The organism is Sporosarcina luteola (assembly GCF_023715535.1).
In the GTDB taxonomy this organism is placed as follows: Bacteria; Bacillota; Bacilli; order Bacillales_A; family Planococcaceae; genus Sporosarcina; species Sporosarcina luteola_B.
On record NZ_JAMBOI010000004.1, the window covers coordinates 57672 to 173014 of the forward strand.

Genomic DNA, 115343 nt, shown 5'->3' on the forward strand with positions numbered 1-115343 from the left:
GATGATCGAGCATTATTTAAAAGAGGCGACAAAAGCTGCAGGAAGCGCTTGGAAGAAGCCGAACGTCATGGTTTGCGTTCCTTTCGGCATCACTTCTGTTGAACAGCGAGCGGTTATTGACGCGGCAAGACAAGCTGGTGCTAAAGATGCATTTACGATAGAAGAGCCATTTGCTGCTGCTATCGGTGCTAATTTACCAGTTTGGGAACCTACGGGCAGCATGGTCGTCGATATAGGTGGCGGTACAACTGAAGTTGCAGTCATTTCCCTTGGCGGCATCGTAACGAGCGAATCGATCCGTGTCGGCGGAGACTCGATGGACGGTGCAATCATCGGTTATATCCGTAAAACGTATAATATGACAATCGGTGAACGTACAGCGGAAGCTATTAAAATTGAAATTGGTTCAGCAAGAGTTTCTACTAAACCTGAAAAGATGGATATCAGAGGCCGAGATCTCTTGACCGGTCTACCGAAAACCTTGGAAATTTCATCTGATGAAATCGTTGAGGCGCTTCGCGAATCCATCACACAAATTATTGAAGGCGTTAGAAAAACATTGGAAGCTACTCCGCCTGAGCTTTCTGCGGATGTCATGGAACGTGGAATCGTCTTAACTGGCGGTGGAGCGTTGCTTGAAAACTTGGACAAGGTCATCTCGGATGAAACGAATATGCCTGTCTTCATCGCTGAAGATCCACTTGATTGTGTAGCGATCGGTACGGGTAAAGCGCTCGATAATTTCGAAGTGATCAAAAAGATGCAAGTTAGGTAATGAGGGAGGATTTGGGCAATGCCGCGATTTTTTTCGAATAAACGGTTGATTTTATTGCTTGTAGGCGTCATCGTCCTAGTGGCATTGATTTCATTCTCCTTAAAAGACAGGCAGAACGCCACCCTTCCTGAGCAAATAGTAAAAGATGTTGTCGGTTTCGGGCAATCGATCTTCTCGAAACCGGCACATTATATTACAGGCACATTGGATAAAATCGATGGTATCTTGAATACATACGAAGAAAACAAGCATTTGAAAGCGCGATTAAAAGAATATGCCGCAACACAAGCGGAGTTGGCGGATGTGAAAGCGGATAATAAAAATCTGCGTGAAATCGTAGACAAGAAAGATAGCCTACGTGATTACGAGCCGATTCAGGCTACTGTCATTTCCCGGAATCCCGATCAATGGGAAGAGAAAATCATCATCGATCGAGGCGAAGTGGAAGGCGTACAGCTGAACATGGCTGTCATCACCGCTTCAGGACTGATTGGTAAAGTGGTGCTCGTAACTCCTTTCAAATCGACAGTCGAATTGCTTTCGACTGAAAACCGCGACTTCCGGGTGGCTGCGGTCATTCCGGGTGAAGAGTCGATTTTTGGTTTGATTGAAGGATATGATTCGACGCGTGGCGAATTGATAATGAAGCGGATCGATTCGAATTTTGAAGTCAAAGAAGGACAGAAGGTCGAATCATCCGGATTGGGCGGCATTTTTCCGAAAGGTTTGCTGATCGGGGAAGTGACTGAAGTATCGACGGATGATTTCGGATTGACGAAATTGGCGTATATCCGTCCGGCTGCGGAATTCTCCATGTTGGACCATGTAATGGTTGTAAAAAGGTCTTCCCGGGTTACAAGCGGAACGGATGGCAAAGTCGCCGGCGAGGAAGAAGAGGGGGAGGATGGATCGTGATCAGGTTCATAATCCCTCTTATTGCTGTCATATTATTTTTCCTCGAACCGGTATTCAGTCTTTTCTCGCCAATATCGATCGCAGATGTATCCTACACGCTCGTTCCCCGTTTTGTTATCGTATATCTGATTTTCATCACAGCCTACTATGGTCGCAAACGTGCAATCCTTTACGGAATCGTACTCGGACTCTTGTATGATATGTATCACATTGATATTATTGGAGTATATACTTTTTTATATCCGGTGATCTGTTACTTCGCCGCTTTGATCATTAGGCAAATCCATCGTCATATCATCACTGTCATGCTGTTATCATTGGCAATGGTTGCGCTGCTTGAATTGCTGTCATTCTTTTTCGCGAGCCTGATTGCATTGACCTCAATTGGCTTTGAAGAGTTCATCGTGCTACGGCTTATGCCGACAATGGGCGCCAATTCCATCTTTGTGGGGATGTTCGGCTATCTATTCAAACGGCTGATCGATGAAGTGGGACTGCAAAAAGCCGGAATATAATCAAGGAAACTGTGAGGGACGCAAATGACGAAACAGCACTATGTAACAATAAAAGGGACAAAAGACGGGCTTGTCCTCCGACTTGACGACAAATGCGCTTATTCGGACATGATTGCAGAACTCCGCAATAAAGTCAGCGAAAACAGTCTGGAAGGACTTGCTGAAGTGAAAGTCCATACAGGGAACCGCTTTTGTAATGAAGAGGAGCTGAAGGAAATCATGAATGTCGTGCACGAATCGCCGCATTTACGGGTTTCAAAGATTCAGAGCGAAGTCATTACAATCGAAGAATGCAATCGGAAAGTTCTTGAGAAACAATCGGAGACCTATATCGGCATCGTCCGCTCCGGACAAGTCGTAAAGGCTGACGGCGATCTCGTCGTCATCGGCGATGTCAATCCGAACGGTCGTGTAGTTGCTGCCGGAAGCATTTATATATTAGGTAGATTGAAAGGAATCGCACATGCAGGTGCAACTGGCAATGAAGAGGCAGTCATTGCGGCTTCATGGCTTGAAGCGACGCATTTGATGATAGCGGATAAGTTGGAAACGATGACTGATGAACTGACAATTTTGTCGGAGCAACCGGAGATGGAATGCGCATACATACATCCAAACGGTTTCATTGCCATCGACCGTTTACAGGAGCTACGGATTCTGCGGCCAAATCTGTCAACATTCAAAGGAGGGAGCTAGTGTGGGGGAAGCAATCGTAATAACGTCAGGAAAAGGTGGAGTCGGTAAAACGACGACATCTGCAAATCTTGGGACAGCATTGGCTCTACAAGGTAAAAAGGTATGTCTTGTTGATACGGATATCGGCCTTCGTAATCTGGACGTCATCCTCGGTCTTGAAAACCGTATCATTTACGATCTCGTCGATGTGATAGCGGGACGATGCAAAATCCACCAGGCGCTGGTCAAAGACAAGCGTTTTGAAGATGGGCTTTACTTGCTGCCGGCTGCACAGACTACAGACAAAAATGCAGTCGAACCGGAACAGATGAAGGAATTGATCACTGAACTGAAACGGGATTATGATTATATTCTGATCGATTGCCCTGCAGGCATCGAGCAAGGGTATAAGAATGCCGTTGCAGGTGCGGATCGTGCCATCGTCGTCACGACGCCGGAAATTTCAGCGGTGCGGGACGCGGACCGTATTATCGGACTGTTGGAGCAGGAGGACATCGAGCCTCCTAAATTGATCATCAACCGGATCAAAAGCCGTCTCGTCAATAGCGGTGACGCTTTGGATGTCAATGAAATCACGACCCATTTATCCATCGATCTGCTAGGCATCGTCCTTGATGATGAGAAAGTCATCTCTTCTTCAAATAAAGGTGAGCCGGTCGTCATGGATCCATCGAACCCGGCGGCAATCGGGTACCGGAACATCGCCCGCCGTATTTTAGGTGAATCAGTGCCGCTCATGTCACTGGACGAAGGCAAACCCGGTTTCTTCGGGAAACTGAAAACACTATTCGCAAAATAACTAGGAACCCTTACTAAGGGGTTTTTCAGACTGTAGACAAAAGGGATGGAAATCGAATTGATTTCCATCCCTTTTGTACATTGATGCAAAAATGTTAGACTGCCGACGTTGATTTCCGTTCCGGGCGGACGCTTTCCGGGGGGCTTGCCCTCAGCCTCCTCGGATGTGCTCCCAACGCTATCGGTTTTGGTCGCAAAAGCCGTTCTTCGTTACGGCTTTTCCTGCGGGGTCTTCACGCTGCGCTGATTCCCCAGGAGTCGCCGCCCTGCACTCCAATCAACTGGATGTTCCTTAGGCATCGGCATCATTCAAGCAACGCTTTCAGCCGGCGTCCTCCATGTCCATCTGGCCAGCTTCTTAAGATTGATGGCAGCAAAAGTCAGCATTTTATGCATGGCTTTTTTAGTCCCCTGAGGGTTGTCCGTCGCACTATATAGAAGATCTGATCGCAGATCAGTATATGTAAATCGACGGACATAGTTCTTTCCGAACGTTGAGAAGTAGGTACCTCTGTATGAGGGCCGAAGCCTATGAACCAGCGATATGCCGTTTGTTTCAATTTCCTTGATTGTCTGACGCGTGGAGCGGATGCAGGAGGTATATTGAATGAATGATATCTTGATCATCGCACAGGATCTATGCTAGGTGTCCCGATGGTTGAGTAATATTCTTCAACTCATGGATAGAAAAAGGAGAAATTCACGCACCGGATTGGCTTGAGGAACCAACTGCTCTATAATCTGCTTTTTCAACTGTTCGCGTTCATTAATTTTATTTTATTTCTTCACCTTCATATCCATCACCTCACCAGTTAATAAGAAACACCGTTGATTGGAGCGGAGAGCGGCGACTCCAGCGGGAACAGCGCGAGCTGAAGACCCTGGACTGAGCGCAGCGAGGGAAGCGGCTGAAGCCGTGCCCGCGGAAAGCGTCCGCTCGCAGCGGAAATCAACACTGTTAGCTTCATCTCTACTAACTTATACGAAAAAGACTGTAGGCAAACACCAAAATTCATGGTGTTTGTCTACAGTATGTGAACCCTTTTCTATAAGGGTTCTTTTTTATATGTGCCAATCGTACTGTACAGATAATAAAGAGCCACTTGGACATTTGCCCATAATATTCAGAGTACACCCGTCATATACTGAGGAAAAAGGTGGTGTGGCGGGGTGAAATGGAAAACAAAATGGTTCATTGCAATCATACTAACAATTGGCGTATTCTGCTTTGCCAAATTGGAAGAGGCCGGAGTCATCAGCAAGCCTGTTACCCAATATATAACGACAGGCAAAGATTTCATTGTCATGAAAAAGTGGGTTGCCTCAATAATCGGTGATCCCGACGAGGATACGATCACAGTTTCTGCCGATTCTATAGAGGAGATGCCTTTTGCTGCATATGAATCGATGCAGCCCTATAAGGATGGCGTCATCGCTTCGTATGCACATCCGATGCCGATCATAGCCCAAGGGGACGGGCTTATCGTTTTCACCGGCTTTACCCGGCAATCAGGAAAGACGATCACCGTTTTGTACGATGACGGGGACGAAGTGACGTACGGATTTGTTGGGACGATTTCAAAGCTACCCTATTCGACTGTGAAAAAGGGGGACACGCTTGCCCTTATGAATGAAGAGGCAATCTACTTAAAAGTGAAACGGGAAGGGGTCGTATTGGAAGCGGCGGTTTTGGCTACTTATTTCTCGGAAGATACGAAATGAAGCTTCGCCTTCATCCAATTTTGGCACCATTTTTCCTCGTGCTGATGTTCACGGGTGGATTGGCGTTTTACGCTCTCGTCTTCATCTCCCTACTCTTCCATGAGGCGGGCCATATTTTCGCTGCAAAAATGTCGGGCATGAAAGTCAGGTCATGCACAATCATGCCTTATGGAGGAGAACTGCGAATACCCGACCGATATGCTTACGGAAAAAGCCAAAGAGTGGCCGTTGCTATCGGTGGACCTGCTGCGACAGCAATTCTTCTCCTGCTATCGATGCTTTTTGACTTACCCGGAAATGAACAATTCATGCGCATCCAATTAGTGATCCTGGCCCTGAATCTATTGCCTATATTGCCGCTCGATGGTGGACAGGCCATCAGTGCCATGCTTGAAAAGGAAGAGAATAAATATAAAGTGAGATCTGCATTTCTCGTCTATTCCATCGCAGTTTTACTGGCTGTCAGCCTACTCCTTCTTCTAGGACTTCCGGAAACCGTCCTTTTTCTTTCGTTAGCACTATTTTTATTGATTCAAAACATTTCTGCTTTCAAGTTCCGGAAATATGAACAAGCCTATGAGCAATTAAAAAGAAAACAGTTGACGCCATGACCTGCGCGTGGTAATATTTTAATGTTATTGTTTGTAGCGCACCCGTGCTACAACCGCACTGACAAGGTACAAGCATCCGAAAGGGTCACCTATGAAGGCGAGTCTGAGTCTATAGAGGAGGTGCAAGTATGTACGCAATCATTGAAACTGGTGGAAAACAAATCAAAGTTGAAAAAGGTCAAGAAATCTTCATCGAGAAATTAGTCGGCGAAGCTGAAGAGACTGTAACATTCGACAAAGTTCTATTCGTTGGTGGAGAAGACGTGAAAGTCGGCGCTCCATTCGTGGAAGGTGCTTCTGTAACGGCTAAAATCGTTAAACAAGGCCGCGCTAAGAAAATCACTGTTTTCAAATACAAGCCGAAAAAGAACTACCACAAAAAGCAAGGTCATCGTCAGCCATACACAAAAGTTGTCATCGAAGGCATCAACGCGTAAGCGGCATGATCAAAATCATTATTGATGAACAATCCGGCCGCATCAGCTCTTTTGAGATGAAAGGCCATGCCGATTTCGCAGAACATGGAAAAGACCTCGTCTGTGCGGGCGCATCCGCGGTTTCATTCGGAGCCGTCAATGCCGTCATTGCACTCACTGGCGTAACCCCTGACATCCAACAAGGATCTGACGGAGGTTATTTGAAAGTGATTTTTCCGGAAACGGAGAAAGATGATGAAATCCAATTGATCGTGAAGGCGATGATTGTTTCATTACAGACGATTGAACAAGATTATGGGCAACATATAAAAATTATTTTCAACCGATAGGAGGTGGCACTAATGTTACGTTTGGATCTCCAGTTTTTCGCATCGAAAAAAGGGGTAGGTTCTACAAAGAACGGTCGTGACTCTCATTCGAAACGTCTTGGCGCAAAGCGCGCTGATGGACAATTCGTTTCAGGCGGCTCTATCCTTTATCGCCAACGCGGAACAAAAATTCACCCAGGTGAAAACGTCGGCCGCGGCGGGGACGATACACTTTTCGCGAAAGTTGACGGCGTAGTTCGTTTCGAACGCTTTGGCCGCGACAAGAAAAAAGTGAGCGTGTACCCTGTAGCTCAAGAAGCTTAATGTTATTACTAACATTGAAAGGACTGCATTTTACCGTGCAGTCCTTTTTATTTTTGGCGAATTTTGTGAAAGGGATGCTATACTGTAGTATATGAAACGGTTGGCGGTGAGAAAATGGGATCGGAAGACCTGACGGTTGGGAAAGCATTAAAGTTTGCACGCCATGATTTTTTAAATGAACTGCAATTAATGTTATTATATATGGATCTCGGGAAAATGCCCGATGCGCGAAGGACGCTCTTGGAAGCGACGGAACGGATGCGTCATCTCTCCATGCTGGAAAGGCTACGCCTGCCGAAGACGGAAATGTGGCTTAGCACATTCGAATGGAGACATACTGCGTTCTCGAAGAAGTTGCACAGCGACATCATCGCTGGTAATCGAAATGCAAATGACGAGGCGGTCGCCGATTATTTGGAACAGTTGATCGTCATTGTTGAGGCAGCGGTCGATCCGATGGATGAATATTTCATTCGTATAGAGGTACATGCTACTGAAAAGCAATGGATGATCCAATTGAGAGTCGAAGGAGCCCTCTCCGAAACGATCGAATTGCCACAGACGGATGGCGGGTTTGAAGTGAGTGGAGTTCTGAAGAACAAGGAATGGACGTTCACAGTAAGTGGACGATAGGAGGAAAAAACATGTTTGTCGATCACGTTAAAGTATATGTAAAAGGCGGCAACGGCGGTGATGGAATGGTTGCATTCCGCCGCGAGAAGTATATTGCATACGGAGGCCCAGCCGGAGGGGATGGCGGAAAAGGCGGCGATGTCGTCTTTATCGTTGACGAAGGCTTGCGGACACTAATGGATTTCCGTTACCAACGCCATTTCAAAGCACCGCGCGGAGAGCACGGCGGCAGTAAAAACCAGCACGGAAAAGGCGGCCAGGATATGGTTGTCAAAGTTCCTCCGGGTACAATTGTCAAGGATGCCGAGACGGAAACAATCATCGCTGACCTCGTTGAGCACGGACAGACAGCGGTCATTGCTAAAGGCGGACGTGGAGGGCGCGGGAACTCACGTTTTGCAACCCCTCAAAGCCCAGCGCCTGAGCTTTCTGAAAAAGGGGAGCCGGGTGTCGAGCGTGAAATCACACTTGAGTTGAAAGTACTTGCTGACGCAGGTCTTGTCGGTTTCCCGAGTGTCGGAAAGTCGACATTATTATCTGTCGTATCCGCCGCAAAGCCGAAAATCGCCGATTACCATTTCACGACGCTTGTTCCGAATCTTGGCATGGTCGAGCTGGAGTCCGGCAATACATTCGTTCTCGCCGATTTGCCGGGACTTATCGAAGGAGCACATGAAGGAGTGGGACTCGGACATCAATTCCTGCGCCATATCGAACGGACAAGGGTCATCATCCACGTCGTCGATATGTCTGGGTTGGAAGGACGGGATCCTTACGAGGATTTCATTACAATCAATGAAGAGCTTGAGAAATACAACCTCCGTTTGATGGAGCGTCCGCAAATCATCGTGGCCAATAAAATGGACATGCCGGAATCTGAAGAGAATCTGAAGCTGTTCAAAGAAAAACTCAATGATGAAGAAGCGCTTGTGTTCCCGATTTCCGCAATCACACGTGAAGGCTTGGATCAGCTGTTGTTTGCCGTTGCTGATTTGCTTGAAACGACGCCAGAGTTCCCGATGCATGAAATCGAGGAAGATGATGAAAATCGTTCAGTATTGTACAAGCATGAAGCCGAAGCCGAGGACTTCAAGATTACCCGCGATGATGACGGAGCATTTGTCCTGTCGGGTTATACGCTTGAACGCCTATTTAAGATGACAGACTTCAATTTCGATCAGTCTGTCCGTAAATTTGCGCGTCAGATGCGTGGAATGGGTATCGATGATGCACTCCGTGAACGCGGGGCGAAGGACGGGGATACGGTAAGGATCCTCGACTTTGAATTCGAATTCCTTGAATAGGTGACAGTAGCGGTCGGTTAATGATTTGTTGCAAGGAGGCATTCAATGAAGCCATTGGGGGAAGGGCAGTTTTATCTTGTAAGGGAAGATGTGCTGACGGAGTCAATGTTAAAGATGCTGGAGGCGAAAAGGCTTCTGGCAAGCGGAGAGGAAAGGACAATCCAGGAAGCGACAAAGCGGGTCGGATTGTCCCGCAGTGCATACTACAAATATAAGGACACCGTCTTCCCGTTCGAGTCGATCGCCCGGGAACGTGTTTTGACGATTTTCATTCAATTGGAGGATCGGAAGGGCTCGCTTGCAACGATTCTTCGGATTGTTTCGGAAGCGAAATGCAATGTACTGACAATCCACCAGACGATTCCGGTACAAGGCCGCGCAAATATTACGTTATCACTCGATGTTACCGAGATGCCGATCAAAATGGAGGAATTCATGCAAAAATTGAAAGCCCCGAATTTTATCGATTCCGTCCATTTGATCAGCTCGGGGGCACTATAAAAGTGGAGAGCGCTTGCTCAGATGCGAACGAGAGATGGAGGAAATGGGATGAGCGAACACGATTACAAGCCAACGGTCGCCTATTTGGGGCCTGAAGCATCATTTACTCATGTTGCGGCAACTCACCTTTTTGGTACGGATGGTCTAGTTCCACAACCGACAATACCTGATTGTATTGAAGCCGTTACAGAAGGGCATGTTGCGTATGCAATTGTGCCGCTTGAAAATGCATTGGAAGGCTCCGTACCGATGACAATCGATTATTTATTCCACGGAAGTGAACTGTTCATCAACGCGGAAATCTCAATACCGATTGAACAGCATCTGATGGTGAATGAAAAATGGAAGGATTCATTGGAACAGCTTGAATCCGTCCGCTCCCATCCACATGCACTTGCACAATGCCATAAATATCTGCAATACCATTACCGCCGTACGCCGTTGATCCAGACGACATCGACTGCAGCGGCTGCAAAGCATATCTCCGAAAATTCGGATCTATGCATTGCAGCAATTGGAAATAGTTTAGCTGCTGAAAAATACGGCTTACATATCGCAGAAGAAAATATCCATGATTTTCATTTCAACCATACAAGGTTTGTTATCTTGTCATTACGGAAAGGGCAGTTGGAAATGAAAGGCCATTCGGAATTGCCGAAAACGACTTTCATGGTCAAGTTGCCTGAGGACGACCGTTCAGGTGTGCTCCATCAAGTACTATCCGTTTTTGCATGGCGGAAGCTTAATTTAAGCAAAATTGAATCCAGGCCGATGAAAACCGGGTTGGGTAATTATTTTTTCATCATCGATGTAATGGAAAGTGAAGAGCATCCGATGATGAGAGGAGCTCTTGAAGAGCTTGCCGCACTCAACGTCACTGTACGATCTTTCGGCACGTATTTCAGTTATGAACAAAGACCTTCACGCTAATCACAGTGTGAAGGCTTTTTCATGTTAACAGCAGTGTGGACATCGGTTTTTTGAATGAATAAACAAGCCGCTTCTACAATATACATACTAAGAGAGAGGGCGCCTTTGACAAATTTGCGTCACATAGACGGGCGTTCGTTCATACGATGGATTGATGGAAGGGGGATTTTGTTAGTGGATGTCCATATTGTTGTAAAAGGGGATACGTTGTGGAAGATTGCACGCCAGTACGGTATCTCTTTTGATGAATTGAAAAGGGTGAATGCCCATCTGGCTAATCCGGATTATATCGTTCCGGGCATGAAAATTTTCCTGCCGAAGAAGAAGGCGGACCATATGCCGAGTCAGAAGGGGAAAGAAAAGATGCCGGAGAAAGCGAAACAGCCGCAAGCACAGGAGAAACCGAGCCCGATCCCATTGCCGAAAGAGAATAATGAATTTGAGATGCCGAAGCCGCCAACCGTGCCGATGCAACCGATTCCAAGTGCACCTGTTCAGAAGCCGCCTGCTGCGATGACACCGCCGGCTGAACAACCGATTCAACCTTTGCCGTCTGTACCGTCCTTACCGCCGATGTCGGCTCCTGTTCCGATGCCGCAAATGCAGATGCCGCAATTTTTTCAACCGATGATGCCGGTGCCTTGCGGATGGATGCCTATTTATGACGCGGATTGTGCTCCGATGGCATTCCCGAGCTTTACACAACAAATACCTGCGGCCCCCGTTATGCCGCAACAGGTCATGCCGTCGCAGGATTTGCCGATGCCGCCCGCACGGCTCGGTGTGAAGCCGCCGTCAATTGACATGACCGAAGAGCTTGATGAGTTCGATGAATCGCCGATTTATCCTGGAAGAGGTGCAGGAGCTTCTCCGCCATATCCGATTACAGGTTGGGAATTGATGGAGTCGCCGATGATGCAGGAACAATCTCCGGAACAACAGGTTTATTGTCCGCCTGAGCAAGGATATGTACCTCAAATGGTATCACCAGAATATCAAAATCCATATGGGATGATGCAACCGCCGCAGCAGCAGTTCTCATACGTTTATCCATGTCCGCCAATGCATCAGCCAATGCATCATTGTGGTTGCGGCTGCCATTCGCAAGGATTCTATGGTATGTCTCCAAGCGAGATGCAACCGAATTACATGATGCCGATGCAAGTGAGCCCAATGCAAATGCAGCCGGCACAAATGTATCCGATGCAGATGAATCCGATGCCAATGAACCAGATGCAGATGAACCAGATGCAGATGAATCCGATGCAAATGCAACCATTTAACCCTATGGACAATTACGGGTGCGGTTGCTGAACGGCGTATGGCGCTGGAAAAGGAAATCCGGAAAGTAAAAAAGAATGTCTGGAAGATGGTAGAAGGGGAAGCTGCCTATTCTCTGAAAAGGTATACGTCCCGATCGACAGCTGTGAAAGTGGAATATGTACACAGGCAGCTGCAAGCAATCCGATTTCCGCACATTATGCCAGTAATTCCCACTGAAGATCCGTTATTCATCATGCAACCTTGGATTGAGGGGACAAAACCTGTAAACTTCAGGAGAAGAATTGATCGGACAGATTCATTAACAGCACTGCAAGCGTTGCACAGAACGAAGGAGCAGATCGATTGGGACGCCTCCCCTTATCTGCATAGATATCAGCTCCTGGATAAATGGCGGGAGAGATTGGATCGATTCATCGATCATCGCGATGCATTCGGGAAATTCATACGGATACAGGCGATTGAAGAAATCATCATGTATGGGGAGGAAGCTCTTCCTGTATTAAAGAAGAATTATCGTCAACTTTCAGGTCACACGCTCCTGCATGGAGATGTCGTCCATCACAATATCCTCCGTGATGGCAACGGGCTGATCCGCTTCATCGATTTCGATTTAGCATGTGCAGGACCCCCTGGAACAGAATTGGCACTTTGGATGCACCGTGTTTTGCCCAATGTGTGTTACAATCTGGAGTTTCTTCTGGCGGAGCAGTCATCTTTAAGCGACGTGGATGATGCTTCGATGTCCATGCTGCTTTATCCGAATGAATTACTAAGGGAATGGCTGCACCTGTTGAGCATGCCGGAACCGAAGCAGGAAAGTCTTGCGAAGAAGCTCATCCCCTTTACGGAATATGCACTCTCTTCATGGCCGAAGCTATGGTATGATATAGAACGGAACATGAAGTAGGAGGATGCATAATGGCAGGCCATTCAAAGTGGAAAAATATCCAGAACCGTAAAGGAGCGCAAGACGCAAAACGAGGTAAAATCTTTCAAAAGATGTCAAGGGAATTATATGTAGCTGCAAAATCAGGTGGTGGAGATCCGGAAACGAATCCCGCACTCCGTCTAGCAATCGAGAAATCGAAAGGCAACAATGTCCCAAATGATGTCATAAAGAGAGCAATCGATAAAGCGACCGGCACAGGTGCGGATGAAAACTATGAAGAAGTCGTCTATGAAGGATATGGACCTGGAGGAGTAGCGGTTCTTGTACAATGTCTGACAGAGAATCGAAACAGGACAGCGCCGAATATCCGTGTAGCTTTCAATAAAAACGGTGGCAGTTTAGGGGAAAGTGGCTCAGTCGGCTATCTTTTCAATCGTAAGGGTCGCCTGTTCGTTGAGCGTACAGAGGAAACCGACGAAGAAGCCATCATGCTAGCTGCGCTGGAAGCAGGAGCTGAGGATATCGAGTCGACGGAAGACGGCTTCGAGATCATTACAGAACCCTCGATCTTCATGGAAGTGAAGGAATCCCTTGAAGCTGAGAGATTTGAATTTATTTCAGCAGAAGTTGACATGATTCCGACGATCTATACAGAATTGCAGGGGGAAAACGCCGACCAATTCGAAAAAATGATTGAGGCATTGGAAGACGATGATGACGTACAAAACATATATCATAACGCAAGTGTATGAGCCGCCTCGTCCGCGGCTTTTTTTATTTGTCCAGCTCCGTGTGGCAGCAGCTCGGGTCGCTTCGATCTTGAAGCAAAAGGCAAAAAGCGCCTTTTGTCCAAGCCCTCCATCGCCTGTCGCAGCTAACCGCCACACTGCGCTTTTCCTTGACATCCACATCGATAGGTAGAAAACCCGTTCGTATGCTATAATAGTTTCGATACTTTAGGGGGAGAATGTCTTGTACGATTATATTAAAGGAATAATTACACGGGTGACACCCGAATACATAACGCTTGAACAAGGCGGCATCGGTTGGCAGATCATGACACCGAATCCATATGCCTTTCATCAGACGGATGAGATCCAGCAAGTGTTCACATACTTGCACGTCCGTGAAGATGTGCAATGGCTCCTCGGATTCAAGTCACTTGAACAGCGCGAACTGTTCAAGAAGCTCATCACTGTTTCCGGAATTGGTCCGAAAGGCGCGCTCGCTATATTGGCTAGCGGTATCCCTTCACAAGTTATTGGCGCAATCGAAAGGGAAGACGAAGCTTTTCTCGTACAGTTCCCGGGAGTCGGAAAGAAGACGGCTCGTCAAATGATCCTAGATTTAAAAGGAAAGCTGGGAGATTTATTCACAGAAATCGAAATGCCTGATACGGATGTAACATTACTCTCCATGGCTGAAAACGGCGCATTGGAAGAAGCGATCCTCGCCTTGCAGGCACTTGGTTATTCGCAACGTGAATTGGCGAAAGTGAAAACGGACATGCAGAAGGAAGACTTGGATACGGAAGGCTATATGAAGCTCGCATTGCGTTTGCTTCTAAAACATAAATAATAATACACAAAGGAAGGAGGAGCGGCAGTCATGGAACGGGTCATTTCAAGTGAACAATCCAATTACGATGACAGTTTTGAACAATCTTTGCGGCCCCAGACGTTGCAGCAATACATTGGACAGGAGACCGTGAAGGATAATCTCGGCATTTTTATCCAAGCCGCAAAAGGCAGGAGTGAAAGCCTTGACCATGTCCTATTATACGGTCCGCCTGGTCTAGGGAAAACGACGCTGGCGACCGTTATTGCAAATGAAATGGGCGTCAATGTAAAGATGACGAGCGGCCCGGCAATTGAAAGGCCAGGAGATCTGGCTGCCGTCGTTTCATCTTTGGAACCGGGCGACGTCCTGTTCATAGATGAAATCCATCGGTTGAATCGATCGATCGAGGAAGTGCTCTATCCTGCGATGGAAGACTTTTGTCTAGATATCGTTGTCGGAAAAGGTCCTTCCGCAAAATCGATACGTCTCGACCTTCCGCCTTTTACGTTGATCGGAGCGACAACGAGGGCGGGTTCTTTATCCGCTCCGCTCCGTGACCGTTTTGGCGTGCCGCTCCGCCTTGAATATTACGGCGAAGGCCCGTTGAAAGAAATCGTCATCAGAAGCGCCAGCCTATTTGATGTCAGCATAGATGCAAATGCGGCGGTTGAAATCGCAAGGCGCTCGAGAGGAACGCCGAGGATTGCGAATCGCCTCCTGCGCCGGGTGCGGGATTACGCCCAAGTGCGAGGAGACGGCAGCATCACAATGGATATCGCAAAAGAAGCGCTCGAAATGCTGCAAGTCGATTCACACGGTCTCGATCATATCGACCATAAACTGCTTATCAGCATGATTGAACGGTTCCGTGGCGGGCCGGTCGGAATTGATACGATCGCCGCAAGCATCGGTGAAGAGTCCATAACAATCGAGGACGTCTACGAACCTTACTTGCTGCAAATCGGTTTAATCCAAAGAACTCCGCGCGGCAGGATCGCGACGCGTCTTGCTTATGACCACTTCGGTTATGCTGTGCCTGACACGCTTTCATAGGTTATTCAATACTTAATATATAAAAGGAGTTCACCCGCATTATGGATGTAAATGATTTTGATTTTGAATTGCCGGAAAGTCTCATTGCTCAAACACCACTCGCAGACCGGACTGCGAGCAGATTGATGGTTTTGGATAAAGTGACGGGCGACGTAAAACATCGTCAGTTCCGTCAAATTGTGGACGAGCTGCAACGGGGTGATGTCCTCGTACTGAACGATACACGCGTCCTGCCTGCCCGCTTGATTGGTACAAAAGAAGATACGGGCGCATCGATAGAAGTGCTTCTGCTGAAGGAGACAGGACCGGACGAATGGGAGACGCTCGTAAAGCCCGCAAAGCGGGTGAAGGTCGGAACTGTCGTAACTTTCGGGGATGGCAGTCTGGAAGCGGAGTGCACGGAGATCCTGGAGCAAGGCGGCAGGATCTTCAAGTTCCGATATGAAGGCATTTTCTATGAAATACTCGAATCCCTTGGGCAGATGCCCCTTCCTCCATACATTACAGAGACGCTTGACGACCAATCGCGTTATCAGACTGTCTTTGCAAGAGAGAGAGGTTCGGCCGCAGCACCTACTGCTGGTCTTCATTTCACTGAAGAAATCCTTCAGGAAATCAAAGATAAAGGTGTCGGTGTCGAATTTATCACGCTGCATGTCGGCTTAGGAACATTCCGCCCAGTCAGCGTGGATGTAATCGAAGAGCACACGATGCATTCAGAGTATTATCAAGTGACCGAACAGGCTGCAACGGCAATCAATGAAGCAAAAGCGAGAGGCGGCAACGTCATTGCGGTCGGGACGACTTCTGCGCGGACGCTTGAGACGATCGCTTCGCTAAATGACGGGAAAATCGTTCCGGCGAGCGGTTGGACATCGATCTTCATCTATCCCGGGTATCGTTTCAGCATTCTCGACGGTATGTTGACAAACTTCCACTTGCCGAAGTCGACATTGATCATGCTAATTTCAGCGATGGCTTCACGCGAGCATGTACTGGCCGCCTATAAGGAAGCAGTACAGGAGAAATATCGCTTCTTCAGTTTCGGGGATGCGATGTTCATCAAGCCAAATGCAAAGTAAAGGGATATATATTCCCAGAATGGAAAGGATCGTATTAAATGGCAGCAATCACTTACGAACATATTAAAACATGCAAGCAGACTGGAGCGCGGCTCGGCATCGTCCATACGCCGCATGGTTCATTCGAAACACCGGCATTCATGCCTGTCGGGACACAGGCGACGGTAAAGACAATGTCTCCTGAGGAATTAAAGGAAATGGGCGCAGGAATCATCCTTGGCAACACATATCACCTTTGGCTCCGCCCGGGACATGACATAATTAAAGAAGCGGGCGGTCTCCATAAATTCATGAACTGGGATCGGCCGATTTTGACCGACTCAGGCGGTTTCCAAGTGTTTTCACTAAGTGAATTCCGGAAGATCGAAGAGGAAGGCGTCCATTTCCGTCATCATTTAAACGGAAGCAAGCTTTTCCTCAGCCCTGAAAAAGCGATGGAAATCCAAAATGACCTCGGTTCGGACATTATGATGGCTTTCGATGAATGTCCTCCGTATCCTGCCACATTTGAATATATGAAAGCGAGTGTGGAGAGAACGTCCAGATGGGCGGAGCGCTGTCTAAAAGCGCATGCGCGTCCAGAGGATCAAGGGCTTTTCGGAATCGTACAAGGAGGAGAGTTCGAAGAGCTTCGCAAACAGAGTGCTAAAGACCTGATTTCGCTCGACTTCCCTGGATATGCAATCGGTGGATTATCTGTCGGTGAGCCGAAAGATGTCATGAACCGTGCTCTTGAATTTACGACTCCTTTATTGCCGGAAAACAAACCGCGCTACTTGATGGGCGTCGGCTCGCCCGATTCCTTGATTGACGGGGCAATCCGCGGGGTGGATATGTTTGACTGTGTGTTGCCGACCCGAATTGCAAGGAACGGTACGTTGATGACGAGCGAAGGCCGTCTCGTCGTGAAAAATGCAAAATACGAGCGGGATTTCGGCCCGTTGGATCCGAATTGCGATTGCTATACGTGCAAAAACTATAGCAGGGCATATATCCGCCATTTGGTCCGTGCAAATGAAACGTTCGGCATCCGGTTGACATCCTATCACAATCTTTACTTCCTGCTGCGTTTGATGGAGCAGATCAGGGAAGCGATCCGCAACGACCGGCTCGGCGATTTCCGGGAAGAATTTTTTGAACAATACGGATTTAATAAACCAAATGCAAAAAACTTTTGAATCTTGTATAATAAACCGAGTAGAGGGGGGAATAAAATGAATGGTGATATGTTAGGTACGTTGCTTCCAATTATTGCAATGTTCGCAATCATGTGGTTCTTATTGATTCGACCTGCACAAAAAAGGCAAAAACAGACAAAGTCAATGCAAGAGAGTTTGAAGCGTGGCGATAAAGTCATTACAATCGGCGGTCTTCACGGCGTGATCGATGCTGTTGATGACACATCCGTATTTTTGAAAGTCGCAGACGGCACAACTTTGCAATTCGATAGACAAGCTGTCGGTCGCGTTGTCGATGCATCTTAATCACGTTTAAGTTCAAAGAGGCGGTTCCACAGTGAAGAAACTGTGAACCACCTCTTTTTCGTTTGCGTATATTCCTGATTGGGAAAAGGCATGCTTTCCCCATAAGGAGGGATACGTTATGAATGATTTCATAATCATCGGTTTCAGGACGATTTTCTTATATGTGTTCATTCTCATCATTCTCCGGATGATGGGAAAGCGGGAAGTTGGCGAATTGAGTGTCATCGATATTGTTGTATTTGTCATCATGGCGGAAGTCGTAGCGGTTGCATTGGAATCACCCGATAAGAAGTTGAGCCACTCAATCTTCCCGGTGCTTCTTCTGCTAGGCATCCAGTTGCTCACTTCATTCCTATCTTTAAAGAGTAAAAAATTCCGGGATGTCGTCGATGGAGACCCTACGTTGATCATAGAAGATGGAGTAATCCAAGAAGAGGAAATGAGAAAGCAAAGATACAATTTGGATGATTTGTTCCAGCAGCTTCGCGAGCAGCAAATCGGATCCATAAAAGATGTCTCCTATGCCTATCTGGAGCCTTCAGGAAATTTATCAGTTTTCACACACGAAAACACCCAGCCGGTTCTTGCCCTCATTTCAGATGGAGTCATCCAAAGCCGCCACGTCAAAATGGTAGGTAAATCTGAAGATTGGCTCGTTCAAGAGTTGAAAGAGCAAGGTGTGGTTGACGTGGGACAAGTTTTTTATTGTTCCTTGGAAAAAGGGAAACTATACTTCCAGTTAAAGAAAGACTATCAGTAAATTTTCGTCAATCTTTTAATCATGTGGAGATCACTTTTCTTCACTTGCCCGAAAAGCAATAAGATGACAAGAAGGAATACCGTTGTAATGATGCATTCCGTCAATAAACCAAATTGACCGATCGGGATGAAGATAGGCCGAATGACCGCTGTCAGGATGAAGGATGCATAAGGCAGAGCAAACATTGTGAAACCGGCAGCTGCGGCTTTATTTTTTCGCAAAGTCGCTATATGGAGGAATGAAGTGACAAGTACTCCGAATCCGATGGCAAGTACGGCCCCTGTTTCCTGCAGTCCTGGTTGGGAGGCCAATATGAACATGACACCCAATTTCGCAATGCCTCCATATACCGAATTCATCATTCCGGCCTTCGCATCACCGGTCGCCTGCAAAATGGAATACAATGGGCTTTGGATATAATAAAAGAAAAAAATTGGTGCCAGCAACGACATATAGGAAGCGCCTTCGGTAATATGGAAAAGCTTCTCGGCAAGCGCCTGTCCGTGAATGTAAAATACAGCCGCAGCAAAGGCACCTGTCAAAGCGGAAAGACGCAATGCCAAGTGAATCCGTTCCTGGAGTTTTTTCTTGTTGCTTGAAGCGGCAGCCCCACTCACAGCTGGCACAAGAACGACAGACAGCGCATAAGGGATGAATGAGGGGAAGAGCAGCAAAGGAATGAGAACGCCCGAAATGATGCCGTAGAGCGATGTTGCGGCAACTGCTCCGACCCCGGCCATTGAGAGGGCGCGCAGAAAAATGATCGGTTCAAGGAACCATGTGAATGTGCCGAATAGTCTGCTTCCCGAAGAAGGCAGCGCAATGGAAAGGAGCGGCTCCATCGGATATCGCTCTTTTTTTGCAAGCGGCTTTCTATCTTGTCGTTTATGTTGATGATATTTGAACCAAAGATAGGCAGCCGACAACGCTTCCGCAAGTAATGTGATGCCCATTGCATATGCAGCGTTCATCGGGTTGTTATCAGGCACGAGCGCAATTGGCAGCAGCCATGTTATCAAGACGATCCGAAATAACTGTTCGATGATCTGGGACCATGCCGTTTCTTCTATTCTTACAATCCCTTGAAAATATCCTCTGATCAAACCGCAGACAGAGGCAATCGGAATGATGGCGATAGCTACATACAAGGTTGTGGAAGAAGCCGCATTGCCCAATAAAGTTTCAGATAAATACGGGACAAATAAAATGGACAGCGGGATGAAAATCGCTCCCGTGAAAATCGTAATGAACGTCGCCGTCCTCATTACTGCAGATAGTTTTGCAGTTTCCCCTTTCACTTTCAACTCCGCAATCACTTTTGCAACCGCAATGGGTATCCCAAGTTGGACGAGTGACAGAAAGAAAATGAAAGCGGGATAGGCAGTCATGTAAATCCCGACCGCTTCTTCGCCGGCCACCCGCATGAATTGGATTCGATAGACGAATCCCAATAGCTTGGACATGAAAACGGCAACCATCAGTATGGCAGTTCCACGGATGAAAGTGGACAATAAAAACAACTCCTTCTCAATTCCGGTCATTTCGTATACACTAAATCTATGCATAGGATTGTCTATTTACGACTGAACGGGAAAGGGATGGAGAAGGTGACAATACAGTTCGAACAGATATTTAAACATGCTTTGCCTGCTATTCAGAGCAAAAGGGATGAATTCCGCCTTTATGGCTATCCAACTGTGACAAATGAAGAAATATGGAAATACTGCATACGTAAAAAATGGCGGAAAAAAAATGTGTCTACGATGCGTATCCATGAGATTATAAATGGTGTGCTGACATTGACGCCTGCAGAATTCATGACCTATACCCAAATCGAGGAACAAAGGGGTTCAAATTGGTTTTCGGATTTGAACAGCAATGAATTGCAACTGCTTCTTTCGCCTAAAGACAAGTAATGTCCAAAGTTTAAAAGATGTCCAAGTATTTGACAGATGGTAATCTCTGTTTCATAATTGGAGTGTTGTATTTTCTTAAAAACTGTACATAGCAATTTTCTCAGCGCTCCACGTACAGAGGGGGAACTAATTAATGAAAAAAAGAAGCCGGATTGTAGCGTTTCTATTACTGCTTGTCATGTTGGGATCTTTGATAGGCGTTACAGTAAGTCCGATTATAAAAGATGTACGTCTCGGTCTAGATCTGCAAGGGGGCTTCGAAGTCCTTTACGAGGTCAAGCCGCTTAAAGGAAAAGAAGGCCAGAAAATTACGGAAGACGTCGTGGCCGATACAGCAGGTGCTTTACGTAACCGTGTCGACGTGCTTGGCGTAAATGAGCCGGTCATCCAAGTCGAATCCAATAACAGGATTCGCGTTCAATTGGCAGGTGTGGAAGATCAGGAAACTGCGCGTGAGCTCTTGTCTACACAAGCAAATCTTACATTCAGGGATGCAGATGACAATCTGATGTTGGATGGAGATGATTTGAAAGAAGGAAAGGCGAAAGCCAACTTCGGTCAAAATGGCAACCCTGTCGTTACACTCGAAATGAAAGACCCGGATAAATTCGGAAAAGTGACAGCTGAAATTAAAGCAAAGGCTCCTGAAAACGTAATGGTCATCTGGATGGACTTTGAAGAAGGCGTCGATTCATACAAAGAGGAAAGAATGAAGGAAAAACCTAAATTCATTTCCGCGCCTTATGTAAGTCAAATTATCAACTCGTCCAATGTTGAAATTTCTGGAAGCTTCACAGTCGATGAAACGAAAGATTTAGCAGGAATTTTGAATGCAGGCGCACTCCCAGTCCATCTTGAAGAAATATACTCTACTTCTGTTGGCGCTCAATTCGGTGCACAGGCATTGGATAAAACAATTCTTGCTGGAATCGTTGGTATATCGTTAATCTTCCTATTCATGTTGGTTTATTATCGTGTACCTGGATTTGTGGCTGTTATTACACTATCCGTCTATATTTACCTGATCCTTACTGTCTTCACGGGCATTAACGGAGTTCTTACACTTCCGGGAATTGCAGCTCTGATGCTCGGGGTCGGTATGGCAGTCGATGCGAATATCCTGACATACGAGAGGATTAGAGAAGAACTGCGTGTAGGTAAATCAGTGAAGACGGCATTCTCGGTAGGTGCGAAATCTGCATTCACCGCTATCTTGGATGCCAATATTACAACTTTGCTAGCAGCTGTCGTCCTGTTCATATTCGGGACAAGCTCCGTCAAAGGCTTTGCAACAATGCTAATCATCAGTATCCTCGTCAGCTTCTTGACAGCTGTTTGGGGCTCACGTCTATTGTTAGGTCTTCTCGTCAATAGCGGGATGCTTGATGGCAAGACAGGACTATTCGGGATTTCGAAAAAACGGGTCCATGCACCTGAAGAAGATGTGGATACACTTGATCTAACAACGAAATTCGATCGGTTTGACTTTGTTCGTGCCCGTAAGAAATTCTATGTCGTTTCGATGGCATTGATTATTGCTGGCATAATTGTTCTAGGGGTCTTCAAATTAAACCTTGGAATCGACTTTGCTGGTGGTACACGTGTTGAAATCTTATCGGAAACTCCTGTAACGGCTGAGGAAATCTCAAGTACTCTTGAGAAAATTGGTCACCCGGCAACGGACATCGTCATTTCTGGAGATACGAACAATATCGGCGTTGTACGTTATAAAGAAGAATTCAAGCAAGAAACTGTAAATAAGTTCAAAAGAGATTTAAAGGCTCATTACGGTGCAGACCCGAATATTTCCACAGTTTCCAATACAGTTGGTAAAGAACTTGCGGAAAATGCATTGAAAGCTTTACTAGTTGCTGCACTTGGAATCATCATCTATGTTGCATTCCGTTTCGAATGGCGGATGGGTGTTTCCTCCATTATCGGGTTAATCCATGATGCATTCTTCATGGTTGCGGTATTCAGCATATCGAGGCTGGAAGTGGATATCACATTCATCGCCGCCGTCTTGACGATCGTCGGATATTCAATCAATGATACGATCGTAACATTCGACCGCATCAGGGAGAACCTGCATAAGCGAGGTAAAATCGAAAATGCGGATGAATTGGCGGACATCGTCAATAGATCACTCCGTCAAACATTGGGTCGTTCAGTGAACACCGTCTTGACAGTCGTCTTTGTCGTAGTCGCGCTGATTGCACTCGGAGCGGAAGCGATCCGTCCATTCTCGATCGCCTTGCTGATCGGTTTGCTCGCAGGAACGTATTCGTCCATCTTCATCTCAGCTCAAATCTGGTTTGACCTGAAGAAGAAGGAACTTGAAAAAACTGGTACATTGAAAGTCGATAAAGAGAAAAAACAATGGGGTTCTGACGAGCCAGTAGTCTGATGACTGCAGCTCCAAAGACGTTTTAAACCACCAAGGAACAGGGTATACCTAAGCGTATATCCTGTTTTTGTTTGCTAAAAGGAAGGTGGGAAGATATGAAGATGCAATGGTCGTTGATACTCAGTATTCTTTTCGCCATCATCATTGCTGTTTTTGCGATTCTTAATATTGAATCCGTCCAAGTGAACTACTTGTTCGGAAAAGCGCATTTGCCACTCATCCTCGTCATTCTATTTACAGCATTGCTTGGTGCAGCCATCAGCGGCTTCATGGCTATGTTCAGATCAATCCATGCCAATAGGCAAATCAATGAACTAAAAAAGGAAATGACCGCAAAAGAGATTTTAATCGCATCACAGCAAAATGAAATTGCGGCATTGCAACACCTTGTAGACCCTCAAAATATAGATACAATCGAAGGAGAAATGTAAGCACCCTTGCAAGGGTGTTTTTTTATGCATTAATTTGGAGACGATTCGCTTACCCCTTTAAGAGTTTGCCCTCTTCCGATATAATGGGCATAGAGGATGTGAGCCATTTTGATAGAATCGATGAAAACATGGACGGTCAATCGTCCCGATGAAACAATCGTAAATACATTCATGAAAGAGCTTAGTATTCCTTCAATCCATGCCAAAATCCTGGTCTCCAGGGGTTTCTCGAATGTGAAGGAAGCTAGGACCTTTTTACATATGGAAGAAAGTTGTCTGCATGATCCGTTTTTGTTGTTCGATATGGAGAAAGCGGTTAACCGGATTCATCATGCGATAGAAGCAGGTGAAAAGATTACCATCTATGGTGATTATGATGCGGATGGCGTGACGAGCGTCACTGTATTGACGACCGCCCTTGAACAGCTTGGTGCGAACGTCGACTTCGCTATCCCGAACCGTTTTGAACATGGATACGGACCAAATATCGATCTATTTGATGAACTGCATAAAGCGGGGACTTCGCTTATTATCACTGTCGACAACGGCATTTCCGGCTTGGAGGCAGTTGCGCATGCCAAATCCATCGGAATGGATATCATCGTGACGGATCACCATGAAATAGGTGAGGAGCTTCCGATTGCAGACGCCATCATCCATCCGCGGCATCCTGAAGGCAATTATCCTTTCGGTGAACTTGCGGGCGTCGGCGTCGCGTTTAAACTGGCTTGTGCATTGCTTGGTGAAATACCTGAAGAACTGTATGAAATCGCAGCAATCGGCACTGTCGCCGACCTTGTTCCTTTGAAGGGTGAGAACAGGTTCCTTGTCAAGGAAGGAATTAGGCGGATGCGGATGTCTGAGCGGCCAGCAATTCAGGCGCTTGTCAAAGTGAGCGGGACTGAACAGCGTGCACTTACTGAGGAGTCGCTCGGTTTCATGATTGGGCCACGATTGAATGCGCCAGGGCGGCTAGGAAGTGCAGACCCTGCTGTTCATCTGTTGAAGACGGAAGATAAGATGGAAGCAATGAGCATAGCCCAACAATTGGATACATTGAATAAAGAGAGACAGGCGCTCGTTACGAAAATCGCGGACGAGGCGGAGCAGGCCTTGGTCGATATGTATGGTGATATGCTTCCTTATGTTATCGTCATTGCTGGGGAAGGCTGGAATCCAGGTGTCGTCGGTATCGTTGCTTCGCGTTTGACCGAAAAGTATTACAGACCGACAATTGTCCTGTCCGTAGACCTCGAGACGGGAACAGCAAAAGGTTCCGGGCGGAGTATTGCAGGTTTTGATCTATTCAAAGAGCTCTCGAAAACTGCAGATCTCTTGCCTCATTTCGGCGGCCATGAAATGGCGGCGGGCATGTCGTTGTCAGTTGAGGATGTGGCCGAATTCCGCAACCGATTGAATGATCAAGGAAAAATGAGCTTGACGGATGATATGCTTACACCGCAATTGCAGATTGATGTTCCGCTTGAAATCGGGGAAATCGATGTTGATGTGTTGGAAGCGATGGAATTGCTCCGCCCTTTTGGCATGTCGTTTGAAAAGCCCGTTTTTTTAATTGAGAACCTTTCGGCGTCATCCGTTAGAAAGATAGGTGCAGCGAAAAACCATTTGAAGCTTGAATTGACCGATGGGGTGGATTCACTCGATGTTATCGGTTTCGGGAACGGGGAGATCGCCGACGAAATGAGCCCGGGCGTCAAGTTGTCTGTCACCGGGGATTTACAGGTGAATGAATGGAACGGACGTAAAAAGCCGCAGATGCTGCTCGACGATATTCAGTCGAAAGATCGGCAGTTGTTCGATTTGCGCGGCATCCGGGAACCGAATCGTTGGATATCTGTCATCCCGGATAAAAACAATTTATTCATCGCATTCCAAGAAGCATCAATTGCCTTTTTCCAGCCAATCTTGAAAAATGTACAGATCCATCAATTCGGACAAACGGAACTGTCGGAAAACGATCATGTGATCGTATTGGATTTGCCTTCAGATACAGAGCAAATGAAAGAGTTGATCGAAAGGACGAACCCGAAAAGGGTCTATGCCCATTTCTTTGTCAACGAATCATTGTATTTCGAAGGGATTCCAAGTCGCGAGCACTTCGGTTGGTATTATAGCTTTTTGAAAAAGCGTGGTTCGTTTGACTTGCGGAAGCAAGCACAGGATTTATCGAAGCATAAAGGTTGGAAGGTCGATACAATTTATTTTATGACAAAGGTGTTTTCCGAGCTTGGATTTGTTAAGATAGAGAATGGTCTGGCCATTGTAATCGAAGATGCAGAGAAGAAAAGTCTTTCCGAAGCTCCATCTTATAAACAGAGAGAGCATCAGATTGAATTGGAACAGATGCTTGTCTACGCTCCATATATGGATTTGAAAAAGTGGTTCGATGAAATTTGCAAAGAAACCGTCAATAGGGAGGAACAATTATGGATTTGAAAAGTTTCGTGACAATTGTCCCGGACTATCCGAAAGAAGGCATTAGCTTTAAAGATATTACGACAATTATGGATAACGGGGAAGCTTATAAATATGCGACTGATAAAATTGTCGAATTTGCTAAGCAAGTGGGTACGGATATTATCGTCGGCCCCGAAGCAAGGGGGTTCATCATCGGCTGTCCTGTTGCGTACGCATTGGAAGTAGGTTTCGCGCCGGTCCGGAAACCTGGGAAATTACCGCGCGAGACGATAGCAGTCGAGTACGACCTTGAATACGGCAAGGATTCATTGACAATCCATAAAGATGCCATCAAGCCTGGTCAACGCGTATTGATTGTTGACGATTTGCTTGCAACCGGCGGAACGGTCGGCGCAACAGTTGAACTTGTCGAGAAACTCGGAGGAGTAGTCGCAGGATGCGCGTTCCTGATCGAGCTGTCTTATTTGAGCGGCCGTGAAAAACTGAAAGGTTATGATATTCAAGCGCTCATGACCTATTGATGAAAGGCCCTCCGCGATGAGCGGAGGATCTTTTTTTATCCATAGGGCTTTACATTCTTATCTGTTTATACATACAATAGAATTATCTTTAATTTTTTTGCGGAATTAGTCGAAAGGAGTAGAATGATGGCGAAAAATCGTGACATGACGGCAGAAGATATATTTGAAATCGTTGCCTCCTATATGAATGGAGAGCATGTCGCGTTCGTCAAAAAGGCGTATGAGGCGGCGAAGGCTTCTCATGAAGGGCAATTCAGAAGTTCGGGCGAGCCGTATATACTTCACCCTATCCAAGTTGCAGGCATTTTAGCAGAATTGCAGATGGATCCTTCCACAGTCGCCGCGGGCTTCCTCCATGATGTCGTGGAAGATACCGACGTGAGCCGCGAGGATATCATACGCGATTTTGGTGAAGAGGTGGCAATGCTTGTCGATGGCGTGACGAAGTTGGAAAAGCTGAAATTCAAGTCAAATGAGGAAAAACAGGCAGAGAACCACCGCAAAATGTTCATTGCGATGGCGAGGGATATCAGAGTCATTCTTATCAAGCTCGCTGACCGTCTCCATAATATGCGGACATTGAAACATGTCCCGGAGGAAAAGCAACGGAGAGTGGCAGCAGAAACTCTTGATATTTTCGCACCGCTAGCACATCGGCTCGGAATTTCCACCATCAAGTGGGAACTGGAAGACACTGCGCTTCGTTATTTGAATCCTCAGCAATATTATCGCATCGTCAATATGATGAAGAAAAAACGGGATGAACGTGAAAAGTATTTATTGAATGTCATGGATACGATACGGACTGAAATAGCTGAAATGAGCATCGAAGCAGAAATTAATGGACGTCCAAAGCATCTCTATTCCATTTACCGCAAAATGATTCTGCAAGACAAGGAATTCAATGAAATTTATGACCTTCTTGCCATTCGAATCATCGTGAAAAGCATCAAGGATTGTTATGCGGTGCTTGGAATCATCCATACGTTATGGAAACCGATGCCGGGAAGGTTTAAAGATTATATCGCGATGCCGAAACAGAACCTTTATCAATCTATCCATACAACAGTAGTCGGGCCAGCTGGCGATCCGCTTGAAGTTCAGATCCGTACGGAAGAAATGCATAGGATTGCAGAATACGGGGTTGCGGCACACTGGGCGTATAAAGAGGGGAAAACCGTTTCGGAAAAACCCGATAATATTGATTCCAAACTGAAATGGTTCCGCGAAATACTTGAATTTCAAAATGAGTCCTCCAATGCAGAGGAATTCATGGAATCATTAAAGTTCGATCTGTTTTCGGATATGGTGTACGTTTTCACGCCGGATGGGGATGTCATTGAAATCCCGACAGGCTCTGTGCCCATCGATTTTGCATACCGGGTTCATTCAGAAGTAGGGAATCGGACGATCGGTGCAAAAGTGAACGGCAAAATGGTTCCGCTGGATACAGAACTGTTCACAGGCGATATTGTCGAAATCCTCACATCAAAGCAATCATTTGGACCGAGCCGCGATTGGTTGAAAATCGCTAACACATCGCAGGCGCGGAATAAAATACGTCAATATTTCAAAAAGCAATTGAGGGAAGAGAATATTACGAAGGGGTCTGAACTCGTCGAGCGGGAAGTGAGGCTCCAGGAATTCGATCTGAAAGCCGTCCTGACATCTGAAAACATTCAGCGGGCTATAGACAAATTCAGCTTTACGTCGGAAGAGGACATGTATGCTGCGGTCGGATCGAATGGCATCACCGCACAGCAAGTCGTCAACAGGCTCGCGGAAAAAATCCGCCGTGAACGCGATCAGCAGGAAGCAATCGATAAGATTGTATCCGACATGAAAACGCCTCAGCCTATCCGGACAACAGAGTCGGGGGTTATCGTCAGAGGCCTCGAGAATCTGCTCATCCGACTGTCGAAATGCTGCAATCCGATACCAGGTGACGAGATTGTGGGATTCATAACAAAAGGCCGTGGCGTATCCGTACACCGCGCAGACTGTCCGAACATCCTCACCGACGAAGACAATGACCGGCTCATTGAAGTTGAATGGGCGGTGGATATGAACAACGAACGCAAGGAATTCCAAGTGGATATCGAAATTTCCGCATTTGACAGACAAGGCCTTCTGAATGAAGTGATGATGATGGTAGCGGATTCGAAAACGCCGATTGTGGCAGTGAGCGGGAAAGCGGACCGGGACAAACTTGCGAAAATCAGTATGACGATAAAAATTACGGATATATCCCATCTGCATAGGATTGTCGACCGCATTAAACAAATACGCGACATTTATTCCGTGCAGCGGGTGATCCATTAAGCAGGAGAGTGTTTGCATGAAGGTCGTATTACAAAGGTCCGGCAATGCTTCCGTGACGGTTGATGGCGAAGTGACCGGCTCCATCCGGAAAGGGTATGTTCTCCTTGTTGGGATTACACATGATGATACGGAACAGGACGCAGACTATATTGCAAAGAAGGTTGCAGGCCTGCGGCTTTGGGAAGATGAAGAAGGGAAGATGAACCGGTCCATCGATGAAGTGGAAGGGGAGATCCTATCCGTCTCCCAATTTACGCTCTATGGAGACGTGAGAAAAGGGCGCCGACCAAGTTTCATTGAAGCGGCAAGACCGGAAAAGGCTGAAACCATTTGGAATCACTTCAACGAAGCGCTCCGTGAGCAAGGCTTGAAGGTTGAAACTGGTGTGTTCGGCGCCATGATGGACGTACGTCTCGTCAATGACGGCCCGGTTACGATTATAATCGAATCGAAATAAATGAAATCGCAGTCCACATAACAACGGGCTGCGATTTTTTGCAAGTGCTCATTTATTCCATCAAAGGCTCCATTAATTCCGCAAGGGCTATATTCCATGCAAAAAACACCATGAAATCACGAAATTCCATGGTGTCCGTTTTTACTTTCCATCGAAGTGCTCGAGCAGGCCTTGATAAATCCCGTGCGATGCCTGTTCCCGGAACATCTCAGTCGTCAGAACCCGCTCCTCGGAAGGATTTGATAAGAACCCTAATTCGATGAGGACGGCATTCTGACGATTTTCCCGCAATACGAGGAAATTGGCAGGCTGTGCGCCGCGATTCCTAAGTGTAATCGTCGACGCTAGTCCATCATTGATAGAGGATGCCAGCGATTTCTGATTGGAATGTGTGTAATAAGTCGTGAATCCGGTAATCGATGTATCAGGATTTGCATCGTAATGGAGGCTGATGAAAGCGTCGGCTCCATGCTGATGGCTGACGGATACGCGTTTTCGCAGTGAAATATACGTGTCGGATTCGCGCGTCATGACGACGTTCGCGCCTGCTGCCTTCAGTTTGGCGGACAACAACTCGGCAGTCATCAATGTCAGCAGTTTCTCGTCGGTGCCTTGCATTCCAGTCGTTCCACGGTCATTACCGCCATGTCCTGCATCGACAACAATTGTAAGTCCGTTTAACGTGCCTGGCACTCTGGCAGATTTCTTCTTTTCGGGTGTGAGTTCCACCTTCGCAACGTCACCTGTTGAAACGACCCATTTGGCAATGAAAGCCGTCTCCCCGGAAGAAAGTGAGACGTTATACCACTCGCCTTCTTCACCGATTACCGTCAGTTTCTCGCCGGCGTTAGCTCTTGTTACAATCGATGAAGAGGTCGTTGCGGAAGATCGGAGATTCGTACCGTTCGTAAGCACTGTCACTTTCTTGTCGGCTGCCACCTCCGTTTTCCCCGCGGTACTTTTCGCATCAAGTGTTCCATGGAAAGAATAGACCCAACCGGACGATTTCTTTCCTAATGCTAAGCGGATCCAATTGCCTTCAATTTCTTCAATCGCGAAGGATTCGCCTTTTCGGATCAATCCTACTTTTTTTGACGTTAAGCCCGGTGCTTTCCTAACATTCAGCGCATCGACCGAAACCGTGAACTGCTCGGGATTCTTAACTTCTGGCTTAACTGCTGTTCCGGCTTGACCGTTTTCACTTTGCTGAATTTCAGTAATGTAATCAGTATGTACCCAACCGTCCATGCCGTTTTTGACGATGGAAGCCCATTCGCCTTGTCTGCCAGTTATCACCGCCGCTTCCCCTGCATTCAGTTGTCCGATGACAGCTGCGTTTAATGAAGGTTCGGTCCGGATGTTCAAGGCATTCACTTTCGATACGGCGTTCATTGGCGCAAGTTCCTTCGCCTCTTCACTTACGACAAGCCAGGATGCGATCCAACCCGTCCCTGAACCGAATCTGACCTCATACCAGTCCCCGGATGTTGCTAGAACTTCAGCGCGCTCACCTTGTTTCATTGAGCCGGCGACCGGATAGGTAAGCCCTGGACCTGAACGGACATTCAGGGATTTCGTATTGATGATGATTGTTTCGCCTTTCGCGGAAATTATCGGCATCTCGCAAACAATTGAAGCGAAAAGGATGATAGCTAGAAGCCATTTGATCAATTTCGACAAACTATCACTCTCCCTTTTTTCCATTGTAGAAGTTTTGTGAAGAAAAAACCACATCGAAATGAAAAAGGTTGACACTTCGTGAATGAATGGCTAAGATTAGTCTTAATCTAAACAAACAATTTGCTGTAGACATGGAAAGTAACTGTATTGCAGGCTGACTAGAGAGAGGTGGACGTGGCTGAAATCCACCTTACAGACGGATATAGTGAAAAACACCATCGAGGCTCCGTGCTGAACAAGTATCTTCAGTAGGTGCGGACGGAACCGGCCGTTATCCGGGTACGAGTGGGCATGCATTTTGTGCCAATTTGGGTGGAACCGCGGAAGCTGATATAAGCTCTCGTCCCTTGTGAAGACAAGGGATGGGGGCTTTTTTTATTTTTCGCAGCTAAAAACAGATTGAAAGAAGGGGAAGTCAAATGAATTTTAAAGTGCCAAGAGGGACACAGGACATCCTGCCTTCCGAGTCGTGGAAATGGCAGAAGGTCGAATCGATCATCCGTGATCTTTGCGACAGTTACCGTTACAAGGAAATCCGCACACCAATCTTCGAGCAGACCGAATTATTTCAACGGACGGTTGGAGATACTACCGATATCGTGACAAAAGAAATGTACACATTCACTGATCGCGGAAACCGATCAATGACTCTCCGTCCTGAAGGAACAGCTCCGGTCGTCCGTTCATTCGTCGAGAACAAGATGTTCGGATATCCCGATCAACCGGTGAAACTGTACTACCAAGGTCCGATGTTCCGCTATGAACGTCAGCAAGCTGGCCGATACCGTCAATTCGTTCAGTTCGGTGTCGAAGCGATCGGCAGCGCTGATCCGGCGATTGATGCCGAAGTCATTACTTTGGCAATGGACGTCTACAAACGTGCCGGATTGACGGATGTGAAGCTCGTCCTCAATTCTTTAGGCGACAGTGAATCGAGAAATGCGCACAGAGAAGCACTCGTTGCACACTTCACACCGCATATCGGCGAATTTTGCGGTGATTGCCAATCGCGTCTCGAGAAAAACCCGCTCCGCATCCTCGACTGCAAAGTGGACCGCGAACATCCTTTGATGGAGACTGCGCCATCATTGGCCGACTATTTGACTGACCAATCGGCAACTTACTTTGAACAGGTGAAAGGATATTTGGATGATGTCGGTATTGAGTATGAACTCGATCCGAACTTAGTCCGCGGCCTCGATTATTACAATCACACCGCTTTTGAAATCATGAGCACGGCATCGGGCTTCGGAGCGATCACGACGCTATGCGGCGGAGGCCGATACAATGGCCTTGCAGAGGAAATCGGCGGTCCTTCAGCGCCTGGCATCGGTTTCGGAATGAGCATAGAGCGCCTTCTGTTGGCTCTTGAAGCGGAAGGAAAGTCGTTTACTCAGGAACCTGAACTTGATGTCTATATCGTCACCCTTGAGGAATCTGCTCACCGGAAAGGCTTCAAATTATTGAATGAACTAAGAAATGCAGGCATGCGGGCAGATATGGACTATATGGACCGCAAAATGAAGGCCCAGATGAAATCGGCGGACCGGTTCAACGCAAAAGCGGTCATCGTCATTGGTGAAGATGAGGTGGAAGGGAACGTCGTACAGCTGAAAAATATGGCTGACGGCTCCCAGGAAAAAATCGAAGATGCAATTATTATTGAAAAAATAAAAGAACAGTTGAAATAAGGAAGGTTGATGAACAATATGCAACGGACACATTATTGCGGACAATTGACAGAGGAAGTCATTGGCCAGACGGTTACATTACAAGGCTGGGTACAGAAAAGAAGGGATTTAGGCGGTCTGATTTTCATTGATTTGCGGGATCGCGAAGGGGTTGTCCAAGTCGTTTTCAATCCGGATTTCTCGACTGCTGCGCTTGAAATTGCCGAAACGGTACGCAATGAATATGTCATTGAAGTGACTGGAAAAGTCATTGAGCGTCAAGAGCAGCAAAAAAACCCGAAAGTGAAAACGGGCTCGATCGAAGTGCATGTGGAAAAGATTCAAATCATTAATGAGGCAAAAACTCCGCCATTCATGATTGAAGATGAAACCGATGTAAACGAAGAGATTAGACTGAAATACCGTTATTTGGACCTTCGTCGTCCGGCACTGGCACGCATATTCAAAATGCGTTCTGATATTACGAAGACAGTCCGCAACTTCCTGGACGGGGAAGGGTTCCTTGAAGTGGAAACTCCGATTTTGACGAAATCCACGCCTGAAGGGGCAAGGGACTACCTAGTACCTAGCCGCGTGCATACAGGAGAATTTTACGCGTTGCCGCAGTCTCCTCAACTTTTCAAACAAATGCTTATGGTATCAGGCTTCGACAGATATTACCAAATCGCGCGCTGTTTCCGTGATGAAGACCTTCGCGCTGATCGCCAACCTGAATTCACGCAAATTGATATGGAAATGAGTTTCATGTCCATTGAAGACATCATGGAATTGAATGAGCGTCTCATGAAGAAAGTGATGAAGGATGTTAAGGGGATTGATATCGAAATCCCATTCAAGCGTATGCCTTATGAAGAAGCGATGGGACGTTTCGGTTCAGACAAACCGGATACCCGCTTCGCTATGGAACTTCAGGATGTATCTGAGGTCGTAAAGGATTCTTCCTTTAAAGTATTTGCCGGCGCTGTAGAATCTGGCGGGCAAGTAAAAGCGATCAATGTTAAAGGTGCTGCAGATAATTACTCGCGTAAAGATATTGATGCATTGGGCGAATTTGCATCCGTTTATGGTGCAAAAGGGCTTGCCTGGCTGAAAGTTGACGCAGATGGTTTGAAAGGTCCAATTGCAAAATTCTTTGAAGGGGAAGCGGGAGAGGCTTTGGCGAATTCCCTAGGTGCGGAAGCGGGCGATCTCCTACTGTTCGTTGCGGACAAGAAATCGGTCGTTGCGGATGCTTTGGGAGCACTAAGAATGAAACTCGGCAAAGATTTGAACCTTATTGACGAAACGCAATTTAATTTCCTATGGGTGACAGAGTGGCCGTTATTCGAATACGACGAAGAGGAAGGGCGATACTATGCAGCTCACCATCCATTCACGATGCCTGCGGATGTCGATGGACTTGAAGCGGATCCTAGCAGCGTGAAGGCCCAAGCATATGACCTCGTATTGAATGGCTTTGAGCTTGGCGGGGGATCATTGAGGATCTATCAGCGCGATGTCCAGGAGAAGATGTTCAAGGCACTTGGCTTCTCTGCAGAGGAAGCACGCGAGCAATTCGGCTTCTTGCTTGATGCTTTTGAATATGGCACGCCTCCGCATGGTGGGATCGCATTCGGATTGGACCGGATCGTCATGTTATTATCAGGTTCGACAAATCTCCGGGATACAATTGCATTTCCGAAGACTGCAAGCGCAAGCGATCTACTGACAGAAGCACCAAGCGCCGTAGATAACTCACAACTTTCCGAATTAGGGATATCCATCCAGTCGAAATGAGTAAAACGGACAAGCTATTGAAATAAAAACGTAATAATTTGCTGAAGTGAATTCGTTGAAAACGAATCTTCTGTGTGGTAGGATACAAGTAATACGAATCCTGAAGTGTACGTTTTTTGCAAATCAGTTTTGACCGAACAGAATTATCGTAGGGAGCTGTCATTCTGTTTTGGATGGAATGCCCTAGTAAGGGACTTCAGAAAAGGCGGATGGAGCACCCACCTGCTGAGTGCGGGTTCAAAACGATACTACAAAGACGGCACATTCGGGATTCGTTCCTATTATTTAAAAAACATTTGGTAGACTATATTCCCCTCTGGCGTTCTTGCTGAGGGGTTTTGTATTTATTCATCTTCATTCAGCAGAAGACGTCCACCTATATATGGAAGGGTTGAATTCTATTGTTACATCAATTTTCCCGGAATGAACTGGCCATCGGCAGAGAAGGCATCGATTTGATGCGCAACACGACTGTCGCCATACTAGGCGTCGGAGGCGTCGGCTCGTTTGCAGCCGAGGCCTGCGCGCGCAGCGGTGTCGGCCGTATCATCCTGGTCGACAAAGACACTGTCGATATTACAAACGTCAACCGTCAGCTAGTCGCCACATTGTCGACGATCGGCAAGTCCAAAGTGGAAGTTATGAAAGAACGCATCGCAGACGTGAACAAGGATTGCGAAGTGATTGGACTTCATATGTTCTATACGGAAGATACGTACGAAGAGTTTTTCAGTTATTCACCTGATTACGTAATCGACGCATCGGACACGATTAGCTACAAAATCCACCTGATTAAAGAGTGTGTAGCGAGAGGCATCAAAATCATCTCCAGCATGGGTGCTGCGAACAAGCTTGACCCAACCCGTTTTCAAATAGCCGATATTTCCAAAACGCATACTGATCCGATTGCAAAAGTGATCAGATTGCGTTTGAGAAAAGAAGGCATTAAAAAAGGCGTCCCTGTCGTGTTTTCAGATGAAAGTCCAATTGTCGTCAGAGAAGACGTCGTAGAGACGGTCGGTAAACCCGAGGCGCAAATTCGCAAAGCGAAAATGCCGCCCGCTTCAAATGCCTACGTCCCTTCCGTCGCAGGTCTGGTCTGCGCAAGCTGGGTGCTAAACGATATTGTTAAAGACATCCACATCGAACGAGTTAAGGACAAGAAGTGACAACTATTGCTCGCAACGCTTCGCTACTGCTCGCAAAAGCCGTTCTTCGTAACGGCTTTTGTTCCATCATTCTCCAACTGGTACAATCGTCATATAGGAAAAAATGAAACGATTGCATTATAATAGCTAAATCGGAAGGGCTGAATCCTTTGCGAAAACAGGATGGAATCTTACTCGAGAGCGGAACGAACGAACTCGAAATCATCGAATTCGAAATGGGACCAAACCGCTACGGCATCAATGTCATTAAAGTGAAAGAAATCATCATGCCTACACCAATCACCACCATCCCGCATGCACACCCGTCCATCGAAGGAATCATCCAACTCCGCGGAGCCGTTCTTCCCGTGATCAATATGGAAAGAGTGATGGGGCTGCCTGAAACAATTGGCAAGAGAGAAGGAAAATATATCGTCGCTGCCTTCAACAAGCAGGAAGTCGTCTTCCATGTCCACGAAGTTGCACAAATTCATCGAGTTTCATGGAATCAGATTGAAAAGCCTTCAGATTTATATTCAGGCGATGCCTCTCAAGTCATCGGGGTCATCAAACGGGAAAATGATATGCTTCTGCTCCTTGATTTTGAAAAAATCGTCGTTGATATTAACCCGGATAGCGGAATTCAAGTCGAGCAGGTAAGAAAACTCGGGGCGAGGGAGAGGTCCAATAAGAGAATCCTTGTAGCGGAGGATTCGCCGTTGCTCCGTAAACTATTGAGTGATACGTTAACGGAAGCAGGTTACGGGAATATCGAGTTTTTTGAAAACGGAAAAGACGCACTAGGATTTTTAGAAAGTTTGACAGCTGCCGGTAAAAAAGTGTCCGATGAAGTCCAGCTTGTCATCACCGATATCGAAATGCCTCAAATGGACGGACACCATTTTACGAAGAGGATCCGAGCGAATAAAGAACTGGCGTTGCTTCCGGTGATTATCTTCTCATCATTGATCACTGATGAATTAAAGCACAAAGGGATCAGCGTCGGTGCGAACGATCAAGTGAGCAAACCTGAAATTGCTGAGCTCGTACTGAAAATTGATCAGTATATCCTTTAATTAAGAAGCACCTCCCCGTATTCCTCGGGGAGGTGCTTTCCGGTAGTGACCTTGCCACCTGATCTATTTTTTCCTCTTGAATTCTTTCAACCGTTCATAAATGCCCGCAAGTCTCTTCTCTTCACCGGCGATGACTGGCTTATAGTATTCTGCTTGCTTAATTTTATCGGGTAAATATTGCTGATTCACCCATCCGCCGAATGTGCCAACCGGTGTGTCGTGGGGATAGCGGTATCCTTCATGTCCGAGCTCAGCCGCACCCGCATAATGAGTGTCCCGCAAGTGTAGAGGGATATCACCCGTTTTTCCTTCGTTGATCGCTTTCACTGCGGCATCAACTGCCTTGTAGGCCGAATTTGATTTGGAAGCCAGGCACATCTCAATGACGGCGTTTGCTAGCGGAATGCGTGCTTCCGGCATGCCGAGACGGACAGCTGCCTCCGTGGCGGCGAGTACATGGGGACCAATTTCGGGTGCAGCCAGTCCGATGTCCTCATATGCCATGACAAGCAGTCGGCGTGATACCGCAATCAGGTCGCCTGTCTCAAGAAGATTCGCCAAATAGAAGATAGCAGCATTCACATCGCTGCCACGCACCGACTTCTGCAAAGCGGAAAGTAGATTATAATGATGCGACCCTTTCTTATCACCGACAAGTCCGATCCTTCCGATCAAATTGTCGATCAACCAATCTTGCACAACAACCTTGCCCTCTTCCTCATCACTTGCTGAAATGATGGATTCCAGTAACGTGAGCGCTTTCCGTGCATCTCCATTAACACCGTCAGCAATTTTCCGGATTTGGTCGTCGCTCATCTCGATAGCCAATTTCCCAAGGCCGCGTTCTTCGTCATGCAAGGCGCGTTCAATCAGTTCAACCAAGTCATTGGGCTCGAGTCGGTTCAATTGAAGAATTTCCCCGCATCTAGAACGAATTGCGGGATTCACATCGTGGAAAGGGTTCTCCGTCGTTGCACCGATCAGCACAATTGAGCCTTTTTCAACATGAGGCAACAGTGTATCCTGCTGTAATTTATTGAAACGATGAATTTCATCAAGGAATAAGATGACCTTTCCCGTGATCCGGGCTTCCGCAACGACTTCCTCAACATCCTTCTTCCCTGAAACTGTCGCATTCAATGCGATGAACGGCAAATCGCTTGTACCGGCGATCGCATAGGCCATCGAAGTCTTTCCAATCCCCGGCTCTCCGTATAGCAGCATGGAAGGAACATGTCCTCTATTGATCATCCGATAGAGCACAGTATCCTTGCCGATAATATGTCGCTGTCCGGCAACTTCATCTATATTTTTCGGCCTCATTCGAAATGCTAGTGGTTCATTTTGCAATCAAATCACTCCCCGTACATCCGTTCCACTATTATACACAACGCAAAGCTAGAAGTCATTTGAAGGAAGCGGGAGTGCAGTTATGCTATAATATTTTGAAGTGTATTGATGAAATAATACGGTGTGAAATGGACGAGAAAAGGACGTTGGTTAAATATGAGGATTTCTACGAAAGGCCGCTATGGGCTGACTGTAGTTGTAGAACTTGGAAAGAAATATGGGGAGGGGCCTTTGCCATTACGTAAAATCGCGGAAGAGCAAAACTTGTCGGAAGCGTATTTGGAGCAGCTTATCCCCGCGTTGCGTAATAGCGGTATCGTAAAAAGCGTCCGCGGAGCATACGGAGGCTATAAACTTGCAAAGCCGCCGGGCGAAATTACTGCCGGAGACGTGATCAGATTGCTCGAAGGACCTATCCAGGTCGTAGAGGGGATAGATGGCGACAAGATTCCTCAGCAGTCGTTATGGAACCGTATCGGCGACGCCATTCGTGAAGTTTTGGATACAACGACAATCAAGGATTTGGTGGAATCGGATGAATCCACTGATCTTGATGGATATATGTTTTACATTTGAAGCCATTTTTTAAAGGGGTCATATTATGCAAACGATCTATTTGGACCATGCCGCCACGACACCAATCCATCCGGAAGTGAGTGCGGTTTATATAAAAGCGATGGATTCGGTTTTCGGCAATCCTTCAAGCATCCATAGCTTTGGTCGGACTTCCCGGAAATTGCTTGATGATGCGCGTAAAGCAATAGCGGAGGCGATCAGTGCCGAACCGAATGAAATAATTTTTACATCAGGAGGAACAGAAGCCGATAATATTGCAGTTTTCGGGGCTGCTTCTGCAATGAAGGAAAAAGGAAATCATATTATTACGACTGCTATTGAACACCATGCCGTTTTGAACTCCTGCAAGGAATTGGAGAAAAACGGCTTTGATGTCACTTATTTACCAGTCGATGAAAATGGAAAGATAAGTGCCGAACAAGTGGCTGAAGCACTTACCGATCAAACTGTTCTCGTCACGATCATGTATGGCAACAATGAGGTCGGAACGATCCAGCCAATCAAGGAGATCGGCGAACTCTTAAAGGACCATCAAGCTGTTTTCCATACGGATGCGGTCCAAGCATTCGGAATTATGGATTTAGATGTGAATGAACTGCAAGTCGATCTGCTCAGCGCATCAGCCCATAAATTGAATGGGCCAAAAGGTGTCGGTTTCCTTTACCAACGGAAAGGCTTGCAAACAACGCCGCTTCAGTTCGGTGGGGAACAGGAGCGGAAGAGGCGGGCAGGAACTGAAAATGTCCCTGCAATCGCAGGCTTTGCAGAAGCTATAAAAATAGCTAGAAATGAAATGGAAGAAAATCATCGCAAGTATGATCGATATAAAACGATCTTGAAGGAAGTGTTCCGTCAAGAAGGGATCGACTTCGAAGTGAATGCGGATGTAGTCGGTCGGTTGCCGCATGTAGTGAACATCAGCTTCCCCGGAACCGAAATTGAATCATTGCTCGTCAACATGGATATGGCGGGCATCGCCGTATCGAGCGGTTCTGCGTGTACCGCGGGATCCCTTGAACCATCGCATGTTTTATCTGCAATGTGGGGAAGCGAATCCCCGAAATTGCGCAACTCAGTACGCTTCAGTTTCGGTCTTGGACTCGATGAACAGATGGTACGTGAAGCTGCAATGAAAACAGCGCAAATCATCAAGCGACTCGTGAAATGAAATGATAAAGGATGAATACGTATGAGAACTGCAAATAAACCAATATCCGAAACCCGGGTAGTCATTGGAATGTCGGGAGGAGTCGACTCATCCGTCGCTGCTCTTCTCTTGAAAGAACAAGGATACGATGTCATTGGAATCTTCATGAAAAACTGGGATGACACCGATGAATTCGGTGTTTGCACAGCAACTGAAGATTACGAGGACGTCATAAGCGTATGCAATGAAATTGGAATTCCCTATTACGCTGTCAATTTTGAACAGCAATATTGGGATAAAGTATTCACCTACTTCCTTGAGGAATATAAAGCAGGAAGAACACCGAATCCGGATGTTATGTGCAATAAGGAAATTAAATTCAATGCATTCCTTGACCACGCTATGAGCCTCGGAGCGGATTTCCTTGCGACAGGGCATTACGCGCAAGTCGTCGAAACGGATGAAGGCGTCGCCATGCTCAGAGGAAAAGATGAAAACAAAGACCAGACCTATTTCCTCAATCAGCTGTCACAGGAGCAGCTGCAAAAGGTCATGTTCCCGATCGGCGGTCTTGATAAGTCGGAAGTGCGTCAAATTGCCGAGCGTGCAGGGCTGGCTACCGCGAAGAAAAAGGACTCGACCGGCATTTGCTTCATCGGGGAAAGGAACTTCAAGGAATTCCTCGGACAATATTTGCCCGCGCAGCCAGGAGATATGAAAACGATGGACGGCAAAACTGTCGGGAAACATGATGGCTTGATGTATTACACGATCGGCCAACGCCATGGGTTGGGGATCGGCGGTGCCGGCGATCCGTGGTTTGTTATCGGCAAAGACCTGATCGAGAACACATTGCTTGTCGGACAAGGGTTCCATCATGACGCCCTATATTCCGACAGCTTGACTGCTATCAATATCAGCTTCGCAACTGCCCGCACATTACCGGACACTTTTGAATGCACAGCGAAATTCCGCTATCGTCAACCGGATACGAAAGTGACGGTTAAGTTGACAGGTGACAAAGGTGCAGTAGTCACATTCGCTGAACCTGTCCGGGCAATCACTCCGGGTCAGGCAGTCGTCTTTTATGACGGTGAAGAATGCCTCGGCGGCGGGACAATCGATAAAGTCGTGAAAAATGGAGTGCAATTAGATTACGTAGGATGAAAGGAAACGCTATGGAATACAATGAAATTGGTATTAAAGCCCTTCAAGAAGGGGCATACGAAAAAGCTATCGAAGCCTTCATGAAGGCTGCGGAGGAGGAGCCGGACAACCCGGTCGGCTATATCAATCTCGGGAACGTCTTCGCCTCTGCCGGTGACACCGAAAGGGCTGAACGCTTCTTCCAGAAAGCAATCAGCCTTGATGAAAATGCGGGTTCAGCACTTTATGGCCTCGGCAATCTCTATTATTCCAACGAACGGTTCGAAGAGGCGGCGATTGTTTATGAAAAGGCGATCCGTGCAGGCCTGAATGAAGCAGATGCCTTTTTCATGCTTGGAAAGAGCTTAAAGCAATCAGACAAATCAAAGCTCGCATTGCCGTATTTCCAAAGGGCTGCGGAGTTGGCGCCGGATGATCTTGAAATCCGTCTCGCATTCGGGATCCTGTTAGCTGAGATGGAGCTCTTTGAAGAGGCTCGGAAAGAATTGTCGCTCGTCTTGGAAAAGGACGACGAGAATGCAGATGCCCACTATAATTTAGGTGTGCTGTATGCAGTCTCGACGGATCGGAAGGATGATGCGCTTTTCCATCTGGAGAAGGCGTTCACGATCGAACCTGAACATACGCAGGCAAGATATATTTACGATATGATTAAATTAGCTTAATTTCCAAAATGGGCGGATACGCAAGGCGGTGATCTGTATGGCTGAGGGAAAAGGGAATAATGAAGCGGTTTTCATCGTTGGACGGCCTGTCGTCACTATTTTCCACAATCCTGATAATCTTTTTTCCATTGTGAAAATGAAAATAACTAAAACGAATAGCGGCTATGAGGATAAGGAAATTGTCATTAAAGGGAATTTCCCTCCATTGGCGAATGAGGATGACTACAGACTTACGGGCAGGCTCGTCAATCATGCGACATACGGAAAGCAGTTCGATGTCCATACGTTTACGAAAGAATTGCCTGAAACCGAAACGGGAATCGTACATTACTTATCCGGTGATCTATTTCCGGGAATCGGAAGGAAAACTGCCGACACCATCGTAAAAACGTTGGGCAAAGACGCTATCAAACAGATTTTGGAGAACCCCTCAGTGCTTGATCGCGTTCCAAAGCTTTCGGAAGATAGGAAAGAGACCCTTGTCACAGTACTTCAGGAAAATCTCGGGTTGGAACGAAGCATGGTGCAATTGAATGAGTGGGGATTCGGTCCCCAGCTTTCGATGCGGATCTATCAGACCTATCGTGAAGAAGTCATCGAACTGTTGAAAGAGAATCCGTACAGGCTGATCGAGGACGTAGAGGGAGTGGGATTCCAACGCGCGGATGAATTGGGAAGACATTTGGGGCTTACAGGCAAACATCCTTCCCGGGTGAAAGCCGCAATCCTCCATACGATGAACCAAGGAGTCCAGTCTGCTGGTCATGTCTATTTAGAGGCGGAGTCGGTTTTGCCCGAAGTGAAGCGGCTATTGGAATCAAGCCAAACGGAAGAAGTGCCATTCGACCAAATTTCCAGATGCATCATGGAATTGGTTGAGGAAAGTAAGCTGTGCGGCGAAGGCAGAAAGCTATATATCCCTTCACTCTATTTTTCGGAAATCGGCATTGCCTCCAAAATGGAACGGATCATGGAAAATGACCTTTCCGACAAGTTCCCGGTTTCTGAAATCCGCAAGGCGATCGGTGAAGCGGAGGAAAGGCTCGGCGTCAATTATGCAGAAACCCAAGTGTCGGCAATCGAGAAGGCGCTCCATTCACCTGCCATGATTTTGACCGGGGGACCCGGAACGGGGAAAACGACCGTCATACGCGGGTTAGTAGAAGTGTATGCCGAGCTCCATGGCCTTTCACTCGACCCTAAATACTATGTTGAAAAAGAAGAGACCTTTCCAATCGTTTTAGCGGCTCCAACAGGGCGGGCCGCGAAGAGGATGTCTGAATCGACAGGGCTGCCTGCAATGACTATCCACAGGCTTCTAGGCTTCAATGGACAGGAAAAAGATGACGCGGTCGGCAGGGAAGTGGAAGGGCGGCTCATCATCATCGATGAAATGTCCATGGTTGACACATGGCTCGCCCATCAGCTCCTGAAAGCGCTACATGACGAAATCCAAGTCCTATTCGTCGGAGACCAAGACCAACTTCCGCCTGTCGGTCCAGGTCAAGTGTTAAAGGACATGCTTGATTCGGGAAAGATCCCAGTCGTAGAGTTGACCGAAATTTATCGACAAAGTGCAGGGTCGACAATCATCGAGATGGCTCATATGATTAAAAATGCAAAATGGACTGATGACGTCACTCGAAAAACAACGGATCGGTCTTTTATCAAGGCAAGTGGGGACCAAATACTAGAGGTCGTGGAACAGGTCGTGAAAAACGCCGTTTCGAAAGGCCATCACATTAAAAACATCCAAGTATTGGCGCCTATGTATAAAGGGCCTGCCGGCATTGATGGATTGAATAAGATGATACAACAGATGGTCAATCCGCCGGGACCCGACAGAAAAGAAGTCGCCTTTGGGGATGTCGTCTATCGAATCGGCGACAAAGTGCTGCAACTTGTCAATCAGCCAGAAAGCAATGTATTCAACGGAGATATGGGCGAAGTCATCTCCATTATCAAGGCAAAAGAAACTGTCGATAAAAAGGAAATGCTGATCGTTTCCTATGACGGCATCGAAGTTGAATATGAGCGAAATGACTTAAATCAAATTACGCTCGCCTACTGCTGCTCCATCCATAAGTCGCAAGGAAGTGAATTTCCGATTGTCGTCATGCCGATTGTACGAGGTTACAGGAAAATGCTCCGGAGAAATCTTTTGTATACGGGAATTACGAGAGCCAAGAACTTCCTGATTCTTTGCGGCGAGCCGGAAGAATTTAAAATTGGCATTAACCGGACAGATGAACTTGAACGGCAGACGACATTGAAAGACCGCTTGCGCAAGGAATCCACCGTCGAAATACAGGAAGAAAAAGCGCAAGTCCCACTAAGCCGGGAACAACAAGACGAACCTATTGAAACCTCTGACGAGATGCCTCAAAGCCAGAAAGAGTATCGGCTGACGATGGAGACGATCCTTGGAATCGACCCGATGATCGGGATGCAAGGTGTCACCCCTTATGACTTTTCGGAGGCGATGGATTGACACGGGAGCGGCAATTCCTTATAATCCAAAGTATCATAGAAAAACCGATGACGGAGAAAGTACGCTTACCGCCATGCTCAGAAAGGAATCCCAAGGCTGCAAGGATTCCCATGGCCGTTTGACGGAAAGCTACTCCTGAGAGCAACTAACACTTGCCGTTAGCCGCGTTAAGGCTTCTTGAGATACCGGCTTTCCGCCGGTAAATTAGGGTGGTACCACGAAAAATCTTCGTCCCTTGTACAGGGGCGGGGATTTTTTTATTTTCACCTTATTTATTTATTTATTGGATTGGCGAGTTCTTTATTTTGGATTGAAGCGGAAGCCGGCGACTCCTGCGGGAATAGCACGAGCTGAAAGCCCCGCAGGAACGCAGTGACGAGGAGATTGAAGCTGTGCCCGCGGAAAGCGTCCGGCTGAAGCGAAAATCCAGGTATGATGGCAACTTGACCATAAGGAGGAATAACAATGAAAAAATTAACAGCATCTGAAATTAGAAAAATGTTTCTTGATTACTTCAAAGAGCACGGCCATAGCGAAGAACCATCAGCGCCCCTAGTGCCAATCGACGATCCATCACTTCTATGGATCAACAGCGGCGTCGCGACACTGAAAAAATACTTTGACGGGCGCATCGTCCCAACAAATCCACGAATCGTAAATGCACAAAAGTCCATTCGTACGAATGACATCGAAAACGTAGGAAGAACTGCACGCCACCATACATTCTTCGAAATGCTCGGGAACTTCTCAATCGGCGATTACTTCAAAGAAGAAGCGATCATCCGTGCATGGGATTTCCTGACGAATGAAAAATGGATCGGCTTCAACCCTGAGTTGCTGTCCGTTACTGTACACCCGGAAGATGACGAAGCATACTCAATTTGGAGAGACAAAATCGGAATTCCAGAAGAGCGAATCATCCGATTGGAAGGGAACTTCTGGGATATCGGAGAAGGTCCGAGCGGCCCGAACTCAGAAATATTCTACGACCGCGGTCCGTCATTCGGCGATGATTTTTCGGATCCGGAATTATATCCAGGCGGCGAAAACGACCGGTACCTGGAGATTTGGAATTTAGTATTCTCCGAGTTCAACCATAATCCGGACCATACGTATACGCCGCTTCCAAAGAAAAACATCGATACAGGGATGGGGCTTGAGCGGATGGCCTCTGTCATCCAGGAAGTGCCTACGAACTTTGATACCGATTTGTTCATGCCGATCATCCATTCCGTGGAAAAAGTGTCCGGCGAAGCGTACGGAAAAGATGATGTGAAGGACACGGCATTCAAAGTGATCGCGGACCATGTCCGGACGGTTGCGTTCGCAATCGGCGACGGCGCATTACCGTCCAATGAAGGAAGAGGATATGTCCTCAGAAGACTATTACGTCGCGCTGTGCGCTTCGCAAAACAATTAGGCATCAATAAGCCATTCATGTATGAACTCGTCCCTGTCGTCGGGGAAGTGATGCAAGACTTCTACCCGCAGGTCAAAGATAAAGAAGCTTTCATCATGAAGGTCATTAAAAATGAAGAAAATCGTTTCCATGAAACGTTGAATGAAGGAATAGCGATTTTGACTGGTGTCATTGATAAAGCGAAGGCGGCTGGAAATCCGGTCGTATCTGGCGCAGATGCATTCAAGCTATATGATACGTACGGTTTTCCATTTGAGCTGACAGAGGAATTTGCGGAGGAGGCGGGGGTTACCGTCGATCGTGCTGGATTCGATGAAGAAATGGATAACCAACGGAAACGCGCCAGAGCTGCGCGAAATGACGTAGATTCAATGCATGTTCAATCGGAAGTGCTTGGCAACATTCATGCAAAAAGCGAATTCATCGGATATGATCAACTGTCCTGCGAGACACGGATCGTTGCCCTATTGCATAATGGCGAATTGATTGCACACGCTTCTGAAGGCGATGAAATCCAGTTCATTCTTGATCGCACACCTTTCTACGCGGAAAGCGGCGGGCAGATCGCCGATAAAGGAACTGTCTCGAGCGATACATTCATCGTTGATGTGAAAGATGTCAAAAAGGCTCCGAACGGTCAACACTTGCATACTGCGGTTGTTCGTTCAGGAGAAATTGCTGACAACGCGGAAGTATTGGCTGAGGTAGATGCGGAATCTCGTAAATTAACCATTAAAAACCATACAGCTACACATCTGCTTCATCAGGCGTTGAAAACTGTTCTTGGTGAGCATGTCAACCAGGCTGGCTCTTATGTCGGTCCAGACCGTCTCCGTTTTGACTTCTCCCACTTCGGACAGGTGACGAAGGAAGAACTGGAACAAATCGAAGAAATCGTTAACGCGAAGATTTGGGCCGATATTCCTGTCCAGATCGAACAGAAACCGATTAAAGAAGCAAAAGAGATGGGTGCTATGGCGCTATTCGGTGAGAAATATGGAGACATCGTCCGCGTCGTTTCAGTCGGGGATTACTCCATTGAATTATGCGGTGGATGCCATGTGCCAGCAACGTCAACAATCGGACTCTTTAAGGTCGAATCGGAAGGCGGCATCGGAGCAGGGACTAGAAGGATTGAAGCGGTCACGGGTCAAGAGGCATATCATTCCTTTAAAAAGGAAGAGGCGCTTCTTACGGAAGCTGCTGCATTATTGAAATCTAATCCGAAAGATGTTGTTACAAAAGTCGGCTCATTCCTGTCGGAAATGAAAGAGCTTCAACGGGATAATGAATCGCTTTCGGCGAAGCTTGGGAACAGTCAACTTACAGACATTCTAGCAACTGCGCAACAGATTGACGATGTGACAGTGCTTTCGGCAAGGGTCGATGTAAAAGACAATAATGCTCTGCGTCAAATGATTGATGAATTGAAGCAGAAAGTAAGCAAAGGTGTAATTATCCTCGGGGCTGCAGCTGATGGGAAAGTTCTACTGGCAGCAGGAGTGACGGAAGATTTGAAAAACGGGAACTTCCATGCAGGGAAAATCGTCAATCATGTAGCATCTCTTTGTGGTGGTAAAGGCGGAGGCCGTCCGGACATGGCGATGGCAGGTGCGAAGGATGCTTCTAAACTTGATGAAGCACTTCATTCCGTGTATGATTATGTCAAATCCGTTTAAGTGGAAATGGAAGTCGGGTATAGAGTTAGTGGGAAAGGTATCCGATTTGCTAACGGACGATTGGAAAGCGGGGTGTCGACTATGAATTCATACGACAAGACGATGAAATTCAACTTTCCTGAAGAATCGATGGAGCAGGAAGTGAAGCAGGTCATGCTCCATGTGCACAAAGCACTGGAAGACAAGGGCTACAATCCCATCAACCAAATTGTCGGTTACCTCTTATCGGGCGACCCGGCTTACATCCCTCGCCATTATGAGGCGCGTAACCTCATAAGGAAATTGGAGAGGGACGAGATTCTCGAGGAATTGGTTAAGTTTTACATCCGTGAAAACGGGGGTCAGACGAATTGAGGGTAATGGGATTGGACGTCGGTTCCAAAACGGTCGGGATTGCAATCAGCGATGCTCTTGGGTGGACAGCCCAAGGCATCGAAACGATTAAAATCGATGAAAGCGCCGGCCAATTTGGCATGTCCAGAATTCAAGAGCTTGTAGCAGAATATACGGTCACCTCTTTCGTAGTCGGATTTCCGAAAAACATGAACAACTCAGTAGGTCCGAGAGGGGAAGCATCCGAAAGGTTCGCTGAAATGTTGGAAGAGGCGTATGGTTTTCCTGTCATCCTTTGGGATGAGCGATTGACGACGATGGCAGCGGAACGCATGTTGATCGATGCCGATGTCAGCAGGAAAAAAAGAAAGACTGTCATCGATAAGATGGCGGCAGTCATGATACTCCAAGGGTATCTTGATTCAAAAAACAGATGAGGTGATTGTAATGGAACATGGACAAGAAACAATGACAGTCGTAGACGAGCACGGTGTGGAGCATGTATGTGAGGTGATTTTCACATTCGAATCAGAGGATTTCGGGAAGTCATACGTCCTTTATCATATTTTAGGCGAAGATGAAGTGGGCGATGATGAAGAAGTGGAGATTCATGCATCGGCGTTCATCCCATCGGAAGACAACGAAGACGGCGAGCTATTGCCGATTGAGACTGAAGAAGAATGGGACATGATCGAGGAAATGTTGAACACATTCCTTGAAGAAGAAGAGGACGAAGAATAATCCATATTGTGCACGGACGACGGAATGGTGCAGGCCATTCCGTCTTTTCACTGCAATGGAACTTTTTTTAGATAGTATTTTGTTCGAATAGAGGTGATGGTGGATGGATAATGGTTCAAAAAAGGATCAAATGTTCCAAAAGATGATTGAACAGAAAAAAGAAGTAAAGATTGTCAGGCGAATCGTTTTTGTTGTGGCGCTCGTTCTGATAATTGGCGGCCTGATCGGAGGCCGGGCGGTCTATAAATACATAAGTGAGGCCCTTCAACCGGTCGATCCGAACTCGGAAGAAGTAATTGAAGTGGAAATCCCGATCGGTTCGGGCTTATCGTCAATTTCGGAAATGTTGGAAAAAAAGGGGCTCATTAAAGACGCGAAGATCTTTAAATACTACGCGAAATTCAATAATGAATCACAATTTCAGGCTGGTTCCTACGGGTTGACAAAATCAATGACATTAGATGAATTGATCGAGAGCTTGAAGACGGGAAAAGTGTATAGGACCCCCGTATTTACAATGACGATTCCAGAAGGACTGACATTGGACCAAATTGCAGCAACCGTGCAAAAGCGGATAGGCATACCTGAAAAAGAGTTTTTGGATTATGTCAATGACGAACAAACAATTGCCAATCTGATGGGACGATATCCGAACATCCTAACAGAAGAAATATTGAAAGAGGATGTCCGCTATCCGTTGGAAGGGTATTTATTCCCTGCGACGTATCCATTTTATGAAGAAAAGCCGTCAGTCGAAACGGTTGTGACGACAATGCTGAATGCAACGTCGGACAATATCACACCGTATTTTGCATTTTTGGAAAGCAAAGAGAAATCGGTCCATTGGCTGCTCACATTTGCCAGTCTGCTTGAAAGGGAAGCGACTTCAAATACAGATCGCGAAACGATTGCAAGCGTCTTTTACAATCGGATGGATGAAGGAATGCCATTGCAGACGGATCCTACGGTGCTATATGCATTAGGCAAACATAAGGATCGGGTCCTATTTGAAGATCTTAAAATCGAGAATCCGTACAATACGTATGTCCATACAGGCCTTCCGCCAGGTCCGATTGCAAATGCCGGCAGATCTTCGATTGAAGCGGTCGTAGATCCTTCCTTCACAGACTACTTTTATTTCCTTGCCGACAAGGAAGGGAATAACCATTTTGCGAAGACCTATGATGAGCATTTGGCAAATCGGGCAAAATATATTGATTGAATGATCCAAAAGATTGGAAGTGCATGTATGAAAGACTTTGAATCCTACATTTCCGGTTTGCGGGAAGAAGACAATCCGTTACTCCGCGAAATGGAGGAATTCGCCGCAGAACACCGGATTCCGATCATGGATAGTAGCGGAATGGAAACGTTCATCGGCCTGCTTCGAATTCAACGTCCGAAGCGAATACTTGAAATTGGAAGCGCAATAGGCTATTCTGCTATCCGGATGGTTTCTTCTTTGAAGGAAGCTTCAGTCGTCACGATTGAGCGGGACAAAGAGCGGTATGCATCCGCCGTGGACTATATTGAGCGAAGCGGCTTCGGAGAGAGGATTACGATCATTGAGGGAGATGCCCTTCTCCTGTCAGATGATATGCTACCTCCAGTATGGTATGATGCCCTTTTCATCGATGCTGCAAAGGGACAATATAAACGGTTCTTCGAAAAATACTCCGAGTTTGTAGCGAAGGGCGGCATAATTTACTGTGATAATATGTTCATGCATGGCGCCGTGATGGTTCCGGATGAAGAGGTGCCGAAGCGGAATCGGACAATGATCCGTAATCTGAAGGAATTCACTTCATGGGTCATGAAGCATCCGGATTATGAAACCTCATTGTTGCCGGTTGGTGACGGCATCCTGGTTGCTGTGAAAAAGAGGGACTGAGCAATAGCCCTGTATTTGTGGGAGGAAAAGAAATGGATAAAAGAAAACCTCTTGTCATCGGTATAGCCGGTGGTTCGGGATCAGGAAAGACAAGTGTCACTAATCGAATTTATGACGTGTTTAAGGAACATTCAGTTGTTGTCATAGAACAGGATTTTTATTACAAGGATCAATCCCATCTTAAATTTGAAGATCGATTGTTGACGAACTACGATCATCCGTTAGCATTTGATACGGATCTGCTCATAGACCATATCGGAAAGCTGCTTAATCGGGAGACAATCGAAAAGCCGGTTTATGATTATGCGCTCCATACAAGATCAGAACGGAAAATAGCGATTGAGCCGAAAGATGTAATCATCCTTGAAGGAATTCTTGTTTTGGAGGATGAAAGGCTCCGTGATTTGATGGATATTAAACTCTTTGTCGATACGGACGCGGATCTGCGAATCATTAGACGTCTAATGCGGGACATTAATGAGCGGGGACGCACAATCGAGTCGGTTATTGAACAATACCTCTCCGTCGTCCGTCCGATGCATAATCAATTCATTGAACCGACGAAACGGTATGCGGATATTATCATTCCCGAAGGCGGTCATAATGAAGTTGCAGTCGATCTGATGGTCACGAAAATAAAAACAATTCTTGAATTTGGTACGAACTTGTAATATGATGTAGTCAGAATTCAATATAAATGAGCCTATGTCGCATACCTCTCGCAGGAGCGGCATAGTGTTTTTATGAACAGGAATATGAGGAGTGTTGAATAATGGTATCAGAGAAAAAGTTCCCGATGACTGCGTCGGGTAAGAAGAAATTAGAAGAAGAGCTGGAGTTTCTAAAAACTGTAAAACGTAAAGAAGTTGTGGAGCGCATCAAAATTGCACGAAGCTACGGCGACCTATCGGAGAACTCGGAGTACGATTCTGCAAAGGAAGACCAGGCATTTGTCGAAGGGAAAATCTCTTCACTGGAATCGATGATCCGCAACTCCGTCATCATTACAGAGGATGAAATGAACACTGATGAAGTTCAACTTGGGAAAACGGTTACATTCAAGGAACTTCCTGACGGAGACGAGGAGACATATACAATTGTCGGCTCTGCAGAAGCAAATCCTATTGAGGGATTGATTTCCAATGATTCACCTATTGCAAAAGGTTTGATCGGCAAAGGTAAAGGCGATGAAGTGAAAATCACGACTCCTGGAGGAGAAATGTCGGTCGTTATTGTTGAAATCAAGTGACCTGGAATGGCCGCCTTCAAATGAGGGCGGCCATTCAACATTAACGCTAATAGGGGGAAGGTTATATGAAAGGGAATGAACCCAGATTCTCGCGTGTCAATCGCAAGAAAATGCGCAATCGCAGCAATCGGCTATTAAATAGTATGATCGGGCTTGTCATCTTACTGATTCTCATTGTAGGTGCTTCCATCATAACTGGGAATAAAGATGATGAAGGAAAAGAGATCGCCTCTGAAGAAAAGGTGCTCGATGAAGCTGGTTCATCCAACGATGAGACACAAAAGGAAGAAAATGATTCTATCTCCGATTCAGAAGATGAAGAGGGAGCGGATGGACATAGTGATACGGAAGGTGACGATTCGGAAGAGTCTTCAGCACCTAGCAAAGAAGCGGAAGGAACTGCCGACAGCGAGGACGGTGCTAAGGATGAAGAGGGAACAGGTATGGTGACAATCGTTCCGGGTACTGATGAAATCATTAAGGAAACTATCACCAATCCGGCATGGAAGCCGATCGGCACAGACCAATCAGGTGAGCATATTTCACAATATGAAGCAAATTCTATAGATTATATCGAAAAGAAAAAAGCTATTGCCTACGCGACTGGCTTCTCTGAAGATGAATTATTCTATAAGAGGGTTAAAAATGGCGGCGGACCACAAAAATCAATCGGAATCGTTACGACGAAGGATGGATCTAAAATATTCCGCGTTTATATCGAGTGGATTGATGGGGAAGGCTGGAAGCCGGTTAGCATGGACGTTTTAAGAACATTGGATTTTGATTATTGAACAGCAAAGGATAGTCAACAGGAGGATTAGTAATGAAAATTGCGATCATTGGTGCAATGGAACAAGAAGTTGAAATTTTAAGAGGGAAGATTGAGTCGCCAACAAGTCGTGAGATTGCTGGTTGTGAGTTCATTGAAGGTAATATCGGTCAACATGAAGTCATTCTTGTCAAAAGCGGCATTGGAAAGGTGAATGCGGCGGTTGCGACGACAGTGCTTATTCAGGAATATCGACCTGATGCAGTATTAAATACCGGTTCAGCTGGTGGTCTTAAAGAATCCCTTGAAGTTGGTACGATCGTTATTTCCGATGAAGTGAGACATCATGATGTCGATGCAACTGCCTTTGGTTATGAAGTCGGACAAGTTCCAGGAATGCCTCCATCTTTCCCGGCGGATGAAAAGCTTATTCGGATTGCCAAGGAAGCGGTCGTGGAGGTAGGCGAGCATGAGTATGCGGTCGGATTGATCGCTTCCGGTGATGTGTTCATGAGTGATGCGGCACGGGTAGAAGTTGTAAAAGGACAATTCCCAACAATGATTGCAGCTGAAATGGAAGCCGCCGCAGTTGCGCAAGTGTGTCATCAGTTCGGAACGCCATTTGTCGTCATCCGTGCATTATCCGATATCGCAGGCAAAAAATCATCGATTAGTTTTGATGAATTCTTGCCTCTTGCAGCGAAACATTCTTCGGAAATTGTCATGCGCGCCATCTCGAAATTTTAAGGTGATTATGGTAAGATGATAGCAGGTTGCATTTTGCTGTGAAGGAGGTAATAAGATATGTTTTATCTAATGGCAGGTGTGTTTTTCGTGACGACAGTCATTGCGGTTGTTATCGCGCGTGAGGTAAGTGCAGACTGATAAGACAAGCAGTACAGATAATGAAATGAAAAGAGGCGTTTCCTTTCTTAGGGCCGTGGCCCCATGTTAGGAAACGCCTTTTCATTTGCAGTAGTTGTGCACTTTTCATTCATTATACTCATGCTTGAATAGCTGGTACAGTTTAACAATCGCTCTTTTTTCGATACGTGAGACATAGCTTCTTGATATGTTGAGCTGCTGCGCAATTTCCTTCTGAGTCATTGGTTGATCGTCGAGCAGACCATACCTTCTTTGAATGATCTCTAATTCTCTTCCATCCAGCTTTCCGAGATGGCGGTATAGCCTTTCCTTTTGCTCTTTCTGCTGTACAGTATCGATTGGTGCTTCCTCATCGGTCTGCAACAGATCTGCTATCTGAAGGGACTGTCCGTCCTTGTCAGTTCCGATCGGATCGAAAAGCGATACATCCTTCTGCACTTTCTTTTGCGTTCGTAAGTACATCAGTATTTCATTTTCGATACAGCGGGCTGCATACGTCGCAAGTTTCGTCTTACGATCAAGAGTGAAACTGTTCACGGCTTTCATGAGCCCGATTGTACCGATGGAAATATAATCGTCTAGTTGTTCGTGTTTTGGATGGAATTTTTTTACGACATGAGCGACAAGGCGCATATTCCTTTCAATGAGTTCATCTCTCGCACTTTCATCACCTTCTGCCAGCCGTTGCAAGCAATCTGCCTCTTCCGCTTTTGAAAGCGGTCGACGGAACGCCTGCCCCCTGATATAGCCGACCATAGCAGGAACTTCGACCCACAGTTGGACAAGGGCCATGACAAACCCGCTCATCGGTCCACCTCCTGTGTCGTTATATGACAGCATATGCGATGAATGCTTGTTTACATTCAGTAAAACGTACGAGGAAATCGAACAGATTTCCGGCTTGGTCCATTCCGTACCATTGGATGCCAGTATGGTATAATCGGAATACTATTAGTGAAATAACGGAGTGGATAACTTGTATAAAATTTTCTTGCCGGATGAATATGTAAAAGACATCTTTCAAATTTCACCCGAAGCCTTAATTGAAAAAGGGATTAAAGGGATTATCACGGATTTGGATAATACGCTTGTGGAATGGGATCGACCTGAAGCTACGCCTGAAATCATGGAATGGGTACGAAGGATGCAGGAAGCCGGCCTCCAAGTGACAATTCTTTCGAATAATAATCAAAGCCGGGTGGAGTCTTTCTGCGGTCCGATTGGCACGCCATTCATTTGCGATGCCCGAAAGCCATTAGCGAAGAATTTTAAAAAAGCCCTTGCAATGATGGGTTTGAAAAAGGAAGAAGCCGTCATGGTCGGCGATCAGCTTATGACAGATGTTTTGGGCGGCAACCGTTTCGGGCTCCATACAATTTTAGTCGTGCCCGTAGCAAGCTCGGACGGATTTGTGACAAAATTCAATAGGATGATCGAAAGAAGGATTATGGCGAAACTGAAAAGACAAGGATTGATTAAATGGGAGGAATAAGTTTGGAGCGACTTACATGCATAGGTTGTGGAATTGAAATTCAATCAGAGGATCCGAAAAAGGAAGGATATGCACCTGCAGCTTCTTTGGAGAAAGAGGAAGTCATTTGCCGCCGCTGCTTCCGCTTGCGGAATTACAATGAATTACAGCCCGTCTCCTTATCTGGTGACGATTTCCTTGCGATATTGAATGGCATCGGCGAAAAAGACGGGTTAATCATCAAAGTCGTTGATATATTTGATTTTAACGGCAGCTGGATCAACGGCTTGCAACGTTTTGTCGGCAAAAAAGACATTCTTCTGATCGGCAATAAGTCCGATATTCTTCCTAAATCGATCAACCGGAACCGTATGATCAATTGGATGAAGACAGAGTCAGCGAAGCTTGGATTGAAGCCGATTGATGTATTGCTCATTTCTGCGTACAAAGGGCATGGCATGGAAGAGGCACTGAATGCCATTGATAAATATCGGAAAGGGAAAGACGTCTATGTTGTCGGATGCACGAATGTGGGAAAATCAACATTCATAAACCGGATCATAAAAAATGCGACCGGCATGGGCGAAGTGATCACCACTTCCCATTTCCCGGGAACGACATTAGACCTTGTTGAAATTCCACTTGACGATGGAAAGGCCATTTACGATACACCGGGCATCATAAACAACCATCAGATCGCCCATCACTTGGATACGAAGGATTTGAAAGCGATCACGCCGAAAAAGGAACTGAAGCCAAAAGTATTCCAATTGAACGCGGAGCAGACTTTATTCATCGGCGGTCTTGCAAGGTTCGATTTTCTATCAGGCGATCGCTCATCATTTACAATTCATGTTTCCAATGAATTACCGATTCATCGGACAAAGCTTGAGAATGCCGATTCGTTATATGCCACCCATCTCGGCGAAATGCTTTCCCCACCGAGCGGTGATTCCATTGAAAAGATGCCACCACTAGTAAGGCATGAATTCTCGATCAAGAAACCGAAAATGGATCTTGTCATTTCGGGATTGGGTTGGATCACTATACAGCATCCTGGTGTCGTCGTTGCAGTACATGCACCGCGTGGAGTTGATGTAGTACTGCGTCCATCGCTTATTTAAGGAGGGCTGCTTCATGAAAAAATGGTATGCGGTAATCGGTGACCCGGTAGCGCAATCGATGTCTCCCCTAATGCACGAGGCATGGTTTCGGGAAAACGGAATAGACGCATCCTATATACCGATCCACGTAAAACCGGATCATTTGGCGGATGCAGTCGCTGGTTTAAAACGATTAGGCTGCAGCGGTTGGAATGTCACCGTTCCTCATAAAAGCGCAATCATCCCTTTTCTCGATCAAATTGACGAAGAAGCTAGACGGATGAACGCTGTCAACACGGTGAAGGTCCTCGAAGATGGTACCCTCATCGGAACGAATACTGATGGGCGCGGTTTTGTGCGCTCCTTGCAGGAAATTGGAGCTAATCCGGAGAGTGTTGGTGAGTTGCTGATCATCGGAGCAGGCGGGGCTGCTGCTGGCATTTCTTTCGCGCTTGAATCGGCGGATTACGGTCCGATTACCATAACCAACCGTACAGTCGAGAAAGCAAGGCAACTATCAGAAAGCCTACCGGGAAGTTCAGCACTTCCATTGGAAGAGGCGCAAATGGCAATCGGAACATTCGGTTTGATCGTTCAAACGACATCTGTCGGAATGAATTTTGCCCAAAGTGGGTTTCCGCTCGATCCATCCGGTATATCTGAAGGTGCGACGGTCGCTGACATCATCTACAATCCGATGGAAACCGAATTTCTCCGCTGTGCTCGTGAGGTTGGCGGCAAGACGATGAACGGGATTGGCATGTTTGTCCACCAAGGGGCATTGGCCTTTGAACTTTGGACAGGCATCTATCCCGATACGAAGAAAATGATTCAATCAATTACAACTCAACTTGGAGGAAAATAAATGTTAACAGGTAAACAGAAAAGTTTTTTACGAAGCGAAGCGCACCATCTTCAACCGATTTTCCAAATCGGAAAAGGCGGCTTGACAGAACCTATCATCAAACAAATCGAAGAGGCACTCGAAGCACGTGAGTTGATTAAAGTGAGTATTCTTCAAAATTGTGAAGAAGATAAGAATACGATTGCCGAAAAACTACAAGAAGCAGGAATCGAAGTCGCTCAAGTGATCGGGAAAATCCTCGTGCTTTACAAAGAATCAAAGGAGAAAAAGCGAATCGTTCTGCCGTAAGGAGGAAAACATGAAAAAAGTCGGATTGTTAGGCGGTACTTTCAACCCGCCCCATATAGGGCATCTGATTATGGCGAACGAAGTGAAGTACGCATTGCAACTTGATGAAGTCCGGCTCATGCCCACTTCAATCCCGCCCCATAAAGCGGATCCGTCGGATGCAACGCCGGAGCATCGGTTGAGAATGGTGGAGCTTGCCGTTTCGGGGATACCAGGACTGAGTGCATCTTCGTTTGAAGTTGACCGAGGCGGGATCTCCTATACATTCGAGACAATAAAAGCAATGAAGGAACAGGAGCCGGACACGGATTTCCACTTTATCATCGGCGGCGATATGATCGATATGCTGCCTAACTGGTATAAAATCGATGAACTGATGAAAATTGTAAAGTTTGTCGGGGTGGGCAGGCCGGGTACTGAAGGTAAAACGCACTATCCGATTACGATGGTCCAGATTCCTGAAATCGACCTGTCTTCGACGCTGATCCGAAACCGGCTGCAAACGGGCGGCACCATCCAATTCCTTGTACCGGAAAAAATCGGGACATATATCAGACAGGAGGAACTTTATGGAATCCGCAGCGCTGATAATAGAGCTTGAAAAAAGATTACCAAGAAAACGCTTTGAACATGTACTGAGAGTGACGGAAACGGCTAAGGAATTGGCCGGGCGTTTCGGTGTTCCGGCATGTATAGCGGAACAGGCTGCATTGTTCCACGATATCGCGAAGTTCATGGAGCCTTCCGAAATGCGAAGATTGATCGAAGAGAACGGGGAAGATGTAAAGTTGTTTTCGTTCCATCATGAACTTTGGCATGCAGCTGCTGGACGTATCATCGCTGAGCAGGATTTCGGCGTCCAGGATCAGGATATCCTGAACGCTATCCGCTATCATACAACGGGCAGAGCAGGCATGTCCGACTTGGAGAAGCTCATCTACATCGCCGATCTTATTGAGCCGGGTAGGGACTTTCCAGGCATCACTGAGCTGCGTAATGCTGCCAAGCTGAATATGGACGAGGCGATGAGGGCTTGCATCGTTCATTCAGTACGGTATCTTATCGATAGGAATGCGGCTGTGTTTCCCGACTCCATTGAGTGCTATAATGAACACGTGCAAATAATTTGAACGACCCAACTACGAAAGGAAACGTGAGAAAATGCCAACATTACTTGAAACAGCTTATAATGCGGTAGATGATAAAAAGGGGCAAGATATTGTCGTGATGAATATGGAGGGAGTATCCCTTATTGCGGACCAGTTCATTATCTGTCATGCGAACTCCGAGCGACAGGTGCAAGCGATTGCCAGAGAAGTTGCCGACAAAGCTGCTGAAAACGAATTTGATGTCAAAAGGGTTGAAGGCCTCGACAATGGAAGATGGGTTCTCGTCGATTTGGGCGATGTCGTTGTCCATGTATTCCATAGAGATGAGCGCGGCTATTATAACTTGGAGAAGTTATGGGGAGACGCTCCACTGCTGAAAATGGATAATGAGCAATAAGGAAGCCTATACGGATTTCGCTCTCGTCTATGATGAATTGATGACCGATATCCCTTATGAAGCCTACGTGGATCTGATATCCATTGCTGCAGACGGGATTAAAGGAAAGAAGATCATCGATGTCGGCTGCGGGACAGGGTTGCTTTCCGTAAAGTTAGCGAAATCCGGAGCGTTCGTCACTGGAATCGATCTATCAAAGAATATGCTCTCGATTGCGGAAAAACGCTCAAATGATCTTTCCTTGAATATCGAGTTTCAAGAGAAGCCCATGCAGGAAATAGAGGGCTCTGAGCAGTTTGATGTCGCGGTCATCGCAATCGATTCGCTAAACTATTTACCGGACCGGGAAAGCGTCCTTGCTACCTTTAATGGAATCCATTCGGTCTTGAAGAAAGGTGGAGTGCTCATTTTCGATGTGCATTCCATCTTCAAGACGGATGTCATTTTCATGGATGGCCCTTTCACTTTCGATAATGACCGTATCGCGTATATATGGCATACGGAAGAAGGAGATGAGGAGCATTCCGTGCTATCGGAGCTCAGCTTCTTCGTAAAAGAGGAAAGCGGACTTTATCGCCGATTCGATGAACGGCATCAACAACGGACATTCCATGTATTTGAATATGTGGATTTATTGCGGGAAGCCGGTTTTACAATTGAACGCATTTTTGCAGATTGGGAAGATGAGCCGCCGCACGAGGAAAGTGAAAGAATATTTTATCAAGTGCGCAAATGAAACTTCCATTTTCCGAGGTAATCATATATAGTGGAAGATGACTCCATATGGATGCCTCGTAGAAAGGGTGGGAAAGCTGTTTCTATCGATCGTATCCGGAAAATGGCGTAAGATCATCACCCCAATCGCAGCAATCGCTGTACTCTCCGCATTTCTGTTCTTTCCCCGAGGACAGGCCGGCAGTCAACTGACAGTCGAAGGCGGACAATCCCCAATAATTGACGTTATACAAGAGCAACTTCAAGAAGAACAACTGATTGAACGTATTGAGGCGGCCGTGGTGACAATCATGGTCGACATACAAGGCGCCGTGAAATATCCGGGCGTCTATTCACTTATGGAAGGAGATCGTCTGATCGACGCCATTCACGCGGCGGGAGGCTATTTAGCCGACGCAGACTCGCGTATGTTGAACCACGCGATGAAGCTGCCAGATGAATTTTTCATTTACGTCCCGAGGGAAGGCGAAGAAGTCGATTTCTCCACTCCATCAGGATCATTTCCGCCCCAACAAGGCGGAGGTGTGAAGGATGACGGGAAAGTGAATATCAATACTGCTGATGTGCAGGAGCTTATGACGATTCCGGGTATCGGACCGTCAAAGGCTGCTGCCATCCTTCAATATCGGGAAGAGCATGGACCGTTCATTTCTCCCGAGGCCATAATGGAAGTGTCCGGAATCGGGCAAAAGACGTTTGAAAAGCTTGAGTCTTTCATTACGGCAAAATAATTGAAACTGTTTGGAGGCATACATATGGAGCGGATTACATGGGATCAGTTTTTCATGGCGCAATGCCATTTGCTTGCGGTCAGGAGCACATGCACGAGACTGACAGTCGGAGCGACGATTGTCAGGGACAATAGGATCATTGCAGGAGGTTATAACGGCTCCATTTCGGGTGGGGACCATTGCATCGATCACGGATGCTATGTCGTTGGGAACCATTGCGTCCGTACAATTCACGCGGAGATGAATGCATTGCTTCAATGCGCGAAATACGGGAGCCCTGTAGAAGGATCCACTTTGTATGTAACTCATTTCCCTTGTTTGCAATGTTCAAAGGCGATTATCCAATCCGGAATAAAGACCGTCAATTATGCATCGGATTATAAGAATGATGAATATGCCATAGAACTTTTCATGCAAGCCGGAGTCGAAATCAGACACGTCCCTTTCGATGAAAGGAAAGTGGATTTCACGAAGGAAGGGAAACTGAAGCTAATTAATGACTTGCTTGTGGAAATGGAAACATTAGGCGCGCCGACTGATGAGCTTCTCCCGTTCAAAAGAAGGGTGGATGACCTATTCGGGAAATGATCGGCAAAGTCCGTATTATTTATATTTGCATGCCGGTTGCCGTATCCGCTTTTGCTGCATACGGTCCGGTTCACGTTTTATTCCTCAATCTATTGCTTGTCCCCATCTTTCTCCTTAGAAAAGAAGCCGTCACTCCGTTACTCGCAGTCGCGGCATCATTACTCTCCTATTTTTTCATTTCATTGCATGTACCTGAACTTAAAGAAGGCGGGCAGCCTGCCACCCTAAACCTGACATGGACAGATCAAGTCAAGATCGATGGCGGTAAAATGAAAGGCTTTGCCAGGACCGACTCGGGCGATATCGTCTATGCCTTGCTGAAGTTTGAGAGCGAAGCCCAGAAATTGCAATTTCAAAACTTGCACATCCCTTCATACCGATTTACTTTAAAAGGTGCCTTTCAGGAGCTTCCCATCCCTGCACATGAATACTCCTTTAATATGGAGCATTATGTAAGGATGAATGGCGCGTTCGGCGTGTTCGAGTCCGATAGGTTGATAGGCTATGAATTTACCTTTGGATTGCAGACTATCTTATCCCGGCATAGATGGAAGTTGAAATATCATATCCAGGAAACCTTCCCGGAATCACTCGTAACCGAAGCGCAAGCACTGCTCATCGGGGACCGGAGTGGCATGGATGAAGAAGTGGCTTCAAGGTACAGGACTCTCGGCATAACCCATCTGTTTGCGATCTCAGGCTTACATGTGGGGTTATTGACGTTTCTATTTAGAAGCCTGCTTATCAGGTTGTCGATCCGGATTGAGACGATCGACAATTTACTGATCATCCTTTTGCCTTTATATGCAGTAATGGCGGGTGGTGCGCCATCAGTTTGGCGAGCGGTATCCGTGACGATTTTAATATTGCTCACCGCAACGGGACGTTTAAGGATGAGAATAGATGACGCACTCGCCATGAGTGCGTCTGGTTTTATCATTTTGCAGCCGTTCGTAGTGTTCCAGCCTGGATTCCAACTTTCTTATTTGGCGGCATTCTCGTTGATTTACTCGACAAGAATCCTTTCGCGTAGTGGATCGGCACTCAAAGTATCTTTCCTGGTGACGTCCATAACCCAATTGGCGTTATATCCGGTCCTTTTATATCATTTTTATGAGTTGTCATTATCGTCTTTCATTGTGAATCTTTTCTATGTGCCCCTCTATTCTTTTATCATTTTACCGATGAATATCGTATTGTTAATGCTGACCTATGTTTCCCCTATGATTGTAGGGGGCGTTTTTTCACTATATGTCCCGCTAAGAGGCTGGATAGATGCCTTGACGGAATACTTGGCTTCAATGCCTTACCAGCTATGGGTTCCAGGTCGTCCAGGGGCGATTACATCGGCACTGGCTGTAGGTGGTACCCTCTCATTCTTACTTTCGCTTGAAAGGGGAGGGAAGGTATCTCGGGCTATCCCGTTCGTCTTAATTCCTGCGCTTCTCATCCATGTGGTTCCCTATGCAGAATCAGAATTAAAGGTGACGTACCTTGATGTCGGACAAGGGGATTCCATCGTCATTGAACTTCCGCATCGGCGCGGTGTATTTATGATTGACACAGGAGGGACTGTGAATTTCGGAGCACCTAATTGGCGTTCGCCAGAAAATGTTTTCGAAGTGGGCAAAAGCATTGTCGTCCCATTTTTGAAAGGGAAGGGCATTACTAAAGTCGATAAAATGATTTTAACTCATGCGGATAGCGATCATATGGAAGGCGCTGACGAAGTGCTGGAAGAGATCCGGGTGGATGAGATTCATTTATCCCCAGGAAGCGAGAAGGAAAAAACGATGGAAGATGTGTTGTGGATAGCTAGAGAGAAGAGGATACCGGTATTTGCGGTGGCTGAAGGGGTGGCGTGGTCGGACAAGTCCGCTGAATTCTTTTATATGGCGCCAGCTACAGGGGTATACAAAGGGAATGACAGCTCCCTCGTACTCTTCATGGCAACTGAAGGTCCTTCGTTCCTGTTCACGGGGGATTTGGAAGTAGAGGGGGAAAGGAAGTTCCTTAACACATACAAGGACTTTGATTGGGGGGAATTGATCCTCAAAGCCGGACACCACGGCAGCCGAACTTCAAGCTCTGATGAATTCATACGGTTCTTGCAACCAAAGCTGGCGATTTTCTCATACGGGCGGAATAATCGATATGGCCATCCGCACGCGGAAGTGGTGGAGACCTTTGAAAAATACGATGTTCCGACGAAGGCAACGGCAGATCATGGTTCGATAACAATTTCCGTGAATAGAGGCGGCAGCTATCACATTTTATCGCGGGAGAAATGAAAAGACGGTCTTGTCCATTCCGCTCGGGGAATGAATAAGCCGTCTTTCAGGAGTGCTATTAGTGCGCGACGAAGTCTACGATTGTAGCAATAACGAAAATTGCAGAAAAGGCAACGAAAGCTACAATGAAACCGATACCAGAGTCGATTAAATCATTGCGTTTAGACTGTACGTCATGTTCAAACTCATTCATTGCTACACCTCCTAATTCCTTTATAGTATAGATGATAACGAAAAAAAAATCTATATCAAACGATTTAATATGCCGGGTTTATGACAATCGACACAAATTGTTCATAGTCCTGAATCGATAATGTATAATAGGACAATGTGAGTGACTGGAGGGAAACAAGTGGTCAACGCGATATGGAAAAAGATTAATGAAGGAAAAATAGAACCCGTTTATTTATTGACAGGCGTCGAACAGCATTTGATTGATACGACAATTAAACGAATTGTGAAGGCAATGCCGGACATCGATGAAACTTCGGTCGTCCGTTTCGATTTGGACGAAACGCCAGTTGAGGTCGTTCTTGAAGAGGCGGATACACTTCCTTTTTTGGAAGACAGGAAATTGATCGTTGCCAATAATGCCTCATTCCTGAAGGCGTCCGATAAAACGAAAGAGAAAGTAGTACATAACATCACACTGCTCGAATCATGGCTGGCAAGTCCATCACCGACTGCTGTAGTCCTGTTTGTGGCGCCTTATGAAAAACTGGATGGACGGAAAAAAATTGTGAAGGTCATGCAGCAAAAAGCTGTCGTAGTGGAAGCGATGCCACTCACGGGCCGTGATTTGACAACATGGATACAAAATGAAGCAGGAACGAACGGCATCAAAATCAGCCCCGAAACTGCGCAAGTGCTCGTGGAGATGGCTGGGGATAGCCTTTTGACCCTATCCAATGAAATTGCCAAAATCGGTATGTATATGAATGGAACTGGTGACGTGACCCGGGAAATCATCGAAATGCTCGTCCCGCGCCTGCCCGAAATGGATGTCTTCCGTCTAACTGACGCCTATATGACTGGAAATGTGAAGGGTACAATTTCAATTTACCATGACCTGTTACGAAATGGCGAAGAGCCCATCATGCTCACATCCCTCATAGCCGGTCAGATCCGCTTGATGATCCATGTGTCATCATTGGTGAAAAAAGGATACCAACAACAACAAATCGCAAAAACGTTGAACGTCCACCCATACAGGGTCAAGCTAATAATGGAGAATCGAAGCATTCCCAAAATGGAAAGGCTACTGCTCATTTTGCAAAAACTGGCGAAAATTGACCATCAATTGAAATCAACAAGCGGCAAAAGGGAAAGAGTATTAGAAATCTTCTTCATGGAACCGTTAAAAGTTTAAATAGAAAAGGCTGTCCACTTTGTCGATCGAGCGACACAAGTGGACAGCCTTTTTTACTTATTGAGCTTTTCTTGTAAGACGTGCTTTTTGACGAGCAGCTGTATTTTTGTGGATAAGACCTTTACGAGCAGCTGTATCCAATTTTTTGACTGCGTCTTTCAAAAGTTCAGAAGAGTTCTCTTCTTTATTGATGAGCGCAGTGTCAGCTTTACGTACAGCAGTACGCATTGCAGCTTTGTAAGCAGAGTTTTGCTCATTTGCTGCTGCACTTTGTTTAACGCGCTTGATTGCACCTTTGATGTTTGGCATTCCATTCACCTCCAATTTCAGGTAAGGCAAGAGTGTTTCCATAATAGCATTCGGATATCTCTTTACAACATTAACATTTTAGCAAAAACCTAGCTTTAACGCAATAAAAATATGCAAAGAATATTTCCTTGACACAACGTGCAAACTGCATATTGAGGTGAAGACAATGGATAAATACGATTTTTACCGAACGGACCTCCTAGTGGAAAACGAAGAAATGGTTCGCCATCGGACAGAAAAAGAGAAGCAGAAATTAAAGGATTCGGAAGGCATACAATTTGACGAGCAGCGAAAAGGCAGAGTGATTTTGACATCAGTTACAATCAATGATGAAGGAGAAAAGAGGATAGGCAAGAAAAAGGGCACCTATTTGACCCTGACGAATCCCACGCTAATGCATACCGATCGTGAAGGACTTCAGGAAATGGCGGAAATGCTCAAGTCAAAACTGACTGAAATGACTGAAGGCATAACGGATTTGAAAAACGGAAAAATTCTATTCGTTGGCCTAGGGAACCGGGAAGTGACGCCTGACGCAGTCGGACCGCTGACAATGGATCGTTTGAAAGAAATTGTACCGCTATATTATTCGGACGATGGCAGCGAGGTATTCGTATATGCACCAGGCGTGACAATTCAAACGGGGCTTGAAACAGCTGATTTTGTCAATGCGTTGGTCAACGAAATCAAACCTGATCTGCTGATTGTCATCGATGCTTTGGCAGCCAGGGACAGTTCGAGATTATGCAAAACAATACAGATGACAGACACAGGCATTCATCCCGGTTCGGGAGTGGGGAATAGCCGCAAGGAGTTATCCAGAGAAACGTTGGGAATCCCGGTCATCGCAATCGGCATCCCGACTGTCGTGGATGGACCTGTATTGATTGCGGATGCCATCAATACGTTATTCACTTATATCGCATCCAAAATCGAGGAGGAAAGTCATCCATCCTCGAGGCTATCTGTTGGGAATTGGTTGCATACTCCTAATAAGGATGCAGATCGGTCGAAACTAATTCCGATTTTCGGGGATTGGACTTCATGGCCCCATGAAGAACGGGTGCAATTATTTGAAGAAGTTTTATCGAATCACGATTTGAATACATTCATTTCACCGAAAGAGATTGACTCTTGGGCCGCCCTTTATGCGGAGACATTAACCGATTCGATCAGTGAGTGGATTGAGGAGATTAAAACGAGTCATTGACCCATCCCCCCGTGCATATAGTTGAAGACGGGGGGATGTCGCTTGAAGAAAAATATGCAAATATGGCTTGTAATCGTATTCGTTCTTTTCCTTTTCCCGGTACTCATCCAATTTATACCGGAAGAATCAAAAATCTCAAATTCGAAAATCATCAAGGAAAATGCAATAATCGTTTACGCTTCCAACATCGTTGAGGAAGAGAAGGTGGAAGTGGAACCAGAACCGGAACCTGCATCCGAAGTGATCGAGGAAGTCGAAGTGAAGGCCGGGAAAGTATTAATTTATAATACGCACTCCCATGAGGCGTACAAACCGATGACAAAAGCGGCTGATGGAAAAATTGCGGTTGACCATCAGACCGAAAACATCGTTATTATGAGCGAGAAACTTAAAAGTCTACTTGAAATCAATGGTATGGAAGCTGAAATACTAAAGAAAGTAGTGCCTCACAAATACGCTTACTCTAATATAAGGCCGTATGTGAAAAAGCAGCTTTCTGAAAATGAATATGATTTAATAATTGACATTCATCGGGATGATATCGGACCCGACAAGTCAACGATAATTCATGAAGGGGAACGTTATGCAAAAGTTGCCTTCGTCCTTGGGTTAGATAACCCTTCTTATAAAAAAAACGAAGAAATTACAAACAAATTTAAAGCGGAGATGGAAAAACGGATTCCGGGTATTACGAGGGATGTCATTCCAAAAGGCGGGGCTGGTGTTGATGGGAAGTATAACCAAGACCTCCACCCCAAGCTCGTTCTCATGGAGCTTGGAGGAGTAGGGAACTCGGAAGACGAGCTGAATAGGACATTGGGAGTCGTCTCAGAGGCGATAGTAGATATGTTTAATGAAGATGAAGTAGAAGAAAAATGAATAGGAGTCCTGCTTCATGGATAACTACCATGAAGCTTTTTACATTGGATTCATCATCAATCTTTATCAAAACGCAGTCATCTGTTAGAATTGATAAGTCATATGAAGGCTTTCGGTATTTAGCTTGCGGGAATAAGAAAATGTAACATGTTTATCAGTTATTTGCTATAATGCAAATAGCTTATATAGGAGTGAACTGACAGATGAATCATGATGAAAGATTGGCACGTCAAAAAAACATAAGAAACTTCTCGATTATTGCCCACATCGATCACGGGAAATCGACGTTAGCCGATCGTCTATTGGAAAAGACGGAAACGGTAAGCTCGCGTGAAATGAAATCACAGACACTGGATTCTATGGATTTGGAGCGCGAACGTGGAATAACAATCAAATTGAACGCAGTGCAATTATCATACACCGCGAAAAATGGTGAAGTGTACACATTCCACCTCATTGATACTCCGGGGCACGTAGACTTTACGTACGAAGTGTCAAGGAGCCTCGCGGCATGTGAAGGGGCGCTGCTTGTCGTCGACGCGGCACAAGGGATCGAAGCGCAAACGTTGGCAAACGTTTATTTGGCACTGGACAATGATCTGGAAATCCTGCCTATTATTAATAAAATCGATTTGCCTGCTGCAGATCCGGATAAAGTGAAAAAGGAAATTGAAGATGTTATCGGGTTGGATGCATCCGAAGCAGTACATGCTTCGGCTAAAGCCGGCATCGGCATCGAAGAGATCCTTGAACAGATTGTCGAGAAAGTGCCTGCGCCGACTGGAGATCCACAAGCGCCATTGAAAGCATTGATCTTCGACTCGCACTATGATCAATATAAAGGTGTCATCGTCAATATTCGAATTGTCGAAGGCACTGTCAAACCGGGCGATAAAATCCGTATGATGGCAACAGGTAAAGAATTTGAAGTTATAGAGACGGGCGTGTTCACACCGAATATTTCCATGCGTGATGAACTATCAGTTGGAGATGTCGGATTCCTTTCGGCGGCGATTAAAAATGTTGGTGATACACGGGTTGGAGACACGATTACAAATGCGAAGAACCCGGCTAGCGAACCGCTGCCTGGTTACCGTAGATTGAATCCAATGGTATTCTGTGGACTATACCCAATTGATTCATCCAAATATGTTGACTTGCGTGAAGCGCTCGAGAAACTCGAGCTGAACGACTCAGCTTTGGAATATGAAGCGGAGACGTCACAGGCACTTGGCTTCGGGTATCGATGCGGATTCCTCGGACTGCTCCATATGGAGATCATCCAGGAACGTATTGAACGTGAATTCAAAATCGACTTGATCACAACTGCACCGAGTGTTATTTATAATGTTGTTACGACTGACGGAAAAGAATTGAAAGTCGACAACCCTTCCATGATGCCGGATGCACAAAAAATCGACCATGTCGAAGAGCCTTATGTGAAAGCATCAATCATGGTGCCGAACGAATACGTCGGTTCCGTCATGGAGTTATGCCAGCAAAAACGCGGCAATTTCATTACGATGGATTACTTGGATGCATCTCGTGTCAATATTATATACGAATTGCCTCTTGCAGAAATCGTCTATGACTTTTTCGACCAACTGAAATCAGGGACGAAAGGATATGCGTCCTTCGATTACGAATTGATCGGCTATAAAACATCGAAACTTGTCAAAATGGACATCCTGTTGAACGGTGAGCAGGTCGATGCCCTTAGCTTCATCGTCCACCGTGACTTCAGCTATGAGCGAGGGAAGGCGATTGTTGAGAAGCTGAGAAAACTTATCCCTCGTCAACAGTTTGAAGTGCCTGTACAGGCCGCAATCGGTCAAAAGATCGTTGCACGTTCGACAATCAAGTCGATCGGTAAAAACGTTCTTGCTAAATGTTACGGCGGAGACATCTCCCGTAAAAGGAAGTTACTTGAGAAGCAAAAAGAAGGGAAGAAGCGGATGAAGCAAGTCGGATCCGTCGAAGTCCCGCAAGAAGCATTCATGGCCGTTTTGAAAATGGATGAGGACTAAAGCGAATGGCGTCTGCAAGTCACTGGCGCCCGGAGCTTGATGAAGAGTGATATCATGCAAAAGGAGTCCGCTCTGGGCTCCTTTTTGCTCGACTGATATTGCTGACTAGAAAGGGGACACAACAAATGCGAGGCATGTATATTCATATTCCTTTCTGCCACCAGATTTGCCATTACTGCGATTTCAATAAAGTGTTCTTTAAAAATCAACCAGTTGATGAGTATATCGAATCGATCGGAAACGAACTGACCATTATGGCGAATGAAGGACATTCATTCGAAGGGCTTGAAACGGTATTCCTTGGCGGAGGTACACCGACTTCATTATCGGAAGGACAATTGGACCGATTACTTGAGATCATCCATCAGCATGTTGATGTCAGTGCGTTGCGTGAATTTTCGACGGAAGCAAATCCAGATGAATTGACCCGAGGGAAGCTCTCTGTCCTGAAAAGCGGCGGAGTAGGTCGGCTGAGCATAGGCGTCCAGTCATTCGACGAGCAACTTTTGAAAAGGATCGGGAGGACGCATAGCGCGGACACTCCGGCAAGAGTTATCCAGGATGCACGTGAAATTGGTTTTGAAAACATAAGCATCGATCTTATCTATGGGTTGCCGGAGCAAACCGTTCAACAATGGGAAGAAACTCTCGATAAAGCGTTAGCATTGGACTTGCCTCATTATTCAGGTTATTCGCTCATCGTCGAGCCTAAAACTGTTTTTTATAATTTAATGAATAAAGGCAAGCTGCCGTTGCCAGGCGAGGATATCGAGGCAGAGATGTTTTCCATGCTCATGGACCGGATGACTAAAGCGGGTAGACGGCAATATGAAATAAGTAATTTTGCGTTGCCTGGGAATGAATCGATCCATAATCTCATTTATTGGGATAATGACGAGTACGCTGGCATCGGCGCAGGTGCACATGGATATTTGAAGGGACGAAGGTATGCAAATTTCGGTCCTCTCAGAAAGTATATGGAATCCATGGATACAGGAGCTCGACCCGTAATGGAATCAAATGAAGTGACAATTACCGAAGCGATGGAAGAGGAAATGTTTTTAGGCTTGCGCAAATCGGAAGGGGTATCCCTGCAGTCCTTCAAATCGAAATTCGGAAAATCATTGACCGAAGAGTATGGCATTGTCCTTGCGGAATTGTCCGGAAAAGGACTGGTTTCCGAATCAGAGGGTAGTATTAAATTGACACGGAAAGGCATTTTCAGAGGGAACGAAGTCTTCCAGCAATTTCTCAAATGAACGAGGGGTAATTCATTGACACTGGCAAAAGGTTTTGTTAAATTATGAGTAGTATTAGCACTCGCCGTTAAAGAGTGCTAACAGGAGTGATGAGTATGTTGACAAACAGACAATTGCTAATTCTGCAACTGACGGTTAACGATTTCATCGAATCCGCCCAACCTGTCGGATCAAGGCAGTTATCTAAAAAACCGGAAGCTCCATACAGTCCCGCGACCATTCGGAATGACATGGCCGATCTGGAGGAATTGGGTTATCTCGAAAAAACCCATACTTCGTCAGGCAGAGTACCTTCCGAAAAAGGGTACCGTTTTTATGTCGATCATTTATTGACACCCGAAAAGCTGACATTGTCGGACAGTATGCAATTACGTTCCGTTTTTCAAGATCGGGTAATGGAGACGGAGGAACTGATACGGAATTCCGCGAAAATCATATCCGAATTGACAAATTATACATCGATACTTTTAGGTCCGGACATGTCAATGCATTCAGTGAAGCGGTTTTCAATCGTGCCGCTGGATGACACGAAAGCGGTCGCAATCATTGTGACCGATAATGGACATGTGGAGAACAGGGTCTTCGATGTACCGCAAGGCATGCTTGCTTCGGATATTGAAAAGATGGTCAATATTTTAAATGAAAGGCTTGTCGGAACGCCATTGAGCTTCCTGCAAAACAAGCTTGCCCACGAGACGAAGACGGTCTTCGAACAGCATGTCCATCATGCTGGGGAACTGTTAGCCTCATTTCAAAGGGCCATGACGATCAAGCCTGAAGAACGTCTGTACTTCGGCGGAAAAATGAATATGATGAAACAGCCGGAATTCAACGACCTGCAAAAAATGAAGATGTTTTTCGAGTTGATGGAAAACGGAGCACCCGCGTTTGACTTTTTCCAAGATGACTCAAAAGGCATCCATGTCCGGATCGGTTCAGAAAACAAACATAACGCGATGGAAGATTGCAGTGTGATTACTGCAAATTACTCTGCCGGCGGAAATATGACCGGTTCCATAGCGATTATCGGACCGAAACGAATGGATTATGGCAGGGTCATTACGATGCTTGACATCCTAAGTGAGAATTTATCGCAAGCATTACTGAAAACGGCCATCGGATTGGATAGGAGGAACGAAGAGTGACGGATAAAAAGGTAGCAGTGGATAAAGAAGTTGTCCAGGAAACTGCAAACGAAGAATTAGACAATTTAGCGAGCCAGCAAGCGGAAACGGAGCAAAAGGGAACTGTTGAAGAGGATATAGCTTCTGAAGAAACTCCTGTAGAGCTAGACGAAAAGGATGAGAGAATCAACGAGCTGGAGTCCAAATTACAGGATGAGGAAAACAAGCTCCTCCGCGTCCTGGCAGACTTTGAAAATGCAAAAAGAAGAAATGCGATTGATCAGGAAGCGCTTGTCAAATACAAAGCACAAAGCTTGTTGACGACAATTTTACCTGTATTGGACAATTTCGAACGCGCACTTGCAGTCGAAGTCAAAAATGAGGAAGCGCAATCTATCATGACTGGGATGGATATGATTTACCGCAACCTGTTTGAAGCGTTAAAAGGGGAAGGGTTGGTCGAAATTGAGGCGTTGGACAAGGAGTTCGACCCGAATTTCCATCAGGCCGTCATGACAGGGAATGATCCCGAAAAGTCATCAGGCGTCGTGCTTGAGGAGCTACAAAAAGGGTATATGTTGAAAGATCGTGTACTTCGACCTACTATGGTCAAAGTAAACGAATGAGTAGATAGTTTACGTGTAGATGCATTAAATTAGGAGGAATTCAAATGAGCAAAATTATCGGTATCGACTTGGGTACAACGAACTCAGTTGTAGCAGTATATGAAGGTGGAGAGGCGAAAGTCATTCCGAACCCGGAAGGCAACCGTACATCTCCATCCGTAGTTGCATTCAAAAACGGAGAGCGTCAAGTTGGAGAAGTGGCGAAGCGCCAATCCATTACAAATCCAAACACGATCATGTCCGTAAAAAGACATATGGGATCCGATTATAAAGTGAAAGTTGAAGAAAAGGAATACACTCCACAAGAAGTTTCTGCGATGATCCTTCAATACATGAAAGGCTATGCGGAAGAATACTTAGGTGAAAAAGTGACGAAAGCGGTAATTACTGTACCTGCATACTTCAATGACGCACAACGTCAAGCAACGAAGGACGCGGGAACGATTGCTGGTCTTGAAGTTGAACGGATTATCAACGAGCCTACAGCTGCAGCATTGGCATACGGTTTAGATAAGACAGACGAGGATGAGACAATTCTAGTATACGACCTTGGCGGCGGTACATTCGACGTTTCAATCCTTGAACTAGGAGACGGCGTGTTCCAAGTGCGTGCGACAGCAGGCGACAATAAACTAGGCGGAGATGACTTCGACGATGTCGTCATCGATTACTTAGTACAGGAATTCCGTAAAGAGAATACAATCGACCTTTCTAAAGACAAAATGGCAATGCAACGTCTGAAAGATGCTGCAGAAAAAGCGAAGAAAGACCTTTCAGGCGTAACATCTACTCAAATTTCATTACCATTCATCACTGCGGGAGAAGCTGGTCCGCTTCACCTTGAAATTTCATTGACTCGCGCTAAATTCGACGAATTGACAGCTGATTTAGTGGAGCGCTCCATGGTACCGACGCGCCAGGCCATGAAAGATGCAGACTTATCTCCATCCGAAATCGACCGTGTCATCCTAGTTGGTGGATCCACTCGTATCCCTGCTGTTCAGGAAGCTATCAAGAAAGAAACGGGCAAAGAGCCATTCAAGGGAGTTAACCCTGACGAAGTCGTAGCGATGGGTGCTGCTGTTCAAGGTTCTATTCTGAGCGGTGACGTGAAAGATGTCGTCTTGCTTGACGTTACTCCGCTTTCCCTAGGAATTGAGACGATGGGAAGCGTCTTTACAAAATTGATTGAAAGAAATACGACAATCCCTACGAGCAAGTCGCAAGTGTTCTCGACGGCTGCGGACAACCAACCAGCTGTTGATATTCACGTATTGCAAGGGGAGCGTCCAATGGCTAGTGACAACAAAACACTTGGCCGTTTCCAATTAACGGATATTCCACCTGCGCCACGAGGCATCCCGCAAATCGAAGTTACATTCGATATTGATAAAAACGGTATTGTAACAGTAAAAGCGAAAGATCTCGGAACTCAAAAAGAGCAGAATATCACAATCCAATCAAGCTCTGGCCTATCCGACGATGAAATCGATAAAATGGTGAAAGATGCCGAAGCGAATGCGGAAGAGGATAAACGCCGCAAAGAGGAAGCGGATTTGAAAAATGACGCGGACCAGCTCGTATTCATGGCTGAAAAGACATTGAAGGATCTTGAAGGCAAAGTATCCGAAGATGAAGTGAAAAAAGTCGAGGAAGCAAAAGAAGAATTGAAAACGGCGATTGAAGCTGGCAATTTGGATGAAATGCGTACAAAGAAAGAAGCGTTGGAAGAAATTGTTCAGCAAATGACGATGAAATTATATGAGCAAGCGGCTGCTGAATCTCAAGCGCAAGGCGGCTCAGCCGAAGCTGGCGGCCAACCGCAGGATGATGGCGTAGTCGATGCCGACTTTGAAGAAGTCGAAGATGACAAGAAAAACTAATTGAACGATCGATTGACGGAAAAGTCAAAGTCCGATATTCCGGCTTTGACTTTTTCTTTTGTTAAGTGATCGATAATATATGGCCAACTGCACTTTTGTCACTTTTTTTCTGTGCGTGTTACAATGAGATGTCAATGATTCATGGGAGAGTGGAATAATGAGCAAGCGTGATTATTATGAAGTACTCGGTGTGCCAAAAACGGCAAGCAAAGAGGAAATCAGAAAAGCCTACCGGAAATTATCAAAACAATATCATCCCGATTTAAACAAGGAAGCGGGAGCGGAAGAAAAATTTAAAGAAGTGACGGAAGCGTTCGAAACGTTGAGCGATGAGAAGAAGCGTGCGAATTACGACCAATTCGGCCATGCCGATCCGAACCAAGGATTTGGCGGATTTGGCGGAGGGTCTGCTGACGGTTTCGGTTTCGAGGATATTTTCAGCACATTCTTTGGCGGCGGTGCGAGGAGACGCGACCCGAATGCCCCGAGGAAAGGCGATGATCTTCAGTACTCCATGACAATCGATTTCATGGAAGCTGTTTTTGGAAAAGAGACAGAAATCGAATTGCCAAGGGAAGAGACATGTGATACGTGCAGCGGAAGCGGTGCCAAAAAAGGCACGCCAGTAAATACATGTTCGCATTGCGGCGGCTCGGGACAAATTTCAATCACTCAAAATACACCGCTTGGACAAATGGTGAATCGCCGGACATGTCCGCATTGTCAAGGAACCGGAAAGATCATCCCTGAGAAATGCGAAACTTGCCATGGCGCGGGCCGTGTGACAAAAAGGAAGAAAATAAAAGTCACAATTCCTGCAGGAGTGGATGATGGTCAACAATTACGTGTATCAGGCCAGGGGGAAGCAGGCATCAATGGCGGTCCTTCAGGAGACTTGTACATCGTCTTCAGAGTAAGAGATCATGACCGCTTTGTCCGTGAAGGCGACGATATTTATTTGGAAGTGCCTATCACTTTCCCGCAGTTAGCGCTAGGTGACGAAATTGAAGTGCCCACTGTTACAGGGAATGTGAAATTGAAAATTCCTGCGGGGACACAATCGGGAACGAATTTCCGATTGCGCGGAAAAGGCGTCAAAAATGTCCACGGACATGGAGTGGGTGATCAACACGTCATCATCAAGGCAATTACTCCTAAAAAAATGACAGAAAAACAGAAAGAGCTTCTCCGTGAATTCGCCTCAATCGAAGGGAATTCGCCGGATGAGTATTCAAGCTCACTTTTTGATAAAATCAAAAGAACAATAAAAGGCGACTGAAAGGGATGAACGTAGTTGAAGTGGTCTGAAATCTCCATCCATACGTCACATGAGGCGACCGAGGCCGTAGCCAATATTTTGCATGAAGCGGGGGCAAGCGGAGTCATCATCGAAGATTCCGAAGAGCCCGACCGGATTCATGAAGATCGTTTCGGTGAAATCTATGAGCTTAAGAAAGAAGACTTCCCTGCGGAGGGAGTCATCGTAAAAGCCTATTTGCCAGTTAACAGCTTTTTGATTGAAACAGTAAAGGAAATCAGTGAATCCGTCAATGGCCTTACGGAGTACGGCTTGGATGTGGGACTCAATCAAGTGCAGACGAACGAAGTGGATGAAGAGGATTGGGCGACGGCTTGGAAGAAATATTACCATCCCGTAAAGATCTCAGGAAGATTCACGATCGTTCCTACGTGGGAATCATATGAGCCTGTGGATTCCGATGAATTGATCATCGAACTAGATCCGGGCATGGCTTTTGGAACAGGGACCCACCCTACAACAGTCATGTGTCTGCAAGCATTGGAGAAATATGTGAAGAAGGGCGACACAGTCGTTGACGTCGGGACAGGATCGGGAGTATTGTCGATCGGGGCGGCACTTATAGGAGCGTCGCATGTGCATGCGCTCGACTTGGATGAAGTCGCAGTGCGGGCGGCAAAAGAGAATATCAGTTTGAATAAGGTGGACGATGTCGTTGAAGTGACACATGGAAACTTGCTAGATTCCGTTAACGAGCCTGCATCCATCATTGTTGCGAACATCCTGGCGGAAGTCATCATGACGTTTTCCGGCGATGCTTACACCATCCTGCCTGAAGATGGGTTATTCATCGTATCGGGAATTATCGCTCAAAAACGTGATCTTGTGAAGGATGATCTCCAAAGCAAGGGCTTCGAAATCATTGAATCCGTTTTAATGGAAGAATGGGTGGCAATTATTGCTCGAAAGAGGAGCGTGTAACGATTGCAGCGTTATTTCCTTGAAACCCCATTTGATGAAGACGGAAATGCCTTCATTTCAGGTGATGACGGCAAGCATATCACAAAGGTGATGAGGATGGAGGCTAGTGACCTCGTCATCGCTGTAGATGATGGTGAAGCGTACATCTCTGAAATTGCAGCCATCGTCACTGAAGGTGTAATTGTAAAAAAGAAGGATGGCCCGCTTCCTTCGAATGAAATGCCAGTCAGAGTGACAATTGCGTGCGGCTTGCCTAAAGGTGATAAGCTCGACCTTATCGTCCAAAAAGGCACGGAGCTAGGTATGTCATCAATCGTTCCATTCGAAGCGAGACGTTCCATTGTCAAATGGGATGCGAAAAAAGGCGACAAAAAAGTAGACAGGCTTAAAAAGATTGCGAAAGAGGCGGCGGAGCAATGCCACCGGTCAGTAATCCCGGATGTATCAGCCCCGATGTCTTTCAAGCAATTGCTACAAGAGTCACGAAACTATGATATCCGCTTTTTTGCAGATGAAGAGGATGCAAAAGGCACAGACCCGAACAGGTTTGCAGACAGGCTGAAAAACGTGTATCATAAACAAACGGTACTGGTCGTTTTCGGTCCTGAAGGCGGATTATCTAGAGAGGAAGCGGAAGAGATGCGCGCTGCGGATTTTCTTTCAGTTTCCTTAGGGCCGCGTATTTTAAGGACGGAAACCGCACCGCTCTATTTTTTGTCCGCTATGTCATACGAATTTGAATGAAAGAGGTGAGCAGCTAGTGTCTTCTGTCGCTTTTCATACATTAGGCTGCAAAGTGAATCATTATGAAACGGAAGCAATCTGGCAACTTTTCAAGGACGCCGGATATGACCGCTCCGATTTTGAGAAAAATGCAGACGTCTACGTTATCAATACATGTACGGTCACGAATACCGGCGATAAGAAAAGTCGCCAAGTCATCCGGAGAGCTATCAGACGTAATCCGGATGCGGTCATCTGTGTCACGGGGTGTTATGCACAGACATCACCGGCTGAAATCATGGCTATTCCAGGAGTCGATATTGTCGTCGGTACACAGGACCGTACGAAATTGCTCGGACTGATAGATGAATTCAAGGTGGAACGTCAGCCGATCAATGCTGTACGCAACATTATGAAGAACCGGGTCTATGAAGAACTTGATGTACCTGCTTTTACGGACCGCACAAGAGCTTCATTGAAAATACAGGAAGGCTGCAATAACTTCTGTACATTCTGTATCATTCCGTGGGCACGTGGTCTAATGCGCTCACGTGACCCTGAAGAAGTCATCCGCCAAGCACAACAATTGGTCGATGCAGGCTATCTTGAAATCGTCCTGACGGGGATCCACACAGGCGGATACGGCGAGGATTTGAAAGATTATAATCTTGCCCGTCTGCTGCGCGATCTCGAAACGCAGGTAAAGGGATTGAAGAGACTCCGGATCAGTTCCATTGAGGCAAGCCAGTTAACTGATGAAGTCATAGGAGTCCTTCGGGAGTCAACGAAGATCGTAAGGCATTTGCACATTCCGATCCAATCAGGTTCCAATACAGTATTGAAACGTATGAGAAGGAAATATACGATGGAGTTCTTCGCGGAACGTCTTGATCGTCTACGGGAAGCATTGCCGCATCTTGCTATTACATCCGATGTCATCGTTGGATTCCCTGGCGAGACGGAGGACGAATTCATGGAAACGTATAACTTCATCAGAGATCACCGTTTTTCTGAATTGCATGTTTTCCCATATTCCAAACGTACGGGGACACCTGCAGCCAGAATGGAAGATCAAATTGATGAAGAAGTGAAAAACGAACGGGTCCACCGCCTAATTGAGTTGAATGATCAATTGGCGAAGCAATATGCAACAGAATTTGAAGACGAAGTGCTTGAAGTGATACCAGAAGAGAAATACAAGCACGATCCTGATAGTGGTCTGTATGAGGGATATACGGACAATTATTTAAAAATCGTTTTCCCGGCTGATGAGTCGATGGTCGGAAAAATCGTCAAAGTGAAAATTACAAAGGCGGGCTATCCTTATAATGAAGGTCAATTCGTCCGAGTAGTAGAAGCAGAAGAAGCCCTAGCGTAAAGCAATCAAAAAACGGTTTATCCGATGTTGGATGAACTGTTTTTTGATGCGGAGAAAATCTTTATTTGCTATGATGAATGAGGTACGTACAACTGGAGGAGGAATTATTTTGAATCAACAATATGCAGCATACATCGACCATACACTACTAAAAGCGGATGCGACAAAAGAGGAGATCATCCGACTTTGTGAAGAAGCGAAAACCTATTCTTTCGCATCGGTATGCGTCAATCCGACATGGGTAAAAACGGCCGCAGAGGTGTTGAACGGGTCGTCTGTAAAAGTATGCACAGTCATCGGCTTCCCTTTAGGTGCATCCACTAGCGCAGTCAAAGCGTTTGAAACGAAAGACGCGATTGAAAACGGAGCTGGTGAAATCGATATGGTCATCAATATCGGAGCGTTGCGAAGCGGCGATGATGAACTTGTGAAAAATGACATTGCTGCTGTTGTCGATTCGGCGAAAGGCAAAGCGATTGTCAAAGTGATCATTGAAACTTCATTACTGACTGATCAGGAGAAAAGAAAAGCTTGCGAACTGTCCCGGGCTGCAGATGCTGATTTCGTCAAAACATCAACCGGTTTCTCAACTGGCGGTGCTACAGAAGATGATGTGAAATTGATGCGTGGCGTTGTCGGACCTGAAATGGGCGTTAAGGCGTCAGGAGGAGTTCGCAGCTTCGAGGATATGAAAAAGATGATTGATTCGGGCGCAACAAGAATCGGTGCAAGTTCAGGCGTGCAAATCATGCAAGGATTGCAAGGCAATTCTGCATATTAATAGGGTTCTTGCCGGGGGGTGAATAAAATTTCCTATTTCGCATAGATATTTTGAAAGTTTTTTATTGACCGCTCGAGGATAATAAGATATAATTTCTTAGTACAAGGAGTAACGCCTTGTTTCGAAGTGTGCTCGGAGGGAGGGACAAGAGATATGACGAAAACTGTCGTTCGCAAAAATGAATCGCTTGAAGATGCTCTTCGCCGCTTCAAACGTACTGTATCAAAAAGTGGTACAATACAAGAGGTAAGAAAGCGTGAGTTCTATGAGAAGCCAAGTGTTAAACGTAAAAAGAAGTCTGAGGCTGCTCGTAAGCGTAAATTCTAATATCTGTCCATATTATCTAACAACAATAAGTATGTTTATGAATGAAACCGGGAAATCCTTTTGGATCTCCCGGTTTTTGTACTTTTTAAAATGAAACCTTTTAACAAGACAATACGTAAAGAAGGTATAATGGTTATAAAGAGAGAGGTGAATGAACGAATGCGTAAAATGATTGGGAAGTTTCTCCTGTTCATTTTATTCTTATCAGCGGTTTCGATTCCTTTTGCTCAGTCAGATGCGGCTGCTGAAAAAGTCTATCACGTAAAAATTGACGCAGCTGTGGAGAAAGGTCTATATGCGTATTTGAAGAGATCCTTCACTGAAGCGGAAGAGGCGGGCGCTAAAGCTATCCTCTTGGAAATCGATACGCTAGGCGGACATACGGAAGCCGCGGGACAAATCGGGCAACTCATGCAGGAAACTGATATGGATATCATCGCCTATGTCAATTACAGGGCAATTTCAGCAGGTGCGCTCATTGCGCTATATGCGAAAAAAATCTATATGTCTCCAAGCGGTGTGATGGGCGCCTCGCAAGTAATCAAAACATCAGGCAATGCAGCTGATGACAAAGCTCACAGCATGTGGGTGGCGGAAATGAAAAGTGCGGCGAAATCACATAATCGGGAAACGTTGTATGCTGAGGCAATGGCCGAACCTTCCATCCCTTTATCCAAATATCGGGCTGGAAAGGGTGAATTACTGACGCTTACCTCAGACGAAGCAGAAGAAGTCGGTTACAGCGATGGGACCGTTGCTTCTTTCCAGGAAGTTCTGAAGTTGAATGGTTTGGAAAATGCTGAAATCGTGAAGACTAATGTGACGTTTACCGAAGGCATCGCACGGTTTGTGACACATCCGATTGTCGTGCCAATTCTGTTGTCAATAGCGGGTCTGGGACTTGTGGTGGAGCTATATTCGCCAGGTTTCGGAGTTGCAGGCACAATGGCGCTCTCATCATTGCTACTGTTCTTTTTCGGACATCTCATTGCGGGGCTTGCCGGTTATGAAACGTTGATATTGTTCATTATCGGAATTGTGCTCATCATACTTGAATTTTTCTTGGCGGGTGGGATAGCCGGCCTCCTCGGGGCGGTCGCTATCGTTGTAAGTATCATTTTGGCGGGGGGCAATCCGATGTTCATGGCGTATTCCGTCATGATCGCTATTGCAGTGGCCGTCAGCGGGATGGTGATCATTATGAAGTTTTTCGGAAGAAAATTGCATTTGCTGAACAAAGTCGTCTTGATGGATTCGACAGACACGGAGAGCGGTTATGTGTCAAATATCAACCGGGTCGAATTGCTTGGAAAGAAGGCGATTACAATTACGCCTCTACGCCCTTCCGGGACAATTGATATGGAAGGTGAGCGGATTGATGTCGTTTCCCAAGGAAGCTACATCGACAGAGGGAAACATGTTATCATTGTGAAGGTTGAAGGATCCCGGATAGTCGTTCGGGAATTCGAAGAAAAGGGGGAAAATGAATAATGGAAGCACTTTTAGGTTTAGGCACTGGAAGTATGATTTTCACAGTTATACTCGTCATCGGAGCCATCATTATTTTGTCAGTATTTTTCACACTTGTTCCTGTAACACTCTGGATTTCCGCGTTGGCGGCAGGTGTACGTGTAAGTATTTTCACTTTGATCGGTATGCGTCTCCGCCGGGTAATCCCGAGCAGGGTCGTCAATCCGTTGATAAAGGCGCATAAAGCGGGATTGAGCGTTACAATCAACCAGCTTGAGAGCCACTATTTGGCTGGCGGTAACGTTGACCGCGTTGTAAATGCATTGATTGCCGCACATCGTGCGAATATCGAATTGTCATTCGAACGCGCAGCGGCGATTGACCTGGCGGGCCGTGACGTTCTTGAAGCGGTTCAAATGTCTGTAAACCCGAAAGTCATTGAAACGCCATTCATCGCGGGTGTAGCGATGAACGGTATCGAAGTGAAGGCGAAGGCACGAATCACTGTTCGTGCAAACATCGATCGCCTTGTCGGTGGTGCAGGTGAAGAAACTGTAGTTGCTCGTGTCGGGGAAGGTATCGTTTCGACGATCGGTTCATCCATCGACCACGCTAAAGTATTGGAAAATCCGGATTTGATTTCTCAAACGGTTTTGGCGAAAGGTCTTGACTCCGGTACGGCTTTCGAAATCTTGTCCATCGATATTGCGGACGTTGACATCGGTAAAAACATCGGTGCAGAGCTTCAAACTGAACAAGCGATGGCCGATAAGAACATTGCACAGGCGAAAGCGGAAGAACGCCGTGCGATGGCTGTAGCGAATGAACAGGAAATGAAAGCGAAAGTCCAAGAGATGCGTGCGAAAGTTGTCAGCGCGGAGGCGGAAGTTCCTCTTGCGATGGCCGAAGCACTCCGGACTGGCAATATTGGCATCATGGATTATATGAACTACAAAAATATCCAAGCTGACACGGGAATGCGTGATTCCATCAGTAAAATTGGTGTGGATCAGCAGAAAACGGATACAACAAAAGATTGACGTTTGAGCGGATAATTCCCGGAAAGGGGATGCACAGATGGAATCGTTAATAATATTAGCCGTCATGGGACTCATCAGTATGCTCTTCAAAGGGAAAAAATCTGGTGAGGCACCAAAGACACAAACGAAACCTCCTACCACGCAGACGGGTACTCCTGACCCTATGCGCAAGTTGAAAGAGATGACCCAGGAGATGTACAAGGACATCCAACGAGAATTTCAAACCGAGATTGACGAGCCACCGAGCAGACAGTCGCCTGACCGAAAACCTGCCCAAACCGTTTCAATACCTCCTCTTCCGAAGGTAACTGAAAGAGGAGACAGGACGAGGGATATTCAGGTTCACACGGATAAAAGGCATGACAGGGAATCGAAACGGGAGCCGCATCGCGGGCGTTTATCGGTCCATCAAGGCAGCTTGGTTTCAAAAGAGCCCGTCGAACATCACGAGATGATTCCGACAAGCGAACAAGACTTGATCAAGGGCATCATCTTCTCTGAAATTTTGGGGCCTCCCAAATCAAAACAATAATCATTGACCCCCTATCCAAATCATAGGCTTGGATAGGGGGTTTTTATCTTGAAAAAATTATTTAAAATGAACTCATCTGTTACGATTGAAGAATTTGTTTCAATCAGGATCACAGGCCCTTATTCCTTAGTGAAACTTGGACCTGATTATGCAGTGATCCGAAGTGGGGACCATGTCATCGAGGCGACGGGGGAGGATCTCATCGTCGAAACATTGTCGGAAGAGTTGGCGGTATTCTCTTTTGAGACGATAACAGCTGTGAATATCAAAGAAGTGAAAAATGGACAGGATTTCTATGATTCATAAACGGTTTAGTGTCGTCCTCACTGGCAAAACGGATCCGGCCAGGTTCCTGTCTTTCCTTGTAGGCTCCGGTGTGAAAATGTCCGGAATTATGGAATCCGGAAAAGGAATCCGGTTTCGCACCGATAAAAGAGGGATTCAAGTCATAAGAAAACATAGGCGCCGTTTCAAAATGAAAGTGACTATCAAAACTGCAGATGAAGGTACTGTAGAGAAAAGGGTATTTACGTCCTTCCGTTTCCTTATTGCGTGCATCATTCCACTTATTGCATCCTTATTTCTGTGGAAAATCGAAATTGAAACCGACGTGCCTGAAATATCTGAACGGATCGGCAATAAATTGGAGGAGACTTCAATCACCTTATTCCGGCCACTTCACTTGATTCCGGATGAAGGCGAAATACGAAGATCGCTCATGGTAGAGGATCCGTCACTCTCCTGGGTGCGATTTAAAAGGTCGGGAAGCACATTGACAATCATCCCGATGCTCTCCCCCAAATTGAATGACAGTATTGAAAAATCCGGCCCGCCTTCCGATCTAGTCGCACGCACCGGGGGTGTCATTACAAATTTTAAATTGAGCAGGGGAGAAAGGGTCGCGCGTGTACATCAAACTGTTAAAAAAGGGGATTTATTGGCGACAGGCGTATTGGAGCAAGGAAACACGAGGACAGTTGTAGGGGCGGAAGGTTCGGTGTATGCTGATTTTTGGTTGGAATATTCATTTAAAATTCCTAAAACAGTTGATTACCATCTGCTTGGAGAGGAGAATGTGATTATACATTGGAGATCCCCATTTGTGTGGATGGATGGAAAAATGCCGAAGTTGCAATCGTTCATACAGACGGAAAGGTACCGGGAAGACCGTCTTGAACAATTCGAATTGACAGAAGGCATGGAGCACGATGTCATCATTCCGTTGCTGAAATACAAAATCTTAACGGAAACCCAATCCGATCTTCTAATAAAAGATGAAAACATTTTACACTTGACGTTTGGAAATGATACAGTTGAGGGGACAATATTATTTTTAATCAATGAGAATATAGCGATAAAAAGACCTTTATCCCAAGGAGACTGAAACTATTGAGCGAACAACTGATACAACTTCATATCGAAGAGCCGAACGAGGCCGTAATGCTTCTAGGCATTTCCGACCAAAATATGAAATTGATTGAAGAGTCCATGAATATCTCCATCCTCACCCGCGGAGATACAATTTCACTAGCCGGGGAAGAACAGGATATCATTGCAGGGAAGTTTCTCCTTGAGCAATTATTGAAAGTGATCCGTAAAGGCATCAATATCAATTTACGTGATATTTCCACTGCAATTGAAATGGTGAAAAACGGAACGATTGAATACTTCGCCGAGTTATACGACGAGGAGATAGCAAGGACTGCAAAAGGGAAGGCAATTCGTGCGAAAACGATTGGTCAGCGTGAATATATCCATGCCATCCGAAAGAATGACCTTGTTTTCTGCATTGGACCAGCAGGAACTGGGAAGACATACCTCGCAGTCGTTCTTGCTGTTCAGGCAATGAAGTCTGGATCGGTGAAAAGAATCATTTTAACGCGGCCTGCAGTCGAGGCTGGTGAAAGTCTTGGCTTCCTGCCAGGCGACCTGAAAGAGAAGGTTGACCCTTATTTGCGTCCGCTCTATGACGCCCTGCACGACGTTCTAGGCGCAGAGCATACAGAACGGCTAATGGAGCGCGGAGTGATCGAGATCGCCCCTCTGGCGTATATGAGGGGCCGTACGCTCGATGATGCATTTGTCATCCTTGATGAAGCTCAGAATACAACGAAGGCTCAAATGAAAATGTTTTTGACACGTCTCGGATTCGGTTCCAAAATGGTGATTACAGGCGACAAGACTCAAATCGATCTGCCGCGGGGTGTGGAATCAGGGTTGAACGCCTCTGAAGCGATTTTAAAAAATGTCTCTGAAATCCATTTTCAATACTTGGAGCAAGGTGACGTCGTCAGACATCCTATTGTTGCGAAAATCATCGAAGCATATGAAAATGAGCAGTCATCCTAAAGTGACTGCTCTTTCATCATTTAAAATAAGGATGATCAGATAAAGAGGGAAAGGGGGGATTGTTTATGTTCACACTCATCATAAATCTTTTCAAATCACTGAAATTCAAATACTTAGCATTGTTCGTCATTGGATTGGCAGCTATCGCATTATTTTCGCTGATGCATGGCAATGTAAAGCAGGAAACGTATGAGCTCCATGAATTCAAAATATCTCCGAAAACGATTCGATCATTGAAAACAGTCGAAGACACTGTAAAGACGGAGCAGGAAAAACGGAGAATCGAATCCGAAGTGACACCGTTTTATCAGTTCAGTGAGGATGTTGCGAAGAATAGGGCGGCCATTGCTATTAACTTATTTGATTTCATCATTGAGGAGAAACAGCAAAATACCCCCGACGTCGAAGATCCGGATAAAATAGTAAAGACACGTTCGGAGCAAATCAAGGAAATCAGGGAAAAGTTTTTGAAATTGGAGGAAGAGGAGCCGGGCTTGCGTCTGACGGATAATGCAATTGGGAGCCTGTTGTCAAGAGATATACCAGTCTTGCAGAAAATCCAGAGTGCTATTGCAAGTATCATAACTGAAGAGCTGTCTAAACCTGTACGGACAGGTGATCTGTCCACAGTGCGATATGAAGTGGAAAGGAAGCTTCGATTATCAGAAGCGATTCCTCCTGCGGAACTGCAGACGCTAATTACGCTTGGCAGATCATTAGTCGTCGAAACGGAAACTATCAACAAAGGATTGACGGACAAAAGAATCGAAGAAGAAAAAAATGCGGTTGAGCCTACGAGGATTCTGCAAGGACAAGTCATCGTGCGGGAAGGACAATTCATCGACTCCGAAATTTATAGACAGTTGGAATTGACCGGCCTATTGAAGAATCAGTCCTCCACCAAGCCTATGGCGGGTCTCATCCTGTATGTGGTTTTTATATCATCTATTGTTTTTATGCATTTTATTACATGGCAGGAAGACAACAACAAGAAAAAGAAGTCATTGTTGATCATCTATTCTATCTTTTTCATTCTCGTAATCATGATGAAACTTATCAGTCTGATTGATAAAGAGTTCGATGTGCAGGTCGCTTTTTTATTTCCGACAGCACTTGCACCCCTTCTAGCGAAACTGCTGACGAATGAAAGGCTTGCTTTCATGTTGACGATCATCACAGCATCGACGGCGGGTATCATGCTGCAGGAAGGTTTCGCTGCAATTATGCAGATGGAAGTCGCTCTGTATATTCTATTCAGCGCAATCATCAGTATATATGTCTTGGGGGATAATGGAAGAAGGTCGAATATCTTACGGACAAGCCTCTTTGTGGCGGCTTCTAATATTCTGTTCATAGGTTTCTATTTGTTGATGACACAGTCTTCGTATGAGCTGTCCGAGTTGGTCTTTTACTTGATTGCCGCTTTAGCCTCGGGAATCATTTCAGGAGCCTTGACAATCGGGTTGATGCCCTTTTTCGAATCCGCTTTCGGGTTGCTTTCGGATATGAGACTTATTGAGTTATCTAATCCGAATCATCCGCTATTGAAAAAAGTGCTCACTGAAACACCAGGTACATACCACCATAGTGTTATGGTTGCGAATTTGGCTGATGCTGCTTGTGAATCGGTAGGGGCGGATGGATTGCTGGCGAGAGTAGGCAGTTATTATCATGATATCGGGAAGACGATCCGGCCGGGATTTTTCATCGAGAATCAACATGGCACTGTGAACCCGCATGATGAATTGCAGCCGGAAAAAAGCCGTGATATCATTATTGCTCATGCCAATGATGGGGCTGACCTGCTAGCCAAGCATAAAATGCCTATTGAAATCGTCAATATTGCAAGACAACATCATGGAACAAGTTTTTTAAAGTTTTTCTTTGTAAAGGCAAAGGAAATGGGACAGGATGTGGTGGAGGATGATTTCCGATATCCCGGTCCAAAACCACAGACGAAAGAAATAGCTATCATTTCAATTGCGGATAGTGTTGAAGCTGCAGTGCGTTCATTAAAGGAGCCTACTCCGGAGAGAATCGCCAAATTGGTAAGGTCAATTATTACTTCCAAATTGAATGATGGGCAATTCGATGAATGCGATTTGTCGATGAAGGAACTGAAAACGATTGAAAATGTCATCTGCGAAACGTTGAACGGCATTTTTCATAGCCGGATTGAGTATCCGGACTGATCAGAAGGAAGGCGAAACAATGCTGGATATTTACTTTAATGATGAAACGGGAAAAGTTACCGATGACATTCCCCAACTTGTAGAAAAATTATTGAACCATGCTGCAGAGATGGAGGGGCTTTCTGATCATCCTGAAGTGTCCGTCACTTTTATGACGGATGAAGAAATCAGGAAAATAAATGCCGAATATAGAGGCAAAGACAAAGCAACCGATGTAATTTCATTTGCACTAGAGGAGATGGCGGAAGGGGAAGTCGCAATTGTACAGGAAGAAGGCATGCCGGTCGTCCTTGGGGACATTCTCATTTCCATCGAGACAGCGGCCCGGCAATCCGCTGAATATGGTCATGATGAAAAGCGGGAAATCGGATTTCTGGCATTGCATGGATTCCTCCACCTTCTTGGATATGACCATATGACAGAGGAAGATGAAAAGAAGATGTTCGGAAGGCAAAAGGAGATCCTCGCTTCTTTCGGCCTTGAAAGGTAAGGAAGGAATGCATCTTTTCTTGAAGTCTTTTTATTATGCATTCAAGGGGATCCGGCATGGCTTTTTGACTGAACGGAATTTCAGGTTCCATGTACTTGCAATTATCGTCGTAACTACAGCGGGTTTAGTAACAGGTCTATCTGCGATAGAATGGTGCATCATCTTCATTATGTTCGGTTGGGTCACCGCGTTGGAATTGATCAATACGGCGATTGAACGGACTATCGACCTGGTTACGGAAGAGATTCATCCGCTTGCCGGACAGGCTAAGGATCTTGCGTCAGGAGCCGTTTTGATTTTCGCGTTTTTCTCCGCTATTATTGGTCTGATTATTTTCATTCCGAAATGGTTCTCATAAAATTTACGTAGAGGTGTAATTATGGATAAATTGAAATTGATGGAAGAAGCAAAAAATGCACGTGAAAAGGCATATGTGCCATACTCGAAATTTCCTGTCGGAGCAGCGCTGTTGACCGGTGATGGGAAAGTGTACCATGGCTGTAATATCGAAAATTCAGCCTATAGCATGACGAATTGTGCGGAAAGGACCGCTTTTTTTAAAGCAGTTTCGGAAGGGGTCACCGACTTCAAGGCATTGGCGGTTACCGGCAATACAGAAGGTCCGATTTCACCATGCGGCGCATGCAGACAAGTGATCGCTGAATTCTGCGATAGCGACATGCCTGTCTATCTAACGAATTTGAACGGTAATGTGCTGGAGACGACTGTAGGGGAATTGTTACCGGGTGCGTTTTCCAAGGAGGATCTTAACTATGCAGAAGGACAACAATAATTTCAAATCTGGCTTCATATCAATCATCGGCCGGCCCAATGTGGGAAAATCAACATTTTTGAATCGCGTTGTAGGTCAGAAGATCGCGATTATGAGTGATAAACCGCAAACGACGAGGAACAAAGTGCAAGGAGTTGTCACCACGGATAACTCCCAGATGGTTTTCATCGATACGCCGGGAATTCATAAGCCCAAGCATAAGCTAGGGGATTTCATGGTGAAGTCGGCACGAAATACGTTGAAGGAAGTCGATGTTATCATGTTCATGGTGAATGCCGATGAACCAATCGGCGGGGGGGACAGGTTCATCATCGATCTATTGCAAAACACGGAAACTCCGGTTTTCCTAGTGATCAATAAAATCGATCTCGTCCATCCAGATGATCTATTGACGACAATCACTTCTTATACAAAGGAATATGACTTTGCGGAAGTCGTTCCCTTATCTGCATTGAATGGCAATAATGTCGAAAGGTTAATGGAAACATTGACCAAGTATTTGCCGGAAGGACCGAAATACTATCCGGACGACCAAGTGACGGACCACCCTGAACGCTTCATCATTTCTGAATTTATACGGGAAAAGGTACTGCATTTGACCCGTGAAGAAATTCCGCATTCCGTCGCCGTCGTCATTGAAAAGATCGAAAGGGATGAAAGCCGCGGCCTTGTTGATGTAGCAGCAACGATCATCGTCGATCGGGATTCCCAAAAAGGAATTGTCATTGGTAAAAAAGGGGCCTTGTTGAAAGAAATCGGAACGAAGGCTAGGCATGATATCGAAATGCTTTTAGGATCCAAAGTTTACCTAGAGCTTTGGGTTAAAGTGCAAAAGGATTGGCGCAATAAACCGGGACAACTCAGGGAATTCGGATTCCGCGAAGACGAATATTGATGAGGAGTGATGTCCTTGCTGAATAAATGGGAAGGGATCATCCTCAAGAGCATTCCATACGGCGAAGCGAACAAAATTGTCACTCTCTATACACGCGAGGCGGGTAAAATGACTGCGATGGCACGGGGAGCAAAAAAACCTGCGAGTCGTTTAGCCGCCGTTACCCAGACGTTTACACACGGATATTATCTTCTAAGGACGGGGCGCGGAATGGGAACGCTGGAACAGGGCGAACCGATCGATTCGATGAGGCATATCCGGGAAAACCTTGAAGCAACGGCCTATGCCAGTTACATAGTGGAACTCATCGACCGATTGACGGAAGATCGAGGTCAAGGGCCTAATGTATTTGGGTTATTACATGAAGCCTTGCATGCTATTAACGAGCAATATGACCCCGAAGCGATTGCTTTATTTGTGGAGTGGAAGATGCTGCCTGTTGCGGGAGTCCATCCTGTGTTGCATCAATGCGCGAATTGCGGAGCGACCGAAGGGGAATTCGCTTTCTCATTTCAGGAGATCGGATTCCTTTGTCATCGATGCTTCCAAATTGACCCTTATCTTGTCAGAATTACGCCGACGCAGCTAAGGCTGATACGTACATTTTTCACAGTTCCGATCCAGCAAGTCGGTTCATTGGATCTGAAAAAGCCGACAAAACAATTCATGAAAAAAATTGTTCGAACGGTTTACGACGAACAAGTGGGGGTTCGCTTGAAGTCCCGGTCCTTCCTGGATCAGTTGGAGCGTACCCCAGAATTATTGCCGCAAATAGAAAAACCGGAAGAGAAAGGCGAATGACCTTTTTCTACCGGTTTTTTTGTAAATTAATTGAAAATCCGTGACATCCGCCGAAGGCTTTACCTTAATTCAGCTGAATTGAGTTAAAAATCGAGATGTTTTTCGATATAATCCTTAACATCTGCAATTGGCATACGTACTTGTTCCATGGAATCGCGGTGTCTTACTGTCACTTGGCGATCTTCCTCCGAGTCGAAATCGTAAGTAATACAGAATGGAGTTCCAATTTCATCCTGTCTACGGTAACGTCTTCCGATCGATTGGGAATCGTCATATTGTGTCGCAAAATGCTTGCGCAGTTCAGCATACACCTCTTCAGCACCTTCCGACAGCTTTTTGGATAAAGGAAGGACAGCCGCTTTAATAGGTGCAAGGGCAGGATGGAAACGCATGACAGTCCGTTTGTCGTCTCCCTCAAGCACTTCTTCATCAAAAGCATCGCATAGGAATGCCAAAGTAACACGATCCGCACCGAGTGAAGGCTCAATGCAATAAGGGATATACTTTTCGTTCGTCACTGGGTCTTGATAATGGAAGTCTTCACCTGAATGTTCCATATGTCGGGACAAATCGAAGTCTGTCCGGTTCGCAATGCCCCAAAGCTCGCCCCATCCGAATGGGAATTTGTATTCGATATCCACTGTTCCTTTAGAGTAGTGTGAAAGCTCGTCGGCATTGTGCTCGCGTAAGCGCATGTTTTCAACCGTCAAACCAAGGTCCACTAGCCATTTTTCGGAGAAGTCTCTCCAATACTCATACCATTTCATATCTTCGCCAGGCTTACAGAAGAATTCCAATTCCATCTGTTCGAATTCACGAGTACGGAACGTGAAGTTTCCTGGTGTGATTTCATTACGGAAGCTCTTTCCAATCTGCGCGATTCCGAAAGGCATCTTTTTACGCATGGACCGTTGAACATTTTTGAAGTTGACGAAAATCCCTTGTGCCGTTTCTGGACGCAGGAAGATTTCATTTGCAGATGAATCGGTGACGCCTTGTGAAGTTTTGAACATCAAGTTGAACTGTCGAATTCCCGTGTAGTCCATCGCACCGCAAGTCGGGCAGACAATTGCATGTTCCTGAATAAGTTCTTCCATTTTTTCGAATGGCAGGCCATCTACGACCAATTCAATGCCCTTTTCATCCAATGCATCTTCGATTAACTTATCTGCACGATGACGTGTTTTACATTTTTTACAATCGATCATCGGGTCGTTGAAATTCCCGATATGGCCGGAAGCTTCCCATACTTTCGGGTTCATGAGGATCGCAGCATCGAGTCCTTCGTTATAAGGGGACTCCTGTACGAATTTTTGCCACCAAGCACGTTTGATATTGTTTTTCAGCGCGATTCCGAGAGGACCGTAATCCCAAGTGTTCGCCAAGCCGCCGTATATTTCCGAACCTGGAAATACAAAGCCCCTTTGTTTTGATAAATTGACAATCTGTTCCATTGAATACATGTAAAATCCCTCCAATTAAAATAAGCACCCATCCCCGGACATGAAGTCCGAGGACGAGTGCATAATGACCCGCGGTTCCACCTCGATTGGCCGCCAAAGCAACCCTCTTAAAGTAAATAGCTCCAGGTTGCCGTTTCATGCCAATACGGGCTTCCACTATCCCCGTTCGCTTAAGGTGGCACTACTTATTGACCCATCTCCGCCTATTGAATTCTGTATTAGTGTAGCACGCTTCCTCAATCTCTGCAATCCATATCGCTGTCCACTGTTTAGATTGGTTGGTTTCTCTTTTTTATAATGACATCAAAGCCTTGTTGATTTTCGTTCCGAGCGGACGCTTTCCGTGGGGCGTGCGGTGAGCCAATCGAACAGCGAAGGGTTCGATTTGCCGTATTTCTGCGCACTTCTGCAGAAATTAAGGCATCCTACAATTCTATGCTTGCAACGCTTCGCTTATGCTCGCAAAAGCCGTTCTTCGTAACGGCTTTCGCTCTGCACTCCAATCAACAGAAATCGCCTTGTAAATAAAAAATGCATTGACCATAAGAAAATAATAGTAGAAATTTGTTTATTACCAATAAATGGAACTTGTCATTCTTTTAAAACGTTTAAGTATTAGGTCTGTTGTTGTTCAACTAAAGAGGCAGTTTAGTTGAAAAGTGTATAGAACAAATAAGTAACTTATTTCACCTTAGTCAGTCTAATAGTACGAGGAGGGATAACGTGAAAGTACCAAGATTATTTTTTGGTTTGGTTTTTTTCGTAATATTAACTGCTTATGGATGTTCTAATTCATCAGGTACAGGTGAATTAGAGGAAGTTTATAGCACTGGAAATCCTGATGCAAAAGAGATTTTAACATTAGACCCTGAAGCCGACATATTTCAGTTTAAAGGTGTGATTTATAAGGCTGGAATTGATTGGGTTGAAGAACTGACTCTAACAAAAGGCAAGCAGGTAGGGGAAATAAAAACAAGAAATGATATAAATACGGATTATGAAGACGAGATGTCGAATAAACTTCCTGTTGGTGCAAAGATTTTTTTCACTAAAGAAAGAGGAGATATTTTAATTGCGGAATCTGAAGGAGATATTAAAAGATATCTTGCAATCGTTGAAGGATAAGCAAACTGTCTTGTTGAACGGGGTGCTTTACTTGAAGAACAGGCTACAAAGACGAATCAATGTTTTTATTGAATTAACGGTGCAGGTTAGTTGAAAAAGAAGAAAAACGAATAATGCGTATTTTACTCATATTAGTGTACGAACAGGTCATACTAAGATAAAAAGGTGTGGCTTTATGAAACAAGCAGTTTTTCTTTTAGCATTAATTTCTTTAATCATTCTTACAGGTTTTGTTAAGAAAGACCAAGACAAATGCCTTCATTGTAAGGAATGCTATGATACCGCTTGGGATGATGGGTATAGAATGGGTTATGGTACAGGAACTGTAAATGAAAGGTATCGGATCACAAGAAGCCTGATTCAATTAGGAAAAACGGATGAAGAACTTGTTCTCATGATACCAACAAGCTATGTGGAATTAAAGGACGTAAGAGAGCAGCTCGAACTCTATCGTGGTTATTTTGAGTTTGAGGTATCAAGATACGAGAAAGCAAGAGCACTTTTAAAAGAAGGCAAATCAAACGAAGAGATTGTAGAAAAAACAAACTTAAGTTTCTATGAATTAGAATTGGTGAAACAACAACTGCAGCGAAATAACGGAAAATTCAAATGGGAAGTGAATAAATAAGGGAATTAAGCCCAAGTGATAAGTCTTTGTGAACTCAACTAAAATATTGAAGAAATGTACTTAAGCTAACGAGTGCGTTCGCATAACAATATCTGGAAGGACCTTTTCTATAACTAATGAGATATAAACATATTCTATAAAACAGTCAATTATAAAATATTCTCATTGATTGAAGTGCAGATTGGCGACTCCAGCGAACGCCGTTACGAAGAACGGCGTTTGCGAGCACAAGCGTATCGTTGCGAGCAATGTTTATCCGGCCCTAAGGGAGGAGGCTGCCTTAATTTCTGCAAAGAACGCAGAAATACGGCAAATCGAACCCTTCGCCGTTCGATTGGCTGAAGCCGTGCCCGCGGAAAGCGTCCAAACGGAACGGAAATCAAAGGTACTATTACAGAAACCAAGCCATCGGGTTAGGAATTATGGGTGGAAAATGCTATACTAAGCAAGGATATATTATCGAACGATTAGGGCGGTGATTCATATGGAATTGAATAAGCGCCAGAATGAAATCCTTGAAATTGTCAAAATGGATGGTCCGATTACTGGTGAACAGATAGCGGAAAGGTTGAGTTTGGCAAGAGCCACCATAAGACCCGACTTGGCAATCCTGACTATGGCAGGCTATTTGGATGCAAGACCGCGTGTCGGCTACTTCTATTCTGGAAAAAAACCAGCCCAATCCATTGCTGACGACATGAATAGCATGAGGGTCGGTGATTTTCAATCCATACCTGTAGTTGTGAATGAAAACGTGACCGTCTATGATGCAATCTGCCAAATGTTCCTTGATGATGTAGGTACATTGTTTGTCGTGGATAAATCCTCCTGTCTGACTGGAGTCCTATCACGAAAAGACCTGCTCCGTACGAGTCTCGGTAACAGCGAGCTGGATAAAATACCGGTACATGTCATTATGACGAGGATGCCGAATATTACATATTGCAAGAAACAGGATTCACTCATTCAAGCAGCCAAGAAAATGATTGAACAACAAATCGACTCGCTTCCTGTCGTAGCAATGAAAGAGGAAGGACTGGATGTAGTGGGAAGAATCACCAAGACGAATATTACTCGTGCATTCCTTTCACTAGCTGAAGATCATGAATTATGAGCGTTGCCTTCTGAGCAAAATGAAAGAGGAGTGATACAATGAGAAAGTTGACATTGTTCATCGTTTCGGATTCTGTCGGTGAGACAGCGGATTTAGTTGCCAAGGCAGCGGCGAGCCAATTCAGACATGATCTTGAAACAGTTTCGACTAAACGTTTTTCACATGTCGAAGATGAATCCCAACTACGAGAAATTGCCTATTTGGCAAAACGGCAAAATGCTATTATCATCTATACACTTGTAAAAAGCTGCATGCGGAAGAAACTGAAAGAGGAATGCCAAATCAATGGTCTGCAGTGCATTGACTTGCTTGGCCCGATTGTCAAAGAAATCGGCACCTCCCTTGATGAAAAGCCTTTTGAGGAACCCGGGCTCGTCCGTCAATTGGATGATGATTATTTCAAAAAAATCGAAGCGATCGAATTTGCCGTAAAATATGATGACGGCCGGGATCCCCGTGGCGTCTTGAAGGCGGACATTGTTTTAGTAGGTGTATCGCGAACATCAAAAACGCCTTTATCTCAATATCTCGCTCATCGTCGCTACAAAGTGGCAAATGTCCCACTTGTCCCTGAAGTCGACCCTCCTGAAGAATTGTATAAGATAGACCCGAAAAAATGCTTCGGTTTGGTCATTTCACCAGGCGTACTCAATTCCATCAGGAAAGAAAGATTACTAGCGCTAGGCTTGAAAGATGATGCGAATTATGCGAGAATCGAACGCATCAAACAAGAATTGGAGCATTTTGAAAAAGTTGTTTCGAAAATCGGCTGCACCGTGATCGATGTTTCGAACAGGGCTGTTGAAGAAACGGCCAATCTGATTTTAAGCGAAGTGGCCAATCGCAATTCATAATAGATATAAAAGAAGGACCACCCAGTAAAAAATGGTTGGTTCTTCTTTTGCGGATTGTGTACAATAGTATATTGTCGCTACATTATGATTATATTTTAGAATAAATGAGTGGATCATGAAATTATTTTGTCGAATAAGAAGGATTTATGGATACTGTCTCGAATTCAAGTATGTGAGAAGAGAATGGTGATAGGATGACTAAAATTCCAGAGGAGACAATCGAAGAGATTCGATCCAAGACGGATATCGTCGATCTTGTGGGCGAATATGTCCAATTGACGAAACGAGGCAGAAACTGGTTCGGCTTGTGTCCCTTCCATGGGGAGAATACCCCGTCCTTTTCCGTTTCCGAGGAAAAGCAAATTTTTCATTGCTTCGGTTGCGGTGCTGGAGGAAACGCCATAACGTTCATCATGGATATTGAAAACAGTCCGTTTACAGAAGCTATCTCCAAGCTGGCCGGGCGAGTGGGGATCGAGTTGGAGGTTTCATTCAGCGAGGCGTCCAGAAGCGGAAGGTCAAATGAACACCAACAGATGATCGAAGCCCATACGCTTGCAGCCAACTTCTATAGTCATTTGTTACTGAATACGGTGGAGGGTGAAAAAGCATTACAATATTTGGAGCAAAGAGGGTTTTCCCGTGAACATATCGAAAAGTATGGTATAGGGTGGTCGCTTGACGATCGGGAAGTGCTCACTCAATTGTTGGAGCGTAAAAAGTTTGCTATGAAGGAGATGGAGCTTGCCGGACTTTGCATAATGAAAAATGATGGAACTGGGTATTTCGATAGGTTCCGCGGACGTATTATGTTTCCATTGCATGACGATAATGGAAATGTGGTTGCTTTCTCCGGGAGGACATTATCCGATTCAAAAGAGGAAGCTAAATACTTGAACAGCCCGGAAACGCCAATTTTCGAGAAAAGCCGTTTGCTCTATAATTTTCACAACGCACGTCTTAATGTGCGTAAAACGGGTAAAGTAATACTGTTCGAAGGTTTTATGGATACGATTGCCGCTGAACGTGCGGGAATTATGAATAGTGTTGCAGTTATGGGTACATCCTTGTCTGACACCCACCTGACCAAAATGAAGCGTATCGCCAGTCAGCTGGTTATTTGCTGTGATGGTGACAATGCAGGCTGGGATGCAGCGAAGCGGTTTGCAGTCCTTTCCAATCAAAAAGGATTGGATGCAAAAATTGCTTTATTACCGGGGAAAATGGACCCTGATGAATATATTTCGACATTCGGCGGTGAATCGTTCGCTGAAAAAGTGATCGGGAATCCACACTCGTATATGTCATTTATAATGGCTTATTATAAAAGATCCAAAAATCTGTCTCATGAAAATGATGTATTGCAATATATCCATGAAGTAATGGAAGAGCTTGCCCAAAAGATTTCGCCGGTTGAACGGGATTTGATGATCAGGCAATTGACTGCGGAAACAGGAGTTTCCCCGAGCGCCCTCAATGAACAACTGATGAAAAAGGTCGGGAAGCAAGCAAAGCAGCAAAAAGCGATGCAGCCGGAAGGACAGGCTATACCGATGGCAGTGTCCAACCGGAAGATGTCGAGCATTGAACGGGCTGAGAGACTTCTGTTATGTCATCTGTTGAATGATGGAAATCTATTCGACAGAATTCGGGATGACCACCAGGAATTATTCTTCCGGGAGGAATATGCTGCGATTTTCATAAGGCTTGCAGGCTTTTATGAAAAGCACGGCATGCCCGATTTTCACAGATTTGCGGAATCGCTGGAGGATCGGGAGCTGCGCAAGGTTGTCATGGACGCAGCGATGCTTGAAAGAGATCCCGACTTCGCAGAACAAGAAATAGAAGATTGCATCCATCATCTCAAAAGGCAGCGGATCAACAGGCGCATAGAAGAGATGATGCACGAATCAAAAGAGGCGGAAAAAATGAACGATTATACCCGGGCACTGGAGCTGGCCAGGGAAATTATACAGCTCCGGAAATCATTATCGGCAATGTAAGCCGTATTCCGGTGAATTAAGGAGGAACGGGTATTATGACTAAAGAGCAATCTGGAGAAATGGAGCACGAAATGACATTAGATGAAGTGAAAGCAGGTTTATTGGAAGCGGGAAAAAAAGCGGGAGAATTGACACTTGAAGAGGTGACGGAGAAACTAGCCGTCTTTGAGATGGAGCCTGAGCAGTTCGAAGAGTTCCTCGACCAGATTGAAGCCGCAGGCATTGAGATGGAGCGCAAGGATGAAGAGGAAGCAACTGCCAAGGACGAAGAACAATTTGACTTGAATGATTTGAGTGTTCCACCGGGCGTTAAAATTAATGACCCAGTGCGTATGTATTTGAAAGAAATCGGCCGTGTCGACTTGTTGACCGGAGATGAAGAAGTGAAGCTAGCGATTGGCATCAAAGAAGGCGTTGAAGCTGAAGAGAAGCTCGCTGAAATGAAAAAGCCGGATCCCGCGCTTTTGGAACTCGTGGAAAAAGGCGAAAATGCCAAGAAGAAGCTTGCGGAAGCCAACCTCCGCCTAGTCGTCAGCATCGCGAAAAGATATGTCGGACGAGGAATGCTCTTCCTGGATTTGATTCAGGAAGGAAATATGGGTCTAATCAAAGCTGTTGAGAAATTCGACCATACAAAAGGATTTAAATTCAGTACGTATGCGACATGGTGGATCCGCCAGGCGATAACGCGAGCGATAGCTGACCAGGCCCGTACGATTCGTATCCCAGTGCATATGGTTGAGACGATTAATAAATTGATCCGCGTTCAGCGTCAATTGCTTCAAGACCTAGGCCGCGAACCGTCACCCGAGGAAATTGGCGAGGAAATGGACTTGACCGCAGAAAAGGTCCGTGAAATCCTTAAGATTGCACAAGAGCCAGTTTCGCTCGAAACGCCGATCGGGGAAGAAGACGACTCCCATTTAGGGGATTTCATCGAAGACTCGGAAGCGCAATCTCCATCTGACCACGCCGCCTATGAATTATTGAAAGAACAATTGGAAGACGTTCTTGATACGCTGACTGATCGTGAAGAAAACGTATTGCGTCTACGTTTCGGTTTGGATGACGGCAGAACGAGAACGTTGGAAGAAGTGGGTAAAGTCTTTGGTGTGACGCGCGAACGGATTCGTCAAATCGAGGCGAAAGCATTACGGAAGCTAAGACACCCATCCCGAAGCAAAAGACTTAAGGACTTTTTAGAATGATCCTCTGCATCGGCATACTATATGCCGATGCCTTTTACGTTTATAGAGAATGATGACTAGGGGCGAAACAGGATGAATGTTCAGCGTAAAAAGATCATTATTGCTGAAATTAATTATTGGAAACAGAATAAATTGCTGCCGGAACATTACTGCGATTTCCTACTAACCCTTTACACACAAGGTGACCACGAACTGGAAATCAGTGCAACGGATGCTCTGCTGTCAAAAGAAGAAAAGAAGGACAAGACTCGTGTTATCTTACTCCAGTTCCTATATATTGTTATTGCTTTCGCTGTACTTGGCACTTCCCTGAAATTATGGGAACTTTTCTTTGCGGGGCAGATGATGTTATTAGTTGGATTTTTGATTATGAACTGCCTACTATGGCTGTTAGCTGGCAGGCTATTAAAATTGCTTTACTTTACAATTTCAGGGGCTGCAGGGCTGATTTTAATTGTAGCTTTTATAGTAAAGACTGTATTCTAGCTTCCTTGTGATAGAATGATTTTGAAAATGCCGACCTTTTCGGTATAATCGAAATGTAAGCGTTCACAACAAGGGGGATGAGGAAAATGAATTTTGATTTGTCGGATGAGCAGCAGATGATCAAAAAGATGATGAGGGAATTTAGCGATGAGGTCGTTGCACCGGGAGCAATTGAACGGGACAGGACAAAAGAATTTCCAATCGAGATATTCAAGCAGCTTTCCGAAATGGGGATGATGGGGTTGCCATTCCCGGAAGAGTATGGAGGAGCAGGCGCAGATGCGACAAGTTTTGCAATCGTTACTGAGGAACTGAGCCGAGGCTGTGCTTCCACAGGTATTACATACTCGGCACATATTTCTTTAGGTGGCGCACCCCTACATCTCTTCGGAACCGAGGAGCAGAAAAGGAACTATTTGACGCCGATATGTACTGGGGAGTCATTCGGCGCTTTCGGTCTTACTGAACCGAATGCAGGGTCTGACGCCGGGGGGACGCAGACGACAGCGAAAGAAGACGGCGATCATTTTGTAATTAATGGATCGAAAGTATATATTACTAATGCAAGCTATGCTAAACATTTGGCGCTTACAGCAATTACAGGAAATGAAAATGGCAAAAAGGAAATCAGCGCCATCATCGTACCGACCGATGCTGAAGGGTTTACGATTATCGACAACTATGAAAAAATGGGCTTGCATGCTTCAAACACCACAGAATTAGTACTCGACAATGTTAGAGTTCCGAAAGAAAACCTTCTTGGCAAGCGTGGCAGCGGCTTTAAACAGTTTCTTGTCACTTTGGATGGTGGAAGGATTGGAATCGGTGCGATGGCGGTAGGGATTGCGCAAGCTGCCTTCGATAGGGCTTTGAAGTACTCGAAAGAGCGAAAGCAGTTCGGCAAGACTTTATCGGAATTTCAGATTACCCAGTTCAAATTGGCCGATATGGCAATGAAAATCGAATTAGCTAGAAATATGGTCTACAAGGCGGCATGGTTGAAAGACCAAGGACGTCCGTTCACAAAAGAGGCCGCCATGTGCAAGTTGTATGCTTCCGAAATTGCGATGGAAGTCGCAGATCAGGCAATTCAAATTCATGGAGGCTATGGTTACATGAAGGAATATGAAGTCGAACGTTATTTAAGAGACGCTAAATTGCTCGAAATCGGCGAAGGGACTTCTGAAGTGCAACGGATGGTCATTGCAAGACAAATTGGATGCTTATAAGAAAAGTTTGTCCAAATTGTCACAAACCGTTAATTGTACAGTGATAACTCTTTCAGTTTTCATCAGTATACAGTACAATATGAGATGTGCACTGTATACTTTTACAGAATAATTCCTGGTGAAGGAGGGTAATTCGATGAAAAACAATCCTGTAGTGCCTTATATCCTGATTTTCGCGCTAGGATTAGGACTTATTTTCTTCATGTCCTTATATGGCATCGAGCAGAAGAAAGAAATCGCTGCATCGAATGAGGAAGGCAAAACTGAAGAAACGACTGATGATGCAGCTGCATCCGAGGATTTTGATCCTGAAGGCTTTGCTCAAGGGAAATGTATCGGCTGTCACGGTGGTGATTTAGCTGGCGGAATCGGACCGAATCTTCATGGATTAAAAGAATCCAAAGAAGAAATTCATGCCATCATTAAGAATGGTGAAGGTCAAATGCCAGCATTCGGCGGACAAATTTCCGACGAGCAAATCGACCAATTGTCAGAGTATATCCTATCATTAAAATAAGAACCGGAAGCCATCGGTAGCGTTATCTACACGCACCGATGGCTTTTTCAATTCTGGAAAAGAAGTTGAGAATCCCTTACAATAAGGGTATTGGAAAGGCGGGGATCTCTTGAATTCAGAAAAATTATCAATACGGCTAGCAGCTGTCGCCTCTTTTGTAGAACAAGGCACCACTCTCGCTGATATTGGAAGCGATCATGCGTATTTGCCTTGCTATTTAGTAAAGGTAGGAAAAATCTCGAAAGCGATTGCAGGAGAGGTCGTAAAAGGACCTTATGAGTCAGCAATAAAAAATGTACAAAAGAAGGGTCTTACGGAATCGATCACCGTCAGAATGGCGAACGGATTGGATGCCATTCATGCTAGCGATGGGGTAGATACAGTTACAATTGCCGGAATGGGCGGACCGTTGATTGCCTCCATTTTAAGAGATGGGGCGGATAAGCTGCACAGTGTCAAACGGATCGTCACACAACCGAATATCCATGCAATGTCAATCCGTGAGTGGGCTGTGCAAAACGGATGGAAAATTGTCGACGAGCAGATTTTAAAGGAAGATCATAAAATCTATGAAATCATCGTGCTTGAAAAGGGACAAGCAGACTACAGCGAGCTTGAAATGACGGTCGGCCCATATTTGCTCGAAGAAAAATCGGAGATCTTCATTGAAAAATGGATGCGGGAGTCGAATGAATGGAAGCGAGTCCTAGCCTCCTTGGAAACCGCGGGCGATACGGTTGAAATCAATGAAAAGAGGGAACAACTGCGTGAGAAAATTGAGTTGGTAGGAGGAGTTTTGACAAATTGAAAAAAGTTAATGGACATGAAATCATAAACCTATTTGAACAGTGGTCGCCAAAACGTTTTGCAGAAGATTGGGATCCGGTTGGTTTGCATATAGGGCAATTGAATCGTCCTGTCGATAGGGTCGTTATTACATTGGATGTCAATGAAGCGGTCGTGGACGAAGCGATTGAAAAAGGGGCGAATTTAATTATTGCGCATCATCCTCCTATTTTTAGCCCAATGAAACATATTTGGACAGATACGCCACAAGGAAGACTTATTGAAAAATGCATTAAAAATGACATATCCGTCTATGCTGCACACACCAATCTAGATGTCGCTCCCGGGGGCGTAAATGATCTGCTTGCATCCCGTCTAGGGTTGGAAGACATCGAAGTGATGGAGCCGACAATTTCAGATCCGCTTTACAAATTGGCGGTCTTTTGCCCGGTCGAGCATGCGGATGAATTACGGGAAGAGTTGGCGCGTTCGGGGGCAGGTGCAATCGGGGATTACGCCGGATGCAGTTTCACTTCTACCGGAGTCGGGCGGTTCACGCCAGCTGCTGGCGCCGCCCCATTTATCGGTGAAGTCGGGAAAACGGAAGAGGTTGCTGAAGAACGCATCGAAGTCGTGCTGCCTGGTCCGCTTCGGTCGAAAGTCTTAAAAGCAATGCTGGCGGCTCATCCATATGAAGAGCCTGCTTATGATTTTTTTGTTCTTGATCAAAGGACGCAGGAGTTCGGTCTGGGCAGAGTTGGTAAATTACCAGCAGCCATGGAACTTAACGAGTTTGCGAACTTCGTCAAACAAGCTCTGGACGTGCCTGCCGCGAGGATCGTCGGTGACTTGTCAAAGCCCGTCCGTAAAATTGCTGTCCTCGGTGGGAGTGGCAGTAAATATATAAGAGCAGCGAAGCGTAAAGGGGCAGATGTATTCGTTACAGGCGACATGGATTTTCATAGTGCTCAAGATGCGGAAATGATGGACCTTGCCATTGTGGATCCCGGTCATCATGTGGAAAAGGTGATGGTTGAAGGAGTGGCCCGGTATATGGAACAGGCCTGCCAAGCAAAAGGCTATGACGTGTCCTTTATCGAATCGGAAATAGACACTGAACCATTTAGATTCGTGTAATAAGTAAAGGCTGTTCCGCGTCGGCAAAGACGGCGGAACAGCCCTTTCATTTCTGTTATTCTGTAACTGAATATGGTTCAATTCGTTTAACAGGCTCTGGATTCTTGATTTTTGGCAAAATACGATCCAATTTGAATTTGCGTTCCGGCATATGTGTCGACGGATCTTCCGGATCGAAGCTTTCTAAGAAACCGATCACTTCACGGACGATCAACGTCGGGGTGGACGCGCCTGCAGTCACTGCGACCGTTTCTACGCCTTTCAGCCAATCAATATTAATCTCTGAAACATCCGAGATTCTGTAGGATGGCGTATTGGCAATTTCAACCGACACTTGTGTTAAGCGGTTGGAGTTGTTGCTTTTCGGATCTCCAACAACAATCAGCAGATCTGTTTCTCCTGCCTGTTCTGCTACCGCCTCTTGTCTTACTTGGGTAGCAAGGCAGATTTCCTGGTGCACTTCTATATGAGGGAATTTCTCTTTCAATGCATCCATAATATGTGCAACATCCCACTGGCTCATCGTTGTCTGATTTGTGACAAGAAGCTTTTCATTATCAAGGTCTAGACCATTGACGTCATCAAGCGTCTCAATCAGATGAACTGCATGCGGCGCTACGCCGATCGCACCTTCAGGCTCGGGATGATACTTTTTCCCGATATAAATGATATCATAACCTTCGGCTGTCTTCTCTTCAATCAGGTCGTGAGTGACAGTGACATCCGGGCAAGTGGCATCGATGGAGACAAGGCCTTTACGTCTGGCCAATTCCCTTACTTCCGGTGATACACCGTGGGCAGTGAAAATGACAGTCCCGGATTCCACCTTCTCAAGGATCTCCAATCGGTTCTCCCCGTCCAAAGTGATGATGCCATCTTCCTCAAATGCATCTGTGACATGTTTATTATGGACAATCATGCCTAATATATATATAGGTCTCGGCAAAGTTTTGTCGAGTGCTGCATTTCGTGCTATGACCATTGCATCGACAACCCCGTAACAATAGCCGCGCGGGGAAATCTTCTTAACTTTCATTCACTCCACACTCCTCTAAAGGGATCTGTAACCATTATAGCGGAGTCGGGCGCGTGTTTCAAAATTATAATTTGGGCGGCTGAAAAATCCGAGGATTGGAGACTCCGGCTTGAGCACTTTGCGCGGCCGCCGACGCTGCACCAGCAGCAGTGCCTGCAGCGCCTCCAGCGGAAGGGAGAGACTGAAAGCCTTTATATAATCTCCACATCGCGGGCAGGTTCTGGAACATCGGTGCAATCTGCTGAACGAGTGGCGCATATTGTTGGGCGGTATTTAAAAATCGGTTGGCTGTTTGCATGTACATTTCCATTTTGGATGTGTTCTGGAATGGACCTGGCATTGATTGGCCGAACGGATTTCCCATCGGAGACCCCTGAAAAGGTTGTCTCGGCGTTTGGGTAAAGGTTGGCTGCTGCTGTGGACCGCGAAATGGCTGCCTCATAGCGAACGGCGAGTTTTGTGCACGCGCGAACGGATAGAAGGATTCGTACCTCATGGATAACCCCTTTCATTTGGTCATTGTGAACTTTCACAATCTATACTATGCGAAAATCACATACTGCGGAACGGAATCATGCTACAATAAGAATACGTTAGGAGGCATACGAATGTCTAAATTCACTGATTATCAATTCAAACCTTTCCTTAGGGAAGCAATTGCCCAGTTGGGGTTTGATCAACCGACACCGATACAGAAAGAAATGATTCCCTTAATCCTTAAAGGAACCAATGCAATCGGACAAGCCCATACAGGAACAGGGAAGTCACACAGCTTCCTTATTCCGATTGTTGAGCGTCTGGATGAAGGGAAGGAAGAGCTGCAAGCGGTTATTACCGCACCAACGAGGGAGCTTGCTTTGCAGCTATATGATGAACTGAATAAAATGACCGAAAATACAACGATTCGAAGCTCGCTTTTGATTGGTGGCACGGATAAGCAACGCTCCATTGACAAGCTGAAATCGAACCCGCACATTATTGTCGGAACGCCCGGAAGAATTCGTGACCTTGCGGAAGAAGGTGCTTTGGCAATCCATACGGCATCGATGTTGGTTATCGATGAAGCCGATCTGGCTTTTGACATGGGATTCATTGAGGATATTGACAAATTCGCATCCAAAATGCCAACGAACTTGGAAATGTACGTATTTTCAGCTACAATTCCAGAAAAACTTAAACCTTTCTTGGCAAAATATATGGATAATCCCGTTCATGTCCAATTGGGAAGTAAAAAGCCATTGACGGAAGGGATGAAATATTCGCTAGTTCCTGTCCGGAGCATGGACCGCAAGAAAAAACTATTGCATGTTTTGGAGGCAATCAATCCATACTTGGCAATCGTCTTCACGAATACGAGGCAAAATGCCGATGAGGTTGCGGGTTACCTAGCCACACACGGCATAAAAGCGGGCAGGATCCATGGTGATTTGACGCCTCGTGAAAGAACCCGGGTGATGAAGCAGATCAGGGATCTCGAGTATCAGTATATCGTTGCAACGGATCTAGCTGCGCGCGGAATTGACATCCCGGGAGTTAGCCACGTCGTCAACTATGAACTGCCGGATGATTTGGAGTTCTTCATCCACCGCGTGGGCAGGACCGCCCGTGCAGGTCTTACAGGGATCGCCATCACGATGTACGAGCCTTCCGAGGACGATAAGATTGTGCAAATTGAAAAAATGGGAATTCCATTCATCCATGAAGACGTGAAAAATGGAGAATGGATTGAAGTCAAGGAGCGCAATGCCCGGAAGAAACGTGTCAAGGAAACGGATGAACTTGATCGTAAAGCTGCATCGTTTGTTCGGAAACCATCGAAGGTTAAGCCAGGTTATAAAAAGAAAATGGCAAAAGATATAGAGAAATTCAAGAAGAGGGAAAGGAGATTGAAACGAAAAAATGACAAATGATCAACCATTGCTCTTAGGGTCACATGTTTCGATGAGCGGCAAGAAGATGCTGCTAGGTTCTAGTGAAGAGGCGTTAGGGTACGGTGCAACCACTTTCATGATTTATACGGGTGCTCCGCAAAACACACGCAGAAAGCCAATCGAAGAACTGAATATTGAAGCCGGACTGCTTCACATGAAAGAGAATGGCTTATCCAATATCGTCGTGCATGCCCCGTATATTATCAATATAGGGAATACGACAAAACCTGAGACGTTTAGGTTAGGCGTCGATTTTTTGCAATCGGAAATCCAAAGGACGGCGGCTCTCGGCGCGGATCAGATTGTTTTGCATCCGGGGGCGCATGTAGGTGCTGGTGCGGATAAAGGCATAGCTAAGATCATTGAGGGACTGAACGAGGTCCTGTCCGAAGATTCTACTGTCCGCATTGCTCTTGAAACGATGGCAGGAAAGGGTAGTGAATGCGGCAGGAACTTTGATGAAATTGCACAGATAATAGACGGCGTCAAGAACAATGAGCGGCTTTCAGTCTGTTTCGATACTTGTCACGTCCACGATGCGGGCTACGATATCGTCAATGATTTCGATGGCGTATTGAGTGAATTCGACAAGACTATTGGAATCAATAGGATTTCAGTCATCCATGTCAATGACAGCAAGAACGAACGCGGAGCGATGAAAGACCGTCATGAGAATATCGGTCATGGCCACATCGGTTTTGACGCGCTCAGCTATATCGTGCATCACCCAGCTTTCATATCAATCCCCAAAATCCTTGAAACACCATTCGTAGGGAACGATGCCAAAAACAAAAAGGCGCCGTATCAATATGAAATTGAAATGTTGAAATCAAAAACATTCCTTGCTAATCAAAGGGAGCTATTGCTAGTATGACGAAAACCCCGCCAAAGGAATATTCCGTTGGCGGGATGTTTTTTGATTTTTAAATCCTATCTAAGTACTGACGGAATAATTCGTCTCCTTTTTTATCCCCGACAGCATACTTCACTTTTGCGATGAAGCTTTCCGGAATGCCGGTAAAAAGCCAGTGAAATGAAATTTCATCAAGCAAAGGGCGTAACGCTCTAATTTCTTTGATTGATAAATTGATGCCATATGCATCCGCTAGCGACTTCGCTTCTTCATCACTTTTCCTCTTTATCTCATTCAACATTTGCATATAATCCAATTTACACCATTCCTTCTTAATTAGTTGTGTCCGACCGAATGTTCCTATATACTTCTACTAGTAATCGTAATCGTTACTGTTTACACTTTTTCAACAGAAAGGGATTTTACTATATGACTAAGACGATAATTGAATGTAATGATGTCAATTTTCGATATGAGCATTCTACCGTTCTTGAAAATATTTCATTGGACGTGAAAGAAGGGGAGTTCTGGGCACTCATTGGTCCGAACGGGTCCGGAAAATCTACGCTGATCAATATCATATTAGGATTATTGAAAGCAGATAAAGGGACTGTGAAGCTATTCGGCCAGAACGTGGATTCCTTCAAGCAGCGGGAACGTATCGGATATGTCTCGCAAAAATCGAACTCATTCAATTCCGGATTTCCGGCCACAGTACTAGAAGTCGTGAAAAGTGGTCTCACTCGTAAGGTCGGATTATTTAAAGGTTTTTCCAAACACGATGAACAAAAAGCATTGGATTCATTGCGAATCGTTAAAATGGAGGATTTCGCTTCTAAAAACATCGGCGAATTATCCGGCGGACAGCAGCAGCGTGTATTCATTGCACGCGCGTTGGTTGGCGAACCGGATCTTTTGATCATGGATGAACCTACCGTAGGAATCGATCAGAAAAACGTAGCTTCGTTCTATTCTATGCTTAATGAATTGAACGGTGAACATGGCATTGCAATCCTGCTTGTCACACATGAAATCGACCTAGTTACCGAATTGGCAACACATGTAGCTTGTTTAAATCGATCAATCCACTTCCATGGGATGCAATCGGATTACAAGAAGATGAATGATACAGACATTTCATTATGGTACGGTCACCCTGTGCGGCGCGTCCATCAAGAACAGAAGGGGATATGACCATGATTAGTGCTTTATTTACTTATGAATTTCTTCAAAATGCATTTTTATCCGGACTAATCATCGGGGTCATAGCACCGTTGCTTGGTCTGTTCATCGTTGTGAGAAGGCTTGCACTCATCGCAGATGCATTAAGCCACGTGGCGTTGGCCGGAATTGCGGGAAGCCTCTTTTTGAGTCAGTCAGTGCTTATGTTTTCTGCATTGAATCCGGTGTATTTAGGGATGGCAAGTGCCGTAGGTGGATCATTATTGATTGAAAAGCTAAGGGGTGCGTATAAGCATTTTGAGGAGCTGGCGATTCCGATCATCCTCTCGACAGGTATCGGCTTCGGAGCGATTTTCATTTCCTTGGCGAAAGGGTTCGGTTCTGATCTTGTTGGCTATTTATTCGGATCAGTTTCAGCCGTGAGCCGGCAGGATTTATGGGTTGTCGTAATTATCGCGGTTGTCGTCGTTGCATTTATCAGGTTTTTCTACAAAGAAATGTTTGCCTTATCATTTGATAAGGAATATGCGAAAGTTTCCGGCATCAATGGAAAGTTCATTCAAATCGTTTTTATGATCATCGTTGCACTTGTCATCGGCGCTTCGATGAGGATTGTCGGCATCTTGCTCGTCTCTTCATTGATGACGATACCTGTTGCTGCTGCGATGCAGCTTGCCAAAAGCTTTAAAGGAGCGCTTGTTTACTCCATCGTCATTGGTGAGCTGTCGGTCCTTATCGGGCTGTTTAGTGCTTTTCATCTCGATATTGCTCCGGGGGGGACAATTGTTATCACATCCATCATCATTTTACTGCTCGTTCTTGGTTGGACCAAAATGAAAGGGAAACAGCCTTCCAAGAAAGCGAAGGAGGAATTTGCATGACACTTGATGAGGCATGGCGCATTTTGCAGGAGCGCCAATTCAAGAGAACTAAGAATCGCGAGACGATTTTGGAGTTCTTTTCCGATAATGATCGGTATTTGACTGCGATGGAAGTACGGAATTTCATGGCTTCGGATAATCCTGGCATCAGTTTTGATACAATTTACCGTAATTTGTCGACTTTTTCAGAGCTTGGTATTTTGGAAGAGACTGAGCTGAATGGAGAGAGGCATTTCAGGATGCAGTGCGATCATGGTGTCCACCATCATCATTTCATTTGCACGGCATGCGGAAAGACGCAGAACATCGCACACTGCCCAATGGAGTCTGTCTCAGTCAATCTCCAAGGCTTTGAAGTCGAAGGCCATAAATTCGAGATCTACGGAAAATGTCCGGTTTGTGTGGAATAATAAATTTGAAATGCTGAAATTGGTTTTCCAATCAATATATAAGAAAAAAGGAGTAGGGGATTTTACCCCTACTCCTTTTTTAATTCACTTTTTCTTCAATTGGAAATAGCTTTTTGATCCACTGGTCGGCTTCTTGCCAATTTGTCACTCGAATAACGCCTTCCGGAATCGGTTTCCGGTTATATGGAGTGTCGAAAAGGAGGACTGGGATGTTCAATTCCTCATGTATGTCGACTGCATTATCATGCTTATCCTCGAAGAAGGCATCGACATTGAACTTTTTCGCCGTCTCGACCTTATGATGGCTGCCGATCAGCTCGATATGATCATAAGGAATTTCTTCCCGTTCGAACCAACCGAGCGTACACTCCGCAACGTTGATTCCTCGCGCAGAAATATAATAAAGCTCGTAATGCTCCCGCCATTCGGATAGGATCTTTTTTGCATATTCCTGCGCAGGAGAAGTTTCGTATATCGTCGCTTCCGCTTGACGGTACCACTCATAAAACTCCTTCACGTCAACCGGGAAGGCTTTCGTCAAATCGTACTCTTTAATATCATCTAAAATCAGGTTGCATCCAAATTGTGCATTGATATGTGGTAGAAGGGAAGTAGGACATGTGACGGTCCCGTCGATATCAATGCCGAAACGGATTTTCCTCATTCAGTGGCTCCGCTTTGAAGAAGCAATTCCTCTTGACGTTTCTTTTCGAAATACTCTTCAGCAAGTTTATCGATTTCCATTTTCAACTCTTCTACCATCGTTTCCTCAGGCACTTTCCGGACAGTTTTCCCTTTCATAAAGAGCAATCCTTCCCCGCGTGCACCTGCAATCCCGATATCCGCTTCACGCGCTTCCCCTGGACCGTTCACTGCACAGCCTAATACAGCGACTTTCAACGGCGCTTTAATAGTGGAGATGTATTCCTCTACTTCATTCGCAATTGAAATCAAGTCGATCTCGATGCGGCCGCAAGTAGGACAAGAGATAAGTGTTGCGGCGTTAGAAGATAGCGCGAACACTTTCAATAGTTCACGTGCCACCTTTATTTCCTGTACAGGATCAGCACTCAATGAAACACGGAGCGTATTCCCGATACCGGCTGAAAGCAATGTACCAAGTCCTGCAGCGCTCTTTATGGATCCTGCGAACAAAGTTCCGGACTCTGTAATTCCTAGGTGTAGCGGGTAATCGAATGCTGCTGCCGCTTTCATATACGCTTCGACTGCCAAGTTAACATCTGAAGCTTTCAATGAAACGATAATATCGTGGAAATCAAGATCTTCTAGAATTTTAATATGATGCAAAGCACTTTCTACCATGCCGTCTGCAGTCGGGTAGCCGTACTTTTTCAGTATATGTTTTTCAAGTGAACCGGCGTTTACACCGATTCTAATTGGGATGCCTTTTGCTTTCGCCGCTTTCACGACTGCTTCCACTTTTTCCTGACGGCCGATATTGCCCGGGTTGATCCGGATTTTATCCGCACCTTGCTCAATTGCAATCAATGCGAGCTTATAGTCGAAATGGATATCGACTACGAGAGGGATATTAATCCGTTTTTTTATTTCGCCGATGGAATAAGCTGCTCTTTCGTCAGGACACGCCACACGGACAACTTGACAGCCCGCTTCCTCTAGACGCAAGATCTCTTCCACGGTTGCGTCGACATCATGTGTTTTTGTTGTTGTCATACTTTGGATGAATAGTTCGTCGCTGCCGCCAATCGTCAAATTGCCGACTCGCACAGGACGAGTTTTTGATCTGTGTATTATTTCACTCATGGATATATTCTCTCCTTAAAAAAACTCATAACTAATTTCTATTTTAGCAATCAATAGGATGAAAAGACAAGGGACACCGCTTGAAACATCTTCAATTGCAGTTATCTTGACCCGTTTTCGAAAGTGGAAGCTGCACGGAAAGACCCCCGATAAGCTCTTGGTTTCGAAGATGGGGATTAAGGGAATAAAAAATTGATAATCTATCAACGAAAGTCGTTTCAGGGTCCGGGTACATGGAAAAAAGGGATTCAATCGTATCGCCTTGGATAGTTGTGACATGAATGGTTTTCACAGTCGTTGTCTCTGCACAAGGTTGTTCATTCCCGAAAAACGATGCTAGCGGGATTGTCCCATCCCCCAAGTCGATCCGGATGATATGAAAAGTTAGAAAAAGAATTACAGCTACGAATAAAGTGCGCATTAATACTCCCCCTCCCCATACAATATGCGGGGATTTGGAAAGTATTCATTTTACTGCTTTTGGATAGTACTTGAGAGCAATGCTCAAGAAACTGATATGAATTAAGGACGAGAACAAGATGCTGAAGGTTTCATGAAATTGAAAGAAATCCAGCAAAATCGTTACCAATAAAGGGGCGGTGATAGCAATGGCAGTCGTTCGCCACATAAAGCGGTACTCGACGCGCCTTCCCATTGCTTTTCCGATCCATATGCCGATTGCAGCAAAAACGCTGATTCTGACGAATACGTAAAATGTTGCAATGACAAATTGGGAAACAAAGGCCATCGGGTAAATGAGTACGCCTACCGCTTTGCCATACTCGGTCAATTCAGGGGTGGCCTCGAACAAGTCGGCATCCCCAAGTGAGAAGCGTGTGAATGAGATCAAGGTCATCAATAGGATGAATAGGAAAGCATAGCGGATCACCCGCCCGATTGGAAGCAGCCGAAACGCTGCGAGTTTTTTTGGTTCATGGAACGCTGCCAGAAACAATTGATGGAACTTCAAAAACGGGACCTCCTTTACTTACTGTTAGTCTATCATGTCTTGTGCTTAGAAGTATGGATACCAAATTCGACAGAATGATGACTTTTTCTACACGTATTGTTAAGGGAATGTAAAGATTTGTCCTCTCCTATTTACAATGCCTTAACCAAGTCAACATAATAGGAATGCTTATATATAATGCATGATGGAGGTAGACGATGTAATGGAAGTGAATTGGCAGGAAGTTATTTTTCAATTTATAGGAGGTCTTGGGATCTTCCTATTCGCCATAAAGTATATGGGGGACGGTCTTCAGAAAGCCGCAGGGGATAGGTTGCGGAGCATTTTGGATAGATTTACGACAAATCCTTTTATGGGTGTGCTTGTCGGAATCATCGTGACGGTCCTCATCCAGTCTAGCTCGGGGACGACTGTTATTACGGTTGGTTTGGTCAGTGCAGGATTTATGACACTTCGACAGGCGATCGGTGTCATTATGGGTGCAAATATCGGTACGACGATTACAGCATTCATCATCGGTCTTGATGTCGGTGCCTATGCTTTGCCGATTATGGCACTCGGTGCAATTCTGATCTTCTTCTTCAAAAAGAACTCGGTTAAGAATGTGGGTGAGGTCGTTTTTGGCTTCGGGGGCCTTTTCCTCGGTTTGGAATTGATGAGTGCAGGCATGAAGCCGCTAAGAACGCTTTCCGCCTTCTCTGACTTTACAGTGTCGATGGCTGACCATCCAGTGCTTGGAGTTGTGGCGGGAACTGTTTTTACACTTATCGTCCAAAGCTCCAGCGCAACAGTTGGGATCTTGCAAGGACTATATGCAGAAAACCTTGTTTCGCTTCAAGCCGCTTTGCCGATCCTGTTCGGAGATAATATCGGAACGACAATTACGGCAGTTCTGGCGTCGATCGGTGCATCCGTTGCGGCGCGAAGAGCTGCGGCGGCACATGTCCTTTTCAATGTTGTCGGTACAGTCGTCTTCATGATTCTATTATATCCGTTTACAATGTACGTAGAATGGATTTCGGGACTTCTGGCTTTGGAAAGTAAAATGCAGATTGCATTCGCACACGGTACTTTCAACGTGTTGAATACCGTTATACAATTTCCGCTGATCGGTGCTTGGGCGCTATTCGTGACGAAGATCATTCCTGGCAAGGACGTTACGATCGAATATCGACCAAAGCACTTGGATCCTAATTTCATCAACCAATCTCCATCCGTCGCAATTGGACAAGCGAAGGAAGAAATCATCAGGATGGGTGATTTCGCAGTCCAAGGAATGGAAGAAACTTATGAGTATTTGAAAACAAGCAACAAAAGACACGCGGAAACAGCTTATCAGATTGAGGATGCCATCAATAATCTTGATCGTAAAATCACCGATTATCTCGTCGATATTTCAGCGGTCAACATTTCACCAATTGAATCCGCAAGGCACGTCATGCTTATGGATACCGTTCGGGATATCGAACGGATCGGGGATCATTTCGAAAACATCATCGAATTGATTGATTACCGAGAAGTGAACCGTGTGAAATTAACTGAGGAAGCGATGGGTGATTTGACAGAAATGTTCACGCTGACAATAGCCACTGTCGATAAGGCAGTACGCTCACTTGACATAAATGATATTGAATTAGCGAGGGAAGTTGCCGAGCAAGAAGCTTTGATCGACAAGATGGAACGTAAATTCCGTAAAAATCATATTGTACGCCTGAATGAGGGGCATTGCTCTGCTCAGTCGGGAATGGTCTTTGTCGATATCGTATCCAATCTTGAACGTATCGGAGATCATGCAGTAAATATCGCTGAAGCCATTTTAGGCAAACGGGTGTAATGGAGGGAAGGGAATGGAGATAGCAGGCTGGATAGCGGCCATAATCATGTTCATCGTCGCTTTTATCGGATTGATTTATCCAATCATCCCTTCCGTAGTTTTCATCGTAGGTGGATTCCTGCTGTACGGGTTATTCGCTTCCTTTGAAGAGTTGAGCTGGTTGTTTTGGGTGATTCAAGCGTTATTCGTCATATTGCTGTTCGGCGCAGATACTCTTGCGAATATTGTTGGTGTCAAGAAATTCGGCGGTTCGAAGGCGGGTATGTGGGGAAGCACGATCGGCCTGCTAATTGGGCCGTTCGTCATTCCGGTAGCTGGAATCCTTATCGGACCATTCCTCGGTGCATTCCTGTCAGAGCTGCTTGTGACGCGGACTGGCGTAAAGCAGTCCGTTAAGACCGGTATTGGTTCTATCGTAGGGTTTTTCACTTCCGTCGCTGCGAAGGGTGCTGTGATGTTGCTTATGATCGGGATTTTCATACTCTACGTCACGAGATAGTTCATTTCAATTGAATGGGTTACCTAATTTTGATAATGTTTATAGTGTAGGATAAATTATGAATCAATTGAGGAGGAATGGACTAATGGCTTACAAATTACCAGAATTACCATACGCATACGATGCGTTGGAGCCTCACATCGACAAAGAAACGATGAATATCCACCACACAAAACATCACAATACGTATGTGACGAACGTGAACAACGCATTGGAAGGGCATGACGAACTAGCTTCCAAATCAGTCGAAGAACTTATCTCCGATTTGAATGCTGTTCCTGAAAACATCCGTACGGCTGTCCGTAATAATGGAGGCGGTCATGCGAATCATACGTTCTTCTGGAATATCCTTTCACCAAACGGCGGAGGAAATCCAACTGGAGCGCTTGCAGAAGCGATTGATAAGAAATTCGGCAGCTTTGACGCATTCAAAGAGGAATTTGCTAAAGCGGCTGCAACTCGCTTCGGTTCAGGTTGGGCATGGCTTGTATCCAATAATGGTGAACTTGAAATCACATCGACTCCTAACCAAGACTCTCCATTGATGGAAGGGAAAACACCGATTCTAGGACTTGATGTTTGGGAGCATGCTTACTATTTGAACTACCAAAACAGACGCCCTGATTACGTTTCCGCTTTCTGGAACGTAGTAAACTGGGATGAAGTCGCTAAAAACTTCGGTAAATAATCCAGAGTAATGCAACCCGGCATATATCCTGTTCGTCAGGATATATGCTTTTTATGTTTAGAATGCTATAATTCAATCTGGACTAATTACGTAAGGGGAATACATATGAAAAAGCCGATGCGCAAAGTGGACCAAGCCAAAATCCGTCAACGGAAACATATAGCCTTCAGGATGAATCTTTTATTCTTCTCGATCTTCATCCTTTTTTCCTTGCTCATTTTCAGACTAGGATACTTGCAGATCGTTAAAGGCGAGAATTATACAAGGTTATTGGAGATGAAGGAAGAGATCGCAGTCAATACTAGCGTTCCTCGAGGAAGGATCTATGACCGTACAGGGAAGGTACTTGTTGATAATAAACCGATGAATGCAATTACATATACGAAGACATCATCTACAACGGCAAAAGAAATGTATGACATCGCAAAAGAGCTTTCTAAGTTGATTGAGCAGGATACAAAAAGGGTTACAGTCGGAGATAAGCGTGATTTCTGGATTTTATTGAATCCCGAAGAAGCGGAAGCGAAAGTGAGCAAAGAAGAGCTGGCAGAAATCGGCAAAGACGGAACTGTCTCCAAACCGGATATTCAGCGTGAAGTGACACGCTTGACACGTGAACGGATTACGGATGAAGAATTGGATTCCTTTACGGAACAAGAGCTGGAAGTATTAGCCATCTATCGGGAAATGATGTCCGGCTATGCCTACTCTCCTCAGATCATCAAAAGCGGGAATGTCACCGAAGAGGAATTTGCAGCCGTATCGGAACGGTTAAACGAATTTGAAGGGGTCGATACGACGACCGATTGGAATCGTATTAAGTTCTCAGATAGCACAATTCTTGGGACGATGACCAGTTCGATCGAAGGGATTCCGCGAAGCCATCTCGATTACTATTTGGCTCGGGGTTATTCGCGGAATGATCGTATCGGGAGAAGTTACTTCGAACAACAATATGAAGAACTGTTAAGAGGGCAAAAAACCATTGTAAAAAATATAAAGGATCGAACCGGCCGCGTCATAGAGACGAAAACAGTCAGAGAAGGGGAACCGGGCAGGGATCTCGTATTATCGATGGATAGTGAATTGCAGGAATCATTGGAGGAACTTCTTTCGGAGAAACTTCTTGAAATGAAGAAAGACCCGCGATCCGGATTGTTGGACAGGGCATTTCTTGTCATGATGGATCCGAATAACGGGGAATTGCTTTCCTTGGTCGGTAAGCGGGTAGTGAAAGATGAGGATTCGGGAAGATGGGAAGTGCGGGATTACGCATATGGCACTTTTACATCCGCTTATGAGGTCGGTTCCACTATAAAGGTAGCCACAGTGTTGGCAGGCTATAGCGAAGGTGTCCTTTCTGTTGGAGAAGTGAAAATCGATGAACCTATGAACATTGCGGGTTTACCTAAGAGATCCCTGTTCAATCAGAACGGACGGGTGTCTGTCGATGATATAACAGCGCTCGGCAGGTCCTCTAACGTTTATATGTTCAAAATCGCCATTTCAATAGGAAACGGGGTATACAGACCATTTAAGGCTCTTCCAATTGACATCGGCGGTTTCGATAGACTGCGTAACGCCTATGCCTCCTTCGGCTTAGGGGTTAAAACGGAAATCGACTTGCCGGGGGAATATACAG

General features: G+C 45.6%; 120 protein-coding genes, 1 other RNA gene, 1 pseudogene and 2 other annotated features (2 of these 124 cut by a window edge). Of the genes and pseudogenes, 107 read left to right on the forward strand and 15 right to left on the reverse strand.

Annotation, left to right across the window (positions count from 1 at the left end):
- The 5 genes in view from M3191_RS09560 to minD are tightly spaced (at most 24 nt apart) and all read left to right on the forward strand, a layout consistent with a single transcriptional unit that may run on beyond the window.
- Positions 1-775: the 3' portion of a rod shape-determining protein gene (locus tag M3191_RS09560; RefSeq protein ID WP_251700175.1), read on the forward strand. It extends 242 nt beyond the left edge of the window; only the last 775 of its 1017 coding nucleotides appear in the window; the start codon falls outside the window, past its left edge; it ends in the stop codon at positions 773-775.
- A gap of 18 nt (positions 776-793) precedes the next feature.
- On the forward strand, positions 794-1690 hold the full coding sequence (mreC, locus tag M3191_RS09565; RefSeq protein ID WP_251700176.1) for a rod shape-determining protein MreC: 897 nt from the start codon (positions 794-796) through the stop codon (positions 1688-1690).
- Positions 1687-2205 (forward strand): rod shape-determining protein MreD, encoded by a 519-nt coding sequence (mreD, locus tag M3191_RS09570; RefSeq protein WP_251700177.1) that lies wholly within the window; start codon positions 1687-1689, stop codon positions 2203-2205. The genes mreC and mreD overlap by 4 nt, the downstream gene beginning before the upstream one ends.
- Before the next feature lie 24 nt (positions 2206-2229).
- Complete coding sequence (gene minC / locus M3191_RS09575) at positions 2230-2901, forward strand: septum site-determining protein MinC (RefSeq protein WP_251700178.1); 672 nt, start codon at positions 2230-2232, stop codon at positions 2899-2901.
- A gap of 1 nt (position 2902) precedes the next feature.
- Positions 2903-3700 (forward strand): septum site-determining protein MinD, encoded by a 798-nt coding sequence (gene minD, locus M3191_RS09580; RefSeq protein WP_251700179.1) that lies wholly within the window; start codon positions 2903-2905, stop codon positions 3698-3700.
- Between the two features lie 449 nt (positions 3701-4149).
- Here minD and M3191_RS09585 read toward each other — a convergent pair.
- Positions 4150-4470: pseudogene (locus M3191_RS09585) on the reverse strand (transposase); the annotation flags it as partial.
- Positions 4471-4869: 399 nt separating this feature from the next.
- Between M3191_RS09585 and M3191_RS09590 the strand changes: the two are divergent.
- The 18 genes from M3191_RS09590 to M3191_RS09675 all read left to right on the forward strand — a co-directional run bounded on the left by M3191_RS09590 (position 4870) and on the right by M3191_RS09675 (position 18581).
- Positions 4870-5421: a M23 family metallopeptidase gene (locus M3191_RS09590; RefSeq protein ID WP_251700180.1), complete on the forward strand. Its 552-nt coding sequence runs from the start codon at positions 4870-4872 to the stop codon at positions 5419-5421.
- The gene (locus M3191_RS09595) at positions 5418-6032 is read left to right on the forward strand and encodes a M50 family metallopeptidase (protein WP_251700181.1); all 615 of its coding nucleotides are present in this window, start codon (positions 5418-5420) and stop codon (positions 6030-6032) included. The genes M3191_RS09590 and M3191_RS09595 overlap by 4 nt, the downstream gene beginning before the upstream one ends.
- A gap of 41 nt (positions 6033-6073) precedes the next feature.
- Positions 6074-6147 (forward strand) — a sequence feature (ribosomal protein L21 leader region).
- Positions 6148-6160: 13 nt separating this feature from the next.
- Complete coding sequence (gene rplU / locus M3191_RS09600; protein ID WP_251694297.1) at positions 6161-6469, forward strand: 50S ribosomal protein L21; 309 nt, start codon at positions 6161-6163, stop codon at positions 6467-6469.
- A 5-nt stretch (positions 6470-6474) separates the two neighbouring features.
- Positions 6475-6798 (forward strand): ribosomal-processing cysteine protease Prp, encoded by a 324-nt coding sequence (locus tag M3191_RS09605; RefSeq protein ID WP_251700182.1) that lies wholly within the window; start codon positions 6475-6477, stop codon positions 6796-6798.
- A gap of 12 nt (positions 6799-6810) precedes the next feature.
- On the forward strand, positions 6811-7101 hold the full coding sequence (gene rpmA / locus M3191_RS09610; RefSeq protein ID WP_251624735.1) for a 50S ribosomal protein L27: 291 nt from the start codon (positions 6811-6813) through the stop codon (positions 7099-7101).
- A gap of 114 nt (positions 7102-7215) precedes the next feature.
- Entirely contained in the window at positions 7216-7734 is a 519-nt protein-coding gene (locus tag M3191_RS09615; RefSeq protein WP_251700183.1) for a Spo0B domain-containing protein, read from the forward strand.
- 11 nt (positions 7735-7745) lie between these two features.
- Complete coding sequence (obgE, locus tag M3191_RS09620) at positions 7746-9038, forward strand: GTPase ObgE (RefSeq protein WP_251700184.1); 1293 nt, start codon at positions 7746-7748, stop codon at positions 9036-9038.
- Between the two features lie 45 nt (positions 9039-9083).
- Positions 9084-9539 carry an ACT domain-containing protein gene (locus M3191_RS09625; protein WP_251700185.1) on the forward strand — a complete coding sequence of 152 codons (456 nt, stop codon included), beginning with the start codon at positions 9084-9086 and terminating at the stop codon, positions 9537-9539.
- Between the two features lie 48 nt (positions 9540-9587).
- Positions 9588-10469: a prephenate dehydratase gene (gene pheA / locus M3191_RS09630; RefSeq protein ID WP_251700186.1), complete on the forward strand. Its 882-nt coding sequence runs from the start codon at positions 9588-9590 to the stop codon at positions 10467-10469.
- Positions 10470-10643: 174 nt separating this feature from the next.
- Complete coding sequence (gene safA, locus M3191_RS09635; protein ID WP_251700187.1) at positions 10644-11783, forward strand: LysM peptidoglycan-binding domain-containing protein; 1140 nt, start codon at positions 10644-10646, stop codon at positions 11781-11783.
- A gap of 7 nt (positions 11784-11790) precedes the next feature.
- Positions 11791-12660: an aminoglycoside phosphotransferase family protein gene (locus tag M3191_RS09640; protein ID WP_251700188.1), complete on the forward strand. Its 870-nt coding sequence runs from the start codon at positions 11791-11793 to the stop codon at positions 12658-12660.
- 11 nt (positions 12661-12671) lie between these two features.
- Positions 12672-13394 (forward strand): YebC/PmpR family DNA-binding transcriptional regulator, encoded by a 723-nt coding sequence (locus M3191_RS09645; protein ID WP_251700189.1) that lies wholly within the window; start codon positions 12672-12674, stop codon positions 13392-13394.
- A gap of 220 nt (positions 13395-13614) precedes the next feature.
- The gene (gene ruvA / locus M3191_RS09650; RefSeq protein WP_251700190.1) at positions 13615-14220 is read left to right on the forward strand and encodes a Holliday junction branch migration protein RuvA; all 606 of its coding nucleotides are present in this window, start codon (positions 13615-13617) and stop codon (positions 14218-14220) included.
- A 30-nt stretch (positions 14221-14250) separates the two neighbouring features.
- Positions 14251-15255: a Holliday junction branch migration DNA helicase RuvB gene (ruvB, locus tag M3191_RS09655; RefSeq protein WP_251700191.1), complete on the forward strand. Its 1005-nt coding sequence runs from the start codon at positions 14251-14253 to the stop codon at positions 15253-15255.
- A gap of 41 nt (positions 15256-15296) precedes the next feature.
- Positions 15297-16337, forward strand: a complete 1041-nt coding sequence (gene queA / locus M3191_RS09660; protein ID WP_251700192.1) for a tRNA preQ1(34) S-adenosylmethionine ribosyltransferase-isomerase QueA — start codon at positions 15297-15299, stop codon at positions 16335-16337.
- A gap of 38 nt (positions 16338-16375) precedes the next feature.
- Entirely contained in the window at positions 16376-17515 is a 1140-nt protein-coding gene (tgt, locus tag M3191_RS09665) for a tRNA guanosine(34) transglycosylase Tgt (RefSeq protein WP_251694309.1), read from the forward strand.
- Positions 17516-17551: 36 nt separating this feature from the next.
- Complete coding sequence (gene yajC / locus M3191_RS09670; protein ID WP_251694310.1) at positions 17552-17821, forward strand: preprotein translocase subunit YajC; 270 nt, start codon at positions 17552-17554, stop codon at positions 17819-17821.
- A gap of 118 nt (positions 17822-17939) precedes the next feature.
- Entirely contained in the window at positions 17940-18581 is a 642-nt protein-coding gene (locus M3191_RS09675; protein WP_251700193.1) for a DUF421 domain-containing protein, read from the forward strand.
- On the opposite strand, the gene M3191_RS09680 is transcribed toward M3191_RS09675, so the two are convergent.
- Positions 18575-20092: a putative polysaccharide biosynthesis protein gene (locus M3191_RS09680; protein ID WP_251700194.1), complete on the reverse strand. Its 1518-nt coding sequence runs from the start codon at positions 20090-20092 to the stop codon at positions 18575-18577. The genes M3191_RS09675 and M3191_RS09680 overlap by 7 nt on opposite strands.
- 96 nt (positions 20093-20188) lie before the next feature.
- Here M3191_RS09680 and M3191_RS09685 point away from each other — a divergent pair, with 96 nt between their 5' ends.
- The 7 genes from M3191_RS09685 (at position 20189) to dtd (ending at position 29074) form a co-directional block, all read left to right on the forward strand.
- Positions 20189-20497 (forward strand): post-transcriptional regulator, encoded by a 309-nt coding sequence (locus tag M3191_RS09685; RefSeq protein ID WP_251700195.1) that lies wholly within the window; start codon positions 20189-20191, stop codon positions 20495-20497.
- Positions 20498-20630: 133 nt separating this feature from the next.
- Complete coding sequence (secDF, locus tag M3191_RS09690; protein WP_251700196.1) at positions 20631-22904, forward strand: protein translocase subunit SecDF; 2274 nt, start codon at positions 20631-20633, stop codon at positions 22902-22904.
- A 95-nt stretch (positions 22905-22999) separates the two neighbouring features.
- On the forward strand, positions 23000-23335 hold the full coding sequence (locus tag M3191_RS09695; RefSeq protein ID WP_251700197.1) for a LapA family protein: 336 nt from the start codon (positions 23000-23002) through the stop codon (positions 23333-23335).
- Between the two features lie 108 nt (positions 23336-23443).
- The gene (recJ, locus tag M3191_RS09700) at positions 23444-25792 is read left to right on the forward strand and encodes a single-stranded-DNA-specific exonuclease RecJ (protein ID WP_251700198.1); all 2349 of its coding nucleotides are present in this window, start codon (positions 23444-23446) and stop codon (positions 25790-25792) included.
- Positions 25783-26295 (forward strand): adenine phosphoribosyltransferase, encoded by a 513-nt coding sequence (locus M3191_RS09705; RefSeq protein ID WP_251700199.1) that lies wholly within the window; start codon positions 25783-25785, stop codon positions 26293-26295. The genes recJ and M3191_RS09705 overlap by 10 nt, the downstream gene beginning before the upstream one ends.
- Positions 26296-26421: 126 nt before the next feature.
- Complete coding sequence (locus tag M3191_RS09710; protein ID WP_251700200.1) at positions 26422-28617, forward strand: RelA/SpoT family protein; 2196 nt, start codon at positions 26422-26424, stop codon at positions 28615-28617.
- 16 nt (positions 28618-28633) lie between these two features.
- The gene (gene dtd / locus M3191_RS09715; RefSeq protein ID WP_251700201.1) at positions 28634-29074 is read left to right on the forward strand and encodes a D-aminoacyl-tRNA deacylase; all 441 of its coding nucleotides are present in this window, start codon (positions 28634-28636) and stop codon (positions 29072-29074) included.
- A 141-nt stretch (positions 29075-29215) separates the two neighbouring features.
- Here dtd and M3191_RS09720 read toward each other — a convergent pair whose 3' ends face one another.
- The gene (locus tag M3191_RS09720) at positions 29216-30754 is read right to left on the reverse strand and encodes an SH3 domain-containing protein (protein ID WP_251700202.1); all 1539 of its coding nucleotides are present in this window, start codon (positions 30752-30754) and stop codon (positions 29216-29218) included.
- Positions 30755-30871: 117 nt separating this feature from the next.
- Positions 30872-31105: a binding site (T-box leader), on the forward strand.
- A gap of 68 nt (positions 31106-31173) precedes the next feature.
- Between M3191_RS09720 and hisS the strand changes: the two genes are divergently transcribed.
- The 5 genes from hisS (at position 31174) to M3191_RS09745 (ending at position 36445) form a co-directional block, all read left to right on the forward strand.
- On the forward strand, positions 31174-32445 hold the full coding sequence (gene hisS, locus M3191_RS09725; protein ID WP_251700203.1) for a histidine--tRNA ligase: 1272 nt from the start codon (positions 31174-31176) through the stop codon (positions 32443-32445).
- A gap of 18 nt (positions 32446-32463) precedes the next feature.
- Complete coding sequence (gene aspS, locus M3191_RS09730) at positions 32464-34221, forward strand: aspartate--tRNA ligase (protein ID WP_251700515.1); 1758 nt, start codon at positions 32464-32466, stop codon at positions 34219-34221.
- Positions 34222-34315: 94 nt separating this feature from the next.
- A non-coding RNA gene (gene ssrS, locus M3191_RS09735) (6S RNA) lies at positions 34316-34497 on the forward strand.
- 125 nt (positions 34498-34622) lie between these two features.
- Positions 34623-35390, forward strand: a complete 768-nt coding sequence (locus tag M3191_RS09740; RefSeq protein ID WP_251700204.1) for a tRNA threonylcarbamoyladenosine dehydratase — start codon at positions 34623-34625, stop codon at positions 35388-35390.
- A 149-nt stretch (positions 35391-35539) separates the two neighbouring features.
- Positions 35540-36445: a chemotaxis protein gene (locus M3191_RS09745; RefSeq protein ID WP_251700205.1), complete on the forward strand. Its 906-nt coding sequence runs from the start codon at positions 35540-35542 to the stop codon at positions 36443-36445.
- 63 nt (positions 36446-36508) lie between these two features.
- Here M3191_RS09745 and M3191_RS09750 read toward each other — a convergent pair whose 3' ends face one another.
- Entirely contained in the window at positions 36509-37795 is a 1287-nt protein-coding gene (locus M3191_RS09750; protein WP_251700206.1) for a replication-associated recombination protein A, read from the reverse strand.
- Positions 37796-37951: 156 nt separating this feature from the next.
- Between M3191_RS09750 and cymR the strand changes: the two genes are divergently transcribed.
- From cymR to mtnN, 15 genes are all read left to right on the forward strand, one after another.
- On the forward strand, positions 37952-38371 hold the full coding sequence (gene cymR / locus M3191_RS09755) for a cysteine metabolism transcriptional regulator CymR (protein WP_251700207.1): 420 nt from the start codon (positions 37952-37954) through the stop codon (positions 38369-38371).
- A 25-nt stretch (positions 38372-38396) separates the two neighbouring features.
- Positions 38397-39539 carry a cysteine desulfurase family protein gene (locus M3191_RS09760; RefSeq protein ID WP_251700208.1) on the forward strand — a complete coding sequence of 381 codons (1143 nt, stop codon included), beginning with the start codon at positions 38397-38399 and terminating at the stop codon, positions 39537-39539.
- Between the two features lie 21 nt (positions 39540-39560).
- Positions 39561-40685 (forward strand): tRNA 2-thiouridine(34) synthase MnmA, encoded by a 1125-nt coding sequence (gene mnmA / locus M3191_RS09765; protein WP_251700209.1) that lies wholly within the window; start codon positions 39561-39563, stop codon positions 40683-40685.
- An 11-nt stretch (positions 40686-40696) separates the two neighbouring features.
- Complete coding sequence (locus tag M3191_RS09770; protein WP_251700210.1) at positions 40697-41350, forward strand: tetratricopeptide repeat protein; 654 nt, start codon at positions 40697-40699, stop codon at positions 41348-41350.
- A 37-nt stretch (positions 41351-41387) separates the two neighbouring features.
- Entirely contained in the window at positions 41388-43841 is a 2454-nt protein-coding gene (gene recD2 / locus M3191_RS09775) for an SF1B family DNA helicase RecD2 (RefSeq protein ID WP_251700211.1), read from the forward strand.
- Between the two features lie 465 nt (positions 43842-44306).
- Positions 44307-46940 (forward strand): alanine--tRNA ligase, encoded by a 2634-nt coding sequence (alaS, locus tag M3191_RS09780; RefSeq protein WP_251700212.1) that lies wholly within the window; start codon positions 44307-44309, stop codon positions 46938-46940.
- 81 nt (positions 46941-47021) lie between these two features.
- Entirely contained in the window at positions 47022-47294 is a 273-nt protein-coding gene (locus tag M3191_RS09785) for an IreB family regulatory phosphoprotein (RefSeq protein WP_251624673.1), read from the forward strand.
- A complete protein-coding gene (gene ruvX / locus M3191_RS09790) occupies positions 47291-47710 on the forward strand; it encodes a Holliday junction resolvase RuvX (RefSeq protein WP_251700213.1) in 420 nt (139 codons plus the stop codon). The genes M3191_RS09785 and ruvX overlap by 4 nt, the downstream gene beginning before the upstream one ends.
- A gap of 10 nt (positions 47711-47720) precedes the next feature.
- Positions 47721-48014 carry a DUF1292 domain-containing protein gene (locus tag M3191_RS09795; RefSeq protein WP_251700214.1) on the forward strand — a complete coding sequence of 98 codons (294 nt, stop codon included), beginning with the start codon at positions 47721-47723 and terminating at the stop codon, positions 48012-48014.
- A gap of 103 nt (positions 48015-48117) precedes the next feature.
- Positions 48118-49236, forward strand: coding sequence for an endolytic transglycosylase MltG (mltG, locus tag M3191_RS09800; RefSeq protein ID WP_251700215.1), 1119 nt, complete (start codon positions 48118-48120; stop codon positions 49234-49236).
- A 27-nt stretch (positions 49237-49263) separates the two neighbouring features.
- The gene (locus tag M3191_RS09805; RefSeq protein WP_251700216.1) at positions 49264-49905 is read left to right on the forward strand and encodes an O-methyltransferase; all 642 of its coding nucleotides are present in this window, start codon (positions 49264-49266) and stop codon (positions 49903-49905) included.
- Positions 49906-49937: 32 nt separating this feature from the next.
- Positions 49938-50576 carry a uridine kinase gene (gene udk / locus M3191_RS09810; protein ID WP_251700217.1) on the forward strand — a complete coding sequence of 213 codons (639 nt, stop codon included), beginning with the start codon at positions 49938-49940 and terminating at the stop codon, positions 50574-50576.
- Between the two features lie 101 nt (positions 50577-50677).
- On the forward strand, positions 50678-51154 hold the full coding sequence (gene greA, locus M3191_RS09815; protein ID WP_251700218.1) for a transcription elongation factor GreA: 477 nt from the start codon (positions 50678-50680) through the stop codon (positions 51152-51154).
- Positions 51155-51219: 65 nt separating this feature from the next.
- On the forward strand, positions 51220-51945 hold the full coding sequence (locus M3191_RS09820) for a YrrS family protein (protein WP_251700219.1): 726 nt from the start codon (positions 51220-51222) through the stop codon (positions 51943-51945).
- A 32-nt stretch (positions 51946-51977) separates the two neighbouring features.
- Positions 51978-52670: a 5'-methylthioadenosine/S-adenosylhomocysteine nucleosidase gene (gene mtnN / locus M3191_RS09825; RefSeq protein ID WP_251700220.1), complete on the forward strand. Its 693-nt coding sequence runs from the start codon at positions 51978-51980 to the stop codon at positions 52668-52670.
- 243 nt (positions 52671-52913) lie between these two features.
- Here the strand turns inward: mtnN and sigK are convergent, their stop codons facing one another.
- Positions 52914-53615, reverse strand: coding sequence for an RNA polymerase sporulation sigma factor SigK (gene sigK / locus M3191_RS09830; protein ID WP_251694341.1), 702 nt, complete (start codon positions 53613-53615; stop codon positions 52914-52916).
- A gap of 169 nt (positions 53616-53784) precedes the next feature.
- Here sigK and M3191_RS09835 point away from each other — a divergent pair, with 169 nt between their 5' ends.
- The 11 genes from M3191_RS09835 to M3191_RS09885 are packed head-to-tail and all read left to right on the forward strand — an operon-like array spanning position 53785 to position 62386.
- Positions 53785-54300, forward strand: coding sequence for a YqeG family HAD IIIA-type phosphatase (locus tag M3191_RS09835; RefSeq protein ID WP_251700221.1), 516 nt, complete (start codon positions 53785-53787; stop codon positions 54298-54300).
- Positions 54288-55403 (forward strand): ribosome biogenesis GTPase YqeH, encoded by a 1116-nt coding sequence (gene yqeH / locus M3191_RS09840; protein ID WP_251700222.1) that lies wholly within the window; start codon positions 54288-54290, stop codon positions 55401-55403. The genes M3191_RS09835 and yqeH overlap by 13 nt, the downstream gene beginning before the upstream one ends.
- Positions 55404-55416: 13 nt before the next feature.
- Positions 55417-56247, forward strand: a complete 831-nt coding sequence (gene aroE / locus M3191_RS09845; RefSeq protein ID WP_251700223.1) for a shikimate dehydrogenase — start codon at positions 55417-55419, stop codon at positions 56245-56247.
- Complete coding sequence (gene yhbY / locus M3191_RS09850; protein WP_251700224.1) at positions 56248-56535, forward strand: ribosome assembly RNA-binding protein YhbY; 288 nt, start codon at positions 56248-56250, stop codon at positions 56533-56535.
- A 10-nt stretch (positions 56536-56545) separates the two neighbouring features.
- Positions 56546-57136, forward strand: coding sequence for a nicotinate-nucleotide adenylyltransferase (locus M3191_RS09855; protein ID WP_251700225.1), 591 nt, complete (start codon positions 56546-56548; stop codon positions 57134-57136).
- Complete coding sequence (gene yqeK / locus M3191_RS09860; RefSeq protein WP_251700226.1) at positions 57105-57665, forward strand: bis(5'-nucleosyl)-tetraphosphatase (symmetrical) YqeK; 561 nt, start codon at positions 57105-57107, stop codon at positions 57663-57665. The genes M3191_RS09855 and yqeK overlap by 32 nt, the downstream gene beginning before the upstream one ends.
- A 31-nt stretch (positions 57666-57696) precedes the next feature.
- Positions 57697-58041, forward strand: coding sequence for a ribosome silencing factor (gene rsfS, locus M3191_RS09865; protein WP_251700227.1), 345 nt, complete (start codon positions 57697-57699; stop codon positions 58039-58041).
- Positions 58031-58777 (forward strand): class I SAM-dependent DNA methyltransferase, encoded by a 747-nt coding sequence (locus M3191_RS09870; RefSeq protein WP_251700228.1) that lies wholly within the window; start codon positions 58031-58033, stop codon positions 58775-58777. Before rsfS ends, M3191_RS09870 begins: the two co-directional genes overlap by 11 nt.
- Positions 58778-58814: 37 nt before the next feature.
- Positions 58815-59507 (forward strand): helix-hairpin-helix domain-containing protein, encoded by a 693-nt coding sequence (locus tag M3191_RS09875; protein ID WP_251700229.1) that lies wholly within the window; start codon positions 58815-58817, stop codon positions 59505-59507.
- 24 nt (positions 59508-59531) lie between these two features.
- Complete coding sequence (locus M3191_RS09880; protein WP_251700230.1) at positions 59532-60095, forward strand: ComE operon protein 2; 564 nt, start codon at positions 59532-59534, stop codon at positions 60093-60095.
- On the forward strand, positions 60092-62386 hold the full coding sequence (locus tag M3191_RS09885) for a DNA internalization-related competence protein ComEC/Rec2 (RefSeq protein WP_251700231.1): 2295 nt from the start codon (positions 60092-60094) through the stop codon (positions 62384-62386). Before M3191_RS09880 ends, M3191_RS09885 begins: the two co-directional genes overlap by 4 nt.
- A 58-nt stretch (positions 62387-62444) precedes the next feature.
- On the opposite strand, the gene M3191_RS09890 is transcribed toward M3191_RS09885, so the two are convergent.
- Entirely contained in the window at positions 62445-62579 is a 135-nt protein-coding gene (locus tag M3191_RS09890) for a YqzM family protein (RefSeq protein WP_251694353.1), read from the reverse strand.
- A 159-nt stretch (positions 62580-62738) separates the two neighbouring features.
- On the opposite strand from M3191_RS09890, the gene holA reads away from it, so the two are divergent.
- Positions 62739-63755: a DNA polymerase III subunit delta gene (holA, locus tag M3191_RS09895; protein WP_251700232.1), complete on the forward strand. Its 1017-nt coding sequence runs from the start codon at positions 62739-62741 to the stop codon at positions 63753-63755.
- Between the two features lie 57 nt (positions 63756-63812).
- On the opposite strand, the gene rpsT is transcribed toward holA, so the two are convergent.
- The gene (gene rpsT, locus M3191_RS09900; protein ID WP_251700233.1) at positions 63813-64064 is read right to left on the reverse strand and encodes a 30S ribosomal protein S20; all 252 of its coding nucleotides are present in this window, start codon (positions 64062-64064) and stop codon (positions 63813-63815) included.
- Positions 64065-64230: 166 nt separating this feature from the next.
- Here rpsT and gpr point away from each other — a divergent pair, with 166 nt between their 5' ends.
- From gpr to recO, 25 genes are all read left to right on the forward strand, one after another.
- Positions 64231-65274 carry a GPR endopeptidase gene (gene gpr / locus M3191_RS09905; RefSeq protein WP_251700234.1) on the forward strand — a complete coding sequence of 348 codons (1044 nt, stop codon included), beginning with the start codon at positions 64231-64233 and terminating at the stop codon, positions 65272-65274.
- Positions 65275-65316: 42 nt separating this feature from the next.
- Positions 65317-66153 carry a stage II sporulation protein P gene (spoIIP, locus tag M3191_RS09910; protein WP_251700235.1) on the forward strand — a complete coding sequence of 279 codons (837 nt, stop codon included), beginning with the start codon at positions 65317-65319 and terminating at the stop codon, positions 66151-66153.
- A gap of 203 nt (positions 66154-66356) precedes the next feature.
- The gene (gene lepA / locus M3191_RS09915; protein ID WP_251700236.1) at positions 66357-68180 is read left to right on the forward strand and encodes a translation elongation factor 4; all 1824 of its coding nucleotides are present in this window, start codon (positions 66357-66359) and stop codon (positions 68178-68180) included.
- Positions 68181-68305: 125 nt separating this feature from the next.
- Complete coding sequence (gene hemW, locus M3191_RS09920) at positions 68306-69439, forward strand: radical SAM family heme chaperone HemW (protein ID WP_251700237.1); 1134 nt, start codon at positions 68306-68308, stop codon at positions 69437-69439.
- Positions 69440-69534: 95 nt separating this feature from the next.
- The gene (hrcA, locus tag M3191_RS09925; protein WP_251700238.1) at positions 69535-70584 is read left to right on the forward strand and encodes a heat-inducible transcriptional repressor HrcA; all 1050 of its coding nucleotides are present in this window, start codon (positions 69535-69537) and stop codon (positions 70582-70584) included.
- Positions 70585-70601: 17 nt separating this feature from the next.
- Positions 70602-71189: a nucleotide exchange factor GrpE gene (gene grpE / locus M3191_RS09930; protein ID WP_251700516.1), complete on the forward strand. Its 588-nt coding sequence runs from the start codon at positions 70602-70604 to the stop codon at positions 71187-71189.
- A 44-nt stretch (positions 71190-71233) separates the two neighbouring features.
- A complete protein-coding gene (dnaK, locus tag M3191_RS09935) occupies positions 71234-73072 on the forward strand; it encodes a molecular chaperone DnaK (protein WP_251700239.1) in 1839 nt (612 codons plus the stop codon).
- Positions 73073-73229: 157 nt separating this feature from the next.
- Positions 73230-74351 (forward strand): molecular chaperone DnaJ, encoded by a 1122-nt coding sequence (gene dnaJ / locus M3191_RS09940; RefSeq protein WP_251700240.1) that lies wholly within the window; start codon positions 73230-73232, stop codon positions 74349-74351.
- 15 nt (positions 74352-74366) lie between these two features.
- Entirely contained in the window at positions 74367-75311 is a 945-nt protein-coding gene (gene prmA / locus M3191_RS09945) for a 50S ribosomal protein L11 methyltransferase (RefSeq protein WP_251700241.1), read from the forward strand.
- A gap of 3 nt (positions 75312-75314) precedes the next feature.
- Positions 75315-76055 carry a 16S rRNA (uracil(1498)-N(3))-methyltransferase gene (locus tag M3191_RS09950; RefSeq protein ID WP_251700242.1) on the forward strand — a complete coding sequence of 247 codons (741 nt, stop codon included), beginning with the start codon at positions 75315-75317 and terminating at the stop codon, positions 76053-76055.
- A 16-nt stretch (positions 76056-76071) separates the two neighbouring features.
- Entirely contained in the window at positions 76072-77412 is a 1341-nt protein-coding gene (mtaB, locus tag M3191_RS09955) for a tRNA (N(6)-L-threonylcarbamoyladenosine(37)-C(2))-methylthiotransferase MtaB (protein ID WP_251700243.1), read from the forward strand.
- 73 nt (positions 77413-77485) lie between these two features.
- A complete protein-coding gene (deoC, locus tag M3191_RS09960) occupies positions 77486-78193 on the forward strand; it encodes a deoxyribose-phosphate aldolase (RefSeq protein WP_435368154.1) in 708 nt (235 codons plus the stop codon).
- Between the two features lie 153 nt (positions 78194-78346).
- Positions 78347-78520, forward strand: coding sequence for a 30S ribosomal protein S21 (gene rpsU, locus M3191_RS09965; RefSeq protein ID WP_009496905.1), 174 nt, complete (start codon positions 78347-78349; stop codon positions 78518-78520).
- 159 nt (positions 78521-78679) lie between these two features.
- Positions 78680-80011, forward strand: coding sequence for an NfeD family protein (locus tag M3191_RS09970; protein WP_251700245.1), 1332 nt, complete (start codon positions 78680-78682; stop codon positions 80009-80011).
- A gap of 32 nt (positions 80012-80043) precedes the next feature.
- On the forward strand, positions 80044-81030 hold the full coding sequence (gene floA, locus M3191_RS09975) for a flotillin-like protein FloA (RefSeq protein ID WP_251700517.1): 987 nt from the start codon (positions 80044-80046) through the stop codon (positions 81028-81030).
- Between the two features lie 37 nt (positions 81031-81067).
- Complete coding sequence (locus M3191_RS09980) at positions 81068-81562, forward strand: hypothetical protein (RefSeq protein ID WP_251700246.1); 495 nt, start codon at positions 81068-81070, stop codon at positions 81560-81562.
- Between the two features lie 48 nt (positions 81563-81610).
- A complete protein-coding gene (locus tag M3191_RS09985) occupies positions 81611-81868 on the forward strand; it encodes a hypothetical protein (protein ID WP_251700247.1) in 258 nt (85 codons plus the stop codon).
- Positions 81843-82946 carry a sporulation protein YqfD gene (locus M3191_RS09990; protein WP_251700248.1) on the forward strand — a complete coding sequence of 368 codons (1104 nt, stop codon included), beginning with the start codon at positions 81843-81845 and terminating at the stop codon, positions 82944-82946. Before M3191_RS09985 ends, M3191_RS09990 begins: the two co-directional genes overlap by 26 nt.
- Before the next feature lie 5 nt (positions 82947-82951).
- Positions 82952-83911 (forward strand): PhoH family protein, encoded by a 960-nt coding sequence (locus tag M3191_RS09995; RefSeq protein WP_251700249.1) that lies wholly within the window; start codon positions 82952-82954, stop codon positions 83909-83911.
- 65 nt (positions 83912-83976) lie between these two features.
- A complete protein-coding gene (locus M3191_RS10000; protein ID WP_251700250.1) occupies positions 83977-86103 on the forward strand; it encodes an HD family phosphohydrolase in 2127 nt (708 codons plus the stop codon).
- Positions 86104-86122: 19 nt separating this feature from the next.
- Positions 86123-86593, forward strand: a complete 471-nt coding sequence (gene ybeY / locus M3191_RS10005) for an rRNA maturation RNase YbeY (RefSeq protein ID WP_251700251.1) — start codon at positions 86123-86125, stop codon at positions 86591-86593.
- Positions 86594-86600: 7 nt separating this feature from the next.
- The gene (locus tag M3191_RS10010; RefSeq protein WP_251624588.1) at positions 86601-86951 is read left to right on the forward strand and encodes a diacylglycerol kinase family protein; all 351 of its coding nucleotides are present in this window, start codon (positions 86601-86603) and stop codon (positions 86949-86951) included.
- A gap of 21 nt (positions 86952-86972) precedes the next feature.
- Positions 86973-87386: a cytidine deaminase gene (locus M3191_RS10015; RefSeq protein ID WP_251700252.1), complete on the forward strand. Its 414-nt coding sequence runs from the start codon at positions 86973-86975 to the stop codon at positions 87384-87386.
- Positions 87367-88281: a GTPase Era gene (gene era, locus M3191_RS10020; RefSeq protein ID WP_251700253.1), complete on the forward strand. Its 915-nt coding sequence runs from the start codon at positions 87367-87369 to the stop codon at positions 88279-88281. Before M3191_RS10015 ends, era begins: the two co-directional genes overlap by 20 nt.
- Positions 88282-88296: 15 nt before the next feature.
- Complete coding sequence (gene recO, locus M3191_RS10025) at positions 88297-89082, forward strand: DNA repair protein RecO (protein WP_251700254.1); 786 nt, start codon at positions 88297-88299, stop codon at positions 89080-89082.
- An 83-nt stretch (positions 89083-89165) separates the two neighbouring features.
- On the opposite strand, the gene M3191_RS10030 is transcribed toward recO, so the two are convergent.
- Positions 89166-90545 carry a glycine--tRNA ligase gene (locus M3191_RS10030; RefSeq protein WP_251700255.1) on the reverse strand — a complete coding sequence of 460 codons (1380 nt, stop codon included), beginning with the start codon at positions 90543-90545 and terminating at the stop codon, positions 89166-89168.
- Positions 90546-91268: 723 nt separating this feature from the next.
- On the opposite strand from M3191_RS10030, the gene M3191_RS10035 reads away from it, so the two are divergent.
- The 11 genes from M3191_RS10035 (at position 91269) to M3191_RS10085 (ending at position 101632) form a co-directional block, all read left to right on the forward strand.
- Positions 91269-91670, forward strand: coding sequence for a hypothetical protein (locus tag M3191_RS10035; RefSeq protein ID WP_251700256.1), 402 nt, complete (start codon positions 91269-91271; stop codon positions 91668-91670).
- A 175-nt stretch (positions 91671-91845) separates the two neighbouring features.
- The gene (locus tag M3191_RS10040) at positions 91846-92298 is read left to right on the forward strand and encodes a hypothetical protein (protein ID WP_251700257.1); all 453 of its coding nucleotides are present in this window, start codon (positions 91846-91848) and stop codon (positions 92296-92298) included.
- A gap of 484 nt (positions 92299-92782) precedes the next feature.
- The gene (locus tag M3191_RS10045; protein WP_285851805.1) at positions 92783-93412 is read left to right on the forward strand and encodes a helix-turn-helix transcriptional regulator; all 630 of its coding nucleotides are present in this window, start codon (positions 92783-92785) and stop codon (positions 93410-93412) included.
- Positions 93413-93450: 38 nt separating this feature from the next.
- Entirely contained in the window at positions 93451-94266 is an 816-nt protein-coding gene (locus tag M3191_RS10050) for a pyruvate, water dikinase regulatory protein (protein WP_251700258.1), read from the forward strand.
- Between the two features lie 194 nt (positions 94267-94460).
- Positions 94461-96269, forward strand: coding sequence for a DNA primase (dnaG, locus tag M3191_RS10055; protein WP_251700259.1), 1809 nt, complete (start codon positions 94461-94463; stop codon positions 96267-96269).
- A 35-nt stretch (positions 96270-96304) separates the two neighbouring features.
- Positions 96305-97477: an RNA polymerase sigma factor RpoD gene (rpoD, locus tag M3191_RS10060; RefSeq protein WP_251700260.1), complete on the forward strand. Its 1173-nt coding sequence runs from the start codon at positions 96305-96307 to the stop codon at positions 97475-97477.
- A 72-nt stretch (positions 97478-97549) separates the two neighbouring features.
- The gene (locus tag M3191_RS10065; protein WP_251700261.1) at positions 97550-97963 is read left to right on the forward strand and encodes a hypothetical protein; all 414 of its coding nucleotides are present in this window, start codon (positions 97550-97552) and stop codon (positions 97961-97963) included.
- Between the two features lie 86 nt (positions 97964-98049).
- Positions 98050-99192: an acyl-CoA dehydrogenase gene (locus tag M3191_RS10070; RefSeq protein WP_251700262.1), complete on the forward strand. Its 1143-nt coding sequence runs from the start codon at positions 98050-98052 to the stop codon at positions 99190-99192.
- Positions 99193-99328: 136 nt separating this feature from the next.
- The gene (gene cccA, locus M3191_RS10075) at positions 99329-99709 is read left to right on the forward strand and encodes a cytochrome c550 (RefSeq protein WP_251700263.1); all 381 of its coding nucleotides are present in this window, start codon (positions 99329-99331) and stop codon (positions 99707-99709) included.
- A 109-nt stretch (positions 99710-99818) separates the two neighbouring features.
- A complete protein-coding gene (locus M3191_RS10080; protein ID WP_251700264.1) occupies positions 99819-100517 on the forward strand; it encodes a tRNA (adenine(22)-N(1))-methyltransferase in 699 nt (232 codons plus the stop codon).
- Positions 100514-101632 (forward strand): Nif3-like dinuclear metal center hexameric protein, encoded by a 1119-nt coding sequence (locus M3191_RS10085; RefSeq protein WP_251700265.1) that lies wholly within the window; start codon positions 100514-100516, stop codon positions 101630-101632. The genes M3191_RS10080 and M3191_RS10085 overlap by 4 nt, the downstream gene beginning before the upstream one ends.
- Before the next feature lie 55 nt (positions 101633-101687).
- On the opposite strand, the gene M3191_RS10090 is transcribed toward M3191_RS10085, so the two are convergent.
- Positions 101688-102668, reverse strand: coding sequence for a 4-hydroxy-3-methylbut-2-enyl diphosphate reductase (locus tag M3191_RS10090; protein ID WP_251700266.1), 981 nt, complete (start codon positions 102666-102668; stop codon positions 101688-101690).
- 64 nt (positions 102669-102732) lie between these two features.
- Positions 102733-103164 carry a YqfQ family protein gene (locus M3191_RS10095; RefSeq protein ID WP_251700267.1) on the reverse strand — a complete coding sequence of 144 codons (432 nt, stop codon included), beginning with the start codon at positions 103162-103164 and terminating at the stop codon, positions 102733-102735.
- 112 nt (positions 103165-103276) lie between these two features.
- Between M3191_RS10095 and M3191_RS10100 the strand changes: the two genes are divergently transcribed.
- Both M3191_RS10100 and M3191_RS10105 read left to right on the forward strand, forming a co-directional pair.
- On the forward strand, positions 103277-104578 hold the full coding sequence (locus M3191_RS10100) for a DEAD/DEAH box helicase (protein WP_251700268.1): 1302 nt from the start codon (positions 103277-103279) through the stop codon (positions 104576-104578).
- 7 nt (positions 104579-104585) lie between these two features.
- Entirely contained in the window at positions 104586-105473 is an 888-nt protein-coding gene (locus M3191_RS10105) for a deoxyribonuclease IV (RefSeq protein WP_251700518.1), read from the forward strand.
- 49 nt (positions 105474-105522) lie between these two features.
- Here M3191_RS10105 and M3191_RS10110 read toward each other — a convergent pair whose 3' ends face one another.
- Entirely contained in the window at positions 105523-105759 is a 237-nt protein-coding gene (locus M3191_RS10110; RefSeq protein ID WP_251700519.1) for a hypothetical protein, read from the reverse strand.
- Between the two features lie 122 nt (positions 105760-105881).
- Here M3191_RS10110 and M3191_RS10115 point away from each other — a divergent pair, with 122 nt between their 5' ends.
- Genes M3191_RS10115 through M3191_RS10125 form a run of 3 tightly spaced genes read left to right on the forward strand, consistent with a single transcriptional unit; the run spans position 105882 to position 107925 of the window.
- Positions 105882-106646 carry a metal ABC transporter ATP-binding protein gene (locus tag M3191_RS10115; protein WP_251700269.1) on the forward strand — a complete coding sequence of 255 codons (765 nt, stop codon included), beginning with the start codon at positions 105882-105884 and terminating at the stop codon, positions 106644-106646.
- A 2-nt stretch (positions 106647-106648) separates the two neighbouring features.
- Positions 106649-107515 carry a metal ABC transporter permease gene (locus M3191_RS10120; protein ID WP_251700270.1) on the forward strand — a complete coding sequence of 289 codons (867 nt, stop codon included), beginning with the start codon at positions 106649-106651 and terminating at the stop codon, positions 107513-107515.
- Entirely contained in the window at positions 107512-107925 is a 414-nt protein-coding gene (locus tag M3191_RS10125) for a Fur family transcriptional regulator (RefSeq protein ID WP_251700271.1), read from the forward strand. Before M3191_RS10120 ends, M3191_RS10125 begins: the two co-directional genes overlap by 4 nt.
- Before the next feature lie 79 nt (positions 107926-108004).
- On the opposite strand, the gene M3191_RS10130 is transcribed toward M3191_RS10125, so the two are convergent.
- The 4 genes from M3191_RS10130 to M3191_RS10145 all read right to left on the reverse strand — a co-directional run bounded on the left by M3191_RS10130 (position 108005) and on the right by M3191_RS10145 (position 110680).
- Positions 108005-108589 carry a 5' nucleotidase, NT5C type gene (locus tag M3191_RS10130; RefSeq protein ID WP_251700272.1) on the reverse strand — a complete coding sequence of 195 codons (585 nt, stop codon included), beginning with the start codon at positions 108587-108589 and terminating at the stop codon, positions 108005-108007.
- Positions 108586-109710: a flavodoxin-dependent (E)-4-hydroxy-3-methylbut-2-enyl-diphosphate synthase gene (ispG, locus tag M3191_RS10135; RefSeq protein WP_285853305.1), complete on the reverse strand. Its 1125-nt coding sequence runs from the start codon at positions 109708-109710 to the stop codon at positions 108586-108588. Before ispG ends, M3191_RS10130 begins: the two co-directional genes overlap by 4 nt.
- 91 nt (positions 109711-109801) lie before the next feature.
- The gene (locus M3191_RS10140) at positions 109802-110131 is read right to left on the reverse strand and encodes a hypothetical protein (protein ID WP_251700273.1); all 330 of its coding nucleotides are present in this window, start codon (positions 110129-110131) and stop codon (positions 109802-109804) included.
- A gap of 45 nt (positions 110132-110176) precedes the next feature.
- Positions 110177-110680 carry a DUF1189 family protein gene (locus M3191_RS10145; RefSeq protein ID WP_251700274.1) on the reverse strand — a complete coding sequence of 168 codons (504 nt, stop codon included), beginning with the start codon at positions 110678-110680 and terminating at the stop codon, positions 110177-110179.
- A gap of 202 nt (positions 110681-110882) precedes the next feature.
- Between M3191_RS10145 and M3191_RS10150 the strand changes: the two genes are divergently transcribed.
- From M3191_RS10150 to M3191_RS10165, 4 genes are all read left to right on the forward strand, one after another.
- Complete coding sequence (locus tag M3191_RS10150) at positions 110883-112514, forward strand: Na/Pi cotransporter family protein (protein WP_251700275.1); 1632 nt, start codon at positions 110883-110885, stop codon at positions 112512-112514.
- A gap of 13 nt (positions 112515-112527) precedes the next feature.
- The gene (locus M3191_RS10155; RefSeq protein WP_251700276.1) at positions 112528-113013 is read left to right on the forward strand and encodes a DUF456 domain-containing protein; all 486 of its coding nucleotides are present in this window, start codon (positions 112528-112530) and stop codon (positions 113011-113013) included.
- 85 nt (positions 113014-113098) lie between these two features.
- Complete coding sequence (gene sodA / locus M3191_RS10160; protein WP_251700277.1) at positions 113099-113701, forward strand: superoxide dismutase SodA; 603 nt, start codon at positions 113099-113101, stop codon at positions 113699-113701.
- Positions 113702-113806: 105 nt separating this feature from the next.
- On the forward strand, positions 113807-115343 hold the 5' portion of the coding sequence (locus tag M3191_RS10165; protein ID WP_251700278.1) for a peptidoglycan D,D-transpeptidase FtsI family protein. It continues 665 nt past the right edge of the window; the window shows 1537 of its 2202 coding nt (coding positions 1-1537); its start codon is at positions 113807-113809; its stop codon lies beyond the right edge, outside the window.

What these genes read in the sequence shown, in the direction of transcription:
- M3191_RS09605 (WP_251700182.1), top strand. Translation starts at nt 6,475, where the DNA reads ATGATCAAAATCATTATTGATGAACAATCCGGCCGCATCAGCTCTTTT.
- M3191_RS10010 (WP_251624588.1), top strand. Translation starts at nt 86,601, where the DNA reads ATGCATCTTTTCTTGAAGTCTTTTTATTATGCATTCAAGGGGATCCGG.
- M3191_RS10015 (WP_251700252.1), top strand. Translation starts at nt 86,973, where the DNA reads ATGGATAAATTGAAATTGATGGAAGAAGCAAAAAATGCACGTGAAAAG.
- M3191_RS09855 (WP_251700225.1), top strand. Translation starts at nt 56,546, where the DNA reads ATGAAAAAAGTCGGATTGTTAGGCGGTACTTTCAACCCGCCCCATATA.
- M3191_RS10090 (WP_251700266.1), bottom strand. Translation starts at nt 102,668, where the DNA reads ATGAAAGTTAAGAAGATTTCCCCGCGCGGCTATTGTTACGGGGTTGTC.
- M3191_RS09625 (WP_251700185.1), top strand. Translation starts at nt 9,084, where the DNA reads ATGAAGCCATTGGGGGAAGGGCAGTTTTATCTTGTAAGGGAAGATGTG.
- dtd (WP_251700201.1), top strand. Translation starts at nt 28,634, where the DNA reads ATGAAGGTCGTATTACAAAGGTCCGGCAATGCTTCCGTGACGGTTGAT.
- ybeY (WP_251700251.1), top strand. Translation starts at nt 86,123, where the DNA reads ATGCTGGATATTTACTTTAATGATGAAACGGGAAAAGTTACCGATGAC.
- lepA (WP_251700236.1), top strand. Translation starts at nt 66,357, where the DNA reads ATGAATCATGATGAAAGATTGGCACGTCAAAAAAACATAAGAAACTTC.
- yajC (WP_251694310.1), top strand. Translation starts at nt 17,552, where the DNA reads ATGAATGGTGATATGTTAGGTACGTTGCTTCCAATTATTGCAATGTTC.
- rpsU (WP_009496905.1), top strand. Translation starts at nt 78,347, where the DNA reads ATGACGAAAACTGTCGTTCGCAAAAATGAATCGCTTGAAGATGCTCTT.
- M3191_RS09970 (WP_251700245.1), top strand. Translation starts at nt 78,680, where the DNA reads ATGCGTAAAATGATTGGGAAGTTTCTCCTGTTCATTTTATTCTTATCA.
- dnaJ (WP_251700240.1), top strand. Translation starts at nt 73,230, where the DNA reads ATGAGCAAGCGTGATTATTATGAAGTACTCGGTGTGCCAAAAACGGCA.
- gpr (WP_251700234.1), top strand. Translation starts at nt 64,231, where the DNA reads ATGGATAAATACGATTTTTACCGAACGGACCTCCTAGTGGAAAACGAA.
- M3191_RS10050 (WP_251700258.1), top strand. Translation starts at nt 93,451, where the DNA reads ATGAGAAAGTTGACATTGTTCATCGTTTCGGATTCTGTCGGTGAGACA.
- tgt (WP_251694309.1), top strand. Translation starts at nt 16,376, where the DNA reads ATGGCAGCAATCACTTACGAACATATTAAAACATGCAAGCAGACTGGA.
- M3191_RS10115 (WP_251700269.1), top strand. Translation starts at nt 105,882, where the DNA reads ATGACTAAGACGATAATTGAATGTAATGATGTCAATTTTCGATATGAG.
- M3191_RS10120 (WP_251700270.1), top strand. Translation starts at nt 106,649, where the DNA reads ATGATTAGTGCTTTATTTACTTATGAATTTCTTCAAAATGCATTTTTA.
- yqeH (WP_251700222.1), top strand. Translation starts at nt 54,288, where the DNA reads ATGGGAGGAATAAGTTTGGAGCGACTTACATGCATAGGTTGTGGAATT.
- M3191_RS09595 (WP_251700181.1), top strand. Translation starts at nt 5,418, where the DNA reads ATGAAGCTTCGCCTTCATCCAATTTTGGCACCATTTTTCCTCGTGCTG.
- M3191_RS09870 (WP_251700228.1), top strand. Translation starts at nt 58,031, where the DNA reads ATGAGCAATAAGGAAGCCTATACGGATTTCGCTCTCGTCTATGATGAA.
- M3191_RS10000 (WP_251700250.1), top strand. Translation starts at nt 83,977, where the DNA reads ATGTTCACACTCATCATAAATCTTTTCAAATCACTGAAATTCAAATAC.
- M3191_RS09770 (WP_251700210.1), top strand. Translation starts at nt 40,697, where the DNA reads ATGGAATACAATGAAATTGGTATTAAAGCCCTTCAAGAAGGGGCATAC.
- rsfS (WP_251700227.1), top strand. Translation starts at nt 57,697, where the DNA reads ATGCCAACATTACTTGAAACAGCTTATAATGCGGTAGATGATAAAAAG.
- floA (WP_251700517.1), top strand. Translation starts at nt 80,044, where the DNA reads ATGATTTTCACAGTTATACTCGTCATCGGAGCCATCATTATTTTGTCA.
- mltG (WP_251700215.1), top strand. Translation starts at nt 48,118, where the DNA reads ATGGATAATGGTTCAAAAAAGGATCAAATGTTCCAAAAGATGATTGAA.
- hrcA (WP_251700238.1), top strand. Translation starts at nt 69,535, where the DNA reads ATGTTGACAAACAGACAATTGCTAATTCTGCAACTGACGGTTAACGAT.
- M3191_RS09820 (WP_251700219.1), top strand. Translation starts at nt 51,220, where the DNA reads ATGAAAGGGAATGAACCCAGATTCTCGCGTGTCAATCGCAAGAAAATG.
- M3191_RS10065 (WP_251700261.1), top strand. Translation starts at nt 97,550, where the DNA reads ATGAATGTTCAGCGTAAAAAGATCATTATTGCTGAAATTAATTATTGG.
- hemW (WP_251700237.1), top strand. Translation starts at nt 68,306, where the DNA reads ATGCGAGGCATGTATATTCATATTCCTTTCTGCCACCAGATTTGCCAT.
- M3191_RS09645 (WP_251700189.1), top strand. Translation starts at nt 12,672, where the DNA reads ATGGCAGGCCATTCAAAGTGGAAAAATATCCAGAACCGTAAAGGAGCG.
- M3191_RS09695 (WP_251700197.1), top strand. Translation starts at nt 23,000, where the DNA reads ATGAAGATGCAATGGTCGTTGATACTCAGTATTCTTTTCGCCATCATC.
- M3191_RS10140 (WP_251700273.1), bottom strand. Translation starts at nt 110,131, where the DNA reads ATGCGCACTTTATTCGTAGCTGTAATTCTTTTTCTAACTTTTCATATC.
- rpsT (WP_251700233.1), bottom strand. Translation starts at nt 64,064, where the DNA reads ATGCCAAACATCAAAGGTGCAATCAAGCGCGTTAAACAAAGTGCAGCA.
- M3191_RS09805 (WP_251700216.1), top strand. Translation starts at nt 49,264, where the DNA reads ATGAAAGACTTTGAATCCTACATTTCCGGTTTGCGGGAAGAAGACAAT.
- M3191_RS09760 (WP_251700208.1), top strand. Translation starts at nt 38,397, where the DNA reads ATGCAAACGATCTATTTGGACCATGCCGCCACGACACCAATCCATCCG.
- M3191_RS09785 (WP_251624673.1), top strand. Translation starts at nt 47,022, where the DNA reads ATGAATTCATACGACAAGACGATGAAATTCAACTTTCCTGAAGAATCG.
- M3191_RS10150 (WP_251700275.1), top strand. Translation starts at nt 110,883, where the DNA reads ATGGAAGTGAATTGGCAGGAAGTTATTTTTCAATTTATAGGAGGTCTT.
- pheA (WP_251700186.1), top strand. Translation starts at nt 9,588, where the DNA reads ATGAGCGAACACGATTACAAGCCAACGGTCGCCTATTTGGGGCCTGAA.
- M3191_RS09890 (WP_251694353.1), bottom strand. Translation starts at nt 62,579, where the DNA reads ATGAATGAGTTTGAACATGACGTACAGTCTAAACGCAATGATTTAATC.
- M3191_RS09990 (WP_251700248.1), top strand. Translation starts at nt 81,843, where the DNA reads ATGGACAGGATTTCTATGATTCATAAACGGTTTAGTGTCGTCCTCACT.
- mreC (WP_251700176.1), top strand. Translation starts at nt 794, where the DNA reads ATGCCGCGATTTTTTTCGAATAAACGGTTGATTTTATTGCTTGTAGGC.
- M3191_RS10045 (WP_285851805.1), top strand. Translation starts at nt 92,783, where the DNA reads ATGGAATTGAATAAGCGCCAGAATGAAATCCTTGAAATTGTCAAAATG.
- dnaK (WP_251700239.1), top strand. Translation starts at nt 71,234, where the DNA reads ATGAGCAAAATTATCGGTATCGACTTGGGTACAACGAACTCAGTTGTA.
- rplU (WP_251694297.1), top strand. Translation starts at nt 6,161, where the DNA reads ATGTACGCAATCATTGAAACTGGTGGAAAACAAATCAAAGTTGAAAAA.
- M3191_RS10125 (WP_251700271.1), top strand. Translation starts at nt 107,512, where the DNA reads ATGACACTTGATGAGGCATGGCGCATTTTGCAGGAGCGCCAATTCAAG.
- yhbY (WP_251700224.1), top strand. Translation starts at nt 56,248, where the DNA reads ATGTTAACAGGTAAACAGAAAAGTTTTTTACGAAGCGAAGCGCACCAT.
- ispG (WP_285853305.1), bottom strand. Translation starts at nt 109,710, where the DNA reads ATGAGTGAAATAATACACAGATCAAAAACTCGTCCTGTGCGAGTCGGC.
- mtnN (WP_251700220.1), top strand. Translation starts at nt 51,978, where the DNA reads ATGAAAATTGCGATCATTGGTGCAATGGAACAAGAAGTTGAAATTTTA.
- M3191_RS09980 (WP_251700246.1), top strand. Translation starts at nt 81,068, where the DNA reads ATGGAATCGTTAATAATATTAGCCGTCATGGGACTCATCAGTATGCTC.
- aspS (WP_251700515.1), top strand. Translation starts at nt 32,464, where the DNA reads ATGCAACGGACACATTATTGCGGACAATTGACAGAGGAAGTCATTGGC.
- M3191_RS10155 (WP_251700276.1), top strand. Translation starts at nt 112,528, where the DNA reads ATGGAGATAGCAGGCTGGATAGCGGCCATAATCATGTTCATCGTCGCT.
- era (WP_251700253.1), top strand. Translation starts at nt 87,367, where the DNA reads ATGCAGAAGGACAACAATAATTTCAAATCTGGCTTCATATCAATCATC.
- M3191_RS09705 (WP_251700199.1), top strand. Translation starts at nt 25,783, where the DNA reads ATGGATTTGAAAAGTTTCGTGACAATTGTCCCGGACTATCCGAAAGAA.
- alaS (WP_251700212.1), top strand. Translation starts at nt 44,307, where the DNA reads ATGAAAAAATTAACAGCATCTGAAATTAGAAAAATGTTTCTTGATTAC.
- M3191_RS10100 (WP_251700268.1), top strand. Translation starts at nt 103,277, where the DNA reads ATGTCTAAATTCACTGATTATCAATTCAAACCTTTCCTTAGGGAAGCA.
- M3191_RS09615 (WP_251700183.1), top strand. Translation starts at nt 7,216, where the DNA reads ATGGGATCGGAAGACCTGACGGTTGGGAAAGCATTAAAGTTTGCACGC.
- dnaG (WP_251700259.1), top strand. Translation starts at nt 94,461, where the DNA reads ATGACTAAAATTCCAGAGGAGACAATCGAAGAGATTCGATCCAAGACG.
- minC (WP_251700178.1), top strand. Translation starts at nt 2,230, where the DNA reads ATGACGAAACAGCACTATGTAACAATAAAAGGGACAAAAGACGGGCTT.
- M3191_RS10030 (WP_251700255.1), bottom strand. Translation starts at nt 90,545, where the DNA reads ATGTATTCAATGGAACAGATTGTCAATTTATCAAAACAAAGGGGCTTT.
- M3191_RS10040 (WP_251700257.1), top strand. Translation starts at nt 91,846, where the DNA reads ATGAAACAAGCAGTTTTTCTTTTAGCATTAATTTCTTTAATCATTCTT.
- M3191_RS09880 (WP_251700230.1), top strand. Translation starts at nt 59,532, where the DNA reads ATGGAGCGGATTACATGGGATCAGTTTTTCATGGCGCAATGCCATTTG.
- M3191_RS09885 (WP_251700231.1), top strand. Translation starts at nt 60,092, where the DNA reads ATGATCGGCAAAGTCCGTATTATTTATATTTGCATGCCGGTTGCCGTA.
- M3191_RS09795 (WP_251700214.1), top strand. Translation starts at nt 47,721, where the DNA reads ATGGAACATGGACAAGAAACAATGACAGTCGTAGACGAGCACGGTGTG.
- queA (WP_251700192.1), top strand. Translation starts at nt 15,297, where the DNA reads ATGGATGTAAATGATTTTGATTTTGAATTGCCGGAAAGTCTCATTGCT.
- yqeK (WP_251700226.1), top strand. Translation starts at nt 57,105, where the DNA reads ATGGAATCCGCAGCGCTGATAATAGAGCTTGAAAAAAGATTACCAAGA.
- hisS (WP_251700203.1), top strand. Translation starts at nt 31,174, where the DNA reads ATGAATTTTAAAGTGCCAAGAGGGACACAGGACATCCTGCCTTCCGAG.
- M3191_RS10095 (WP_251700267.1), bottom strand. Translation starts at nt 103,164, where the DNA reads ATGAGGTACGAATCCTTCTATCCGTTCGCGCGTGCACAAAACTCGCCG.
- sodA (WP_251700277.1), top strand. Translation starts at nt 113,099, where the DNA reads ATGGCTTACAAATTACCAGAATTACCATACGCATACGATGCGTTGGAG.
- rpmA (WP_251624735.1), top strand. Translation starts at nt 6,811, where the DNA reads ATGTTACGTTTGGATCTCCAGTTTTTCGCATCGAAAAAAGGGGTAGGT.
- M3191_RS09875 (WP_251700229.1), top strand. Translation starts at nt 58,815, where the DNA reads ATGACTCCATATGGATGCCTCGTAGAAAGGGTGGGAAAGCTGTTTCTA.
- greA (WP_251700218.1), top strand. Translation starts at nt 50,678, where the DNA reads ATGGTATCAGAGAAAAAGTTCCCGATGACTGCGTCGGGTAAGAAGAAA.
- M3191_RS10130 (WP_251700272.1), bottom strand. Translation starts at nt 108,589, where the DNA reads ATGAGGAAAATCCGTTTCGGCATTGATATCGACGGGACCGTCACATGT.
- mnmA (WP_251700209.1), top strand. Translation starts at nt 39,561, where the DNA reads ATGAGAACTGCAAATAAACCAATATCCGAAACCCGGGTAGTCATTGGA.
- M3191_RS10070 (WP_251700262.1), top strand. Translation starts at nt 98,050, where the DNA reads ATGAATTTTGATTTGTCGGATGAGCAGCAGATGATCAAAAAGATGATG.
- cccA (WP_251700263.1), top strand. Translation starts at nt 99,329, where the DNA reads ATGAAAAACAATCCTGTAGTGCCTTATATCCTGATTTTCGCGCTAGGA.
- obgE (WP_251700184.1), top strand. Translation starts at nt 7,746, where the DNA reads ATGTTTGTCGATCACGTTAAAGTATATGTAAAAGGCGGCAACGGCGGT.
- aroE (WP_251700223.1), top strand. Translation starts at nt 55,417, where the DNA reads ATGAAAAAATGGTATGCGGTAATCGGTGACCCGGTAGCGCAATCGATG.
- recD2 (WP_251700211.1), top strand. Translation starts at nt 41,388, where the DNA reads ATGGCTGAGGGAAAAGGGAATAATGAAGCGGTTTTCATCGTTGGACGG.
- sigK (WP_251694341.1), bottom strand. Translation starts at nt 53,615, where the DNA reads ATGAGCGGGTTTGTCATGGCCCTTGTCCAACTGTGGGTCGAAGTTCCT.
- secDF (WP_251700196.1), top strand. Translation starts at nt 20,631, where the DNA reads ATGAAAAAAAGAAGCCGGATTGTAGCGTTTCTATTACTGCTTGTCATG.
- cymR (WP_251700207.1), top strand. Translation starts at nt 37,952, where the DNA reads ATGAGGATTTCTACGAAAGGCCGCTATGGGCTGACTGTAGTTGTAGAA.
- M3191_RS09710 (WP_251700200.1), top strand. Translation starts at nt 26,422, where the DNA reads ATGGCGAAAAATCGTGACATGACGGCAGAAGATATATTTGAAATCGTT.
- deoC (WP_435368154.1), top strand. Translation starts at nt 77,486, where the DNA reads ATGAATGAGGTACGTACAACTGGAGGAGGAATTATTTTGAATCAACAA.
- udk (WP_251700217.1), top strand. Translation starts at nt 49,938, where the DNA reads ATGGATAAAAGAAAACCTCTTGTCATCGGTATAGCCGGTGGTTCGGGA.
- rpoD (WP_251700260.1), top strand. Translation starts at nt 96,305, where the DNA reads ATGACTAAAGAGCAATCTGGAGAAATGGAGCACGAAATGACATTAGAT.
- M3191_RS09675 (WP_251700193.1), top strand. Translation starts at nt 17,940, where the DNA reads ATGAATGATTTCATAATCATCGGTTTCAGGACGATTTTCTTATATGTG.
- M3191_RS10110 (WP_251700519.1), bottom strand. Translation starts at nt 105,759, where the DNA reads ATGCAAATGTTGAATGAGATAAAGAGGAAAAGTGATGAAGAAGCGAAG.
- M3191_RS09640 (WP_251700188.1), top strand. Translation starts at nt 11,791, where the DNA reads ATGGCGCTGGAAAAGGAAATCCGGAAAGTAAAAAAGAATGTCTGGAAG.
- ruvB (WP_251700191.1), top strand. Translation starts at nt 14,251, where the DNA reads ATGGAACGGGTCATTTCAAGTGAACAATCCAATTACGATGACAGTTTT.